Origin of the sequence: Mesorhizobium sp. M1066, assembly GCF_040318635.1 — a bacterium.
Lineage (GTDB): Bacteria > Pseudomonadota > Alphaproteobacteria > Rhizobiales > Rhizobiaceae > Mesorhizobium.
Window position 1 is genome coordinate 1 of the sequence record NZ_JAMYMR010000004.1, and the last position, 111808, is coordinate 111808.

A 111808-nucleotide genomic window follows, 5' to 3' on the forward strand; every position below is an offset into this window, starting at 1 on the left:
GTGGGCGGATCGGGGGGTGGGGCTAATCGAGGGGCGGGGCGGCGGGCCCCCCGCCCCCCCCCCCCCCGGGCCGCTGCCCCCGCCACCTCTCCCCCGATCGACGGGGGAGAGGAAAGGCGCGAGGACGCCGGCCTTGGCACCCTTCCTCTCCCTCCGGAGGGGGGAGAGGTGGCTCGGCGAAGCAGAGACGGAGTGGGGGAAGCCGTTCACGAAACGCGCAGACGTCGAAAAACGGCCACAACTCGGCGAGCTAGAAAACTCAGACAAGAAATCAAGCAATGACGAAGAAACCGGAAAAACCAGGGTCCGCCAGCATTCGTGTGCTGAAGACGCGGATCAAGAAGAAGAGCGGGCTGAAGGAATCGTCGCGCCGCTGGTTGCAGCGCCACATCAACGATCCCTATGTCCAGCGCTCCAAGGCTGACGGCTATCGCTCGCGCGCGGCCTACAAGCTGATCGAGATCGACGACAAGCATCATCTCCTGAAACCCGGCATGAAGGTGATCGATCTCGGCGCCGCCCCCGGCGGCTGGTGCCAGGTTGCCGCCGCGCGGACGAAATCGACGGCCGACAAGCCGCATGTCATCGGCATCGATTATCTCGAAATGGACGCCGTGCCCGGCGCGCCGGTGCTGCTGATGGATTTCCTCGATCCGCTGGCGCCGCAGAAGCTGGCCGAGGCGCTGGGTGGCGATCCGGACATCGTGCTGTCCGACATGGCGGCACCGACCACCGGCCACAAGCGGACCGACCATATCCGCACCATGCATCTGTGCGAGGTGGCGGCCGATTTTGCGCTGTCGGTGCTGAAGCCGGGCGGGCATTTCCTTGCCAAGACCTTCCAGGGCGGCGCCGAAAACGAGCTGCTCTCCATGCTCAAGAAGAACTTCCGCTCCGTCCATCACGTCAAGCCGCCGGCGTCGCGGGATGAATCGGTCGAGCTCTATCTGCTGGCCAAGGATTTTAAAGGGCGAGAGGCCGGCCCGCCGCCAGGCGGATCGGAACGTCCAGTGGACGTTCCGAAGGACTCGAGCGCCCGGAGCCATAGCGAAGGGCCGGAGGACGACGAAACGTAAAGCCAGCCGCATCAATTGCCGGGCGGGCTCACCGTTTCCAGCATCTTGGGTGTTGTCAGCCGGCCGTGACCGGAGATGGCGTTGCCGGCATCGGGCGCCAGCCGCACGAAGGACAGCGATGCCGCCGCCGAGACCGCTGCAACGATGAAGAAGGCAATGTGGAAGTCGTCCAGCGACAGCGGGCCGCCATGGATTGACGTCGATACTTCCAGGATTCCGCCGGCCAGCGCCACGCCGAGCGCGACCGACAACTGCTGGAACACCGCTGTAATCGGGGTCGCCTTGCTGGTGTCTTCAGCCGAAACCTCGGCATAGGCGAGCGCATTGACGCCAGTGAAGAACATCGAGCGGATGAAGCCGCCGACGAGCAGCATGGCCAGCATCAAGAGATAGGGTGTGTCGGGTGTGAACAGGCCGTTGATGGCGATCGAGGCGGCGGCGACCAGCGAACCGACAACCAGAACGCGGCGGAAGCCGGCGACGCGGAAGATCAGCGCGGTGACGAATTTCATGCCGATGGCGCCGATTGCAGAGACGAAGGTGATCATGCCGGACTGGAACGGCGTCAGCCCAAAGCCGATCTGGAACATCAGCGGCAGCAGGAACGGCACAGCACCAATGCCGATGCGGAACAGCCCGCCACCAAGCACCGAGGAGCGGAACACCTGGTTGCGGAACAATTCGAGCGCCAGCAGCGGGTTTTTGGCGTGGCGCGCATGCAGCAGATAGAGCGCGCCCGATACGAGGCCGACCGCTACGGTGAGGACACCGACGATTGGCGGCAGATAGGGCAAGCTGACCACCGACAGGCCGAACACCACGCCGGATGCCGCCAGCCCGCTCAGCACGAAGCCGATGAAATCAAGTGGTGGGGTCTGCGCGGATTCGGTCTCCGGCAGGAAACGCGTCGCCAGCCAGATGCCGATCAGCCCGATCGGCACATTGATCAGGAAAATCCAATGCCAGGTGAAGTACGTGGTGATGAAGCCTCCGACCGGCGGGCCCACCAGCGGTCCGACCAGCGCCGGAACGGTCAGCCAGGACATCGCCGCGACGAGTTCGCTTTTCGGTGTCGCGCGTACCAGCACCAGCCGCCCGACCGGCGTCATCATGGCGCCGCCGATGCCTTGCAGGAAGCGCGACACCACGAAAGCCGGCAGCGAACCGGAGAGGGCGCAGGCGATCGAGCCGACGATGAAGACGGCGATCGCGGCGCGAAAGATATTCTTGGCGCCGAAGCGGTCTGCCATCCAGCCGCTGATCGGAATGAAGATCGCCAGCGATACCAGATAGGCGGTCAGCGCCAGCTTGAGCGCGATCGGGCTGGTGTGGATGTCGACGGCGATCGCCGGCAGCGATGTCGCGATGACGGTCGAATCCATGTTTTCCATGAAAAGGGCGACCGCCAGTATAAGCGGAATGGTGCGGTTCAAGGAACGCGTCCAGACTTGAATGTTGCGTTGCCGGTTGCATGTCGGCCTTGAGGCGGGCGGTTACCATGCCTTCGCCGGCATGTCGCATTAATTTGCTGTCACTTTTGTGCGACCGGCAACCACAGGTCGCATCCCTTCGCCGAAAGTCACCTTTCCGGGAGCGTGAAATCATCGGCTTTTCATCGGCGCTTGGACGTGGTACCAGCCAGCGCCAATCCTGAAAGGGAAGAAACGAGTCGGCGCTGTCCATTCCGGTCCAGCGCTTTTTTGTATTCCCCCACCGCGTTTTATATCGAGGGACTGGCCATGGCAAAAATCATCGAAACGTCCACCGGCGCATTGGCGCTGACCTTTGACGACGTGCTGCTGCAGCCGGGTCATTCCGAGGTCATGCCTGGCGAGACCGATGTCCGCACCCGCATCGCCGGCGACATCGACCTCAACGTGCCGATCCTCTCGGCGGCGATGGACACCGTCACCGAGGCGCGGCTTGCCATTGCCATGGCCCAGGCCGGCGGCATTGGCGTCATCCACCGCAATTTCTCGCCGGCCGAACAGGCCGAGCAGGTGCGGCAGGTCAAGAAATTCGAGTCCGGCATGGTGGTCAATCCCGTCACCATTGGCCCCGACGCGACGCTCGCCGACGCGCTGGGCCTGATGCGCAGCTATTCGATCTCGGGCATTCCGGTGGTCGAGAACGGCGGCAGCGGCGGCCACAAGATCGGACGGCTGATCGGTATCCTGACCAATCGCGACGTGCGCTTCGCGTCCGATCCGGCGCAGAAAGTCCATGAACTGATGACCCGTGACAACCTGATCACGGTCAAGGAGAATGTCGACCAGGACGAGGCCAAGCGGCTTCTGCATCAGCACCGCATCGAAAAACTGGTGGTCGTCGACAGGCAGGGCAATTGCGTCGGATTGATCACCGTCAAGGACATCGAGAAGTCGCAGCTCAACCCGCACGCCAGCAAGGACTCGCAGGGCCGCTTACGTGCCGCCGCCGCCACCAGCGTTGGCGATGACGGTTTCGAGCGCGCCGAACGCCTCATCGACGCCGGCGTCGACCTGCTGGTGATCGACACCGCGCATGGCCACTCGCAGCGCGTGCTCGACGCTGTCACGCGGGCGAAAAAACTATCCAATTCGGTCCGCATCCTGGCTGGCAACGTCGCCACCGCCGCGGGCACGCAGGCGCTGATCGACGCCGGGGCGGACGCCGTCAAGGTCGGCATCGGTCCGGGTTCCATCTGCACCACCCGCATCGTTGCCGGCGTCGGCGTGCCGCAGCTTTCCGCCATCATGTCGGCTGTCGAGACGGCGCACAAATCCGGCGTCTCGGTGATCGCCGATGGCGGCATCAAATATTCCGGCGATCTTGCCAAGGCGCTGGCCGCCGGCGCAAGTGCCGCCATGATCGGCTCGCTGCTGGCCGGAACCGACGAAAGCCCTGGCGAGGTCTATCTGCACCAGGGCCGCTCCTTCAAGGCCTATCGCGGCATGGGCTCGGTTGGCGCCATGGCCCGCGGCTCCGCCGATCGCTACTTCCAGGCCGAGGTGCGCGACACGCTGAAACTGGTCCCTGAAGGCATCGAGGGGCAGGTTCCCTACAAAGGACCTGTGTCCGGAGTGTTGCACCAGCTTGCAGGCGGGCTGAAAGCCGCTATGGGTTATGTTGGTGGTCGTGATCTTGCCGATTTCCGCGAGCGCGCCACCTTTGTGCGCATATCCAATGCCGGACTTCGTGAAAGCCACGCCCATGACGTCACGATTACCCGCGAAAGCCCGAACTATCCCGGCGGAGCCTGACCAGTACGGGATCGGGCGGAACCTGACGGCAACGATCCTGCGGCTGTCACGCCATGCCGCGGCCTTGTGTTTCCTGTCGGCGGCGCTATTCATCGCCATGACGGTTCTGGAATTCTTCTATTTCCGCCAGTTGAGCGGCGGCTTGCCGTCACTCGACATGCGCATTTTAGGGTTTACGCCGGACGAAGGCATGGCCTGGCTGACGGCGCTCGGCCGGCGCGGCGGCGAGATCATTCTCGTCTGGCATTATCTGACCTTCGATCTGTTGTTCCCGGCGCTGTTGTCGGTCACGCTGGTCAGCCTCATCCTGGCCACCGGCCGGCAATTGAAGGCTTTCCGCGTGCTGCCGGCGCAGCTGCAGTCGATTTTCGCGTTGGTCCTGGTGCTTCCCTACACGCTTGCACATTACGTTCAGAACTTTGCGGTGGCGCGGCTTCTGTCCGATTTCCTGTCGGCCAACCCGGACTCGCTGTCTTTCGCCTCGGCGCTCACCGTCACCAAATTCGCGCTTTTCGCCATACCGGTGATCGTTATTGCGGCCTTCTGGCTTGCAGGCCAGAAACGCCAGGCCTGATGCCGCACGCGAAGCCCAACCGGGCAGGGGGCACTTGATGAACCAGACCACGATCTTCTGGCCCGTTCTAGCGCATGTGCTGCTGATCTACATCGTCTACTGCGTCCTGGGTCGCCGCAGATACGGCGCAGTCAGGTCAGGCGAGGCGAAACCCGGTCAGTTTAAGGTGCGTTCGACCGAGCCGGCCTCCAGCGTCACCGTTGCCGCCAATCTCACCAACCAGTTCGAACTGCCGGTGCTGTTCTATGTGCTGTGCCTGACGCTGCACCTGACCAACGGCGTCAACTATCTGACCCTGGCGCTGATGTGGATTTTCGTCGCGTCGCGCTATTTCCATGCCTGGGTTCACCTGACCAGCAACAATCTGCTGCTGCGCAGCCGGTCATTCTTCGTCAGTGCGGTGATTCTTCTGATGGGATGGATCTGGTTCGCGCTGCACCTGCTCGGCGCGGTCTGAGCAGAGCAGCTCTCCCTTCCCCATTTGCGGGAGAAGGAAAGAACGCTCGTCTACAGATCGAACACCGCTATCTTGCGTTTGTCGAACTTGATGCCGATCTCGCCGCGCACCAGCTTGAGCGCGGCCTCGCCGAACACCGCGCGGCGCCAGCCCTGCAGGGCCGGTACGTCGGCTTCCTCGCCCTCGGCGGCGATACGGTCGATGTCGTCGCTGGAGGCCAGCACTTTCGAGGCGACGCCTTCCTTTTCGGCGACGATCCGCAGCAGCACCTTCAACAGTTCCGCCGCGGCGCTCGAGCCCTCGGGCGGCTGGAAACTCTTTGGCAATTTCGGCATCTGCTCCTTGGGCAAGGCAAGTGCGGTGTTGACCGCGCCGAGCAGCGCCGTTGCCGTCGACGAGCGCTCCCAGCCCTTCGGTGTCGTGCGCAGCTTGCCGAGGGCTGCCGTGTCGCGCGGCGCCTGCTGCGCCACCTCGTAGATCGCGTCGTCCTTGAGCACGCGGCCGCGCGGGACGTCGCGTTCGCGCGCCTCCCGCTCACGCCACGCCGCAACGCCCTGCACGATCGCCAATTCCTGCGGTTTGCGCAGCCGCATCTTCAGCCGCTTCCAGGCGTCCTCGGGATGCGGATCATAGGTTTCGCGTGAGGTCAGCACCTCCATCTCCTCGTTGAGCCAATGGGCGCGGTTTTCCCGCTCCAATTCGGCGCTGAGGTGCTGATAGACCTCGATGAGATGCGTGACGTCGGCCAGCGCGTAGTCGAGCTGCTTGTCGGAAAGCGGCCGGTGGCGCCAGTCGGTGAAGCGCGACGACTTGTCGAGCCGCGCGCCGGTAATGCGCTGCACGAGCTGATCGTAGGAAACACTGTCACCGAAGCCGCAGACCATCGCCGCCACTTGCGTGTCGAACACCGGATGCGGAACCAGATCGCCGAGGTGGACGATGATTTCGATGTCCTGCCGCGCGGCGTGGAAGACTTTGACCACCGCTTCATTGGCCATCAGCCTGAAGAACGGCTTCAGGTCGATATCGGGCGACAGGGGATCGATGAGTGCCGTCACGCCGGGTGCGGCCATCTGGATCAGGCACAGGATCGGCCAAAAGGTCGTTTCCCGAATGAATTCGGTGTCGACGGTGACGAAATCCGACTTTTCGAAAGCGGCGAGAACGGTCTCGAGTTCTTTCTGGGTGGTGATGACGTTCATCAAATCGCTTTTGACAGGAGTAAGGTCTTCCTAGATTTCAGCCGCCGGGGCTTTCGTCAAGCTTTGGCACCGCCATCATCAGGTTCCCGGACCATCGGAATCGTCGTTTCTCCTGGCCAGCCGTGCGAAAATCGTCGAGGTGCGCAGGAGCGCGGTGAAGCGGCCGCGCCTGCCTGCCGGCACCCCAGACCGGGCCTGCATGCGGTAAAGGATGACGGCGATGAAGATCGCATAGACCACCGCGCTGAATACAAACAGGGCGCCCGGTCCGAAATACTGCATTGCCGTCGAGGCGGCGAACGGGCCCCCAATCGCGCCGAAGGAATAGAACAGCATCAGCGCCGCGTTGATCAGCACGAACTCGCCCGTGTCGGCGCGGTCGTTTGAATGCGCCGCCGACAGCGAATAGAGCGGCATGGCGAAACAGCCGAAGATGAAGATGAAGATGAAGTTGAGCGCCGGATTGCTGCCGGCGATGAACACCAGCGCCAGCGCCAAGAACATCGCGCAGCAGGTCGTCATCAGCAGCACCCGGCGCCGGTCCCAGCGGTCGGAGAGGTAACCCAGCGGATACTGGATGATGGCGCCGCCGAAAATGCCGACGCTGACGAAGGTGACGACATCGGCGACCGACATGCCGATCTGCTCGGCATAGACCGGCGACAGGGTGCGAAAGGCGCTGTTGGTGACGCCGACGGCGACGCAGCCGAAGCAGCCCAGCGGCGAAATCCGCCAGACGCGCGCCAGGTCGAGCTTGACCTCTTCGGGTGGTGCCGGGTTGGAGCGGTCGCCGAGCGACACCGGCACCAGCGACAAGGTGATCATCATCGACATGATGGCGAAGATGGCGAAACCGCCGGCGCCGAAGACCGGGATCAGGAACTGGGCTGATGTCACCGAACCGATGTCGACCATACGGTAGATCGCCAGCACGCGTGCCCGGTCGTGATTGCCGACGCCGGAATTCAGCCAGCTTTCGACGATGGTGAACAGCCCGGCGAAGCAGAAGCCGCCGGCAAGGCGCACCGCACACCACATCACCGGATCGATGACCAGCACCAGGACCAAGGTGCCGACCGAGGCGATTGCCGCCAGCGCCGAAAACGCCCTGATATGGCCGACCGCCTTCATGATGCGGGTGATGGCCAGGCAGCCGAGCAGGAAGCCGGCGAAGTAGAAGGTGCCCATCAGGCCGATGTCGGAAGCCGAAAACCCTTCCTGCGCGCCGCGCAGCGCGATCAGCGTGCTCTGCAGCCCATTGCCGCCGAGCAAAATGCCGGCGGCGAGAAGGAGCGGGATCATCGGGCGGATGGAGGACATGAAGAGGCGATCACGTGTCGGTGATCCCTTCTTGAACCATCACCCTGGCCAACGCCAGCAGCAATTCCCTGCGCCAACAGGGATGATCGCTGTATTCGCCTGGATTCGTTTCCGCGTTTTGCTTGGTCAGCGCTCAAGGCTGCCTTCGACGTGACTGCCGATCGTCGGGCCACAGGCTGAGCCGCTCGGCTGCTCCCGTTGCGATGCCTATTCCTGCGAGGACTGCCACCAGCCCGACAATCAGGTTCGCGCTTACCTGTTCGCCCAGGAAGACAACACCAAAGATCGATGCCGTCACCGGATTAACCGCAACGGAGACGGCAACCAGTGTCGGCGACGCGCGCTCGAGCGCGAATGCCCAGAGGAAGAAAATGAAGGCGCCGCAAATTATGGCCAGATATGCGCTCGCGATCCACTGAGGTGCGCTGAGAGTGGCAAGTCGCGCGAAGCCTCCGTTCGAAACCACCAGGACCGATAGGCAGACCGCGCCCACGCCCATGCCAAACGCCACGAACGGGATTGGCGCGGTGCGGGATAGAAATGGTCGCGACCAGACGTTGTAGAGCGCCATGCAGAAAGCGGCCGCGACCATGAGAAGATCTCCGCGCCAGGCATCTGGGGGAGCAGTCGTCAGGCTCGTGCCGAGCGCTACGGCCACCCCTGCCATTGCGATCAGGACACCGACGATCTTGCGGATGGTCGGCGGCTCGATCCTCAGAACTGCCGCGGCAAGCATTGTGAGCAGAGGCAGTGTCGAAAGCGCAAGCGCACCTCGCGCGGCCGTCGTGTAGACAAGGGCTCCATTGAAGAGCACCGGAAACAGCCCGAAGAACAGCAGACCCAATGCACCAGTGCCGAGCCAGTCGCTCTTCGGCGGCCACCTGTCTCGTCGCCAGAGAGCTACGGCGGCCAAAACCAGAAAGCCGCCGCCGAACCGGACCGCACCGATAGTGAGAGGATCGAGCGTGCCCGCGAGATATCGCGTTGCGCCAACGGCGGTGCCCCCAAAAGCGCTGGAGAGAATCGCGGCGAGCACTCCTGTGATTTCCATGGTTCCTGACCTTGCCAACTCTGAACCACGGATATCGGGCAGGCGGGCCATAAGGAATCGAATAAGCTCAATGAGTTTGATAACATTCCACTATGAGCATCCCGAATCTCGATCCGGACCTTCTGCGGGCCTTCGTCGTCGTTGCCGAGCGCCTCTCGTTCACGCGAGCCGCCGAGCAGCTCAATAGAACGCAGGCGGCCGTCAGCTTGCAGGTGAAACGTCTTGAGGAGCGCATCGGGACCATCTTGTTCCGGCGCTCGACAGCCCGCGTTGAACTCACCGCCGCCGGGGAGGGCTTTCTGATCGATGCCCGCCGCATACTTGCTCTCAATGAGCAGGCGATTGCGCGTGTTTCCGGTCAGCAGGTGGCCGGACAGGTTCGCATCGGGGTCATGGAAGATTATGGCGCCAAGATCCTGCCGCGCCTCCTTTCTGGCATCGCCGAGCGATTTCCGTTGGTGCAGGTCGAAATGGAGATCGGTCTCACCGCCCGGCTCCTGAAACGGCTTGGGTCGTCGTTCGACGCCGTCATCGCCATGCACCCGGAAGGCACAACCGAGGGGGATCTGATATGCCGCGAAAGGGCGATTTGGGCGGCGGCGGCGACGCGAGCCGTCGAGGAACTCGATCCGTTGCCGGTCGCTCTGTCGAGCCCCGATTGCCTGTTTCGTTCCTGGGCCATTGAGGCGCTCAACAAGGCAGGCCGGCCATGGCGATTGGCCTATGTCAGCCCGAGCCTCTCAGCCACGGAGGCAATTGTCGAACAGGGCCTGGCGGTCACCGTGGTCAAAGGCAGCATGCTTGCGCCTGGCCTGCGAGATGTCCATCCCGGCCGGCATGTGCCCCCGCTGCCGGGGGCGGAAATTCGCCTTCATCATGCCGCAACGTCGTCCGCCAGTGCTGCATTGGTCGTCGAGCACCTTGCCCAGCGTCTTCGGCTATCGGCACTGGGCTCATAGGTCGCCTGGGAAAGCGGAACCAAGATACCAACACGGGCCGCTTGCCTTGACAAATCCGGCCTCCCATGCGCTTTTCGCGCAAATTTTCAGGGCCGGGCCGTGATGCCTCGGCCGGCAACTAGAGCACCCCGGACTTTACCAATGACAATGCACCGTTACCGCAGCCATACCTGTGCCCAGTTGAGGAAGAGCGACGTCGGCTCGACGGTTCGCCTGTCGGGCTGGGTGCATCGCGTGCGCGATCATGGCGGCCTGCTCTTCATCGACCTGCGCGACAATTATGGCCTGACCCAGATCGTCGCCGATCCGGATTCGCCTGCCTTCAAGGTCGCCGAAACCGTGCGCGGCGAGTGGGTCATCCGCGTCGACGGCGAGGTCAAGGCTCGCTTGCCCGACACCACGAACGCGAACCTGCCGACCGGGGAGATCGAGATTTTCGCCCGCGAGATCGAAGTGCTGTCGGCGGCCAAGGAATTGCCGCTGCCGGTGTTCGGTGAGCCGGATTATCCCGAGGATATCAGGCTGAAATACCGCTTCCTCGACCTGCGCCGCGAGACGCTGCACAAGAACATCATTGCGCGGACAAAAATCATCGCCGAGATGCGCAAGCGCATGGGCGAGGTCGGCTTCACCGAATTCTCGACGCCGATCCTGACTGCCTCGTCGCCGGAAGGCGCGCGCGACTTCCTGGTGCCGTCGCGCATCCATCCCGGCACCTTCTACGCGCTGCCGCAGGCGCCGCAGCAATATAAGCAGCTGATCATGGTGTCGGGCTTCGACCGCTACTTCCAGATCGCGCCCTGCTTCCGCGACGAGGACCCGCGCGCCGATCGTCTGCCCGGCGAATTCTACCAACTTGACCTTGAAATGAGCTTCGTCGAGCAGGACGACGTGCTGTCGACCATGGAACCTGTCATGCGCGGGGTCTTCGAGACCTTCGCCAACGGCAAGCCGGTGACGCAGAATTTCCAGCGCATTCCCTATGATGTGGCCATGCGCAAATACGGTTCCGACAAGCCGGACCTGCGCAACCCGATCGAGATGCAGGCCGTTTCCGACCATTTTCGCGATTCCGGCTTCAAGGTGTTCGCCAACATCCTGGCCAACGATCCGAAGGCCGAGGTGTGGGGCATTCCGGCCAAGACCGGCGGCAGCCGCGCCTTCTGCGACCGCATGAATTCCTGGGCGCAGGGCGAGAGCCAGCCGGGCCTCGGCTATATCTTCTGGCGCAAGGAGGGCGACAAGCTCGAAGGCGCCGGCCCACTCGCCAAGAACATCGGCGAGGAGCGCACGGAGGCGATCCGCCTTCAACTCGGCCTTGCCGATGGCGACGCCGCCTTCTTCGTTGCAGGCGACCCGAAGAAGTTCGTCTCTTTTGCGGGGGCTGCGCGCACCCGTGCCGGCGAGGAGCTGAACCTGGTCGATCGCGAGCGTTTCGAACTGTGCTGGATCGTCGACTTTCCGTTCTTCGAATGGAACGAGGAAGAGAAGAAGATTGACTTCGCCCACAACCCGTTCTCGATGCCGCAAGGTGGCATCGATGCGCTGAATGGCGAGGACCTGCTAGGCATCAAGGCGTTCCAATACGACATGGTCTGCAACGGGTTCGAGATCGCCAGCGGCGGTATCCGCAACCATCTGCCCGAAACCATGGTCAAGGCGTTCGAGACGGTCGGGCTGGATCGCGCCACTGTCGAGGAGCGCTTCGGCGGCCTCTATCGTGCCTTCCAGTATGGCGCGCCGCCGCATGGCGGCATGGCCGCCGGTGTCGACCGCGTCGTCATGCTGCTGCTCGGCGCCAAGAACCTGCGTGAGATCACCATGTTCCCGATGAACCAGCAGGCCTACGATCTGTTGATGAACGCACCGTCGGAAGCGAGCCCGCAGCAGCTTCGCGACCTGGCGCTGCGCGTTGCCCTGCCCAAGAAGGACACCTGATCGCGCTTCGGGCAATGCTTTAAGGAACCGCCCGAACCGATTCTTTCGATTCGCTAATCCCAATGAAATGCCCGGCATCGCTGCCGGGCTTTTCGCATCTTGAGATCGCTTCGATCAGTCTTCGTTGGCCTTGACGGTGACGCCGAGCGTCTTCGGCAGGTCGAGCGGGTTGGACATGGCGCCCGCCATGATCAGTGCGAACGGCACGGATGCCGGCGGCTCGGCCGAGATTTCGAGGCTTTTCGGATCGTCGAGGAATTTGCTGACCGCGGCCGTAACCTGCGCCGTCAGTTCCGGATTGTTGAGCTGCGCCATGCCGAACGGCACGATCGCCTTGGCCTGGTTGGCGATGTCCTTGCCGGACATGCCTTGCTGCTTGCCGACATAGTCCAGAACCTTGTTGGTCAGCGAATCGTCGTCGAAGCGGATCGAGGCGCTGTTGAACGAAAGCTGCTGCAACAGGCCGAGCATGGCCATGCCTTGCGCCGAATTGTCGGCGCCTTCAGGCTGTGCCGCCATCTTCTTCTGCATTTCCTGCAGCGACTTGATAAAGTCCAGCGTGTAGCCGCCGAGATTGAAGGTCATGCCGAGCGTGCCGGCATTCTCGACCGAGATGTCGTATTTCGACAGTTCCATCTTGCCGTCCGTGGGCTGCCAGGTGCCGGCCATTTCGAGATTGCCCGCGATGTTCTGGTAGCCGAGCGCGTTGATGACTTCCTTGGACTTGGGATCGTCGACCAGCGTCAAATCGGCGTTGAATTTCTCCGTGGTGGCGGTGAATTCCATCGCCTTGCCGTCCGCCGGCGGCGTGATTTCGATGGCAAGCCCGTCCATCGAGAAGGCGGTCTTGTCGGCGACCTTGACGGTCATGTTCGAGAGTTCGGCTGACTTGTACATCATCAGCGAGCCCAGCGGGCCGGTGGCGCCGTCGGCCGGAACTGTCATGTCATGGATGACGAAGGGGCTGAGGTCGAGGGTGACGCCGTCCTTGCTGTGTGTGAAGGCAGTCGTCGATACGGTGGCGATATCATAGCCGCCATTTGCCTCGGTCACACCTTCGAGTTTGACGTCGCCGATGGGAAGCGCTTCCTTCTCCGCCGCCGGTTTAATGGCAACGCCCTGCAGCACCATGCTGGTGTTGTCGCCGGTCACGCCGGTCCAGGTGATGTCGACGCCTTGTGCGACAAGCGCGGCCTTCAGCCGGTCGGCCACTGCCGTATCCTGTGCGAGGGCCGCATTCAGCGGCAGCGTGAGCAAGAAGGTCGAAAGGGCTAATTTCCTAAGAGTTGAGCGTTTGATTGTCATCGCAAGGTCCCTGAGAGAGTGTCCTGAAATTGTTTTTTCAATTGTTTGCGCCATCACCATTCCGTGACGAACTGGACCGGAAAAAGGCGTGTCCCGGCACATTGGTCAAAAATCGCGGTGAAAGGCAAACCTGATCCCGCCGACTTTGCGCAAACCGGTGAATTTGTCATGAAGAGCCGATAGCCGGATATCGTCACGCTTGGCCATAGAACCCGCATGTAACAGCCTGATGTTGGCCGACATCCCCCGGGCTGCGGTTTCATGTTGCAGAAAGGCCGGTATCTCTGTCGGGCTCTTGCCGCGAATCACCCGCTCGGCTAGTCCGAGCCCATGGGAAAAAGGCTTTTGCCGCCTGAAAATGGCGCTGGCGATCATATCGAGCCGGTCGATCTGAAGAAGGCGCTGGAAGAGCGCTATCTGGCCTATGCGCTGTCGACCATCATGCACCGGGCACTGCCCGACGTGCGCGACGGACTGAAGCCGGTCCATCGCCGCATCATGCACGCCATGCGCCTGCTGCGGCTCAACCCCGACCAGGGCTTTGCCAAATGCGCCCGCATCGTCGGCGAGGTGATGGGCAAGTTCCACCCGCATGGCGACCAGTCGATCTATGACGCGCTGGTGCGGTTGGCGCAGGATTTTTCGATGCGCTATCCCCTGGTCGACGGGCAAGGCAATTTCGGCAACATCGACGGTGATAACGCCGCCGCCATGCGCTACACCGAAGCGCGCATGACCGATGTGGCGACCGAACTGTTGTCCGGCATCACCGAGGATGCCGTCGATTATCGGCCGACCTACAATGAAGAAGACGAGGAGCCGGTGGTTTTGCCCGGCGCCTTCCCGAACCTGCTGGCCAACGGCTCGTCCGGCATCGCGGTGGGCATGGCGACATCGATCCCGCCCCACAACGCCGCGGAGCTTTGCGATGCCGCACTTCACCTGATCGAAAACCGGGACGCGCCGGTGGCGAAGCTGATGGACTTTGTCCAGGGGCCGGATTTCCCGACCGGCGGCATCATCGTCGACAGCCGCGCCTCGATCCTCGAAGCCTACGAAACCGGCCGCGGTGGCTTTCGCGTGCGCTCGAAGTGGTTCCAGGAGGACCAGGGCAGGGGTACCTGGAGCATCGTCGTCACCGAAATTCCCTACGGCGTGCAGAAGGCGCGGCTGATCGAGAAGATCGCCGAGCTGCTGATGGCACGCAAGCTGCCGCTGCTCGAGGATATCAGGGACGAAAGCGCCGAGGACGTCCGCGTCGTGCTGGTGCCGAAGAGCCGCTCGGTCGACCCTGGCATCCTGATGGAATCGCTGTTCAAGCTGACCGAGCTCGAAAGCCGCTTCCCGCTCAACATGAATGTGCTGTCGCGCGGCAAGGTGCCGAACGTGCTGTCGCTAAAGGGCGTGCTGAAGGAATGGCTCGAGCATCGCCGCGAGGTCTTGATCCGCCGCTCGAAACATCGGCTCGGTGAAATCGAAAGACGGTTGGAGATACTTGCCGGCTACCTGATCGCCTACCTCAACATCGACGAGGTGATCAGGATCATCCGCGAGGAGGAGGAGCCAAAGCAGGTCATGATGGCCCGCTGGTCGCTCACCGACACCCAGGCCGAAGCCATTCTCAACATGCGCCTGCGCGCGCTGCGCAAGCTTGAAGAATTCGAGATCCGCAAGGAATTCGATGGCCTGAGCGCGGAGAAAAAACAGATCGAGGCACTGCTTGCTTCAAACGAGAAGCAGTGGGCGACGATCAAGTGGGAAGTCACCAACATCCGCGACAAGTTCGGCCCGGAGACCGAGCTCGGCAAGCGCCGCACGCAATTCGCCGACGCGCCCGAGCATGATCTGACCGACATCGCACATGCCATGATCGAGCGCGAACCGGTCACCGTGGTGGTTTCGGAAAAAGGCTGGCTGCGGGCGATGAAGGGGCATCTGGCCGATCTCTCGACGCTGACCTTCAAGGAGGGCGACAGCCTCAAGCTCGCCTTCCATGCCCAGACCACCGACAAGGTGCTGGTCTTCACCACCGGCGGCAAGTTCTACACGATTGGCGCCGACCGGCTGCCCGGCGGGCGCGGCCATGGCGAGCCGATCCGCATCATCGTCGACATGGACAATGACCAGGACATCGTCACCGCCTTCGTCCACGATCCGAAACGCAAGCTGCTGCTGGCCTCGCATGATGCCAATGGCTTCATCGTGCCGGAAGAGGAAGTCGTCGCCAACACCCGCAAGGGCAAGCAGGTGATGAACGTCAAGGCGCCGGACGAAGCCAAGCGCTGCATCCCGGTCACCGGCGACCATCTCGCCATCGTCGGCGAGAACCGAAAGATGCTGGTGTTCGCGCTCGCCGAGATTCCGGAGATGGGCCGCGGCAAGGGCGTGCGCCTGCAGAAATACAAGGATGGCGGCCTTCTCGATCTCAAGCCGTTCACGCTGGAGAGCGGCCTCTCCTGGCAGGATTCGGCCGACCGCACTTTCATCCGGTCGCGTGAGGAACTGACTGAGTGGATCGGCGCTCGCGCCTCGGCCGGACGCATGGTGCCGAAGGGATTCCCGAGGACGGGGAAGTTTGGGTGACGCTGCTAATCTCCCCCCTCCAGGGGGAGATGTCGCCAAAGGCGACAGAGGGGGGCGGTACGACTGGACGCGGCCTCCTACCTTTGAACAGAGAAGTTAGCGCTTCACGCGCGGCGACCCCCTCTGGCCTGCCGGCCATCTCCCCCTCAAGGGGGGAGATCACCAACCTAACCCCAAGACATTTGGACTATCGTCACGATTGCTGCACTATATCAGTGCATAGACAGGAGGGGTGTTTGGGAGAGCCAGGCGTTTGAAGGAAGCAAGAATCCAGAAACCGGAACGGCAGCAGCGCTTGTTCGGCCTGTCGACGCCGCTCAGGGCAGCCGTCATTCCGCCGCTGTCGGCGGCGCGCTGGCTGCTGGTGCTGATCGTCGCTGCCGGCGTCTATTTCTTCCATGGCTTCCTGTTTCCTGTGCTGGCGGCGCTCGTCATCGCTTTCGCCAGCTGGCCGCTCTACCGCCGCCTGCTTGTTGCAGTCAGCGGCAACCGCACCATCGCCGCGACCTTTGCCATCCTCTTCATCCTCGCCTTCCTGGTGATACCGATCGCGCTCGCCGGCACCTATGCGATCAACGAAGTCCGCGAATGGGTCGCCTGGGCAATCGAGACCAACCGGCACGGCGCGGTGACGCCGCACTGGATCGCCACCATGCCTGTCGTGGGCGAGTGGCTGAACGAGCAGTGGACCACCAATTTTGGCCATCCCGGCGGCATTGGTGAACTGATCCAGCTGGTCAGCGGCGCCAACATCGGCAGCATCTATCGCGGCGTCCTGGCCGCCGGCGGCAGTGCCTTCGGCCTGCTGTTGACGCTGCTGTTCATGATGATCGCGCTGTTCTTCGCCTATCGCGACGGCGAGCATTTTGCCGGCCAGGTCGACCGTCTCGGCGAGCGCATCCTGCCGACCAGATGGGAACGGATCTCGCGCGTTGTGCCGGCGACGATCTCGTCGACCGTGACCGGCATGACCGTCATCGCCATCGGCGAAGGCCTGGTGCTGGGCATTGCCTACTGGCTGGCCGGCGTGCCGTCGCCGGTAACACTCGGCGCCCTGACCGGCGTCATGGCGCTGATCCCCGGCGGTGCACCGCTGTCCTTCACGCTGGTCTCGATCTACCTCGCCGCCAGCGGGTCGCCGATGGCCGGGCTGGCGCTGTTCCTCTGGGGCGCGGTCGAACTGTTCATCGTCGACAAGACATTGCGCCCGAAGCTCGTCGGCGGGCCGATAAAACTGCCCTTCCTGCCGACCTTTTTCGGTCTGATCGGCGGCGTCAAGACCATGGGATTTCTCGGCCTGTTCATCGGTCCGGTGCTGATGGCGCTGCTGGTCGCGATCTGGCGCGAATGGCTGCGCGAGGTCGAATTGGCCGACGACATCATCCCGGGCTCGGCAGCCGAAATCGAAGCCGGTCCGCAAATCGAGGTCCTGCCGGAACCTGACGTGGCGAAGAAGGCCAGCGCCTGATCTCAACACACCTCAGACCGGATGTTGCACCGCAAGGTCGCCACGCCGCTTGCGTCCCTCGTGAAGTTGCCACAGCGAATGCGCGACCAGTGTGACGATCAGGATCCCGCCGCCGATCAGGCTGTTGCGCGTCGGTGTTTCGGCAAAGATCATCCACACCCAGACCGGCGCCAGCACGGTTTCGAGCAGGTAGAACATCGCCACTTCAGGGCCCGAAATGTATTTCGGCCCGGTGGCAAGGCAGAAGAACGCTATCGGCATGATGACGGCGCCGTTGAGGATGATCCACCATGGCGCCTCCACCTGAAAGCCGGTCTTGGAGACCATGAACGCCGCCAGCCCGAAAGGCAGGACGACGCCGATCAGTGAGGTAAAGCCCATATCCTTGCCGCTGGCGCGCGAGATGGTGATGGCGCAGGCGATCAGGAAGGCCGAACACAACGCCATCAGGTCGCCGAACAGATGTCCGGTGCCAACGGAATCGCCGACGATGATGACGACGCCGACGATCATCATGGCCAATGCCGCAAGGGTCAGCGGCCGCGGTCGCTCCTTCAGGAACATCCATGAAAGCAGCGCGGCAAACATGGTGGTGAAGGCCAGGATGAAAACCAGGTTGGCGGTCGAGGTGTTGTAGACGCCTGTGATGAAGGCAATCGCGCCAACCCCGTAGATCGCGGCAACGATCAGGCCCGACCAGCCCGGGATGAGCTGCGGCGCATTCTTGCTGAACGAGCGCCAGATGGTCCACATGATCAATGCCGCGGCCAGGGTGCATCCGGTGCGCAGCAGCAAGATTGTCCACGCCTCGCCGTGGGCGAGCCGGATCAGCGGGATGTCCACGGTCAGCGTCAGCCCGCCGAATGCGGTGAGCAGAAGTCCTTTGGTGTGAGTATCGTGAGACGACATGCAGCGACTTTCACAATGAATTCGGGAGAGGATGGGGACCGGCGCAATCGCACGCTCTCCGCCAACCAGCGGAAAGACCAGCATCGTCTCGATTGAAAATGTTTAAGCCCGGACTTGGGAAAGAGTGATCAGCGCGCGACCGCTTCGTTGGTGTAGCGCTCCCAGCCCTTCGGGCCGAGATGCTCCTGCGGCATGAAGCGCATCTTATAATTCATCTTGCGCGAGCCGTTGACCCAGTAGCCGAGATAGACATGGGGCAGGCCCATCGCCCTGGCGCGGGCGATATGGTCGAGGATCATGAACGTGCCGAGCGACCGTTCCTCGAAATCAGGATTGAAGTACGAATAGACCATGGACAGGCCGTCGGCCATCTTGTCGGTGAGCGCCACCGCGATCAGCTCGCCCTGTCCCTTGCCGGTGATGAACGTATCGGGTCCACGCCGCCGATACTCGATCACCTTGGTGTCGACATGGGTGTCCTCGACCATCATCGCATAGTCGAGCACCGTCATGTCGGACATGCCGCCACGGCGGTGGCGGGCGTCGAGATAGCTGCGGAACAGGGAATATTGTTCGGTCGAGGGCTCGGCATTGTGCATGTGGCCGACGAGGTCGGAATTGTGCTGCAACACGCGCTTCATGTTGCGGCTGGCGACGAATTCCTGGGCGAGGATGCGTACCGAAACGCAGGCGCGGCAGGTCTCGCAGGCCGGCCTGTAGGCGATGTTCTGCGAGCGCCGGAAGCCGCCTTGCGTCAAGAGGTCGTTCATCTCCGCCGCCTTGTCGCCGACCAGGTGCGTGAACACCTTGCGCTCGAACTGGCCGTCGAGATAGGGGCACGGCGATGGCGCGGTCAGGAAGAACTGCGGCGACTGGGTCGGATGCTGCGTCATCGAGCCTTGGAAACACTCCTTCGAATCGCTCTACCTTTGGCGCGGACGGCGAAAAATTCAACAGGATTATGTGGGCGTGGTCGACTCGACGCCTTCACATTTGTGCTCAATCGGTTGCGACTGCTCTTCAGAGGGCCGTTTCAGCGGTCGGTGCGGCTGACGACCGTGGCAAGCAAAAGATCGTGCAAGGTGCGCTTGCGGTCGGAAAACAGCGTCACCAGCAGGACGAGCGGCGACAGGATGACATTGCCGGCCCAGAAGAGAACCGAATGGACGACCGCGGTGAGGCCGTCGATCGGCCTGCCGTCGAGCCGGTCGAGGCGGATGCCCATCATCTTCATGCCCGTGGTGGCCTGGTCGGTGCTGCCCAGCGTGTTCCAGATGTAGAGGATGGCGACGGCCGGCACCAGGATGCCGAACAGCATCCAGCCAAGCCCGAGGGTCAAAAGCCCGAGGAAGAACACCAGAATGGCAAACGGAATTGTAAGCAGCGCGACGATGACATAGTCGATTACGAAAGCCAGAATGCGCTTCGTGCGCACGCCGTCATAGGCCCTGACATCGTCGAGCCTGCTGGTGATGATTTCGCCGTCGAGAACGCGCGCGTTCATGTCATTTCCTCGTAACAAGGTCCGACATAGGGTGCGGACCGCTCAGCCATGAAATGGTGAAGGCCTGTGGCGGAATCAAGATCGGGCTTCTTGCGGTGCGCCGGCCTTCAAGGCGCCAGGCGCAATCTGAACCGGTTGAATTTGCGGCGCGGATAGCATTAGCTTGCTGCGGCGCAGCAAAAGCGCACATGGCAGGGGACGGGCAATATGGACTACGACATGCTGGTCATCGGCAGCGGCCCTTCCGGTCGCCGTGCCGCGGTACAGTCGGCCAAGCTCGGCAAGTCGGTGCTGGTGGTCGACCGCGGCCGGCGTCTGGGCGGTGTCTCGGTGCATACCGGCACCATCCCATCGAAAACGCTGCGCGAAACGGTGCTCAATCTTTCCGGCTGGCGCGAGCGCGGCTTCTACGGGCGCGGTTACCGGGTCAAGCAGGATATCTCGGTCGGCGATCTGGTCGAGCGCCTGCACAAGACGCTCGACCATGAGGTCGAGGTGCTGCAGCACCAGTTCATGCGCAACACGGTCAAGAGCGCCCGGGCTGCGGTGAAATTCCTTGGCCCCAACAAGGTCAGCCTGACCACCGACACCGGCGATTACAGCGAGGTCGGTTTTGCCAATGCGCTGATCGCGGTCGGCACCAGGCCGCACCGGCCGCGCGACGTGCCTTTCGACAAGACCCGAATCTTCGACAGTGACGAGATGCTGGAGCTTGATCGCTTGCCGCGCACGCTGACCGTGATCGGCGCCGGCGTCATCGGGGTCGAATATGCCACGATCTTTTCCGCGCTTGACGTGCCGGTAACCTTGGTCGAGCCGCGCAACTCCATCCTCGATTTCGTCGACCGCGAGATCGTCGACGATTTCATTCACCAGATGCGCGATCGTGGCATGACCATCCGGCTGGGCAGCGCGGTGAAGGAAATCCGCTCCAAGCCTGATGCCGCCGAGGTGGAACTGGCCGATGGCCGCACCATCCGTTCCGAGGTCGTGCTCTACGCCGCCGGTCGCACCGGCAATGTCGGCAGCCTGGGCCTGGATGTGGTCGGTATCGACGCCGATTCCAGGGGCCGTATCAAGGTCGATCCGCATACGTTCCAGACCAGAGTGCCGAACATCTACGCCGCCGGCGACGTCATTGGCTTTCCGAGCCTGGCCTCGACGTCGATGGAGCAGGGCAGGGTGGCCGCCTGCCATGCCTTCGGCGTGCCTTTGCCGCCGCCACCGGAAACATTCCCCTATGGCATCTATGCGGTGCCGGAAATCTCGACGGTTGGCCAGTCCGAGGAACAGGTGCGTGAAAGCGGTGCGGCCTATGAGGTCGGCGTGGCGCGCTTTCGCGAAACCTCGCGCGGCCACATCATGGGCGTCAACACCGGTTTCCTGAAGCTGCTCTTTTCGATCGAAACGCGCCGTCTGCTCGGCGCGCACATCATCGGCGAGGGCGCCACCGAGCTCATCCACATCGGCCAGGCGGTGATCAATCTCGGCGGCACCGTCGACTTCTTCGTCAACAACACCTTCAACTATCCGACGCTCGCCGAAGCCTACAAGATCGCCGGACTGGATGCCTGGAATAGGATGGGACGAGGGTAGCCAACAGTCTATTCGGCGGCGGATGCCTCTACCCGCCGGGCCAGCCCGGCGGAGAGCAACGGCAAGCAAAGCAAATAAAGCGCGGCCCCAGCGATCCACACCAGCCCTGGAAAGACGCTGCGCGTGTGAAAGTAAGTCATGCTGATGATCAGCGGCCCGAACACCGAGGCAAGGCTGGTCATGCTGGCGAGAACGCCCTGCAAACGGCCCTGATGGTCCTCGCCGACACGTGCGGTGAGCAGCGATTGCAGCGACGGCACGCCGATGCCGCCGAGGCAGAACAGCGGCAGCAGCGCGAACGCCATCCAGCCTTGCGTGGCCAGTGCGATCGACACATAGGCTGTGCTGTCGGCGCCGAGGGCGACGACAAGCGCCCGTTTCTCGCCCCAGCGTTCGGCGATCGGTCCGGCGACGAAGCCTTGAGCGCCGGCATGGAAGAGCCCGAACAGCGCCAGCGAAATGCCTATGGTGAACAGGTTCCAGCCGAACTTGTCCTGCCCGTAGAGCACCCAGATGGTTCCGCCGACCTCGCCGACCAGGCCGAGGATGACAAAGGCGCCTATCAGCGGCAGCAGTGCCGGAAAGGTGAGCGCCCAACGCAAGGGCGCGAGTGGATTGAGCGAGATGGCTTCCCGCGTGCCTTCGGCGCGCGGTGGCTCCGGCAACAGGAAAAAGGCCAGCGTCAGGTTGAGACCGTTGAGCACGGCCGCGGCCAGGAACGGTGCCCGCAACCAGATATCGCCGAGTATGCCACCAAGGGCCGGACCGGCGATGAAACCGACGCCGAACGCGGCACTGAGTTGGCCGAAACTGCGGGCGCGGCGCCCCTCCGGCGTAATGTCGGCGATATAGGCCGACGCGACCGCCATACTGGCGCCGGTGATGCCGGCGATCACGCGCCCGACGAAAAGCAGCGGCAATGTCGGGGCGAACGCCATGAACAGATAGTCGGCCATGGCGCCAGCGAGCGACAAAAGCAGCACCGGCCGGCGGCCGTAGCGATCGGACAAGGCCCCGAGCAGCGGCGAGAACAGGAATTGCATGGCGGCATAGGCGGCCAGGAACGCACCGAAGATCCAGCCGATATCATCGACATGGCCGACCTGGCGCAGCAGGCCGGGCAGCACCGGCATGATGAGCCCGATGCCGACGGCATCGAGCGCCATCGCCATGAGCACCACGGGATAGGCTCTCTTCATGACCGTATTCTCAGAAATTATCGTTGATAAGGAACGTTTATCACTGATAAATTAAGCATGCAAGTTGGAGAGAAATGATGAAACTCGACAGGACGCTGATCGTCGACGAAGCGCTAAAACTGCTCAACGAGGTAGGCATCGATGCGCTATCGACCCGGCTGCTGGCCGAACGGCTGAAGGTGCAGCAACCCGCGCTCTACTGGCATTTCAAAAACAAGCGCGCCTTGCTCGACGCCATGAACGAGGAAATCCTGCGGCGCGGCCATGGACATCGAACACCGCGGCCGGGCGAGACCTGGCAGGATTACGTCGGCAACAACGCCCGCAGTTTCCGCAGCGCACTGGTCGCCTATCGGGACGGGGCACGTGTCCACGCCGGCACGGAAGCCGATCCGCAAGAACTCGGGCATGTCGAGCGGTTGCTGGAGTTTTTCGGCGGTCAGGGCTTGCCCGCCATCGTTGCAATGGAATTGCAGATGACGATCGGGCGCTACACTGTCGGCTGCGTGCTGGAAGAGCAGGCCGAATATCCACCCGGCCCTGGGCGCGGCGAGGCTCTGGATGCGGCGGCGCAGGATTACCCGCTTCTGCGCCAAACCCTGGTTCACTATCGCGCCGGCGGCCACGAAGCGCTGTTCGAAAGCGGGCTTGCTTTGCTGATTGCCGGGGCGCAGGCCCGGATGGCGGCCGAGCGCTGATCGAAACCGAGATTCGCTTGGAAGGCCTGTCAGCCTGCCGTCGCCACCGCTGCCGATCCCGACAGCCATTGCCTGACGATTGCGGCGTCGACGCTGCCGAATTCATGACCTGACGGGACAATCCTGGCGTCGATCTCGGCGCCATGCTGGCTGAGCAATGTCACCAGAGCAGGGGCGAAAGGCGCATAGGTGAGGTCGGTGGCGCCGGCGATCATCAGCACCCGCACCTTTGACAGATCCGTCGCCGGCACCTCATCGAGCACCGGCATCGGCCGCAGCAGTGCGGCGCGCTCTATAAGACCCGGATGCAGCAGCATCAGGCTCGAAACCAGATTGGCGCCATTCGAATAGCCGAGGAACGTCGCGCGTGAGAGATCGAGATGGTGGCGTGTGGCCGCGTCGGCGACGAAGCCCGCAAAGGCATCGGTTTCGGTGCGGATGCTGTGCTGTTCGAAGCGCGTCGGCGTGATGCGCCCGAACCAGCGGAAACCATCCTCCTGGACAATGCGGCCACGCACCGCGATCAGCTTGGCCCGCGGTGCGATCTCTCGTGCCAGCGGCACCAATGTCGTCTCGTCGACACCCGATCCATGCAGCAGGAAGAGACATTCGCCGGTTGAATCCGCCGGGCTGTAAAGCCGGTAGCTGAAGGCCAGATCACGCCGCAGCGCACCATCTTGTGAGGTCTCTCCGATCATCGCGCATCCTCTTGATTATATGAGGTTTCGCTCAATTTGCCGGCTTCAAAACGCAATATTTTCAAGCTCCGCGAAAGTTGATTGAACCGGGCGCATTACAGTCCGTTTCTCCGCCGATAACATTCCTTCGGGAGGAATCGAAGCGGTGCGCCGGGGGCCGCATTGCCCGGTATGAACAACCAGCTTTGAGGCCTTTTTGTCGATGACCACCCAGATTTCCCCGGACCGCGATGCGCGTGTCCCAGACCGCGAGTCGCGTGTCCCGGATCGCACTGAGCGCGACACGCGCATAGACGTGCTCCGTGCTCTCGCTTTGCTGACCATCTATGTCGACCATGTGCCAGGTACCGCCTTCGAGTATCTGACCTACAAGAATTTCGGCTTTTCCGATGCGGCGGAAGTCTTCGTACTGATCTCCGGCATCTCGGTCGCACTTGCCTATGGCAGGAAATTCCAACCTGGAAACCGGCTGCTGGCAACGTTGACGATGTGGCGCCGCGCCGGTGTCCTCTATGCCGCCCACATCGTCACCACCATGGTGGTGATGGCCATCTTCTGCGCGGCGGCAGTGTTCGTCAGGCGGCCGGAGCTTCTGATGATGATCAACATCGAGCCGTTGATCAAGAATACGCCGCAGGTGCTGATCGGCATCGTGACGCTCGGCCACCAACTCGGCTACAACAACATACTGCCCGTCTATGCGGTGCTGCTCTTGCTGACGCCGGTGTTCCTGCTCATTGTCAGCTATCGGCCGGTCTTGGCACTGGCGGCATCCGGCGCTCTGTGGCTGGTCGCGGGGATTTATCAGATTGCCCCACCCAACTATCCCGAGCCCGGCTTCTGGTTTCTCAACCCGCTGTCGTGGCAGTTCCTTTTCAACATCGGCCTGGCAGGCACGCTGCATGTGCGTCGCGGCGGCATCATCCCGGTCAATCGCTGGCTGGTTGGCGCTGCCTTGGCCTACACCGCAACCGCGCTGGTCTGGGTGCACAGCCCGCTTTGGGGGCATATCTCCTGGTTTGGCCTGCCTCCGGTGCTGACCGGCTTCGACAAGACGTTTCTGTCGCTGCCGAGGCTGCTGCATATATTGGCGGTGAGCTACCTGATCGTGGCATTCCCCGCCATCTCAAACCTGTTTCGCACCGGGCGCGATCATCCGCTTGCCATATTGGGCAAACGATCGTTGCCGGTTTTCATTGCCGGCACGGTGCTCGCGATGGCGGCGCAGGTGCTGAAGCTGATCAATCCGGGCGGATTTGCCTATGACAGCCTGTTGATATCGGCCGGCATCGTCATGCAGTTCGCGCTTGCCTACTATCTCGAATGGCTTTCGGGACTTGGCTGGTCCGCCAAAAGCAGGCCGGCTCACGCCGCACCGCCCGTCCATGCTGCATCCTTCGCGATGCCGACCATGGCGACAAGAATGGGCCGTTGAGCTTAGGCGGGCGAGGGGCCGGATGAAGCTCGCACCACGAGTTGGACCGGCAGCGATTGCCGGCTGAACGAGCCATCATTTTCAAGGATCGCCTTGACGGCAAGACGGCCCATCTCGGCGATCGGCTGGACGATCGTGGTCAGCGGCGGACTGGAAACCGCTCCTTCCGGAACACCGTCGAAGCCGACGATCGAAACGTCGCCCGGTACCGTAATGCCACGCTGCCGCAGCCAGTCCAATGCATGCAAGGCCATCCTGTCTGACATAGCCAGGATGGCAGTCGGGGTCTCGGCGCCGGCGAAAATATGATCGAGGCCGGCCCACACGCTTTCCTCGTCATTGACGGTTTCGTAGATCGGCACACGCTCGACGTCGATGTCGACGCGTGAGAGTTCCGCGAAATAGCCACGCAGGCGGTCGCGCGTCCCGGAATAGAGGGCCTTCTCCATCTGCTCCCTTGTGGTGGGGCCGAAGCCGGAGTCCGCGACGGGCAGGGCAAGCACGGCAAAGCGACGATGCTCAAGCTCGGTCAGATGTCGAGCCGCCAGGCCGGCCCCGGCGATGTTGTCGACACCGATGGCGGCGACCGCGTCGTCGTCGTCTGAATCGAGATCGAGCGCAACGAAGGGGAGCTTGCGGTCGCGCGCCAGTTCGACCAGCTTTGACCCGCCGTCGACGCAGAAGACGATGAAGCCATCGACAAGCGCACTCTGTATGTTCCAGGCAAGCTGTTCGTTGTTGGCTGCGGAGACCAGCGAAATCCCAGCACCGGTCGCATCGCAAGCCTGTGAGATGCTGGCCATCATCACCCGGGCGAAAGGGTCGTCGAAGAAATAGGACAGCGGCTCGGCGGTCGCGACACCGATGGCATTGACCTTGCCGGCGCGCAGCAGCCGGCCCTTGGGATCCGGTCCGCCATATCCCATGGCCTCGGCTGCCGCCTTGACCCGCTCGCGGACCTCCTCGCGCACGATCTCCGGACGGGCGAACACGTTGGACGCGGTGCCGTGCGACACGCCGGCCGCCTTGGCGATGTCCGCCAGCCGGACCGGTCTTGTCTTTGTAGAGATAAATGGCGCCATCTTCGTCTCCTGAATTCCTCCCATCTAACACTTTCGTTGGATCGGTTCAAATTTTGACTTGATCGCAGCCTCGCCAAGGCGTATATTTGAATCGATCCAAGTGAGTGATGATTCTTTGAATTGGATCGATTCAGGGTATTCAGGGGAGTTGTGCCATGCATCCCGTCAATTTTCTGTTCGAAGACATTTACCGCCACGACTGGAGCATCTCGTCGAACACCACGACGCAGAAGCGCCGCGGCAAAGCCAGCCCATGGGTTCGCGAGTGGCGGTTCCTTGTGGAGCGCAAGCGGAGCTGAGCGGGGTCGGTTTTCGCGCCTGTCGATTGGATCGATTCAAGACTCTAAAGGAAGCCATCATGCATCCCGTCAGCTATCTGTTCGAAGACATCTACCGCAACTATTGGGGCATCGCGCCGGCTTCTAAAAGGCCGCAAGAGCTCTGGTTGGCCAAGCTGCGGCGGCGCAATCGCGAATTGCTCATCCAGCCCGAGCGCCGGCAGGACTAACGGCCACGCTTTGACGTTTGGTGCCGGCGGGCGCGCCGAGGCGTCAGGGACGCACGCGCACCAGCGCCGAGGCAGCGATCGCCAGCCAGCCGGCAATGAGTAGCGTGCCGCCGATCGGCGCCGACAGCGGGAACAGCCGCGACCCGATGAAATCGCGGGCCAGCAGATCGCCACAGAACAGCAGGAGCCCAACCAGCAGGATCAGGCTGCCGATGCGCAGGATCCGATTCGCGCCAAGCAATCCGGCGGCGAGGAAGACCGGCGCATGCATGATCAGGAAGGATGCGGCGGTGCCGACGAAGGCGCCGCCCAGATGCGCCGCCGCGGCCGACAGCGCCACGCCGGCCGCACCACAGAGGCCTCCGGCCAGGACGAGGATACGGCTGTTGGTGCCGGAAAATTGCTCGGCCGTGCTCATGTCCGTGGCTCCGTGACGTTTGAGGACACGCCTCAGGGCTTGCCGGGGTTAGCCAGCATGTCCTGCTCGCGTCGCGACTGTGCCAGCCAGTTATACACCGCGCCTCCGGCCATCAAGATGGATGTGCCCAGAAACACCGAGCGCATGCCGAAATGACCACCGGCAAAGCCGCCCAGCAGGGGGCCGGCGACCTGCCCGACATACTGGGCGGAAATCGACAACCCGAGCACATTGCCGCCGACCCCATCGGGAACATTGTGGCGGATCACGCTGGTGATGCAGGGCAAGAGCCCGCCCAGCGCCAGGCCCATCAGGAAACGCAGGCCGATGAGTTGCCAGCTTTGTGTGACGAAGGCCTGCGGGATCAGCAGCAGCGCCGAGACGGCAAGCGCGCCGATGATGACGTTCCAGTGGCCGATGCGGTCGGCGAGCTTGCCGAGACGCGAGGCCGACAGGATGGCGCCAAGGGCCGCCGCCGACATGACGACGCCTGATATCAGCGTGACGCGGCTCTGGTCCTCGATGAGCTGCTGCACGTAGACGGTGATGATCGGCTCGATCGACATGGTTGCGAAGCTCAACAGCATGCCGGTCGCCAGCATGGCGACGACAGGCCGCTTGTCGGGGATTTGCGCCCAGCCGCCTTTCTGCTTCTGCTTCGACGCGGCGTCTGCCGGTTTCGGCCGGGGATTCTCTTTGATCAGAAACGTGGTCGCCAGGAACGCCAGGAAGATGACGCCGCCGGAGAGGAGAAAGGTGGCGCGGATGCCGATCAGCGGCGGCAGTGCGCCGCCAACCAGCGGACCGACCAGAGCCCCACCCGTGATACCGGCCGACAGCAGGCCCAACGCCCAGCCGGAACGCTCCTTCGGCGTCTGCATGGCGACGAGGATGGTCGATCCCGAGGAATAGCCGCCGGCAAAACCGATCAGCAGCCGCAGCAGCACCAGTTGCCAGACCGTCTGCACCATGCCGGTCAGCGACATGCATATGGCCATGCCGAAGCTGGCGCGAACCAGCATCACCTTGCGGCCGTAGCGGTCGCCGAGACGTCCCCAGAGCGGCGCCACCAGCGCCGCCGCGAAGAACGTCGCGCCATAGGCAATCCCCGACCATTGCACGATCGCCGCGTGGCCCTCGGCACCCAGCTGCTCGATATAGAGTGGCAGGAACGGCAAAAGCAGCGTCATGGCGACAAGCGTCGAGAACGAGCCGGCAAAGCACACGAACAGGTTGCGCCGCCAGTGGATGTTGTAGGTGCTGTCGGTCGCCGGGGGCGTGCTCTGCTGCATGTCATATGTCCTGTCCCAGCAACTCTTTATCGATGGTTGCTGCGGATACCAATTTGGGATACCAAGATGGTGCACGTCATGGACGCAAGCTTGGCCGCTGTCAATGCAACCTCAAATGTGATCGTCGTCAAACGGTCCGAAGCCATAACGACCGGAAACCGGGAGCAAAAATGTCGCAGATGCAGAGCGTCGAGAAACAGCTTCGGCAAATGATCCTGGGCCTCGAGATCGGTCCCGGCGAGAAGCTGACCGAGCGCTGGATCGAGAGCCGCTTCGGCGCGTCGCGAACCCCGGTCAGGGCAGCACTGCTGCGGCTTGAGACCGAGGGCCTGGTCGGCAGGGACGGACGTGGCTGGACGGTGTCGCCGATCAATCTGGCTGAACTCGAGCAGATCGCCGTCTACAGGGAGGCGGTCGAGGTTGCGGCGCTTCGCCTGACATGCAGCCTGGCGGACCGGAGCGCCGTCGATGTCATCGAGGCGATGCTCAAGTCCTGCGACAACGACACGCCGCGCGAGGAATGGCATCGCGTCGGCATGGATTTTCACACCGAACTGGCGCGTCTGTCGGGCAATGAATTCCTGTTTAGGGCGGTGCGCGATGCCATGACGCGCCTGTCGCGGGCGCGCTGGCTGGAGGTTCGCGACGAAGCGGCCCTTGCCCGCGCCTGGGCTGAACATCGCGCCATTCTGGCGGCCACGCGCCTTGGCGACGCCGATGAAGCCGCGCGCCTGCTGTCGGTCCACATCGTCGGCAGCCGCGACCGGCTGGTGACGTCGCTCGCCAACGATCGGCGCGGTCTTCGCGCCAGAGGCTTTGCCGTCGTTGCTGCTTAAGAGTGGATGAAGGGGCGCAAAGCGGCGTCTGGACGAATGCGCACTTTCGCCTCGCTTCGCAGACGCCGATGGCGTAAGGAGCGGCCATGGAAAACAACCGATTTGAAACACCTGTGACTGTGAAGTCAGTCGCGGCGGGAAGCACTCAGCTCTTGCGCACGGCGCGTGAGGCTTCCGACTACCTCCTCAACAGCTGGCCCGGCAAGCGCAGCCCCAAGCATCGCGCGGCCCTGCAGGCCTGCCATGACGCACTGGCCGGCGACAAGCCGGCGATGAACGCCAGGCGCGCCTTCATCGCGGCAGCACGCGAAGTGGACGTGTTCGTCAGCGACAAGGCGCCGGCCTGACACAAGGCGACATCCGGGGCGGCAATCCGAATTGAGGCGCGGCCCGCATCTGCGGGCCGTTTGCCGTCACTTTGCCGTTTCGGTTTCGGCTTCAGCTTCAGTCTCGTCTTCGGGCTTCGAACGTTCCCTCGCTGCAACCTTGGCTGCCAGCTTCTCGGCCTTCTTGGCCGCCTTCTGGCGGTCGCGTTCCTTGCGTTCCTGATCGTAATTTGGTGGTCGCGCCATATCGGCTCCTTTTCACTGCCTCGCGGCTCTGGTCCTGCCTAGGAGCATTAGCCGTCAAACACAACAGCTGAAGCGATAGTGCGTCGATGAGGGCCAGGCTTGCAAGATGCGCGTCGCAATCAAGCGGCCAGGCCCATCATTGCGGTGGCCAATACCTATCACCATCGATTTGCTGATCAGATGCCGCTTCGGTCAATCACCAGATCGGCGGCACCAAAACGGTCCTTTGCCGTCAGCTGCTGGTGCCAGTAGGGATAGAGCAAGGGCGGCCGGCTGACCGCGTCGAGGCGACTGCGTTCCTCGGCGGCGAGCACCAGGCTTGCCGCCGCGATGTTGTCCCGGAACTGCGTTTCGGTCCTGCCGCCGATCACCAGGGAACTGATGGACGGCCGGCCAAGCAGCCAGGCCAGTGCCACCTGCGCTGCCGACACGCCGCGCTGCGCGCCGATCTCGACAAGCACATCGACGATCCGCCACAGCCGGTCCTCGTCGCGGATCGGTGGTTCCGACCAGCCGGCGAGTTGACGGGCGGTGGGGCTGTCGCGGCGGTATTTGCCGGACAGCAATCCGCCGGCAAGCGGGCTCCAGACCAGAACACCCAGCCCCTGGTCGACCGAAATCGGCAGCAGTTCGTACTCCGCCTCGCGCGCTTCCAGCGTGTAATGGATCTGCTGCGTGACGAAGCGCGGCTGATGATGGCTGTCGCTGATGCCGAGCGCCTTCATCACCTGCCAGCCGGAATAGTTGGAGCAGCCGACATAGCGGATCTTGCCCTGGGCAACCAGCATGTCGAGCGCGGCGATGGTTTCCTCCAGCGGTGTCACGCCATCCCATTCGTGCAGGAAGTAGATGTCGATGACGTCGGTCCTGAGCCGTTTCAGGCTCTTCTCGCATTCGCGGATCAGGTGATGGCGCGACAGGCCTTCATCGTTCGGACCTTTGCCGATCCGCATCCGTGCCTTGGAGGCGATCAGCACGTCGCCCTTGCGCTTGCCGCCGAGCGCTTCGCCGATGATTTCTTCCGACATGCCGTTCGAATAGACATTGGCGGTGTCGATGACATTGATGCCTGCGTCGATGCAGAGGTCGATCATCCGGCGCGCCTCGTCGAGGTCGGTCTTGCCGACAGCCGAAAACGCGCCGGCGCCACCGAACGTCATGGTGCCCATGGTCAGCGTCGATACTTTCAGGCCGGAACGGCCGAGAGTGCGGTATTCCATGTCGGTCCTCGCGATTGCATTGAGAAGGGGTTGGGAAGGGCGCCCGAATGTGGCTGCTATTTGTAGGACAATTTGCGCGGTATGTCTCCATGCCAGGGCGGCGGATCGATCATGCCTCGCGGGTTTTTGCAGTGGTGGCGATCAGGTCAGGCTGCAATAAAACCGTCATTGCGGGCCTATATTGAAGTCGGCTCAGGCGTTGCCGTTCCGGGCTGTAAGCCGGGAGTTTGGGGCGCCGATCGAGAGAGCTTGCAAGTGGAGCAGCCGATAATGACCGAGCTAAAACAGAATTCTGCGGCCAGGGATTGGCTTGAAGCCGAACTCGCCGACACGCTCGACGAAGACTATGAACTCGAAATGTCGGAGCCGGCGCTGTCGATGGAGATCGCCAAGATCTACAAGAATTCGCATCCGCCTTCGATCGATCGCATGCAATATTTTCGCGACCTGATCAGCCTGCAGTCCGAATTGATCAAGCTGCAGTCCTGGGTCGCCTACCACAAGAAGAAGCTGGTGGTGATCTTCGAGGGACGCGACTCGGCCGGCAAGGGCGGTGTCATCAAGCGCATCACCCAGCGGCTCAACCCCCGCATCTGCCGTGTTGTGGCACTGCCGGCGCCGACCGAGCGCGAAAAGTCGCAATGGTATTTCCAGCGCTATGTCCCGCATCTGCCGGCCGGCGGCGAGATCGTGCTGTTCGACCGCTCATGGTACAACCGCTCGGGCGTCGAGCGGGTGATGGGTTTTGCCCAGCCCGATCAGGTCGAAGAATTCTTTCACGACGTGCCGGAGTTCGAGCGCATGCTGGTCCGCTCGGGCATTACCGTGGTCAAATACTGGTTCTCGATCACCGACGAGGAACAGCAGATGCGCTTCCTGATGCGCATCCATGATCCGATGAAGCAGTGGAAACTGTCGCCGATGGACCTGCAGTCGCGCGTGCGCTGGGAGCAATACACCAAGGCCAAGGAAGAGACCTTCGCCCGCACCAACATCCCGGAAGCGCCCTGGTTCATCGTCGAGGGCAACGACAAGAAGCGCGCGCGGCTGAACTGCATCGACCATCTGCTCAAGCAATTGCCCTACGAGGAGGTGCCGCACGAGGAGATCACGCTGCCGGAGCGCGTCTTCAACCCCGAATACGAACGCCAAGTGCTGCCGCGCGAGCTTTACGTGCCGGAGAAGTATTGATGGATCGCTCCCTTCTCCCCGTCTCTATACGGGGAGAAGGTGCCGGCAGGCGGATGAGGGGCGGCGCCGACTTCGGCCGTTGAGTCTGAAAAATTCGCAATGCTGGCAGAGCGCTATTCTGCTGTTATATTGCCCTCGATGGCGTTTTCGGCGCCATACTATTCGGCTGGCTGGCGCCGCCCCTCATTGCCCTGCCGGGCATTTCTCCCCGTATAGTGACGGGGAGAAAGAGCTGTAACTACGCCCGCTTGATGATGACGTGCGTGGCGAGCGGCGTCGCCACCTGCTCGTTGCAGACATAACCGAGCTTGAGCATGTCGAGGCCGGTAAAAAGGTTCTCGCCCGTGCCCAGCAGCACCGGCGCGATCGCCAGATGCATCTCGTCGATCAGCTTCTCCTGCAGATATTGCCGGATGGTGTCGACGCCGCCGCCGACCCGCACATCCTTGCCGTCAGCCGCCGCTTTTGCCTGTTCAAGCGCCGAATGGATGCCGTCGGTGATGAAGTAAAAGGTTGTGCCGCCCTCCATGACGATCGGTTCGCGCTTGTGGTGGGTCAGCACGAAAACCGGCACGTGGTACGGCGGGTTGTCGCCCCACCAGCCCTTCCAGCTGTCGTCAGGCCATTCGCCGCGGATCGGTCCGAACATGTTTCGGCCGAGGATCCAGGCGCCGACATTTGCGAAGCTGCGCGCCGCGAACGCCTCGTTGACGTCGGTGGTGCCGCCACCTTGTCCGAGAACCATCTCACGGAAGGTGCGGGTGTCGACAAACCACTTGTGCAAGGATTCCCCACCGACGCCGAGAGGATTTTGCAGATCCTGATCGGGACCGGCGCCATAGCCGTCGAGCGACAGGGTGAAAGCGTTGACGCGAAGTTTGGACATGCGAGCCTCCTCGATAACCAGTTGTATTTTGCAAGCAGTTGTTTGTATCAAACTGATTGTGAATTGCAAGCGGTATTTCAAGCTCGAACGAAGCCCAGGCTAGGGGTCAAGCGACCCCCGCTATGGATTCCCCGGCCGGAGCCGGAAATTGGTAGGGATGTAGAAGCGGATTCGCCGACATTGGTTGCCGCGACCGGTCATCGTCGGAAAGAGAAATTACCCCTTGAGCAGCTCCGCCACTTCGGGCGCGAAATAGGTCAAAATGCCGTCGCAGCCGGCGCGCTTGAAGGCGAGCAGCGATTCCAGCATTGCCTTCTCGCCGTCGATCCAGCCATTGGCGCCTGCCGCCTTGATCATCGAATATTCGCCCGACACCTGGTAGGCGAAGGTCGGCATCTGGAACTCGTCTTTCAGCCGCCGGATGATGTCGAGATAGGGCAGGCCGGGCTTGACCATCAGCATGTCGGCGCCCTCGGCAATGTCCTGTTCGGCCTCTCTCACCGCTTCGTCGGAATTGGCATGGTCGATGTAATAGGTCTTCTTGTCGCCCTTGAGCAGACCGGCGGTGCCCACCGCCTCGCGATAGGGACCGTAGAAGGCCGAGGCGAATTTGGTCGCATAGGACATGATCGCGACGTCCTGAAAACCATTGGCGTCAAGCGCGTCCCGGATGGCGCCGATGCGGCCGTCCATCATGTCGGACGGCGCGATGATGTCGGCACCGGCGGCCGCCTGGATGACAGCAGCGGCGGTCACCTGTTCCACTGTCTCGTCGTTGACGATGATGCCGTCGCGCAGGATGCCGTCATGGCCGTGGCTGGTGAACGGGTCGAGCGCTGCGTCGGTGATGATGCCGATCTGCGGCACCGCATCCTTGATCGCACGGGTGGCGCGGTTGATGACATTGTTGGGATCGAGGATGTGCGAGCCGGTCTGGTCGCGCAGCGAGATGTCCACATTGGGGAAGGTGGCGAGTGCCGGAATGCCGAGTTTTGCCGCGCGCTCGGCCTCCTTGACGGCGAGATCGATCGACAGGCGGAAGACGCCGGGCATGGCGGCGATCGGCTCGCGGACACCCTTGCCCTCGACGACGAAGATCGGCCAGATCAGGTCGTCGACCGTGAGCCGGTTCTCCTGCACTAGACGGCGCGACCAGTCGGCCTTGCGCATGCGGCGCAGACGGCGGCTGCCGGTGATCTCGTCGACGCCGCGCGCGCCGGCGGGCTTTGCGGGGGTGAATTTGTTCATCGCCAATACTCTCGTTCGGGCAGGCTTTTACCACGAGCTCCCGCCGCTGACCAATGCGGCACGATTGTGCCAGCGACGCGGTCGAGGTCTATTCGGGTTGCCCATTGCCTGACAGAATCTGTGCTGCGCCCCTGATGGCGACACGGAAAGCTTCGTCGAAGCCGACACCGCGCACCTGCCAGATGTAGGTCTTGCCGGCCATGGCCAGTCGCCAGTCGGCGATCCAGCCCAGTTCCTTGTCGCTCCAGATGAGACTGCCGGAAAGCGCCTGGTCGGCGCCGGCCTTCTTCGCGAGTGTGTCGAGCTTCGTCATCTCGGCATTGCGAAGCGCCCGATCGTCCAATCCGGCCTGCGCCAGCTGCGCCGCCGTGGGAAAAGCCACCTGCATGGCCAGCGGTACGGCGGCATTGCCGAACGATTCGCGCATCGGCATGCCACGCTCGTCATTGGCATCGAGCGCGGCATGCCTTGGGCCGCGCTCGGTCACCAAAAACACCGCCAGCCGTGGCCGCTCGGTCAGCCACGGCCTGCTGTCGAGCGAAGCCAGCACCGGGTCGATGTCAGCCGGCTTGTACTGGCAGTAAAGATTATGAGGCCGATCGTACGTGCCCTGATCGTCATGGTTGGGAATGCCTTCCATGCGGTCGCGGTAGCGAAAGCCAGCGACGAAGCTGCCGGCCTTATCACGCAATACCGTCATTTCAGGTTTCGCCGGCAGGCGCTGATCGCCGGAAACCCGCACCAGAACCGCGTCGAGACAGCGCTTGAAGCCGGACTGGCGGTTCTTCTCGTACTTGCCGTTGACGATGGTCTGCGAACTGTAGAGGTCTTCCAAAGTCGTTGCCATGACAGGGTGAACAGCCAAGCCGATGCTCAGCCCAGTTGCCACCCACGCAAGGTGCGAAAATCGAGTCATGAACAATCGTCCCATTTGAAGACCCGCCAGAGCTGCGCTGCAATGAACTCTATCCAGTTTTTCAGTATTGCAGCTCGATTTTTAGTACCGGCTCCTGGTTCGGGCCAGAGCTTGCACCGGTGTGCTCGCCATTGACGCAGCCATGCACCACGCTTTAGCACTTCAGTCCCGGCGGCCGGGAGAGGGATTCTTTCACGATGGATTTTGGCGGAGGCGACGAGATCCGCTTCGAACATCTGGGCCGGGCCGGCGTCGTCACCTTGACGCGGCCGCAGGCGCTCAATGCCTTGACACACCGCATGATCGGGGCGCTCGACGCTGCTCTTTCCGCCTGGGAGGCCGACCAGGGCATCGACGTCATCGTCGTCAAGGCAGAGGGCAGGGCCTTTTCGGCCGGCGGCGATATCCTGCATGTCTATGAGACAGGCCGGGCGGGAAAACCGCCGGTCGAGTTCTTCGCCGACGAATATCGCCTCAACGCCCGCATCAACAGTTATAGGAAACCTTACGTGGCCTTGATTGACGGCATCGTCATGGGCGGTGGTGTCGGCATCTCCTTCCACGGCTCGCACCGGGTGATGACCGAGAATGCCCAATTTGCCATGCCGGAAGTCGGCATCGGCTTCTTTCCGGATGTTGGCGCCAGCCACCTGCTGCCTGACCTCGGCGGCTCCTTCGGTATGTATCTGGCGCTGACCGGCAATCGCATCCGCTATGGCGATGCGCTGTGGTCGGGGCTGGCCACCCACACCATCAAGGCCGAGGACCAGGCTGGCTTCCTCGACCGGCTGACACTGACCGGCGATCCGGAATCGGTGCTGCGCGGCTTCTTCGTGCAGGCAAGGCGAGAAACCGACAGACCGACGCTGGAGGCGATTGTCCGCCATTTTTCGCAACCGTCCCTGAACCGCGTCATCGACAGCCTCGAGCGTGCGGCCGCCGCCGATGAGTTCGCGGCAAAGACACTGGCGACGATCCGCACCCGCTCGCCGACCAGCCTGCGCGTCGCCTGGCGGCAGATCAGCGCCGGACTGACGCTGTCCATGGAAGCCTGCATGAAAATGGAGTTCCGCATCCTCAATCGGATGCTCGCCGGCCATGATTTCTACGAAGGTATCCGCGCCGCCATCATCGACAAGGGCTCGAAGCCGCAATGGCGGCCGGCAAGCCTCGCTGCGGTCAGCGAAGCGGATGTCGACGCCTATTTCGCCCCGCTCGGCGAACGGGAACTCTTGATATGAGCGAGGTGACCTCGAGGCGCGTCGTGCTCCAGCCCTCCGGGGTGGAGGTGATCTTCGCCTGGTTCCAGCGCGTCATATCGGGCTACTGTCTGCTGTTCGGCATTCTCTACTGGATCAGGTTGATCGGCTTTTATCCGGGTACGCTGTGGCGGTTCGACCTGATGCCCGTGCACTGGCAGGTCGCGGCGGTGGTGCTTGCCGTGTTCTTCCCCTTTGCCGCTGCCGGCCTGTGGATGCTGGCGTCCTGGGGCCCGGTGATCTGGTTCATTTGCGCGGTGACCGAGACGGTCATGTATGCCGGCTTTCCCGAGCTATTCGGCCATCGCTTGCTGATTGTCGTCTCGCATGCGGCGGTGGCGGTGCTCTACATTGTCTTCCGCGTCGTCATCTACCTGCAGAAGCGCCCGGTCCGCCACTAAGCCCTTGAGCACATTGGCGGCCCCGCTGTCGCCTCGAATGAGCCCCGCAATCGTTGCCGAAATCTTTAGGTTAATTATCCTTGCTCGGGTGACCGTTCGTTAAGCCTCTTGCGAAACCTCTTACCGGTAAGCTCTTGTTAGCCCTAGCGTTTAAGTCGAATTTTATGAGTATTCGATAGTGTCGCGATCAAGGTGAAAAACAAAAAATCACCAGGGCGACAAACGAGAGGCAAAGACAATGATCAATTCGCGTCCGGCGGCGAAGACCGCCAACGTATCCGACGATCGCCGCGAGGCTATCCGTTCCCTGTACATGGAATCGCTGCAGCTTGTTGAGCGGCTGCACCGCCGCCTGCTTGATGTGATCAAGGACGAATTCGACCGCAACGGCCGTTCCGACATCAATGCCATCCAGGCGCTGCTGCTGTTCAACATCGGCAATTCCGAGCTGACCGCCGGTGAGCTGCGCTCGCGTGGCTACTATCTCGGCTCGAACGTCTCCTACAATCTGAAGAAGCTGGTCGATCTCGGCTTCATCAACCACCAGCGCTCGCGCATCGACCGCCGTTCGGTCCGTGTCTCGCTGACGCCGAAGGGCAACGAGGTGGCGGAGGTCGTTGCCGGCCTCTACGAGCGTCATGTCGGCTCGATCGAACAGGTCGGCGGCATCAACACCGACGAGTTCAAGCAGATGAACCGCGCTTTGCAGCGGCTCGACCGCTTCTGGAACGACACCATCGCCTACCGGATGTAAGGCGCCGCATCGGATCCGGCCCGCGTCATAGAAGCGCGGCCGAAATTTCGACCTTCAGTCAGGGCCGGTGCCGAAAGGCATCGGCCTTTTCTTTTCCTGATCCCAAAGCCCAAATATCCGGCCAGGTTTGCTTTCGCTGCAGCAGTGCCTAATGTCACGGGCTGGAGGGGCGCGTTATGGGTGAGGGAAAACGCTCGAAGATTTGCTCGGTTGCCGCAGTGCTTTTGTTGGTCTCGCAAACGGCTTTTGCCGAGGAGTGGTGGAAGGACTCTTTCGCTGGGGAAGGCAGCGAGCCCTGTGACAACAATGACTCGATAGTGACGTTTACCGACAAAGCAATGGAGATGTGGGAGGTCCGCTGCACGTTGGACAAGGTTCAGAAGATCAACCGCCTGGATGTCGTCATCCTGGATATGACGTGTACGGATGGCGAGAGCACAGACAAGAGGCGGGAGCTGCTGCTCAAACTAGAGGACAACAAAGTTCTGCGCTACCCCCAGCATGAGGTGTTGCAACGATGTTCGGAATTGAAGGCGAAGCCAGGTCCGGGCCCAAAGGTTGAAACCTCACACTGAGGGATCGTGAGGATAGGCAGCGCGTCTCGTGGAGCGGCCGAACCGCCGTCTGCTTGACGCGATCAAGGATGCCGATCGATACCGAAAAAGCACGGGCCTTTCATTTCGCTGCGGCGCCCGATGCAAATCGCGGGCCAAGGCCACGTTGCCGCCATATTCCAATGGAACCGAGAGTGGCAGTGATGCTGGTGTGAAGACCATGCGTTCACCCGCAATCCGTATCGCGCCTGGGCGCTGTCACACCAAGGTGATACGGAGCATGGTTGGCTAATTGTTAAGATTGCCAATTTTACAGTGCGGGCGAGATCGCCCGGTGATCAACGCAGCAAGTGATCGAACTGCTACAAATGTCTGGAACGTCCATGAGAACCAGCCGTCGTTTTTTCCTCTCCGGAGCCTCCGCGCTCGCAGCAGCGGTGGTCGCCGGCGGCGCCAATGCGCAAGATGTGATCGGTGATATCCTGAAATCCTCAGCGCGCGGCAATTGGGACGATCAGTTCGACGCCCGCGCCAGCGAGGGCGGCAAGGTGGCCTCGACGCTGCCGATCTTCAGCCCGCAGACCGTCGCCTTCACGGAACAGGCGGTCGGGCAATACCAGAACATTGTCGGGCAGGGTGGCTGGGTCGAGGTTCCCGCGACCAAGAAGCTGCAGCTTGGCGTTGATGATCCCGATGTGGTGCCGTTGCGCAAGCGGCTGATGGTTTCCGGCGACCTGTCGCAGAGCGCCGGCATTTCGACGGCTTTCGATTCTTATGTCGACTCGGCGGTCAAGCGCTTCCAGCTGCGCCACGGTCTGCCTGCCGATGGTGCGCTCGGCAAATACACCTATGCGGCGATGAACGTTTCGGCGCAGATCCGGCTCGGCCAGCTGCAGACCAATCTGCAACGGCTGCGCGAGAAGGCCGGCACGCTGGGCAGCCGCTACGTGCTGGTCGACATTCCGGCAGCGCAGGTCGAAGCCGTCGAGAACGACCGCGTCGTGCTTCGCCACACCGCGATCGTCGGCAAGATCGACCGGCAGACGCCGATCGTCAATTCCAAGATCAACGAGATCATCGTCAATCCATACTGGAACGCGCCCGTCTCGATCGTGCGCAAGGACATTATTCCGCTGATGCGGAAAAATCCCGATTATCTCAAGAACAGCCACATCCGCCTGTTCGCGCCCGATGGCAGCGAAGTCGATCCGATGAATGTGGACTGGTCGACCGACGACGCCGCCAAGTACCGTTTCCGCCAGGATCCCGGCTCGGAAAACGCCATGGCCTCGGTGAAGATCAATTTCCCGAGCCCTGACGGCGTCTACATGCACGACACGCCGCAGCAGAGCCTGTTCGGCAAGATGCTGCGTTTCGATTCCTCGGGCTGTGTGCGCGTTCAGAATGTGCGCGACCTCGTCACCTGGATCCTGCGCGACACGCCCGGCTGGGATCGCCAGCATTTCGAGGCGGCGATCAAGACCGGTGAAAACACACCGATCCAGGTCACCAATCCGGTGCCGGTCCACTTCCTCTATCTCTCGGCCTGGTCGACCGGTCCGGGCGTGGTGCAGTTCCGCGACGACGTCTACGCGCTTGATGGCAACAACGAACTGCAGATCACGTCTGCGCTGTAAGCATTTGATTCTTATCTAAAAGGCCGCCTCTCAGGGCGGCCTTTTTATTGATTGGGTGCCGCGGTGTTTTTCACGGGACGGGCGGCTGGACGGATCGGCCGGCTTTGCGCATGGTCGGCGGGAAAGCCTGGAACCGGACCATGGAAGTCGCCGTCTTCATTCTGGTCGTGCTCGTCTTCGTGGCGCTTTCCGGCGCTCTGGTTCGCCTGGTGCGGGTGCCGTTGCCGGTGCTGCAGATTGCGATCGGTGCCGCGCTCGCCTCGCCGGTGCGCGGCATCCATGTCGAGATCAATCCGGAACTGTTCCTGCTGGTGTTCATTCCGCCGCTGCTGTTCGGCGATGCCTATGGCGCACCGAAGCGTGAACTGATGGCGCTGCGCGGACCGATCCTGGATCTGGCCATAGGGCTGGTCTTCTTCACCATCGTCGGCTTCGGCTACGCTTTGCATTGGCTGGTGCCGAGCATCCCTCTGGTGGTCGCTTTCGCGCTCGCCGCGGTGCTGTCGCCGACCGACGCGGTGGCCGTGTCCTCGATCGTCGACAGAAATGTCGTCCCGGCGCGGCTGATGCACATTCTGGAAGGCGAGTCGCTGCTCAACGATGCGTCGGGGCTTGTCATGTTCCGCTTTGCAGTCGCGGCGGTGCTGACCGGCAGCTTTTCCCTTGCCGCGGCTTCGCTCAGTTTTCTCTATGCCGTGGCTGCCGGCATCCTGATCGGCGTGGCGGCGCTGTTCGTTGCCGCCAAGCTGCTGCAACTGCTCAACCGGATCGGCGGCGTGCCGGCCGAGGCGCAGGTGCTGGTGATGGTCCTGCTGCCCTTCATCGCCTATCTCGGCGCCGAGCATGTCGGAGCTTCCGGCATCCTGGCGGCTGTTACCGCCGGCCTGCTCACCGGCGGCTCCGGCGTGTTTCGCTTCCTCGGTGTCTCGGCGCGCATGCAGACGATGTCGCTGTGGACGACGCTTTCCTTCGTTTTCAACGGCGCTCTCTTCATCGTGCTCGGCCTGCAGCTTCCCGACATCATCCGCCATGTGCCGCCGGAACTCATGAGCCTGCACCCGATCATCCAGCCGATCGCGACCGTCATCGCGCTGACGCTGTGCCTGATCGCGTTGCGGTTCCTATGGATTTGGGTGGGCGATATTGCGGCCGGCATCGCCGCGCGTCTGGGCAAGCGCAAGGCGGAGCCGTTCGGGCTGCGCGTGCGGCTGGCCGGTTCGGTGGCCGGCGTGCGCGGCGCCATCACGCTGGCCGGCATCCTGTCACTTCCGCTCGCCATGCCGGACGGCTCGCCTTTTCCGGCGCGCGACCTGGTCATTTTTCTGGCCGCCGGCGTCATCATCTGCTCGCTGGTCATCGCCAGCCTCGCTCTGCCGACGATCGCCAGGGGGCTGGTCGAGCCCGGCGAGGATGCCGGCGCCGCCGAGGAGCGCCTGGCGCGCGTCGGCGCCGCCAAGGCGGCAATCGCGCGCATCGAGAGCATTGCCGGAGCCGCTGATGATGAGGGAGGCGAGGTGCCCGGCGCCAGGCTTGCCGCCGCCGACAGCATCGTCGCCGGCTACCGGCGCCGCATCGCCGCCTCGGACGAAGCCGATGAGGCCCGCGCTGAGGCGCGCGAAGCCGGAAGGCTGGAACTCGAGCTGAGATTTGCGGGCATCGAAGCCGAGCGCGAGGCCGTACGCGCCATGTTTCGCCGGGGCGAGATCAACGACCACACGTCGCAGGCGCTGTTTACCGAGATCACGCTCACCGAGGCCTTGCTGAGAGGCCGCAAGGCGAGGAAATAGCTTGTATTCTGGTTGCAGCCGATCATGGGCAAAGGCGGCGAACTCGAGGCATTCGTCAGGTCAGTCGATGAACCATTTAGTCCGATCGCAACCACATACGAACATGAGGCTGATGCCATTGCCTTCAAGCGTTGCGCGATGGTTCAGCCAATCGCTATCGACAGCATTGGCGACAGCCACATTCTCGCGCCTTGCCAAAGCAGCAAACTTTCGGTCGCTTATGTCAAAATTCGCATCAATAACGGCCTGAGGAAGATCAGCATATTCGCCGTCGTCCCGTTTGGACAATTCAATTCTTTCGATCCGCTGTGGCGCGCTATTTAACACCTCTTGATAGAACCTGTCACCGACACCTGGTTGGCCCCTTGCATTCAGATGGTTGCGGTACTCGGTTTGAATCTCGCCAGCTAAATCTACAAGTACCTTTCCAGATTTGAGCAATTTTTGAAGGAAAACTACCGCAGCGATACGACAATCAACCGAAGGCATTTGGTTGTCGTTTGGAGACGGTCGACCATTGGCAACGATAGGTACGTTGGTATCCACCACATGCCGGCTCATTAGGCAGCCTTCATTCGCTTAAGACGAGCTAGCTCGGCTTTCGCGGTTTCGTTGAAAGCGTCGCCCATAAATCTGTCCGGCCAATTGAGAATATTTCCAAAAAGATCGACCTCCAGTTCCGTCAGATGTGAATCTCCTTTCTGCGCATCGCAGAAATAGAGCTTCACATCATTGGCCGAGATGGACTCCTCCGCGATACGACGTTGAAGGCGCAACAACAGGTGCTCCGAATGGCTTTCAAGAATTACCTGTACCCGCCGATGTGTAGCGGCTTGAATAATGACATCCGCGAGGCCTGCCTGGGCTAGTGGATGCAGGTGAATTTCTGGTTGCTCCAAAATCACCGTGGAGCCTTCTGGAACATACTGAAGAAGTGTAACAACAGGAAGAACTTGTGATACGCCAAAGCCGACATCAGTCAGCAAAACCTCGCTTGCACCTGCGCGAGTTTTAACAAGGGCTTGCCAACGATTGGATCCTTCGCCGATCTCCTTGACTCGAAATTCCTCTATCAGCCCCATCTCTCGCAGCCAATGGGCAATCATTTCTTGAAACGGCTTATGGTGAGCTTTGACCTTAAGGTTTCGGGTCTCTGAGGCCTCGGTAGCGGCGAGTATGGCGTCGACAGCCTTTTCACCTCTTCTGCCAACATCGGTTGGACGAGAACGCGCCCAAAGATAGTCCCGTTGGGGAAATTCGCGGAGTGGTCCTAGATAGTAAATCTTATCAAACTCAGCCTCATAGGCAGCTTCCAGGTCCGCCAAAAATCCTGCGTTTTGGAAGTAGGTCCGGGCTTGGTCGGGAAAGGCATAGGATTTGATCGGTCCGGGTAGCTGCCACTTCCGGCCGCTAGTGCGAACGAATCGGAAGTCACCTTTTCCATCCAGCGGCGTGGCTCGAAGGTCAAATTCTGAGGTTTCAGCCTTACGCGGTGCTAAGCTAAATCGAAAATTTCCAAGCGTATATGCAAGACTACGCGCCCGTGGTGCCTGTTGATAAGCGTTAATTTCAGTCTCAAGCGTCAATTTTGCGCCGCTAGCCACAGCCGAAGAGCGTTTTTCGCTTGGATCCAAAAGAGTTAATTCTGTATCCAGATCGAACGTAACTCTGACATCTATCGAACGGGTCTCGTCGTGGCGATGAATGGAGTCTTTGAACGTTCCAAGTTTAACAAGGTCTCCATTAAGTTCTAAAGAAATATTACGATCGGTTGCATCCTTTGTCTGCTTGAGCAGAAGAAGAAACTGTATCAGGCTTGTTTCTCCCGATGAGTTTGTGCCGAACACTCCAGTAATGCGGCCGCAAGGTAGGTTTACCGTTTCCCAAGATTTAAAGTTGGTGAACTCGAGGGCGTTTAGCATGTGATCACCTGAAGTTGCGCGATCTGTGCTGCGCAAAAGCTTGGCAGCGATACGAAACCAATGGAAATGATTTTAGTACGACAAACATGAGTGTGGCTGGATTATACACGAAAACAACCCCAGCCAAGCGGTACCAGTTCGCGGCTTGCCGCGCAGGAACAGATCCTACGGTACAATCCTCTTAGAATGGCTTGGCTGGCGCAATTCGGCCAGCAAATTTCGCGCCGCAAACGTGGCGGGGCGAAAACAACTGTGTTAATGGCGCGGCGAACCTTCGCAGCCCCCGAACCCCGAGGATTTCAGGCCATGGCAACAGCAGCGGCAGTGTCGAACAAATTCGAATCCTTCTTCGAAACCACGCTGGCCGATGCCGATCCGGAGATTTTCGGCGCCATCCGCAACGAACTCGGCCGCCAGCGCCACGAGATCGAGCTGATCGCCTCGGAAAACATTGTGTCCCGCGCCGTGCTTGAAGCGCAGGGCTCGATCATGACCAACAAATATGCCGAGGGCTATCCCGGCAAGCGCTACTATGGGGGCTGCCAGTTCGTCGACGTGGCCGAGGAACTGGCAATCGAGCGCGCCAAGAAGCTGTTCGGCTGCAATTTCGCCAACGTCCAGCCGAATTCCGGCAGCCAGATGAATCAGGCGGTGTTCCTGGCGCTCTTGCAGCCGGGCGACACGTTCATGGGCCTCGACCTCAATTCCGGCGGCCATCTGACCCATGGTTCGCCGGTCAACATGAGCGGCAAATGGTTCAAGGTCGTCTCCTATGGCGTGCGCCAGGACGACCATCTGCTCGACATGGACGCCATTGAGAAGACAGCGCACGAGACCAAGCCGAAGCTGATCCTGGCCGGCGGCACCGCCTATTCGCGCGTCTGGGACTGGAAGCGGTTTCGCGAGATCGCCGACGCGGTCGGCGCCTATCTGATGGTCGACATGGCGCACATCGCCGGCCTGGTCGCCGGCGGCGTGCATCCGTCGCCGCTGCCGCATGCCCATGTCGTGACCACCACGACGCATAAATCGCTGCGCGGCCCGCGCGGCGGCATGATCCTGTGCAATGACGAGGACATCGCCAAGAAGATGAATTCGGCGGTGTTCCCCGGCTTGCAGGGCGGCCCGCTGATGCATGTCATCGCCGCCAAGGCGGTTGCCTTCGGTGAAGCGCTGAAGCCGAGCTTCAAGGTCTACGCCGAGAGCGTCGCCGCCAACGCCAAGGCGCTCGCCTCCAGTCTCAAGGAAACCGGTCTCGATATCGTCTCCGGCGGCACCGACAACCATCTGATGCTGGTCGACCTTCGGCCCAAGAATGCCACCGGCAAGCGCGCCGAGGCGGCACTCGGCCGCGCCAACATCACCTGCAACAAGAACGGCATTCCGTTCGACCCGGAAAAGCCTTTCGTCACCTCCGGCGTGCGTCTCGGCACCCCGGCCGGCACCACGCGCGGCTTCGGCCAGGCTGAGTTCCGCGAGATCGGCAAGCTGATCGCCGAAGTTCTGGATGGTCTCAAGGTGGCCAATTCCGACGAGGGCAACGCAGCTGTCGAAGCCACGGTCAAGGCCAAGGTCGTCGCGCTGACCGACCGCTTCCCGCTCTATCCCTATCTCGGCTGACGCGATAGGAAGTCCTACCGCCTGCTGCAACGACAAGCGTCATTTCAGCAGGCCGGGGCGACCGGCAGGAGCCTTGATGATGCGACCATTTCGTTTCGCCGACCTTGGTGCCGTTGGCGCTTTGGCCGCTTTGATCGCTGTGCCTTTCCCCGGCATCGCCTTGGCGCAAACCGGCTCTGCTCAATCCGCGCCCGCGCAACCCGCACCTCAGGCCGAGCCGGCGGCGGCGGCCCAGGCGGCACCCAAGCTCGAAACTTTCGGCAGATGGTCGACCCTGGTCGACGAGGTCGACACCGGTGAGGATCTGCGCAAGACCTGCGCTGCCTCGACCGCCTTTATCGGCGCGGGCGGCGTGCCCGGTACCTTGACGCTCGTCATCACGAACGGCGATGCACTGCCGCCGGATGCCTACCCGTCCGTAACGATCGCCGTCGACAACAAGGATCTGCCGGCCGGCAAGTCCGTCGCCGCCACCTTCGGCGACGACAAGGGCCGTGTCACCGCAAAACTCCATTCCGATGGCGCCGTCAACGGCCGGCTCAGCTGGACCGTGGACAATCAGGCCAAGACCAGCCTGGCGCTCCTGCGCGCCATGCGGCGGGCATCGGTGCTTGACGTCTCCTTCGGCGACGCGCCGGTTGGAAGCATATCCATGGACGGCTTCACTAAGGCCTATCGCAGTCTCGGCACATCATGCGGATTTCCGACCGCCGACGTCGCTCCCTGAGGACATCGGTACGCTGTGCGGCTGCCTGGCGAGGCTGGCAATCCTGCTTGCGCCTCGCTATCTCTGTGCGACGAGGGGCTCTGTTGGCGACACTTTGCCATCGCTGCAAAAACCTCTAAGCCTTTCGCTTCACCAGATTCGCCAACCAAAGGCTTCTCCATGCGCTGTCCCTATTGCCAGTCGGAAGATACGCAGGTGAAGGATTCGCGCCCCGCCGAGGATGGCGCTGCGATCCGCAGGCGGCGCGTCTGCCCCGATTGCGGCGGTCGCTTCACCACCTTCGAGCGCGTGCAGTTGCGCGACCTCGTCGTGGTCAAGAAATCGGGCCGCAAAGTACCCTTCGACCGCGACAAGCTGCTGCGTTCGGTGGAGATCGCCGTGCGCAAACGCAATGTCGATCCCGAGCGCATCGACCGCGCTGTGACCGGCATCGTGCGCCAGCTCGAAAGTTCCGGCGAGACCGAAGTGGCCTCCGGCGAGGTCGGCCGGCTGGTCATGGAAGCGCTGAAATCGCTCGACGATGTCGCCTATGTCCGCTTCGCCTCGGTCTACCGCAATTTTCGCGAGGCCAAGGATTTCCAGGAATTGCTGGGCGAACTCAAGGGCGACGAAATCAAGGGTGAAGAGGAAGCCAGCTGAGCATGACTGCAAGCGAACAGGCCGCCCTTGATCGCCGCTTCATGGCGGCGGCACTCAGACTGTCGCGAAAAAATGCAGGGCGCACCGCGACCAACCCCTCCGTCGGCACGCTGATCGTACGCGATGACGGCAAAGGCTCGATGATCGTCGGCACCGGCGTCACCGCTGTCGGCGGCCGCCCGCATGCCGAGACCGAGGCCTTGGCCGAGGCCGGCGACCTCGCGCGCGGCGCCACCGCTTACGTCACGCTGGAGCCTTGCGCCCATCACGGCCGCACGCCGCCTTGCGCCAATGCGCTGGTCAATGCCGGTGTCGCACGCGTCGTCGGTGCGGCCAGCGATCCCGATTCGCGCGTATCCGGCAAGGGCTACGCGATCCTGCGTGCCGCCGGTGTCGAGGTGGTCGAGAAGGTGTTGGCCGAGCAAGCCGCCGAGCAGATGGCCGGCTATTTGATCCGATCATTGAGAAAACGCCCAGAAGTGATTCTCAAGCTTGCGCTTTCCAGCGACGGCAAGATCGGCAGGGAAGGCGGTGGGCAGGTGTCGATCACCGGAGATATCGCGCGCCGCGAAGTGTATCTGATGCGGGCCGAGGCGGACGGCATACTAGTCGGCATCAGTACAGCCCTTGAGGACGATCCGGCCCTGACGGTGCGTTTGCCGGGGCTGGAGAACCGTTCGCCTGCCCGCATCGTGCTCGACCGCCAGATCCGGTTGCCGGAGGCCTCGAAGCTGGTTTCGGGCGTCGACCGGGTGCCGCTCTATGTCGCCGCCTGCCTGGAGGCCGATCCGCTGCGGCGGGCAGCGCTCGAACGCGCTGGCGTCCGCTTCATCGGCACCGAGACTCATGAGGGCGGCATCGCGCTGCCGGAACTGCTCGAGGACCTGGCCGCGCTCGGCATGGGCAGCGTGCTGGTCGAGGGCGGCGCCAAGGTGGCGAGCGCCTTCCTGGCCGATGGGCTGGTCGACCGCATTGTGCTGTTCCAGGGGCCGGAAGCGATCGGCGACGACGGCATTGCATCGCCGATCGACGCCGACCATATCCCGGCAGGATTTCGCAAGCTGCGCGACATGCGTTTCGGCGAAGACAGCTACGCCGAGTGGATAAGAGACCTCTAGGATCAACACCGATGTTTACCGGAATTGTCACCGATGTCGGCACTGTCGCTTCCGTCAAGCCGCTGAGGGAAGGGGTGGGGTTGCGTATCGACACCGCCTATGACCCTGAGAACATCGCCATCGGCGCCTCGATCTCCTGCGGCGGTGTTTGCCTGACAGTCACTGCCTTGCCCGACAGCGGCTCGAACGCGCGCTGGTTCGAGGTCGAGGCTTGGGAAGAGGCGCTCAGGCTGACGACGGCCTCGGGCTGGAAATCCGGCACCAAGGTCAATCTGGAACGTGCGCTGAAGATCGGCGACGAACTCGGCGGCCACATCGTTTCGGGCCATGTCGACGGCATGGCCGAGATCGTCGAGCGCAAGGATGAGGGCGACGCCGTGCGCTTCACGCTGGAGGCGCCGCGCGACTTGGCGAAGTTCATTGCGCCCAAGGGCTCGGTCGCGCTCGACGGCACCTCGCTCACCGTCAACAAGGTGGAAGGCATGCGCTTCGACGTACTTTTGATCCACCACTCGCTGACCGTGACGACCTGGGGCGAGCGCAAGGTCGGCGACCGCGTCAATCTCGAGATCGACACCATGGCCCGCTACGCGGCGCGGTTGGTGGAGGCGACGAAGGAGGGGCTTTGATGACCAAGAACAGAGTCAATTCCACGCAGGCAAAAAAGCCGATGCGTGAGACGCAGGCCGATCTGAACACCGAAGAGCACTCACGGTTTGATCTGTCTATCAACGACAGCAGAATCTTCGTTGAAGCCTTGATCAATCCGCGATCGGTGAACGATCGTCTGCGCGATACGGTGCGTCGCTACCGTCACGTTACAGGCATCTGAACACTGGAAACCCAACAAGTTCTGCGGACCTTCGACGCCACCGACAATCTTCCGCTTGCGGTCAAACCGGCTTCGGCCTAAGTCACCGGCAACTCCCCGGAGACTTTTATGGCTGGTACATCCCAACACGGCAAAGCCTTCATTCGTCCGAAGGCGAAGGCGCATCTGCTTATTGTCGAAGCGCGCTTTCACGACGACCTTGCCGACGCGCTGCTCGATGGCGCGACAAGCGCGCTCGATGAAGCGGGCGCGACTTATGATGTCGTCACCGTTCCAGGTTCGCTCGAGATCCCCGCGGTGATCACCTTTGCACTGGACGGCGCGACGGAAGGCGGCACACATTATGATGGCTTTGTCGCGCTCGGCACCGTCGTCCGCGGCGACACCTATCATTTCGACATTGTCGCCAATGAATCCAGCCGCGCGCTCATGGATTTGAGCGTGCAGGACTCGGTCTGCATAGGCAATGGCATCCTCACCACCGAGAATGACACCCAGGCCTGGACTCGCGCCAAGCGCTCGGAAGGCGACAAGGGCGGCTTTGCCGCGCGTGCGGCGCTGACCATGATTGCCCTCAAGGAACAACTGGGAGCGCGATCGTGAGCGAACCCGCTTCGCCCGGCCAGCCCTCGGTGCGCCACGCCAACAAACGCGGCGCTGCCCGTCTGGCCGCCGTGCAGGCGCTCTATCAGATGGATGTCGCCGGCAGTGGCGTCTTCGAGATCACCGCCGAATACGAGGCCTTTCGTCTCGGCAAGGAAGTCGACGGCGCGCTCTACCGCGAGGCCGATGCGCAATGGTTCCGCGCTATTCTGGCGGGTGTCGTCGAGAACCAGAAGACCATCGATCCGATCATCCGCCAGGCGCTGACCGAGGACTGGCCATTGTCGCGGCTCGATTCGACGCTGCGCGCCATTCTGCGTGCCGGCGTCTACGAGTTGATGAAGCGCGAGGATGTCCCCGTCGCGGTCATCGTCTCCGAATATGTCGACATCGCCAAGGCCTTCTACGAGGAGGACGAGCCGAAGCTGGTCAACGCCGTGCTCGACCGCGTGTCACGCCGGGTGCGTGGCGAAGGGCGCGGCAAGGACGCATCATGACGGCCATCGCCTTCGAGGATGGTCAGGAGGCGCGCCGCACCGCTTTGATCCTGGCCGCCTCGCAGGCGATCATCGGCTCGGCGGCCCCCATCGCCATCTCCGTGGGGGCGCTGGCCGGGCAATATCTGCTTGGTCCCGACAAATCATTGGCGACAGCGCCGATCACCGGCTTCAACATCGGCGTGGCGCTCGGCGCGCTGCCTGCGGCGGCTATCATCCGCGGCATGGGCCAGCGCGGCGGTTTCATGACCGGCACGATCGTCACGGCGCTCGGTGGCCTGATCGCCACGCTAGCGCTTTTTCAAGGCAGCTTCTGGCTGTTTGCCTTTGGCTTGCTCACGATCGGTGTCGGCGGCGCCTTCGTCCAGCAGTTCCGCTTCGCCGCCGCCGACAACGCACCGCCTGAATTCAAGGCGCGCGCCATCTCCTTCGTGCTGGCCGGCGGCATCGTCACCGCCATCCTCGGACCGCAGATCGTCATCTTCACCCGCGAATTGCTTGCGCCGGTCATGTTTGCCGCTTCGTTCGTCTCCATCCTGCCGCTGGCAGCGGTCGGCGCCATCATCCTGTCGTTCCTGCGGCTGCCGGCGAAAGCATCCGGCAAGGTGGAGATCGCCGACAGCGACGCCAGGCCGCTGGCTGAAATCGTCACGCAGCCGCGTTTCGTCGCCGCGCTTTTCTGCGCGGTTGGCAGCTATGCGCTGATGAGCTTCGTCATGACGGGCGCACCGCTGGCCATGGTCGGTTGCGGCCTGTCGGAGAACGACGCGACGCTCGGCATCTCCTGGCACGTCATGGCGATGTTCGCGCCAAGCTTCTTCACCGGCTCGCTGATCCTTCGCTTTGGCGCCGAAAGCATTGTGGCCACCGGCTTGATCCTGCTCATCGGCTGCGCCATTGTCGCTCTGTCGGGCCTGGCGCTGTGGCAGTTCTGGACGTCGCTGATCCTGCTCGGCCTTGGCTGGAACTTCGGCTTCATTGGCGCGACCGCGATGGTGGCCGCCACCTACCGGCCGTCGGAAAAGGGCAAGGTGCAAGGCTTCCACGACTTCGTCCTGTTCGGCTCCGTCGCCTGCGCCTCGCTGATGTCGGGCATGGTCTACAATGCCTGGGGCTGGGAGATGCTGAACTGGATAGTCTTTCCGGTCACCGTCCTGTGCTTCGTGGCGCTCGGCGCACTTAAGCTGACGAGCGCGCGCCCGGTTTGACGCCAGGCCTATGCGTCCGGCGGCAACACCTGAAGCACCCGCGCTATGAACATGTGGAACTCAGCCATGTAGTTGCGTAGGAAGTCCTCGGTGGATTCGACCGTCACTTCGCCGTCGGCCGTTATCAGTCCCGGCGTGAACTGGATATAAGCTTCCGGCGCATTCATCTGGGGTGAGTTGCAGAAGCTCAGAACGCTGCGCAGGCTTTGTTGAGCGACAGCGGTTGCGATAGCGCCCGGCGATGTTCCGATAACGGCGGACGGTTTGCGCGCGAATGAATTCTTTCCATAGGGGCGGCTGGCCCAATCGATCGCGTTCTTTAATCCGCCAGGGATCGAGCGATTGTACTCCGGGGTAACGAACAGGACGGCCTGAACGGAAGCGATCGCCTTTTTGAAATCCCGGGCGACCGGTGGGAAATCCGCATCATAATCGTAGCTGTAGAGAGGCAGATCCCTGAAGGCGATTTCCGTCATTTCCAGTTCCGGAGGAGCCAGTTGCACGAGCGCCTTCGCGAGCTTGCGGTTGATGGATTCCCGGGCGAGACTTCCGATGAGGTAACCGACTTTGTGTATGGCCATGACACGCTCTCCGTGTTTGCCACCCGCACCCTCATTGCATTATCCGCCAGATGGCGGCAGATCGCCAGCGCCGCCTCGAAAACGGCCTTGGAACAAAAATATTGCGCTGATCCCCCTTCTTATGAAACCGTGTGCCCCGACTGGCCGTTGAAGCCATGCTCATATGCGGTCATTGCGTTTCGGTTCATAGCAAGGGGTTTCACGATGTTTTCAGTCAAGTTTCTCGCCAGCGCCGCATTGGCGCTCGGCGTCACGGTGGCTTCCGCCAATGCCCAGGTGGTTGTCTCTTCCAAGATCGACACCGAGGGTGGTGTGCTCGGCAACATCATCCAGCTCGTCCTCAACGCCAACAACATCAAGACATCGGACCGGATCCAGCTCGGTGGCACGCCGGTGGTGCGCAAGGCGATCACCGCCGGCGAAATCGACATCTATCCCGAATACACCGGCAACGCCGCTTTCTTCTTCGAGAAGGCCGACGACCCCGTCTGGAAAGACGCCGCCAAGGCCTATGAAACGGCCAAGAAGCTCGACTACGACGCCAACAAGATCGTCTGGCTGTCGCCGTCGCCCGCCAACAACACCTGGGCGATCGCGCTGCGCAAGGAAGTCGCCGACACCAACAAGCTCGCCACGCTCACCGATTTCGGCAAATATGTCGCGGGCGGCGGTCAGGTCGTGCTGGCGGCTTCCGCCGAGTTCGTCAATTCGGCGGCTGCGCTGCCGGCCTTCCAGACCACCTATGGCTTCACGCTGAAACCGGACCAACTGATCACCCTCTCGGGCGGCGACACGGCGGCAACCATCGCCGCAGCCGCCAACCAGACCAACGGCGCCAATGCGGCCATGGTCTACGGCACCGATGGCGGCATCGCACCGTCCGGGCTCGTCGTGCTCGACGACGACAAGGGCGTGCAGCCGGTCTACCAGCCGGCGCCGATCATCCGCGAAGCGGTGCTGAAGGAACATCCCGAGATCGAGACGCTGCTGAAGCCGGTCTTCGCCAAGCTCGACCTCGTCACGCTGCAGGAACTGAACGGTCGCGTGCAGGTCGGCGGCGAGCCGGTCAAGGGCGTCGCCGAGGACTTTTTGAAGAAGAACGGGTTTTTGAAGTAGTCAGTGACACCGGTGCAAGGCACCCCCCTCTGGAAGCTGCTGATCTCCCCCCTTGCGGGGGAGATGTCCGGCAGGACAGAGGGGGGTGCTGTCCCGCCGACCTCTCAACCTGTCAAAGGTGCGTGCCTCGACAGGGTTGCTTCTGAACAAGCCGACACCCGAAAGTTGGCGATCCTTCACACCCCCCTCTGGTCTGCCGGCCATCTCCCCCGCAAGGGGGGAGATCGGATATCGCGTCGGTTTTCGCCAATCCCCAAAGAAAGCTGCGCGATGTGGCAAATCGCCCCTCATGAGGGGCAACCATGACTCCCCGCTTCGACAAGCTCGGCGTGGTCATCGCCGCGATATCAGCCTACGCGGCTTTTGCCGCGCCCTTTGCCACGTTCCGTGCCAACCGCATCGTCCCCGGCCAGGCGCGCTCGATTCTCGAGGCGCTGCCGGCAACGACCGGGACGCTGCTGCTCGCCATCATTGTCGCCGCAGCACTCATCGCGCTGTTCAAGACACCACTTGTGCTGCGCCTTGCCGCCAGCGTGATGGCGCTTGCCGCGCTCGCGCTGCTGATCGGTGTCGCCGGAACATTTCTCACGCCGGCGGGCAACACCTTCGCCAGAGTTTCGCCAGCCTCCGGTTTCTGGATTCTGATCTTTGCCTTCACGCTTTTGCTCGCCGACGTGCTGACAAGGCTGAACCTGTCGCCATTGGCGCGGGTTGGCGTGCTTGTCGTCGCGGCTTTGGCGATCGGGCTGCTGTTGATTTCGGGAAGCTGGGACAATCTGTCGATCCTGAAGGAATATTTCAACCGCGCCGACAGTTTCTGGGCGGAGGGCTCCAAGCATGTGACGCTGGCGCTCGGTTCGCTGGCCGCCGCGGTGATCGTCGGCCTGCCGCTCGGCATCCTGTGCCATCGCGTCGAAAATCTGCGGGCCGGGGTTCTCAACGTGCTCAACATCATCCAGACCATTCCCTCGATCGCGCTGTTCGGCCTTTTGATCGCGCCGCTCGGCTGGGTTGCCACGCATGTGCCGGGAGCTGCCGCGCTCGGCATTCGCGGCATCGGCACCGCTCCCGCCTTCGTCGCGTTGTTCCTTTACTCGCTGCTACCGGTGGTGGCCAACACGGTGGTTGGTCTCGCCGGCGTGCCGCGCGCGGCCAACGACGCGGCACGCGGCATGGGTATGACCGACAGGCAGCGCCTGTTCGGCGTCGAGTTTCCGCTGGCTTTTCCTGTCATCCTCACCGGCATCCGCATCGTTTTGGTGCAGAACATCGGCCTCGCCACCATTGCCGCGCTGATCGGCGGCGGCGGTTTCGGCGTGTTTGTCTTCCAGGGTGTGGGTCAGACGGCAATGGACCTTGTGCTGCTCGGCGCCGTGCCGACGGTCGCGCTCGCCTTTGCCGCCGCCATCATCCTCGATGCGGTGATCGAAATGACCGCCACCAAGCGCAGGGTTGAAACGGCATGATCGAGATCGAAGGCATCACCAAGCGCTATGACGCGACGACCGTGGTCGATGACGTGTCGATGGTCATCGAGCCGCGCACCATCGCCGTCATTGTCGGCACGTCCGGTTCCGGCAAGACGACGCTGCTGCGCATGATCAACCGGCTGGTCGAGCCGACTTCGGGCATCATCAAGCTTGACGGCGCCGACAATCGTTCGCTGCCCGGTTACGAGCTGCGCCGCAGCATCGGCTACGCCATCCAGGGGCACGGCCTGTTTCCGCATCGCACGGTGGCACAGAACATTGCCACCGTGCCGGTGCTGCTTGGCTGGGACAAGGACCGTATCAAGGCTCGGGTCGACGAGCTGATGACGCTCTATCAGCTCGATCCCGAAGCCTTCGGGCCTCGCTACCCGCACGAACTGTCCGGCGGCCAGCAGCAGCGCGTCGGTGTTGCCCGAGCACTCGCGGCCGAGCCCAACGTGCTGTTGATGGACGAACCGTTCGGCGCCCTCGACCCCATCATCCGCACCAAGGCGCAGGAAGATCTGCTGGCGATCCAGAAGCGCTTCGGCACCACCATCATCCTCGTCACCCACGACATGGAAGAGGCCGTGCATATGGGCGACAAGATCGCGGTCATGGATGCCGGCAAGCTGGTGCAATACGCCAAGCCGGCCGAGATCCTGGCAAAGCCGGCAAGCGCCTTCGTCGAGACCCTGGTTGGCGCCAGCGAAAGGCCGTTCCGGTTGCTGTCGCTAGGCCGGGTCCGCGATGCCGTGGAGAAGGGCTCTGCCGAAGGCGAGGCGATCCCCGGCGATGCCAGCCAGCGCGACGCGCTGGCCGAATTGTTGTGGTCGGGTCGGCCGGCGCTGCCGGTCACAGGCACCGACGGCAAGCCGCTTGGCCGCGTGACCGTCGACGGGCTGGTGAAGCGCGCGGCGAGGCCGGCATGAAGGCCTGGCTTCCATCGCTGCTCAGGCTAGCCCTGGTGGTGCTGCTCGTTGGCTTCGTCACCAATCCGGGCTGGTTCGAGCCGCTGCTGAAGCCGCTGACCGAAAACAATGCGCCGGTGATCTACAACCAGGGCAGCCTGCTGACGCTGACCTTGCTGCATTTACGCACGGTTCTGATCGCCACCGTGGCCGCAACCATCGTCGCCGTGGCGCTTGCCATCCTGGTCACCAGGCCGGCCGGCGCCGAATTCCTGCCGCTATCGCGCAGCCTGGTCAACATCGGCCAGACCTTTCCGCCGGTGGCGGTGCTGGCGCTTGCGGTGCCGGCCGTCGGCTTCGGCGAGAAGCCGACGCTGATCGCCCTGTTTCTCTACGGCCTGCTGCCGATCTTCGAAAATGCGCTGACCGGCCTGACGACGCTGCCGGCCAATGTCGTCGAGGCGGCGCGCGGCGCCGGCATGACCGGTTGGCAAAGGCTCACCAAGGTCGAGCTGCCGCTCAGCGCCCCGATCATTCTCGGCGGCATCAAGCTGTCGGTGGTGATCAGCCTTGCCACCGCGACCATCGGTTCGACCGTGGCAGCCAAAACGCTGGGCGAAGTGATCATCGCCGGGCTGTTGTCCAACAATCTCGCCTTCATCCTGCAGGGCGGCCTGATCGTGGCAGCCCTAGCCGTGCTGATCTATGACGGTCTGTCGGCGATCGAGCGCTACACGGCGCGCCGCAGGGGCCGGGAAGCCGAGTAGGGGCGTCTGCGTCAACGCCAATTTCAATCGATCTAATAGGAGGGTGCCAACGGCAGCCGCCGCTTGGCCCCAACCATTTAGGCGAAAGCCGGGCAAAAACCGAACAATATCTTGACGTTCGCAGCCCTGTTTCGCATACACCGCTGCGAAGAGGCGGATTCCGTGCTCGGAATCCGGTCTTTGTCTCAACGGCCCAGGGAGGGGTTCTTTTGGGCCATCAATCGAGGAAAATCCGGCAATGACAATTATTTCCGCCGTCATCGCCTGCGGCCTGCTTTCAATCCTTTACGCCATCTGGGCGACACGTTCGGTCCTTGCGGCCGATCAGGGCAATGCACGCATGCAGGAAATCTCCGCGGCTATCCGCGAGGGCGCACAAGCCTATCTGGCGCGTCAGTACACCACCATCGCCATCGTTGGCGTCGTCGTCCTCGTGCTCGCCTGGTGGCTGCTGTCCATCACCGCCGCGATCGGCTTCCTGATCGGAGCGGTGCTTTCAGGCGCCGCCGGCTTCATCGGCATGCATGTCTCCGTTCGCGCCAACGTTCGCACGGCGCAGGCCGCATCGAACAGCCTCGCTGCCGGCCTCGACATCGCGTTCAAATCGGGCGCCATCACCGGCATGCTGGTTGCTGGCCTGGCCTTGCTCGGCGTTTCGATCTACTACCTCATCCTGACCCACTTCATGGGCCTCCAGCCCAATGACCGCATCGTCATCGACTCGCTGGTCTCGCTCGGCTTCGGCGCATCGCTGATCTCGATCTTCGCCCGTCTCGGCGGTGGCATCTTCACCAAGGGCGCCGACGTCGGCGGCGATCTCGTCGGCAAGGTCGAAGCCGGTATTCCCGAAGACGATCCGCGCAACCCGGCCACCATCGCCGACAATGTCGGCGACAATGTCGGCGACTGCGCCGGCATGGCCGCCGACCTGTTCGAAACCTATGCGGTGACCGTTGTCGCCACCATGGTTCTGGCTGCCATCTTCTTTGGCGGTACCGCCGTTCTGGGTGCAGCCATGCTTTATCCGCTCGCTATCTGCGGCGCCTGCATCCTGACCTCGATCGTAGGCACCTTCTTCGTCAAGCTCGGTTCCAACGGCTCGATCATGGGCGCACTCTACAAGGGCCTGATCGTCACCGGCCTGCTGTCCATCGTCGGCCTCGGCGTCGCCACCCATGTCACCCTCGGCTGGGGTGAGATCGGCACCGTCGCCGGCATGGTCATCACCGGCAAGAACCTGTTCATATGCGGCCTGATCGGCCTCGTGGTGACCGGTCTCATCGTGGTCATTACCGAATACTACACCGGCACCAACAAGCGCCCGGTCAACTCTATCGCCCAGGCGTCGGTCACCGGTCACGGCACCAACGTCATCCAGGGCCTTGCGGTCTCGCTGGAATCGACGGCGCTGCCGGCGATCGTCATCGTCGGCGGCATCATCTCGACCTATCAGCTTGCCGGCCTCTTCGGCACGGCGATCGCGGTCACGACGATGCTCGGTCTTGCCGGCATCATCGTTGCGCTCGATGCCTTCGGCCCGGTCACCGACAATGCCGGCGGCATTGCCGAAATGGCCGGCCTGCCCAAGGAAGTGCGCCAGTCCACCGACGCGCTCGACGCGGTCGGCAACACCACCAAGGCGGTGACCAAGGGCTACGCCATCGGTTCGGCCGGTCTCGGCGCACTGGTGCTGTTTGCCGCCTACTCGAACGACCTGAAGTTCTTTGCCGCCAATGGCGACAAATATCCCTACTTCCAGGGCATTGGCGAGATCTCTTTCGATCTCTCCAACCCCTACGTCGTCGCTGGCCTGATCTTCGGCGGTCTGATCCCATATCTGTTCGGCGGCATCGCCATGACGGCCGTCGGCCGTGCGGCGGGCGCCATTGTCGAGGAGGTGCGCAAGCAGTTCCGCGAGGATCCGGGCATCATGGCCGGCACCTCGAAGCCGAACTACGCACGCGCGGTCGACCTTCTGACCAAGGCGGCAATCAGGGAAATGATCATCCCGTCGCTGCTGCCGGTGCTGGCGCCGCTCGTGGTCTATTTCGGCGTGCTGCTGATCTCGGGCTCGAAGGCGTCCGCTTTTGCCGCCCTTGGTGCCTCGCTGCTCGGCGTCATCGTCAATGGCTTGTTCGTCGCCATCTCGATGACCTCTGGCGGCGGTGCCTGGGACAACGCCAAGAAGTCCTTCGAAGACGGCTTTGTCGACAAGGACGGCGTCAAGCATCTCAAGGGTTCCGAAGCGCACAAGGCTTCGGTGACCGGCGACACGGTCGGCGATCCCTACAAGGACACCGCCGGTCCGGCCGTCAACCCGGCGATCAAGATCACCAACATCGTGGCGCTCTTGCTGCTGGCCGTGCTCGCGCACGGCTGATCAAAAGCATCCACTCGAAAACAGAACCCGCGGGAGCGATCCCGCGGGTTTTTTGTTGAAGCGATGACAACGTCGACCCTTCAGCGCTTCGCTTCGCCTGGGTCCTCCAGTGCGTGGTGTGCAAGCATCTCATCCAGGCTCGGCTCGCGTTTCCTTGGCCACGGCCACACCCGGTGAACGATCCCCATAACAAAAACCCGCAGGATCGCTCCCGCGGGTTTTTGGTCGCCTGAGATGAAGAGGCTTCCGGAATGGAAGCCGAAAGGAATTAGACGCCGCCGCCCGGAATGCTGGGTGCCAGCTTGCTGGCACCGTTGATGATCTGGCTGAGGAAGTTCTGGTCCTTGCCGCCGGTCGGTGTGGTGCGCGAGATGAAGTCGAACATCTTGCCGTCCTTCATCCCGTAATTGGCGATCTGGGTGACGCGGCCATCGGCGCCGAAATAGACCGCCAGCACATGCTGGTCAATCAGCCGTGGCTTGTCGAAGGCGACGTAGCGCTTGCGCGTCTGCGAAATGTAATAGAAGGCCTCGTTGTCGAAGGTCGCGGTCGTCGACGGTGTGCCGAGCGCCAGAAGCACCTGCTCGCGGCTCGAACCGACCGGCACCAGGTCGATTGCCTGCTGATCTATGACGTAACCTTGCGTCAGCGTCTCACTTGGGCTGAGGTCGCCGATCATCTTGGAGGTGTGGCAGGCGGACAGTGCCGAAACGATCATCAGCAGCGAGATCGCGCCGGCGGGCCTGGACGAGAAGGTCGACTTGAAATTCAGCGCGCGCAACAACAACTCCATTAGCTGGCCGCAACTTGCGCTGGGCCGCGAAACCGGTAAACCAGCTTGCTTGCCGATGCAACAAGCCCACTTCAACAAACGGTCCCCAGGAGACCATCCCCAATGTTCCAGCGCTTTTTTGGCCGCGAACGCTACGCCAACCGCGCTATCACCGAGGCGCTTTACGCACAAATCGTGGCGGCGGCGCGGCAGACCGTGTTTTATTCCCACTGGAATGTGCCGGACACGCCGCTTGGCCGTTTCGAGATGCTGTCGCTGCACATGTTCCTGTTCCAGCACAGGTTGCGCGGGGAGGGCGGTGCGGCGCAAGAGGTCGCCCAGGTGCTGATCGACGAGTTCTTCCTCGACGTCGACCATTCGTTGCGGGAATTGGGCATTGGCGACGTGGGCGTGCCCAAACGCATGAAAAAGCTGGCAAAGATGTTTTATGGCCGAACTGCTGCCTATGACGATGCCCTGGAAAGAAGCGACCGTGAAGGGCTGACCGCGGCTCTTGCCCGCAATGTCCGGCCCGACGCGGGCGCCTGGCTGGAAGCATCGCTGCTGGCCAACTATGTTACCGACGCGCGCAGTCATCTGGCCGCGCAGACATCCGAATCGATTGTCTCCGGCACGCTGACCTTTCCCGCCGCCAAGAAGGTTGAACAATGAAGCATGTTGACCCGCAAAGCCCGGTCTCCTTCCGTGCAAACGTTACGCGCCTGCCGCAGAAGGGCCTGCCGCTGGTTATCGAGGCCGATGCCGCGCAGCGTGCGGCACTGGCCGAGGAGCACGGGCTGATTTCGGTCGAATCCTATCGCGCCGAGCTTCTGGTCGCGTCGTGGAAGCGCAATGGCGTGAAGATAAGCGGTCGCGTCGAAGCCGACATCACCCAGGCCTGCATCGTCACGCTCGAGCCTGTCGAGGCGCATATCGACGAACCGGTCGAAGCGCTGCTGCTGCCCGAGGATTCCAAGCTTGGACGGCAGGGTTTCGATGGTGGCGGCGAGATCCTGCTCGACGCGGAAGGCCCTGACAGTCCAGAGACATTTTCCGGTGACACGATCGATGTCGGGGCAATCGCCGAACAGTATTTCGGGCTCGCCATCGACCCCTATCCGCGCAAGCAGGGCGCATCGCTCAACGCCGGCAGCGAGAACGAACCGGCGGAGAATGAATTTCAGCAAAAACTGCGATCCTTGCTGGGAAAATCCTGAAAAGCTCGCCCGCGACGGAAAAGTCGGTTGTGCGGCAGCCCAAAACCGTTATTTTCGCCGAACCTTCGCGGTCGCTAAAGCGACCTGCCGCCTAACCGTGAGATAAATACCGCGTGATCAGGATTTCCATCGATGCCATGGGCGGCGATCACGGACCAGCCGTGGTCATTCCAGCGCTCATGACGGTCGCGACCCGTCGTCCCGACATCCGCTTCGTCATCTTCGGGCGTGAGGAGGTCGTGCGCCCGGAGCTTGCCAAATTTCCCAAGCTCGCCGAGATCAGTGAATTCTTCCATTGCGAAGTTGCGGTCAGGATGGACGACAAGCCGAGCCAGGCGCTGCGCCACGGCCGCTGGAAGTCATCAATGTGGAAGGCCGTCGAAGCGGTCAAGGCCGGCACGGCCGACGCCTGCATTTCCGCCGGCAACACCGGCGCGCTGATGGCGATGTCGAAATTTTGCCTGCGCACCATGGCCACCATCGATCGCCCGGCAATCGCAGCCCTTTGGCCGACATTGCGCGGCGAAAGCGTGGTGCTGGACGTCGGCGCGACCATTGGGGCCGATGCGCAACAGCTCATTGATTTTGCCATTCTCGGCACCGGCATGGCGCGCTCGGTCTTCGGCATAGCCCGGCCCAGCGTCGGCCTGCTCAATGTCGGCGTCGAGGAGATCAAGGGCCAGGAAGAGGTCAAGGAGGCCGGGCGCATGCTGCGCGAAGCCAACATGGCCTCGATGAACTATCACGGTTTCGTCGAGGGTGACGATATCGGCAAGGGCGTGGTCGACGTCGTCGTCACCGAAGGCTTTGCCGGCAACATCGCGCTGAAGACGGCGGAAGGCACGGTGCGCCAGATCGGTGGCTATCTGCGCGCGGCGATGAGCCGGACTCTGATGGCCAGGATCGGCTATATCTTCGCCAAGGGCGCCTTCGATCGCCTGCGCGAAAAAATGGATGTCGGCCGCTCCAATGGCGGCGTTTTCCTGGGGCTGAGCGGCATCGTCGTCAAAAGCCATGGCGGTGCTGATTCTGACGGGTTCGCCGCCGCGATCGAACTCGGCTATGACATGGTCCGCAACAATCTCCTCGACCGCATCGAGGCCGATCTGGACCTGTTTCATGCGCGCAACCCGCGTGCCCTGTCAGCTAGGAAATCCGACGTCGTCACCGACGCAAAGGAATAGGAAAGAACTTTGATCAGATCAGTCGTGCGCGGAACGGGCGCCGCGCTGCCCCGCCGAATCATGAAGAATGCCGATTTCGAAGGCATGGTCGAGACCTCTGACGAGTGGATCGCCCAGCGTACCGGTATTCGCCAGCGACATATCGCTGGTGACGACGAGACCACGGCTTCGCTGGGGGAAGCAGCGGCACGTGCCGCACTTGCCAATGCGGGCCTCACGCCCGCCGACATCGATCTGATCGTGCTGGCGACCTCGACGCCCAACAACACATTCCCGGCCACCGCCGTCGAGATCCAGAACCGGCTCGGCATGCATCACGGCTTTGCCTTCGACCTGCAGGCGGTCTGTTCGGGCTTCGTCTATGCCGTGACCACCGCCGATCTCTACATCCGCGGCGGCCTGGCCAAGCGTGTCCTGGTGATCGGTTCGGAAACATTCTCGCGCATCCTCGACTGGAGCGACCGCTCGACCTGTGTGCTGTTCGGCGACGGCGCCGGCGCCATGATCCTGGAAGCAGGCGAGGGGGCGGGCACGATCGCCGACCATGGCGTTCTGGCGGCCAGCCTGCGCTCCGATGGCACGCACAAGGACAAGCTTTTCGTCGACGGCGGGCCGTCGACCACGGGTACGGTCGGCCATCTCCGGATGGAGGGTCGCGAAGTCTTCAAGCATGCGGTCGGCATGATCACCGACGTCATCGAGGCGACGTTCGCGCAAGCCGGTATCTCGGCCGATGATCTCGACTGGTTCGTGCCCCACCAGGCCAATAAACGAATTATTGACGCTTCCGCCAAGAAGCTCGGGATAGCTGAGCAAAAGGTGGTGGTTACGGTCGATTTGCACGGTAACACCTCGGCTGCTTCCGTGCCGTTGGCGCTGTCGGTGGCCGTCGCCGACGGCCGTATCAAGAAGGGCGATCTAGTCCTCCTGGAAGCGATGGGTGGCGGCTTCACCTGGGGCGCTGTCCTGGTTCGCTGGTAAGTGCCGAACGGTCCAGTTTCGGTCCTTGACCTTGACGGATCAATTACTTAGGCTCTGCCGCTGTTGTGCCGAATTTTATGTTTTGAGCTGATGGGACGGTCGCATGGGGGGAAAGACACTTACGCGCGCCGACCTTGCCGAGGCAGTTTACCGGAAGGTCGGTCTGTCGCGCACTGAATCGGCCGAGCTCGTCGAAGCGGTGCTGGATGAAATCTGCGAAGCCATCGTGCGCGGCGAAACGGTGAAGCTGTCGTCCTTCGCGACATTCCACGTCCGCTCCAAGAACGAACGCATCGGCCGCAATCCCAAGACCGGCGAGGAAGTGCCGATCCTGCCGCGTCGGGTGATGACCTTCAAGTCGTCGAATGTGCTGAAGAGCCGTATCTTGCGCTCCCATCAGAGCGGCAAGGCCAAAAGCGGCAAGTAGTCCTACTGCGCGGTTGAAAACTGCCGCCGCCATGACGCCGGGCTTGAATATTGCTTCATAAACCGCTGAAATAAGCCCCGATTCGGCAGGTAGGCCGGATCATCGTCCAGCGTGAGGATTCGCCCATGGACAAGAGCCCCGACGCCTTTCGTACCATCAGCGAGGTCGCCGAAGATCTCGATCTGCCGCAGCATGTGCTGCGCTTCTGGGAAACGCGTTTCAACCAGATCAAGCCGATGAAGCGCGGCGGCGGCCGTCGTTACTACCGGCCGCAGGATGTCGAGCTGATCAAGGGCATCCGCCACATGCTCTACGACCAGGGCTACACCATCAAGGGCGTGCAGAAGCTGTTGCGCGAGAACGGCAACCATTTCCTGGTTGCCATCGGCAATGGCGACATGGCCGCCGTCGAGGCGATCTCCCAGCGGAGGCAGGCTGACCAAGTGCCGCTGACGCCGGCGGCCCAGCCGCGTGGCATGGACGACGAACTGGTCGGCCAGCCGCGGGTGAAGCCCAGCCGCCGCTTTTTCGGCCTGGGCAAGAGCGACGAGGACGGTCCGGTGCAGCCGGATGCATCGAAACTCTCGCGCGACAACAGGGCCTTGCTGCAGGAGGCGCTGTTCGACCTCCTGGAATGCAAGCGCCTGCTTGACCAGGTGCGCTGACCGCGGCCCGACGCGACATCGATAGTTCGAAAACCGGAACCCGTCTTCCGGTGAGACGTTACGCTTCCTTCTGCAAGTGAAGGAAACATACCATGGCATCATTTTCGACCCTCTCGGACATCGATCTCGACAGGCAGGTCGCGGTTCTCAGCAAGGAACTGGCCAGCTTGAAGAGGGCTGTGGCGAAGCGAGGCGGCGCCTACTACGAGGACGGTCGCGATGCCGCGCTCGACACCTATTCCGATCTTGCCGGGCGCCTGCGCGACGCCATGCCGGCAATCCGCAAACAGGGCAGGGTGATCGAGAGGTCGGCCCGCGACCATCCGGCGGCTGCCGCGGCGGTCGGCCTTGTGGTGCTCGGGCTTGTCGCCAGTCTGCTGTTCAGCCGGCGCTGAATTCTAAAACCCAAATCCACAGATACGAGCAAGAAGAAGTGACGGCTCGCCCTAAGGTGATCCGTCATTTTCCTTGCGATCGGCCATGTCTGTTGTCGCTCCGGCATCTGGCGAGGAGCGTGTCGGCATAGAGGCGCCCAACACCTCTGTGTCGCCGGCGCAGGAATGCGGATTGGTCAAGCCGCCAGAGCCGCTCGATTCGCCGGTGAACGCCGGATTGGTGGTGGTGCCATAGCCAGCGCCGGGATAGACGACGATCTCACCGGCGTCGCGCATTGGATTTGCGTGAATTGTCGATCCGCGATCGAGCCCCGCGGGGCGGAGTAGCCGGCCTTGGACAGGAGCCAAGGCCGGTCTTCTCGGTGGCGGTCTGCGGAGCTTAGGCCTTGTTTCCGATCACATGGTGGTGGTGGCGGTGATGATGGTGATGGCGGACATGGTGGCGATGATGATGGTGGTGACGATGATGCTTTGCCATCGGGGCGGCATCCGCACTCGTCGCACCGATGACGGGCACCGTGAAAGCCAATGCAACTGCAAGCCCGAGGGCCGAGAGGAGGGACTTCTTCATGGATCGTTTCCTTTTGTTTCGCGGGCGTATGGATCGGGGCGATAGCCCGGCCGCCGCGAATGGAATTACGCGCCTGAATTTTTTCGTCAGTATTTCCCGATTGTAGAATTTTGTTTCTGGACTGTTTCTGCCCAACTCAGCCTCCCGCCACCATGCACGGCAAGATCGAGAGGCGGCCATTGGGCCGCCTGTTCGACTACATCGGCGGCACGACGCCGTTGGTTCCGACCACGACGCGGCTGGCGCTCAGCGCGCCGTCGCTGCCCCGCTCTGCGGTGACGAAGACCGTCGCACCCGGCTTGAGGTCGGTCGGCGTCGCCGGCGCGAAGGTCACGACGGGCGTGGTGTCGGGGATCGAAATCTGCTTGGTCTGGCCATTGTCATAGGTCAGGGTGACGGATCGCCCGCTTATATCGGTAACGTCGGCGACGGTGCCGTTGGTCATCCGGCTGTTTGGCTGCAGGTCCCAGGGACGGTCGCCCTCGCCAGTGCCTTTCAGCGCGGCCGGAAAGACCACCACCTCCAGGGCGCCGCTACCGCCATCGGCTTTCGAAACGGAGGCAATGCCGAGGAAATCGCCCTGCTTGATGTCCTTTGCCGAGGCGTTGGCGACGCCCGAGATCTTCCAGCCAGCCTTGAGCTTGATCGCGTCGGTATCGCCCTGGCGGGTTTTCACGGTGAGCAGCGTGGGCTCAAAACTGACCACCGTGCCGCGCACACGCAGCGCGTCTGCGGCTTGGGCGGCGTCGGCGCCGGTGAGGGAAAGGCTGGAAATCGTGCCGAGCACGACCATGAATGTCTTCAAGTTCATTGCAAAATCCTTCCGGGAACGAGCTGGCTGGAACCGGATGGTTTCACGCCAGCGACCCGGAGATAACGAATGGGCGCGGCGAAACTGCCGGCAAAAGGCCGATCGGACCTTCAAAACAACTTGATCGCGACGTGTACGCGAGAGGGCCGCGCTAGGCGCCTGGTTCACGATCCCGTGACGGCCCTTTTGGCTCTTGGCAAATCGCCGGCGAGAGGGCATCTTCCCGACCGTCTCAGGCAACACTCCTCATTTGATCAAACTCTTTCAGTCATGGAGTTGCCAATGCCCCATAATGCGAAAAGCGAACCCCTCTCCCAACCGGCAACCAACGGGAGCGGGCCAGATTACAACACCCTCAGAGCGATGCGGGAGACCCGCGGTTACAGCGTGGAAGAGCTCTCCCTGACATGCGGCCTGGCGGTGGACGAAATTGAGGATATCGAAAGCGGGAGAGTGACCGACCCGTCGAAGCTGCGTCGTATTGTGTCCGCGCTTCACCTTCCCCAGGAGGCTCTGATCACCCCGGCTGCGCCGACGCCGGCGGCGCAAGGTCGATCGCTGGCGTAGATCCGCACCACGCATTCCAGAGAACCCGCCAAGGCCCCTTGGCGGGTTTCTTTGTACCTGCCGCGGCGTCTGCTTCAGCCTGGGGCTTGCCGATTTGTATGCCGCACGTGCTTATACGCGCGGCGGCCTCGGCTGCTGACAGCAATGTGCCGTCCTTCAAGTTTTTGAACCATGGGTTTTCCGATATGAGCCTGGAATCCGTTCGTGCCTTCTTCGCCACCCACGCGCCTGACATCGACGTCATCGTCACGGAAGCGAGCTCGGCTACGGTGGCATTGGCGGCCGAGGCGCATGGCGTGCTGCCGGCACAGATCGCCAAGACGATCTGCCTGCGCGTCGGCGACCGCACCATGCTGGTGGTGACCAGCGGCATCGCCAGGCTGGACAACCGTAAGTTCAAGGACCAGTTCGGCGGCAAGCCGCGCATGCTCGACGCCGCGGAGGTTGTCGAAGCGACGAGCCATCCGGTCGGCGGCGTCTGCCCGTTCGGCCTGCCGGCGCCGCTGCCGGTCTATTGCGACGTATCGCTGCGCGAGTTTGACGAGGTGGTGCCCGCCGCCGGGTCCACCAATGCGGCGGTGCGGATTAGCCCGCAGCGCATGGTTGAGATTGTCGGCGCTGAGTGGGTGGATGTGTGCCAGGGGTAGGGCAGGCCCACCCGGAGTTCAGGCAGGATGATACAGGACACGTTCTGGGGTTTTGCCCAGATCTGAGATTTGGCCGGACTGACCGGGGTATCTGAAAAGGCGGACTTCGGGGGCAAGTCCTGCTTTAAATGGTCGGAGTGGCCGGATTCGAACCGACGACCCCTTGACCCCCAGTCAAGTGCGCTACCGGGCTGCGCTACACTCCGGACCGCGCAAAGCCCTATATTCTCAAGGGTTCCGGCGCAAGGGCAAAAAGGCATGCCAATAACATAACGGAACCGAACAGCAGCCAAACGCAGGTAGCGGCATATATCCCCACGGATAGGCCGCAGGTGTTCGCGAGTCGTTCTGTGGATAACTCGACCGCACAAATCCGCCCCGACAACATGTGCCGGACGGTAGCGTTGGGAGTTAGTCTGGAGCTGGCGTCTCCGCGTCGCGATGTGACAACCCGCTACGACGAAAGGGGAGCGCTGACGAACTCCCCTGACGCTAGATCTGATCCGCGAAAATGATGTCGATGGACTACTGACCCATTCCGAACTTGTAGGTTAGCCGGGCCATTACGGCATCGACCTTTGCCTCTGTACGATACGTCTCAGGGTTATCACCGAGACTTCCGTCATCGAACACGTTGTTGCCCGTGCTCGTCTTATGGCCGAGGTCAATGTGGGTGTAGTCCACGCCAAGTGAGAGGTTGTTCGTAAGGGCATAGTCGATGCCGGCGCCGACTGCATAACCGTTTTGCCACTCATTCTTCTCGTAGGTGACGAGGGCGTCGTTGTCTCGGGCTTGGAAATCCACCTTGCCGCCGGCATAACCGGCTTTCGCGTAGATCAGCACGCGATCGAAGGCGTAGCCGACGCGGCCAACGACCGTCGCATAATTCGAGATTTTGGCGGTCTCGGTGTCGCTGTCCGGAAAGTAGGGGCTGGTGATGGTCTTGCGGATGCCCGTTGCCGTCCAGGTGGCCTCGCCGCCCAGAACCCATTGGCCCCATTGCCATTGGGCGCCTGCATGAATACCGCCGGCCACGCCGCCCTTGTTGAAGTCAAAGCCCTCGGTGCCTGCGGGAACCGAATCCGTGAAAAAGCCGCCGAGGGGCTCAGTCACATCCGTCGCCGTGATGTCGCCATTGGCAAAGCCGACATGGCCGCCGACATAGAAACCGCTCCAGTCATAGGTCGACCCCGCGATCGGTGCCGCCACCATGTCGGCTGCGGAGGCCGTGCTTGCCGACAGGGCGGCAACCGCGAGAGCTGCTAAAAATCTATTCACGTATTTCTCCCAACCCAAGTAATTCCCTCGGGCACGACAATAGCCGGTACCTTAATAAAAGTATGTGACATTCTTGCCGCAACAGCATATTTTGCCATGGACTGACCGTCCGTCGAGAACTGGACTTACATTGGGTCAGACGCTTCAAAACGCAAATGAAGCGGAGTAAAGCGCATGTAGAGTTCCCAGAGCATGATCCCGAAAAGTGGGAACCGGTTTTCGGAAAAGTTCATGCTCCAACAAAGAGATAGATCAGGATGATGGTTCAACCAAACGTCATCCTGATCTAGTCAGGAGATCCATCAGAAACTTCGTATTCGCAATTCCGTTTCGGGAAGCAGGCTCTCGAAGCTGTCATCGCCGTGGTGTAGGGCGGGCGGGATCTCCACCGAAGGCCAGCGTGAAGCCCTTCACTCCCGCGACTTTTATGCCGGTGCCGGCGAGCCCTGCAAGGCGGGCCGCAATAGCCGCTGGTGCCTGTATTCCAGCGCGATGGCGCCCCAGATCAGGCCGAGCAGCAGGTAGACATGGCGCCAGTGGTCGATGTCGATGAAGGTGCCGAGCCCGATATTGCCGATGAAGGCGACATAGGCGCACAACAGATAGGGCTGCCACGGCCGGTCGCGCAGCAGGATGCGGAATCCGGCTGCCATCGTCCAGGCGACGAGTGTGAGGAACGACACGAAGCCGAGCCAGCCATAGTCCATCAGCATTTTCAGCCAGATGTCGTGGGTGTCCTCGCCAAAGATCGTGCCGAAGACCAGCGGGCCGATGCCGAACGGGTGCTCCATCGCCATCTGGAAGCCGATGCCGTAGCGGGCGAAACGGCCGAGGCGGGCGGTGTCGTAGCTCTGTTCGAGATGGGCACGGTTGGAGAACATCTCCGACACGCCGGGCAGCTGCAGGATGACGATCATGGCGACGACCAGCAGCGCCAGAGCGGCCATCGTCATCACCACCACGCGCAGCCGGAACTTGCCGCTGGCGCTCTGCAGGAACAGGCTGCCGGTGAGCAGGACGGCCGAGACGGCGAACATGCCCCAGGCGCCGCGCGAGAACGAGAAGAAGATGCCGGCGGTGATGATCAGCAGCGGTACCGCCAGCAGCGGCATGCGTGTCACCGGTCCGGTCAAAAGCAGATAGAGCAGATAGATGCCGGGCAGCACCAGGAACGGGCCGAACACGTTCGGGTCCTGGAAGGCGCCGGCGGCACGATCGTATTTGGTGAACATCTCCGCGCCCGGAAAGGCATGGAAGTAGCCTGCAATGCCAAGCAGCGAGGTGGCCACGGCCGAAACCACATAGGCAATGAAGATCAATCGGTAGAGGCCCGGCTGTACGGCGGTGATCGATGCGAAGAACACCGCGCTGAAGGCGAGAAACAGCGAGACGGCGAGATAGAGCGGCGTGTTGGCGAGGTCCGCCATCTGCGTCATGGAGATCATGCCGCCGATGTTCATCGTCACCAGCAGCACCAGCAGCGGCGTGGCCGCGCGGGAAATCCGCAAGCCGAAAAGCGCCCAGATGGCGATCAGCCCGGCCATGTAGAGCTCATAGGGCGCCGGCTCGCTGATGACGAAGCCGGACAGCAGAATGCCGAGGAAGACCGCGCCCGAGGAAATCAGCGCGACCAGCTTGGCGTTGACCGCCGCGCGCGGCAGATCATGGCTGATCGCGCTCAATAGGCGTTTTCCGTGTTGAGCAGCCGGAGCGGCGTGAGGAACAGGATCCGCAAATCGAACAGCAGCGACCAGTTCTCGATGTAGTAGAGGTCATACTCCGTCCGCATGCGGATCTTTTCGTTGGTGTCCATCTCGCCGCGCCAGCCATTGATCTGCGCCCAGCCGGTGACGCCGGGCTTGACCTTGTGGCGGGCGAAATAGCCGTCGACCACTTCGTTGTAGAGCAAATTATGCGACTGCGCGGCGATGGCGTGCGGACGCGGGCCGACCAGCGACAGCGAACCCAGGAGCGAGTTGAAGAACTGCGGCAGCTCGTCGATCGAGGTCTTGCGGATGAAGCGGCCGACACGGGTGACGCGCGGGTCGTTCTTGGTCACCGTCTGCTTGGCGGTCGGATCGGCCTTGTCCGTATACATCGAACGGAACTTGTAGACCTCGATGATCTCATTGTTGAAACCGTGCCGCTTCTGATGGAACAGCACCGGCCCCTTGCTGTCGAGCTTGATGGCGATGGCGGTCGCCAGCATCACCGGCGAGAACACGACGATGCCGATCAGGCTGAAGACAATGTCGAAGGCGCGCTTGGCGACCGAATCCCAGTCGTTGATCGGCTTGTCGAAGATGTCGAGCATCGGCACCGCGCCGATGTAGGAATAGGCGCGCGGGCGAAATTGCAGCGCGTTGGAATGCGCCGAAAGCCGGATGTCGACCGGCAGCACCCACAGCTTCTTCAGCAGCTGCAGAACGCGCGATTCGGCGGTCAGCGGCAGCGATACGATCAGCATGTCGATACGGGCGATGCGGGCGAATTCGATCAGTTCCGAAATGGTGCCGAGCTTGGGGTAGCCGGCGACGATGGGCGGCGAGCGCTTGTCGCCGCGATCGTCGAAGATGCCGCAGATGCGGATATCGTTGTAGGGCTGCTTTTCGACCGAGCGGATCAGGATTTCCGCCGCCTTGCCGCCGCCGACGATGACGGCGCGCCGCTCCATGCGGCCATCGCGCGCCCAGGTCCGGATCAGCTTCGACATCACCAGCCTGAGGCCGAAGATGAGAACGAAGCCGACGACGAACCAGCTGCCGAACAAAAGGCGCGAATAGTCCTGCGACATCTTCATGACGAATGCCGTCAGCGCCATCAGGGCGAAAGTGCCGGCCCAGACGAGCAGCACGCGGCCGAAATTGGCGATGGGCCGCATCAGGGCGACGATCTGGTAGCAGTCGGTGACGTCGAGCAGCACCACGGCAAGGAACGAGCCCGCTGCGATCGTCACCGGATATTGCCAGGCGAGATAGTTGAAGAACCCGACATAGTGGAAATAGACGGCGAGTCCGGACAGGAACAGCAAGCCGAATTCGACCATGCGCAGGACACCGCTGACCATGATCGGCGACATCGTATCGCGCCTGTACTGCGAGGCGACCTGGCGGGCGACATCGTTCATGCCGCTTGGCGTGTCGCCATCGGCCGGGCCGTCGAATTTACGCACCGCCTCTGCTGAAAAGCGGCGCGCGGGGTCGATCTCGTTCATGAGGGCTTTCCGCAAGCTTCCCCACGGTCATAGCAAAAGAGAGCTAAGAAACCCTTGAAACAACGTATGGCTTTGGAACGGCTTGGTCCTGCGCCTACCTGTCGAGCGCGGCGAAATAGGCCTTCTCGATGTCGGCGGCCATCACATCGGCGCCGAAGCGTGCCTTGAGGTTGGCGCCGTCGGGCATCAGGTCGCGATAGGCGGCGGGGTCGGCCAGCGCCTGGCTCATCCTGTCGGCGAGCTCGATCGGGTCAGGTCGGATCAGGGCAGAGGAACCTGTGTCGAATATCTCCGGAATGCCGCCGACCGCGGTTGCGATCATCGGCTTTCCCGCGGCAAGCGTTTCCAGGACGATATAGGGCATGGCTTCGGCGCGCGAGGGAACGATGATAAGCGCGGCAAGGGCAAAGGCCTCCCTGGCCGGCATCGGCGGCAGGAAGCGGACATGGCGCTCGAGCCCGAGGCGTTTCACCTGCCCGTGATAACGCGGAAGGTCGTCGCCGTCGCCGACCATCACGGCGGTCAGCGCGCGGCCGAACCGCGGGCCGGCGAGCGCCAATGCATCAATGAAGATGTCCGGTCCCTTCAGGTCGCGCATCATGCCGATGTAAAGCAGGTCGGCAGCGTCCGGCGCGGTGATCACCGGCTCGAATTCTGTGGCGCGCAGGCCGTTATAGACGAGGGTGTTGGGAATGGGCGGCTCGCCGACCTTGTGGCGATAGGTCCGCCGCTCATAGTCCGAGACAAACAGCAAATAGTCGGTGAAGCGAGCCATGAAGCGCTCGAGCGCGAAGAACAGCTTTCCGATGACCGTGTTCTCGTCATAGTGGAGGGAGCCGCCATGCGGCGAATAAAGGCGGGCTACGCGAGACCTTGATACCCGCAACAATGAGCCGAACAGACGGGCATAGGCGCCACCCTTGGCGCCGTGCCCGTGCAGTACGTCCGGCCGCAATTCCTTGATGATCCTGTACGTGCGCCAGGCCGAGGCAAGATCGCCGGGACCGACGTGGCGCTGCATCGGCGTGCGATGAATGCCGAGCGCCAGCATGTCCTTCATCTGATCGAACAAATGTTCCTCGAACGCGCCGCCTGTCGTCGAATCGCAGACGATGCCGACGGAATGCCCGGCGGCGACCTGCGCCTCGGCCAGGTCGCGCACATGCCGGAAAATTCCTCCGACGGGTGAGCGAAAGCAATGGACGATCCTGAGCCTGTCCGCCACGTGGTATCTGTCAGAACAGACGTTCGCGGACGTAGACCGTATCGCCCGGCAGCAGCGGGTCGGAGGTGACCACGCGGCCGGTCATCACCTTGCCGTTGATGTCGCGGGTGATGTCGACGCTTTCCTGGTTGGCGCGCGGCGTGAAGCCGCCGGCAATGGCGATCGCCTTCTGCACCGTCAGGCCGGGAACATAGGAATATTGGCCGGCGGCACCCACTTCGCCCATGACGAAGATCGGGCGGTAGCGGTCGATCTCGACCGAAACGTCGGGATCGCGCAGATAGCCTTGCCGCAATTTGTCGGCAATCTCCTTTTCCATTTGCTGCGCGGTGTGGCCGCGCGCTGGTATGGCGCCGACAAGCGGGAAGGAGAGATAGCCGGATTGATCGACGCTGTAGGTGTTGGTCAGCCCGTCCTGCTCGAACACGGTCACGCGGACGCGGTCGCCGGCGCCAAGACGGTAGGGCTGATCGAGCACCTCATGGAAGGCGGCCGGCGTCGGCCGGTAGCTGGAACAGCCAGCCAGCATCGATACGGCAAGCAGCGCGCGAAACATGGAAGCAGTGCTTTTCATGGCCGGACAGGTACCTTCGACTGGTCGCTGCAACGTCGCAGCAACTCTAGGGATCGAGGTCCGTTATCATCCTGTTAGGGTTAATGGCCGGTAAAGGGAGCGGCCGACACGTGGCGCATCGGCAAGAGTTTTTGTGATTTTTGGCGGTTTTGTTTGTCACCCGCCAGTAAACCCTAACGGAAACTTACCGCGATCTTAACGGCTGAGTTACCATAGTTGTTTACGGTGCGTGCTGACCCAGTATCGGAGTAGGGATGCATGTCCGTTCAGTCCGCGGCCGCAGATGTCGACGTTGATCTCAGGCAGCTCTTCGCCAGCCTGGCGAGGAATTGGCTGCGTATAGTCCTCGTCGTCCTGTTGGCTACCGGGCTGGGCTTCGCTTTTGCCTCGCTGGCAACCCGGCACTACAAGGCGGAGACGCAGGTGGAGATCGCGCCGCGCGAATCCATCTATACGCGGCCGGCCAGCAACAACAACGACACCGACAAGCCTATTCTCGACGAGCAGGGCGTCGCCACTCAGGTCCAGATCATTTCCTCCAACGAAATCCTCAAGCAGGTCTCGCAAAAGCTTGGTCTGGAAAAACTGCCCGAGTTCAATGAAGCGCTCGACATGTCGGCGTTGAGCCGCGCTCTGGTTCTGGTCGGCCTGAAAAGCGATCCGATGGAAATTCCGACGGAAGAGCGCGTGCTCAAGAAAATGCACGAGAAGCTCAACGTCTACGGCGTCGAGAAGACCCGCATCATTGCCATCGAGTTCTCATCGGAAGATCCCAAGCTCGCGGCCGCCATACCAGACGCCATCGCCGCCGCCTATATAGCGGGGCAAGGGGCGGCCAAGCTCGAATCGAACAGCGCCGCCGCCGACTTCCTGGCGCCGGAGATCGCCGACCTGCAGCGGCAGGTCAAGGATGCCGAGGCGAAGGTCGCCGCCTACCGCGCCCAGTCCGATCTTCTGATGGGTGGCAACAATTCGGTGTTGGCCACCCAGCAGCTTTCGGAACTGTCGAGCGAACTGTCGAAGGTGCGCGCCAACCGCGCCGCTGCGGAAGCGACCGCCGACGGTGTGCGCAGGGCGCTGCAGAATGGCGGTTCGCTGGATGCCGTGCCGGAGGTTCTGTCGTCGGACCTGATCCAGCGCTTGCGTGAGCGACAGGTCGAATTGCGCTCCAACATCGCCGATCTGTCGACGACACTGCTTGGCAATCATCCGCGCATTCGCGCGCTGAAATCGCAACTGTCCGATCTCGACGCACAGATCCGCAGCGAGGCCCAGAAGATTATGAAAGGCCTGTTGATGCAGGCCGAGACGGCAAAGGCCCGCGAGAACCAGCTTGTCGCGGACGTCAACACGTTGAAGGCCGCTTCGGCGCAGGCCGGCGAACAACAGGTCGATCTGGACGCACTGCAGCGCGATGCGACCGCCAAGCGACAGCAACTCGAGCTGTACCTGACCAACTACCGCGAAGCCGCTTCGCGCCAGGATCGCAACTATCTGCCGGTCGACGCGCGGATCGCCTCGAAGGCTTCGGTTCCCTCCGAGGCCTATTTCCCGAAGGTCGGGCCGATCGTCGGCGCGGCTTTCGCCGCATCGCTGCTGATCATGGCCATCGTGACGCTTCTGCGGGAGCTGTTTTCAGGCCGCGCGATGCGGCCGGCGAGCGGTTCCCGTTTCGAACGGATCGATGAGGTCGCGATGCCCCAGGTGGCGCAGGCGCCGGTCGCCAAGCCATTTGTCCGCCACGAGCCTGCCGTCTTCCAGGAACCCATCGTTCGCCAGGAGATGCCGGAACTACCGCCTGAAGCAGATGCGGAGTCCTATACCGCCGCAATGCCAACCGTGGCCGAGGCGCCTGATAGGGTTGTGATGCCCGATGCGGTGACCACCGAGCGGACGGCTGTCGAGCCCGAACCGGTGCGTTCGACGCTGGGCGAGATCGACATCGAGAAGGCTGCCGAAAAGCTGATCTCCAGCGGTGCGGCGCGCGCCATATTCGTCTCGCCGGAAGGCGACGAGGCGGCTGCATCCGCGATCCTGGTGGCGCGCGAGGTCGCCGACGCCGGCCTGCGCGTGCTGTTGCTGGACCTCACCGCATCGGGGGCCGCCTCGCGGCCGATGCTGGACAGCGGCCTTTTCCCGGGCATCACCAACCTGCTCGCTTCGGAAGCGCAGTTCAGCGACGTCATCCACGCCGATCTCTATTCGGACTGTCACGTCATTCCCGTCGGAACCGCCGATCCGGTTCGTGCCATGCGTGCTGCCGACCGGCTGCCGATCATCATGCAGTCGCTGACGACAGCCTACGACCTGGTCGTGGTCGAGTGCGGACCGGCCGACGCGCAAGGCATCGGCCGCCTGACCGGCGATGCCACCGAGGTCTTTCTCTCCATGCTGGAGGCCGACGATGAGGTGACGCAGGCTGCGGTCAAGCTGATCGAGAACGGCTACCCCGACCTGACGCTGGTGACGCCGCTCGGCCACGAACCGCCCGGCAATCCGGTCCCGGGACGGCGCACTGCCGCTGCCTGAGGGAGCCGCGGATCGCTTGGCGGAACCGTTCTGCGGTTCGCCCGATCTATCCCAGTTCAAGCGTCGTTACGCCGAACACCCTTTGCAGGTCCAGTTCCGGGGCAGGACCTTTGTACATGCGCGTGGTGGTGAAGGTCGGCGCAAAGCCGGCCGCATCGAGCGCAGTTATGAAGCCGGTGTTATCGGCTGGGACGTCGATGTGCAGCTCGCCGCCCTCACAGGCACGGGCCAGTCCCTCCAGGAGTTGCAAAGCGATTTCCATACCGTCGGCAAACAGCGGGCCGATCTTGAAGCCGGATCGACAGCGGCGCGCCACGCCAAAACCGGTCACGCCGCGCGAACCGATCGCCGCCAGCCCATGATGCGGCTCCTGCAGCCATCGCTTCAGAAAGGTGCCTCGGGGCGCCGGAAAGCAATGGGAGTCATAGGCGACGATGTCGGACAGGAGCTGCGTCGTAATCATCCGCAACCCATCGTCCCTGACCGCCGGGCCTGCCTTGCGCCCGGTGAAGCGGATGGTCTCGTAGGCCGGCGCGAAGCCCTTGCGCCGGTAATTGGCCTGCTGCTCGGCGACGCCGTCAAGGCCGACGGTCCGGCCCGCGAGCCTTTTCATGCCGGCGTCCCACACAGCCTTGCCGTAGCCCATGCCGCGCATGTCAGGCCGGGAGATGTAGAGGCCGATGAAACCGAATTCGCTTCCATAGGCCACGGCCGAAATTGCCGCGGCCATGTCGTCGCCGACAAAGGCGCCGATGAAGCCTTCGGGGTCCGCCGCCTGGAGCATCGCCGGGTCTTCAAGACCTGGGTTCCAGCCTTCCGCCGCCGCCCAGTCGACGAGAAGCGCCAGTTCCTGCAGGGACAGTGTGCGGATGATCGGCTTCATGGCGCTAGCTATCTTCCTCCGCGGGCGCTGCCTGGCCGGCGGCTTTGCGGCGCAGCACCTTGGTCAGCTTCCAGATCGTCGGGCTGTTCTTGACGAAGGCTTTCAGCCGCGCGCCTTGCCGAAGCGTCAGCGCCAGCATGCGGCCCTTCACGGTCAAGGGGACCAGCACTTCGAAATGCCGCGTTTCGATATCGCACCACAGCCGCTTGTAAGGCTCATCTCCGACCGAAAAGTCATAGACCTCGAAACCGGTCTCGCAGGCTTCCTGGATGTTGTCGAAGAACAGGAAGTCGCCGGGGCTGGCGTGCCCGAGATCGTCCTCGGCGATCGCTCCGAATTCGCAGATCAGGCGTTTGCCCGAGCGGCTTGAACCGGTGATGGCGCGCAGCTTGCCGGCAACCTCGAGTCCGTGCAGCACGAACGAAGGCTTGTCCTCGGCAAGCGCCTGCATGAACAGCGCTCGGAAGAAGCCGCGTACCTGCGCGTCGCCAAAAACATTGGCGATGCCCATCTTGCGGAAGCGGAGCTCCTTCATCTCGAAGAAGGCGTCGAGCAGCCTGTCCACCTCGTCGGGGGTGCGGGTCTCGATGCGCCGATAGCTGCCTACGGCCTCGAATTTCCGGATCTGCGACCGGTGCTTCTTGCGTTTGCGTTTGCCGCTGGCGCGGGAAAGCAGCGCATCGAAGCCGCCGGCGAGATCGACGGCCAGCGACAGATTGGGGCTGGAAAAATGGTCAAGCGATGCGAGCGGATTGGCGACGCCGTGGAGATCGGGCAGCAACCGCTCGAGCGCGACCAGATCGACGTCCGGGCGTGCCTTGGCGATGGCCGCCAGTACCGATCGGAGGGCCGGTATATCCGCCTTGGCCAGCCAGTTCGGGTCCGCGGCGACGAAGTTGCCGTTGGCGTGGCGCCCACCCATGAAGCGGGCGATCCGGAACAGCCCCTTGGAGGCAACCTCCAGCGCCAGCGAAAAAACCGGTTTGCCCTCGACACTCAGCGTCGCGACAAGCAGATCCGGTTCGACCTCAGCCGCCCAGTTCAGGATCCAGGCAGCACTCTGCGGTGGCGCAAACAAAGCCGAGCGGCAGAACTCGGCATAGGCCGCGAGTCCGTCCGCGGACACCACTGAAATCGACAGGCCGGCATGGTCCCGTGGCAAGGCCCGCGACGATGCCTCGGTCGCCGCAAGCCGATTGCCATCAAATGACGCAGTTGCGTCAACCATACCTCAATCCTTAGGGCGTATTGATCGCGATTTGGGGGTTCGCATAGGCGCATTCCGTGCTTGGATCAGCCTAGGCGCAAAAGGTGAATGAATGATCGACGGCGGGGAGGCAATCCGGAAACTGGCGCTGAACGTCGCCCGCTATACCGGCCTTGCACCGCTGGCCAAGCCGTTCATCGGCGGCATTGGCGCCATCCTGATGCTGCACCGTGTTACCGCGACGCCGGAACGGCCCGACAGCGTCAACCGGCATCTGAATATCGCGCCCGGCTTCCTTGACGCCATGATCGCCGACATGAAGGCGCATGGCTATGCCTTTGTTTCCATGGACGAAGCCGTTAAGCGCATCAAGGCGGGCGGCAAGAGCGGTCAGTTTGCCACGATCACCGCCGACGACGCCTATCGCGATAACATGACCGAGGCGTTGCCGGTGCTCGAGAAGCACGGCGCGCCGATCACCATCTATGTCGCACCCGGGCTGATCAACGGCACAGCCGACCTGTGGTGGGATGTAGTCGAGGACATCGTCAACGCGCGCGATACCTTGACGCTGACGCGGCCGAAGGGTCCGCTGACGATCGATTGCTCGACCCCCGCGAAGAAATTGCAGGCCAATGCACGCCTGCACGCCTATCTCACCTCGGAAGTCCGCGAGGAGGACCTGCAGGCCGTGTTGCGTGACCTGGCTCGCGCAAACGGCATCGACGCCGACGGCCCACGCTTGCGCACATTGATGAGCTGGGATGAAATCCGTCGCATCGCCGCGCATCCGCTGGTGACGATCGGCGCCCATACGATCAACCACAGCAACCTGAAGCGGCTCTCCGAAGCCGATGCCCGGCACGAGGTTGGCGCCGTGCGCGCCATGTTGCAGGCCGAACTGGGCGAAGAGCCCCGCCATTTCGCTTATCCCTATGGCTATGCCAGCGCCGTCGGCTGTCGCGAAGTGGGCTTTGCCCGCGACGCAGGCTATACCTCCGCCGTGACGACGCGCCACGGCGTGCTGCGCGCCGAACATGCAGGGTTCCTGCATGCCTTGCCGCGCATTTCCGTCAACGGCCGCTATCAGAGCCTCGCCCACATCCGCACCATGCTGTCGGGCGTGACGACGCCGCTCGCCAATGCCGGCAAGATGGTCGTCACCATCTGACGCTGGCGGTTTCGCCTAGCGCTTGGCCCTCGGCTCCAGCATCAGCCATTTGATGATGCCCATTGCCGGCAGCACCCAGAGCAGGCCGCTGAGCAGGAAGAAAAGGAAATGTACCCACGGACCCGACTCCGAGAGCCGGGCGACCGCGAAGATCGATGCGACCAGCGCATAGATGATGACCAGCGCCACCAGCAGAAACATTCCGATCAGCTTTTTCAGGCGCAGGGGCATGGCTGGTCTCCTGATCGAGCATGCCGGAATTCGCACAAGTGGCCTGGCAGGCTCAAGGGGTATTGGCATCGCATAGGCCTTGAGGCGAGACTGTGCAACCGGTGAGACGCGGCGCGACGGCGTGCCGCGCCGTATGGTCTTGCCAGCACGGGTGCGATGGTCCACCAATCCGCCAAATCAACATGCCGGGACAAGATCATGGCTGCCATATCAGCTGCCGCCCCATACGTCGCCCGCGACCGCGACCTGCATAACCGGGCGCTGCTGCGCGGCTGGCTCTATGTGGTGCTTCTGGTGCTGTTTGCGCTGGTGCTGGTCGGCGGTGCCACCAGGCTGACCGATTCCGGCCTGTCGATTACGCAGTGGAAACCGATCCACGGCGTGATCCCGCCGCTCAACGATGCCGAGTGGCAAGAGGAATTCCAGCTCTACCAGCAGATCCCGCAATATGCCGAGCTCAACAAGGGCATGAGCATCGAGGCCTTCAAGTCGATCTTCTGGTGGGAATGGGCGCACCGTATCCTGGCCCGCAGCGTCGGTCTGGTCTTTGCGTTGCCGCTGCTGTTTTTCTGGGCGACGCGCCGCATCGAGCGCGGCCTGGGCCCGAAACTCGTGGGCATTCTCCTGCTTGGCGGTCTGCAGGGCGCCATCGGCTGGTGGATGGTGGCTTCAGGATTGGTCGACCGCGTCTCCGTCAGCCAGTACCGGCTGGCGACCCACCTGACGCTTGCCGCGCTGATCTTCACCGCCACCATGGTGGTCGCGCGAGGGTTGGCGCCGCATTCCGAGCCTGCCGCCGATGGATCGACGCAGAGGCTGGCCGGCTTCATCGTGCTGCTGGCGCTGATCCAGATCTATCTCGGCGGCCTGGTCGCCGGGCTCGACGCCGGCCTCAGCTACAACACCTGGCCGTTGATGGACGGCAAGATCATCCCGGGCGATCTGCTGATCCTCGAGCCGGCATGGCGCAATTTTTTCGAGAGCCCGAAGACGGTGCAGTTCGTCCATCGGCTTGGCGCTTACACGGTATTCGTCGTGGCGTTGTGGCACGTGATCGCCACGCGCCGGCGGCTGCCTGAAACAACGCATGCGCGCCGCGCGACGCTGCTGTTCTTGGCTGTGCTGGTGCAGGCCTCGATCGGCATCGGCACGCTGCTGATGCATGTGCCGCTGCATATGGCGCTGACCCATCAGGGATTTGCGCTGATCGTGCTGGGCTTTGCAGCAGCGCATTGGCGCGGCACCAAGGGCGCCTATCCCTTGCCGCATGCAATCGCGCTCAGGGGCTGATCCCGAGCCGATCGACCGGTCACATCCAGAATTCGCCAGTTACATCCAGAATTCGTTTGAAGATGTCGTCTTGTCGCCGTCGAATTCCGCCTGCCGCAACGCCGCGGCGGATGGTGCGGACTGGTCTTGAGCGGCATTGGCTGCCTTATCGGCGGCCTTGAGAGCATCAAGCCTGGCCTGGGCCGTGGCGATATCCTGCTGCACCTGGGCAGCCTTGACCTGATCCGTGATCGCCTTGGCCTGGTCTTCCAGGTCCTGGATCTGCTTTTCGAGTGCGGCCTCCTGGGCTGCATTGCTCGACGAGCTGGACGAGGAATACTGGGTTGCCTGGGAGGAACCCGAAATCGCGCTGACCATGACAAATCCCGAAGTGAAGCCGAGACCTGTCAGTAGCCCATTGTGGTGAACAAGCGGTTAGCACCGCACCGCAGCCCCGCGATCACAAGCTTGCCCGCACCGCCCGGATCGCCCCGGCGATCGACAATTCGCGGTTCTCCTCGACCGCATTGTCGTCCTCATGATGCCAGGCAGCCGACAGGCAACCATAGGCGATGGCATGATCAAGGACGGCTGGTGGCGTCTGGCCCAGTGTTTTGGCGAAGATCTCGGCCATATACGCGATCCGCTCCGGATCGAGGCAAAGCTCGTCCCGGTCGAGCGGGTTGTAGAACATGTTCGCGGCGTCGAAGCCGGGGTCGCCGAGAACGCCCTTCGGATCGATGGCCAGCCAGCCGCGCGGCCCGTGCAGGATGTTTTCGTGATGCAGGTCGCCATGCAGGGGCCTGATATCGTGCGGATTGGCCAACAGTCGATCGGCGATGATGGCGGCCTCGACATAGAGGCTGTCATGGCCCGAATCGCGGTCGATTGTCGCCTTCTTGAACAGGCTTGAAAACCGTTCCCGGAGCGGCTGAAGCTCGGGCGGGAAGGGGTCTTTCCCCTGTGAAAATAGTTTCGCCATCACCTCGGCCGCGATTTCGGTGGCGGCGTTGTCGCCCTGTCCGTCGAGCACCTCTGAAAGCAGGGTTTCACCCGCATATTCGAGCAGCATGCTGTGGCCGTCGCGGCCGAGCAGGCGCACCGCGCCTTCGCCGCGCCGCCAGGCGAGATAGTGCTCGCCGCGCAACTCGTCGGCGACATCATCGAAAGGCTTGAGCGCCTTGACGATCGCCGGCGATCCATCTTCGCGCAAAACCTTCCAGATGCGGCTCGAAAAGGTCTCGGCAATGAGTTCGGGCGCGCTGACGTTCCAGCGCACCGGAAAGGCGGGCGTGTCCATCAGAGGCCGAGCATCAGGTCCATGTTCTGCACGGCGGCACCCGAGGCACCCTTGCCGAGATTGTCATAGACCGCCAGCAGCAGGGCCTGCGCCCGTTTGTCATTGGCGAAGACATAGACCTTCATCCGGTTGGTGCCGTTGTAGACCTCGGGATCGATCTCCGGCATGCGCTCCGAATGCGCATAGGGCGCCACCTCGACCACGCCGCCCTTGATGGCGGCGAAATGGTCGGCAATCGCCGCATGCAGCTCCGCACCGGTCGGCACATGGTCGAGGCCGCCAAGCTGCAACGGCACGACAGTGATCATGCCTTGCGCGAAATTGCCGACCGCCGGCTGCATGATCGGATCATGCGACAGCCTGGCATAGGCCCTCAATTCCGGCACGTGCTTGTGCTGAAGGGTGAGGCCGTAGGGCAGGAATTCCGAGGCGTCCTCGCCCTTGGCGACATAGTCCTCGATCATCGGCCGTCCGCCGCCCGAATAGCCCGAAATGCCGTTGACGGTGATCGGGAAATCGGCCGGCAGCAGGCCGGCGGCGACCAGCGGCCGCAGCGTGGCGATCGGTCCCTGCGGCCAGCAGCCGGGGTTGGCGACGCGTTTTGCCGAGGCGATCGCCTTTGCCTGGTCCTTGTCCATCTCGGCGAAACCATACGCCCAGCCTTCCGCCACGCGATGCGCGGTCGACGCATCGATGACTTTGGTGGTGTCGTTGGCGATCAGCGAGACGCTTTCCTTCGCCGCGTCGTCGGGCAGGCACAGGATCGCGACATCGGCGGCGTTGAGGAACTCGGCGCGTGCCGCCGTTTCCTTGCGGCGCTCGGTCGGGATGGAAATGATCTCCAGATCACTGCGCTCGGCAAGCAGCGCCCTGATCTGCAGGCCGGTGGTGCCGTGTTCGCCGTCGATGAAGATTTTCGGTTTCATGGGTTGATCAAATTCCCTGATATTTCAAGATTATATGCCCTGACCTTGAATCACTGCGGCACCATTGTGGTTGCCGTTGTTCAACTCTTCAAGCCGGGCCTTTCGCTCAGCCAGCAGGCCGAGATATTGCATGGCCACCATCGAGCCGGCGATCGCCGTTATATCGGCGTGATCATAGGCCGGCGCAACCTCTACGACATCGGCGCCGACAATGTCGACCTGGTTGAGCTGACGCAGCGTCGACAGGATCTTCGCCGACGACGGCCCGCCGGCAACTGGCGTGCCTGTGCCAGGCGCATAGGCCGGATCGAGGCAGTCGATGTCGAAGGTGAGATAGGTCTTCTTGCCGCCGGTGCGGTCGACGATGGCGTAGGCGATGTCGGACGCCCGCATCTCCTCGATTTCATGGCCATGGAGGATCTTGATGCCGAACGTGTCGGGCGCATGGGTGCGGATGCCGATCTGGATCGAACGGTCGGGATCGATGATGCCTTCCTTGACGGCGCGGCCAACGAAGGATCCGTGGTCGATGCGCTTGCCGTCGTCCGGCCAGGTATCCTGATGGGCGTCGAACTGCACCAAGGCGAGCGGACCATGGATGGCGGCATGCGCCTTGAGCAGCGGCCAGGTGACGAAATGGTCGCCGCCGAGCGTCAGCAGGAAGGCGCCGGATTTGAGGATCTTGGCCGCTTCGCGCTCGATCGTGCCGGGGGTCTTCTGGTGATTGCCCGAATCGAGCAGGCAATCGCCATAGTCGACGACCGCCAGATGCTCGAACAGATCGCGTGAAAACGGATATTGCGGGTCGTTGTCGAGGATCGCCGAGGCGCGGCGGATGGCCTGCGGCCCGAAGCGGGCGCCCGGCCGGTTGGTGACGGCGGCATCGAAGGGAATACCCCACACCACAGCATCCGCGCCCTTCACGTCCTTGGTGTATTTGCGCCGCATGAACGACAGCGCGCCGGAATAGGTCGGCTCGAACGCGGCGCCCGTTTTGGAACGGGCGGTGAAGGCGTTGTCGATGTTGTTGTTCGCCATTACGGATCCTCGTTTTTCATCGGGTTGCAACAACTACAGAACCGGCACGGAAGATGCCAGTCACAGCTTGGCGAGACGGAATGGCGCTGCCCGAGTGCCACGGCAAGACAGGATTGTATCATCATGACGCAGACCGCGTTTCTCAACCCCACCCGTGCCGCGGCGTCGACCCACACCGGCACGGTCGCCGGTGAACGCTTCCTGGTGCTCGATTCGTGGCGTGGCATCTGCGCGCTTCTGGTGGCGCTGTTTCACTTTCCGACCGCTTCGACGATTTCGCAAAGCGCCTTCATCGGTTCGTCCTACCTGTTCGTCGACTTCTTCTTCGTCCTTTCCGGCTTCGTCATCGCCAGCAGCTACGGCGATCGGCTGAACCAGCCGGAACAGGTCGCGCGCTTCGCCTTGGTCCGTTTCGGCCGCATCTACCCGCTGCACCTGCTCATGCTTGCCGCCTTTGCCGGCTTCGAGCTGCTGCGGCTGATGCTGCCGCAACTGCATGGAACCGGGGCTGCTCCCTTCACCGGCGGCTTCGATCTCAAGAGTTTGCTTGCCAATCTTCTCCTGCTCCAGGGTGTCGGTTTTGAAGATCAGCTGACCTGGAATGCGCCGAGCTGGAGCATTTCGGCCGAGTTCTTCGCCTATCTCTTGTTTGCCGGCGTGGTCTTCGTCGCCGGCGCGCGCGCCTGGATATGGTTCGTTGCCGCCGCCGTCACCGCACCGCTGTTCCTGCTCGGCTTCTCGACCCATCATATGGATGTGTCCTTCGATTTCGGCTTCATCCGCTGCCTGTATGGCTTCTCGCTCGGCGCCTTGCTGGCCTGGTTTCAGCATGATTCCATTGCAGGGGCGCGACAGGTCCTGGCCAGGAGTGGCCCGCGGATGGCCTGGACCCTTGCCGAGATCGTCATGGTGGCCGTCATCGTGCTTTTCGTCTCGCTGGCGGGCGACAATGATTTTGGCATCGCGGCCCCCCTGGTGTTCGCGCTGGCGCTGTTTCTGTTCGCCCATGAAGGCGGCTGGATCAGCGCCTTGCTGAGAGCCCCGTTCATGCTGACCCTCGGCGCGCTGTCCTACTCGATCTACATGGTCCACATTTTCGTCCAGGCGCGCATGATCAACGTCGCCGGGCTTGTCGAGCGCAAGCTCGGCCTCGGCCTGATCGGCGACTTCACGCTGCGCGGCCAGCCTGCCACCGGCTTCGGTGCCGGCTGGATGGGAGCGGTGGCGATCGCCGTCATGCTCGCCGCCACCATTGCCGCCTCCTGGATCACTTGGCGCCTCATTGAGATGCCGGCCATGGCGTGGTTCCGCCGGCTCTCGAAACGCATCTGAGGCACCTGCTGCGAGTATTCCGCTAGCCGGCTTCGTTCACCTCCCTGTCACGGGCGTCGCCTATCCGGGTGTCGATCCGGCAAGGAGCGATTCTCGATGCGGACCATCTGGCTGAGCCTTCTGCTTTACACGGCCCTGGCGGCGGCCTCTGGCCAAGCCTTGGCCGGCGAAACCCGCGCCAGACAGATCCTCGACCGCTTCGAGCACGCCAACCAGTGGCGCGACCACGTCATGGTGGCCGCGCATCGCGCCGGCAGCATGCAGGCCGGCAAGACGCTCTATGCGGAAAATTCGATCGCCGCCGTCGAAGGCTCGATCGCCATGGGCGCCGAAATCGTCGAGGTCGACATCAGGCGCTCGAAGGGCGGTGAGTTCGTCGTCATGCATGACAGCTGGCTCGACCGCACCACGACCTGCAAGGGCGAGGTGGTCAAATACACACTGGCCGAACTGAAGACCTGCAGGCTGGTGGTCGAAGGCACCGATGCGGTGACAGGTGAAACAGTCTCGACGTTGCGCGAGATGCTGATGGCGACCAGGGACAGGATCCTCATCAACCTCGACAACAAGCTCGACGTCGGCGACCTCTCGGGCATGATCGCGGTGGCTCGCGATCTCGGCATGGCCGAGCAGGTCATCGTCAAGGAGAATTTGTGGAACCAGAACCGGATCACCACGGTCAAGGCGGCAATGACCGCTATCGGCGGCGGCTTCCAGTTCATGCCGATCATCGCCGATGATGCGGTGCGTGATGCCGGCTTCGCCCGGACGGTCGACCATGCCTTTTCGCCGCGCGCGATCGAGCTCATCAACTGGCGGGCAGGCGCCGACACGCTGACCGAAGCCGGCGGGCCGCTGTTCAGCACGCGCATGCGCGCGGCCGCGGTGAGGGGCAACTGGCACATCTGGGCCGACACCTACGCCATCGCCAACAAACCGGGCGGCTTCCTGGCGGGCGGCCGCGGTGACGAACTGGCCGTACAGGCCAGCCTGCCGCGCGAAGCCTGGGGTTTCTGGGCCGATCGCGGCGCCACAATCATCCAGACCGACGAGCCGAAGGCGGCCATTGGCTGGCTGGCGGTGAACGGTTTTCGCGTGCCTTATGCGAACGAGGCGCGGCCCGTTGAGCCGGCGAATACGGCGAGTATCAATTAAGCGGCGGCTGCAGCAGCCAATCTCCCCCCTCGTGGGGGAGATGCCCACGAGGGGGGAGATTGGCTAGCCTCAGGCCGCCTTAGCCATCCCATCCAACTCCCCCAGCACATCGTCCGAAAGCTTGAGTTCGGCAGCAGCGAGGTTTTCCCGCAAATGTCCGACCGACGATGTGCCGGGAATCAGCAGGATGTTGGGCGCGCGGCGCAGCAGCCAGGCGAGCGCGACCTGCATCGGCGAGGCGCCGAGCCGCGCTGCGACGTCCGACAGGGTGGAGGATTGCAGAGGATTGAAGCCGCCGAGCGGGAAGAACGGCACATAGGCGATGCCGTCGCGGGCAAGGTCGTCGATCAGGGCGTCGTCGCCGCGATGGCAAGATTGTACTGGTTCTGCACGCAGACGATCTCGGCGATCCCGCGTCCTTGCGCGATCTGCGCCGGCGTCACGTTGCTCAGTCCTATGTGCCTGACCATGCCCTGTTGTTGAAGCTCGGCCAGGACGGCGAGCGGCGCTTCGATCGATCCCTCGGCGGGGCCATGGGTATCGAACATGATGCGCAGGTTGACGACGTCGAGCACATCGAGCCCAAGATTGCTTAGATTGTCGTGCACCGCCTGGGTCAGCGCCTCGGGAGAGAAAGCCGGCAGCCAGGAGCCATCGGGCCCGCGCCGCGCGCCGATCTTGGTGACGATGACGAGATCGTCAGGGTAGGGCGCCAGCGCTTCGCGGATCAAAAGGTTGGTGACGTGCGGACCGTAGAAGTCGCTGGTATCGATATGGTCGATCCCTTGCGCAACGGCCTCGCGCAGCACGGCCAATGCCGCGTCATGGTCCTTGGGCGGCCCGAACACGCCGGGTCCGGCGAGTTGCATGGCGCCGTAGCCGAGCCGCTTCACGGTATGGCTGCCAAGCTTGAAGGTGACGGGGGTGAAGGTGCCGGCCTGTTGAATATTGGACATGATTGATCTCCTTTGAGGAGGCAGAGATAGGCGCTGCCCAACCTTGTGATAATCCGGTACAATCCACACAGGCCGTGCGGAATGGCGAACAATGATGGACCTCAGCGATCTGAACGCCTTCGTGGCGGTGGCGCGCGCCGGCGGTTTTCGCGATGGCGCGCGTGCGAGCGGCGGCAGCGCCTCCGGCTTGAGTGAGGCGGTGCGTCGCCTGGAAGTGCAGCTCGGTGTCAGGCTGTTCAACCGCACGACGCGCAGCGTTGTCCCGACCGAGGCGGGCCTCAGCCTGCTGGAGCGGCTTGGCCCTGCGCTGTCGGAGGTGGAGGCGGCGCTGGACGTGGTGAACGGCTTTCGCGACAGGCCGGCGGGCTCGCTGCGTCTCAATGTGCCGGTCAGCGCCGCGCGGTTGATCTTGCCCGATATCGTGCCGGGTTTCCTCGCCGCCTATCCCGGCATCCGCCTGGAAGTGATCGCCGATGAGAACTTTGTCGATGTGCTGGCGGCCGGGTGTGACGCCGGCATCCGCTATGACGAGCGGCTGGAGCAGGACATGATCGCGGTGCCGATCGGACCGCGCGTGCAGCGCTTCGCCACCGCCGCCAGCCCTGCCTATCTTGCTCGCCATGGGCGACCGCAACACCCGAGCGACCTGCTTGGCCACTCTTGCGTGCGCGGGCGCTTTGCCAGCGGTGCGATGCTGCCCTGGGAGTTCGAGCGCGACGGTGAGGTGGTGCGGGTCGATCCGACAGGGCCGCTGATCGTGCGCATCGGCGGCGCGACCGATCTTGCCGTCGATACGGCCATCGCGGGCACCGGCATCATCGGCCTCTTCGAGGGCTGGCTTCGCCCTTACTTCGAAAGCGGCGCGCTTGAGCCCATTCTCGAACCGTGGTGGCCGAGTTTTCCCGGACCGTTCCTCTATTATCCCGGCCGGCGCCTGGTTCCGGCCCCGCTGCGGGCGTTCATCGACTATATCAAGGGCGGCAAGGCCTGACCTGTTTTGTGACGGCGCCATCAGCCCACCCGGCACTACGCGCCGACCTGCCCATCGAGGGGAGGTCGCGCCGCAGGCGCGGATGGGGTGACTGCCGAGCCGCAAACAAAAAGGCCGCCCGGAGGCGGCCTTTCGATGGTCTGAAGCTGCGGAGCGTTTAGCGCTTCGAGAACTGGAACGAACGACGGGCCTTCGCCTTGCCGTACTTCTTGCGCTCGACGACGCGGCTGTCGCGGGTCAGGAAGCCGCCCTTCTTGAGCACGGCGCGCAGCGTCGGCTCGTAGTAGGTCAGCGCCTTGGAGATACCGTGACGCACGGCGCCAGCCTGGCCGGAGAGACCGCCGCCGACGACGGTCGCGACGATGTCGTACTGCCCGGCGCGGTTGGAGGCGATGATCGGCTGGTTGAGGATCATCTGCAGGACCGGACGCGCGAAATAGGTCGCGAATTCCTTGTCGTTGACGATGATCTTGCCGGAACCCGGCTTCACCCAGACGCGCGCAATGGCGTTCTTGCGCTTGCCGGTGGCATAGGCGCGGCCCGACTTGTCGAGCTTCTGGACGTGGACGGGGGCCGCCGGCTGGGTATTGGTGTTGCCGGTGGCGGCGCCCAGTTCTGCGAGCGAGGAAAGCTCAGCCATCTTATGCGACCTTCTTGTTCTTGGCGTTCAGCTTGGCCACGTCGAGCACGACGGGCTGCTGGGCGACATGCGGATGCTCGGCACCTGCATAGACGCGCAGGTTCTTCATCTGGCGACGGCCGAGCGGGCCACGCGGGACCATGCGCTCAACGGCCTTCTCGACGACACGCTCGGGGAAACGACCCTCGAGCAGCTGGCGCGCGGTGCGCTCCTTGATGCCGCCTGGGTGGCCGGTGTGCCAGTAATAGACCTTGTCGGTGAACTTCTTGCCGGTGAACACCACCTTGTCGGCATTGATGACGATGACGTTGTCGCCGTCGTCGACATGCGGGGTGAAGGTCGGCTTGTGCTTGCCGCGAAGATGATTGGCGATGACAGTGGCCAGACGACCGACGACGAGACCTTCGGCGTCGATCAGGATCCACTTCTTCACCACATCCGCAGGCTTCTGCGAAAAGGTTGTCATGTTTTCTGCTCTCGGTTCTGACCTTCACGAGGGAAGGCGTTTCTTGTTGCTTGGATTGTCGGAAGGACGCTGCCCGCCGCCAATAACAAAACGGCGGCCTTTGCGGGCCGCTGCTTCGTGATGGGCTTATAGGCGAGGGTGTTTGTGGCGTCAAGGTGCACGAAACGGTCGATAGCAGGTAAAGTACTGCAAAAACAATAGTTTAGTTAAAAGGTATTATTTTACCACATCGCCATTTCGCTTTGGCGGGATCGAATAGGTGCCGGTGGCGTGCGCCACCGTGTGTCCGTCCGGGCCGGCGACGATGTCGATATCGAACACCATCAGGCTTTTTCCCAGCTTCAGGATGCGGCAATGGCCATCGATCGGTCCGGCCTCGGCCTTGCGCACGAAATTGATGTCGAGGTTGACGGTAACGGAAAGCGCATCCGGCCCGGCATGGCTGAGCACGCAGACGTAGCCGCCAATGTCGGCCAGCGTGAACAGCGAAGGGCCGGATACGGTGCCGCCCGGACGCAAGTGCCGCTCGCCGGCGTTGAGCCGCACGGTGCAGCCGCCGGGGAACACGTCGATCGCCTCGAAATATTTGAACTGCTCATTGAGCTGCGGATAGACGGTCTCCATCAGCGCATTGACTTGTTGCGCGGTCAGCACCGGCTTCAAATTGGTTTGGGCGGGCATGTCGGTCTCTCGTTTTTGGCCTACCTGTATGGGCGCGGCGCGGCATTTCTGACAATCTTCGTCCCCTGGTGCAAGCGATCGGTGTTGGACGAAATCTGATCCGGTATTAGATACTCTGGCAGCCCCAGCGGAATCGCGGAGACCTTATCCATGGCCGAAATCCTTGCCATCAAGCCTGCCGCCGTTGAGGGTCCGGTTGTTGCACGACTGGACAAGGGCGTGCTGCGCCTCACACTCGCCAATCCGCCCGCCAACGCGCTGTCGCTGGCGGTGATGGCGGCGCTGACGGCCGAACTCGAGCGCGCCAAGGCCGATAAGGCGGTTCGCGTGATCGTTTTGTCGGCAGCCGGCAAGGTGTTCTGCGCCGGCCATGATCTCAAGGAAATGACGGCGCGCCGCACTGACGCCGATCATGGCAAGGCCTTCTTCGCAGAGACGTTTGCCGCTTGTGCGACGCTGATGCAGGCCATCGTGCGCCATCCCGTGCCTGTCATCGTGGAAGTCGACGGCCTCGCCACCGCCGCCGGGCTGCAACTGGTCGCCAGCTGCGACTTGGCGATCGCTTCGCATGAGGCGACCTTCTGCACGCCGGGCGTCAACATCGGCCTGTTCTGCTCGACGCCGATGGTGGCGCTGTCGCGCAACGTCTCGCGCAAGCAGGCGATGGAGATGCTGTTGACCGGAGAGACGATCGATGCGGCGACCGCCAAGGAGTTCGGCCTGGTCAACCGCGTCGTGCCGCGCGAATATTTGAATCAGATCGTCACCAAATACGCGCAAACCATTGCTTCCAAATCATCTTTGGTGGTCAAGACCGGCAAGGAGGCGTTTTACGCGCAGGCCGAAATGGGGCTGGCGGACGCCTACGCCTATACCGGTCGGATCATGGTCGAAAACATGCTCGCGCGCGACGCCGAGGAAGGCATCGGCGCCTTCATCGGCAAGCGCAAGCCGGAATGGACGGACGAATAGGAGCAGCACCATGGAACCGCGTATCTCCATCATCACCATCGCCACGGACGATCTCGGCCGTGCGGTGCGCTTCTACGAGGCGATGGGCTTGAAGCGGCATGCCGGTATCACCGACGGTGTCGCCTTCTTCCAGATGGGCGGCGTCATTCTTGGCCTGTTCCCACGTGCCAGCGCAGAAGAGGATTCCGGCATTGCCTTCGCCGCGGCGCCATCGGCGGTCTACCTCGCCTACAACACCCGCTCCGACGCCGAAGTCGACGACGTGCTCGCCAGGGCGGAAAAAGCCGGCGGCCGCATCGTCAAGCCGGCCGGCCGGGCCTTTTGGGGCGGCTGGTACGGCTACTTCGCCGACGCCGACGGGCATGTCTGGGAAGTGGCGCACAATCCGGCCTTTCCGATCGCGGAAGACGGCACGATTTCGCTCCCCGGCTGATGGCCCATCGCAAGCAACTGACGCGGCTAAAGGCTCCCTATCTGAAGCGCTTCCTGCTTGACGCTGAGCGCGTGGCGGACTGGGAGAAATATCCCTGGAACCTGCCGCTGTTTCGCGGCCATGAGTTCGAGCTCGAATTCACCACGCCGATCACCATCATTGTCGGCGAGAACGGCACCGGCAAATCGACGCTGCTCGAGGCGATCGGCGCACTGGCCGGCTATGACGAAGCCGGAGGCGGCAAGGGCTACAGGCCGGTCGACCATGCCGGCGCCATCGACAAGAGTGGCGCAGCACTTGCAGACACTTTCCGCGGTCACTGGCTGCCGAAAGTCACTGCCGGCTGGTTCTTTCGTGCCGAATCCTTCTACTCCGTGGCCCGCTATCTCGATCAGGCAGCGCTGGAGTCTGGCGGGGCGCCGCCGGACTTCCTGTCCTGGTCGCATGGCGAGGGCTTTATCCGATTTTTCGAGGAGCGCTGCCGCAGGCAAGGCATCTACATCCTCGATGAACCCGAGAGCGCACTGTCCCCGACGCGCCAGATCGAACTGCTCAAGATGCTGCGGCGCATGGACCAGTCGGGCACCGCGCAAGTGATCATGGCGACGCATTCGCCGCTGCTGATGGCCTGTCCCGGCGCGCGGCTGTTCCGCATCAGCCGGTTCGGGCTGGAACCCGCCGACTTTCGCGACACGGACCACTTCCGCATGCTGCGCGATTTTAGCAATGACCCGGATGGCTTTCTCGACGAGGCGTTGTATGAGGACGAGGCATGATCCACGATAGCTACGACAACACCTACATCGCCGGCATCCTCAATTCGGTGAAGACCGTCGCCATGGTCGGCGCGTCCGCCAATGATGTGCGGCCAAGCTATTTCGTGCTGAAATATCTGCTGGCCAAGGGCTTTTCGGTGTTCCCGATCAATCCCGGCCAGGCCGGCAAGGAGATACTCGGTCGGATGACCTATGCCAGGCTCGCCGATATTCCGGAGCCGGTCGACATGGTCGACATTTTTCGCGCGCCGGCGGCAGTGCCCGGCATCGTCGACGAGGTGTTGCGGCTCGATCCCCTGCCGAAAGTCATCTGGATGCAGCTTGGCGTGCGCCATGACGAGGCCGCCGCACGCGCCGAGGCGGCGGGCATCAAGGTGGTGATGAACCGCTGCCCCAAGATCGAATATGGCAAGCTGTCCGGCGAGATCGGCTGGACCGGCGTCAATTCCGGCGTGCTGTCGTCGAAGAAGCCGCTGATGCGCTCTGGCTTCCAGAGTTTTGGCGTCCGCCAGAAATAGGCGAGGGGCGAAAGCGCAAAATTATTCCGGCAAACGCCGTATTTTCCTGCCGCTTGATAGAAGGTCCTGCACGGAAGGGTATTTTCTTCTTTGCATTCGAGGCCGGGCTTCGCCAAGAATGCCCGGCGAATTTCAGAAGGTTTTTCAGGGAGGTTTTCAGTGACCCGCACGCCAGGTTTCAACACGCTCGCCGTCCATGCCGGCGCCAAGCCCGACCCGGCGACCGGCGCTCGCGCCACGCCGATCTACCAGACGACCTCCTTCGTCTTCGACGATGCCGACCATGCCGCCTCACTGTTCGGACTGAAGGCTTTCGGCAACATCTATACCCGCATCATGAACCCCACCCAGGCGGTGCTGGAAGAGCGCATGGCGGCCCTCGAAGGCGGCACGGCGGCTCTTGCGGTCGCCTCCGGCCATGCCGCGCAGGTGATCGTGTTCCACAATCTGATGCAGCCTGGCGACAATTTTGTTGCCGCCAACAAGCTCTATGGCGGTTCGATCAACCAGTTCGGCCATGCCTTCAAGAATTACGGCTGGGAGGTGCGCTGGGCCGACACCAACGACATCTCGACCTTCGAAAGCCAGATCGACGACAGGACCAAGGCTCTCTTCATCGAGAGCCTGGCCAATCCGGGCGGCACCTTCGTCGATATCGAGAAGATCGGCGACATCGCACGCAAGCACGGCCTGCCGTTGATCGTCGACAACACGCTGGCCTCGCCCTACCTGATCCGGCCGATCGAGCATGGTGCCGACATCGTCGTCCATTCGCTGACCAAATTCATCGGCGGTCACGGCAATTCGATCGGCGGCGCCATCGTCGATGGCGGCACCTTCGATTGGTCGAAGTCGGGCAAATATCCGATGCTGTCGGAACCGCGCCCCGAATATGGCGGCCTCGTCCTGCACGAAACCTTCGGCAATTTCGCTTTCGCCATTGCCGCGCGTGTGCTCGGCCTGCGCGATCTCGGCCCGGCGATCTCGCCGTTCAATGCCTTCCTCATCCTGACCGGCCTGGAAACCTTGCCGCTGCGCATGCAGCGCCACTGCGACAATGCCGTCACCGTTGCTGCCTGGTTGTCCAACCATCCCAAGGTCGCGTCGGTGAACTACCCCGGCCTGCCGACCGACAAGAACAACGCGCTGCAGAAGAAGTACTCACCGCTTGGCGCCGGCGCCGTGTTCACCTTCGCTCTCAAGGGCGGCTATGACGCCGGCGTGAAATTCGTCGAGGCGCTCGAACTGTTCTCGCACCTCGCCAATGTCGGCGACACCAAGTCGCTGGTCATCCATCCGGCGTCGACCACGCACCGCCAGCTTTCCGACGAGCAGAAGGTCAAGGCCGGCGCAGGACCGGACACGGTGCGGCTTTCGATCGGCATCGAGGACGTCAACGACATCGTCGCCGACCTCGAACAGGCGCTTGCCAAGGTCTGACCGATCATGAGCGAGTCAAAATTTCTTGCCATCGGCGTCGACACTGTCGACGCCGAACAGGGCGCGCCGGCGCCGGACCGGCTGATCTCGGGCGATCCCGAATTCCGCACCTGGAATGTCGAGGAGCGCGACGGCGGCCTTTACGCCGGCATCTGGGAATCGACCCCGGGCAAATGGCGCATCGTCTATGACGAGTGGGAGTTCTGCCACATCCTGTCTGGCGTTTCGGTGATCGCGGAAGAAGGCGGGCAGGCACGCACCGTCAAGGCTGGCGACAGCTTCGTGCTCAGGCCCGGCTTCAAAGGCAGCTGGGAAGTGCTTGAAACGACTCGCAAGGAGTACGTGATCAAGCTTTGATCTCGCGTCGCCATGATGCTCGCGATCGGAAGGGACAGACCGCTGTCCTGCCGAGCTATTTCAGAGGCAGAAAGAGTTCAACGACCACTTCGCGTAGCGGTCCCTCCGGGAAGTGGGACAGATGTCGTTGGCAATAGATCGGAAAGTCGCGTGCTTCCTCGCCGCTGGCCGGAAGCCATTCACGATAAAGGTAAAGTGCTGCGGGTTCGAGATTGTTGGTATTGCCGGGATAGCGCAGCACCGCGCAGCGACCGCCGGGAATCACGCCAGCCTTCATCTGCGCGTCATTCGCCTCGATCGGCCGGTCGGTCCCGGCACAAATGTCCATGCTGTAGTCAGCCGGGACCGCGGGCTCCCTTTCGGAACGGAAGATGTTGAAGGTCGGGCTTGTCTCGGGCGACAAGCCCGCCGCCTTACGCCAGGCGATGAACCGCTGGATGGTGTCCTGGAGCGTCGCCCGGTCTCCGCGGTGCTCCATGATCGCCACCGGCGTCGGGGGCACATCGCGGATCGTCACGTCATCGTGTTCAAAGATTATCTGCATGAGCGTATTCCTTGCTTTTTCGAGGGGCCCGAAGGCCATGAGCCACGACCCCCAGTCGGGAGATTTCCGGAACGACGAGGGCGATTGCCCGAACCGCTGCCGAAAGGCGCGGGCGAAGGCATCCGGCGCGTCGTAACCGGCATCCATGGCTATGTCGGTGACGCTTTGGGCGTCACTTTCGGCAAGTCTGTACGAAGCACGCTTCATGCGGGCGAGCTGGACATAGCGATGCACGGACACCCCGAAGGTGGACGTGAACTGCCGGTGGAAATGGTATTTCGAGAACGCAGCGACACCGCTCAACGCCCCCAGCCCCAGATCGTCATCCAGATGCTGGTCTATATGGTCTAGCACCCGCTGCATTCGGGCTTGGTAGTTTTCAAGTGCGGCCTTCAACGTCTCTTTCTCCGTGACGACACCAGTTAGGCCTTTCCGGATATATCGCGCTCGACCGATCTTGCGATTTGGCATGGATCAACAGGGGCTGCTAGCAACGGCCTTCAGGCTCCCTGGCGAGGATTGAGCCAAAGCTGGTACTGCCTGGATATGACTATTTCGCTGGAAACTGGCTGAGGCAGGCTTCCGACGCCTTGTCATGGAAGGTCAGGACGTCGGCGTCCTGTGCCTCGATGTCGGCATCGGAGATCTCGTCGCGATAATACTCCGACAGGAGATCCAGCCCCTCCTGGCTGATGCCCTGTGTCGGCATCTCGCGGGCAAGGCAGCCGCACAAGGTGAGCGCACGGTCCGGTGATCCGATTTTGTGGTTGGTGAGGATGAAATCCTGCGCCGGACAGGCATCGAGAAAGCCGTCGAAATTCAGCTTCTGCTGCGGCTGGTCGCCATGATTGAAATAGGCCGGCGGCCATTGGCTCTTGCCGCTGGCGACATCGCAGCCGGTGCCGACATCCTTGGCGTTGTTCTGGACGGCCAGCAACGCCATCCACTTTTCACCGGTCGGATATTCGAAGTTTTCCGCCATCGAGGCAGTGTACATGTCGAGATCGGCCTGACTGAAGCTGGTTACCTGAAAGCGGTTGAACTGGCATTGGCATTCGGCGCTCACGCGTTCCGCTTCGCCCTCCGCCGGTTGCTCGTTGGATTTGCTTTTCCGGCAGGCCACCAGGAAGGTTGAGCCATCGAGCGATGTGGCGGGAAAGGTGGAGGCGTCGACATAGCGCTTGCCGTCCCAGCCGATCATCGTCTGGTCGGACTGCATATCGAGAAAACCGTTCCGTTTGAAGGCGCTGAGCCCGATCTTGTCCTGCGGCGCCAGCCTCGCCTCCGGAATGTCGCCGAGGACCTCGTGGTAGCTGTCGCCTTCAAGGACAAACAAGAAGTTACCGCAGTTGACGCCATCACAGCTGGGCGCATAGCGATAGGCGAAAATCTCCGGAAAACCATCGAGATTGAGGTCTACCTCGACGGCAAAGGATGTCGGCGGCAGGTCCTTCGACCCCGTCCGCGGCTCCAGCAGAACCGTCGCCATTTTCTGGGCGATGGCCATGCTGTTTTGCCATGGGATGTTTTCCGGCTGCTGCTGGGCGGCCGCGATCTCAGGGAATGCGCATGCCAGCGCCAGGGCGAACACTGTCGCCCGTATCGAAAACTGTCTCATATCGCAGCCCCAGGCCCAGCGATCGTCAAAAGCCGACGGCGAGCGTTTCCAGCCCATGGAAGTGGTAAGTGTCGCGGAAGCTTGGGCTTTCGGCAAGATGCAGCTTCGGATGCCGTTCGAACAAGGTTTTCAGCGACACCTGCAATTCGAGCCGGGCGAGCGGCGCGCCGATGCAGAAATGGATACCGGCGCCGAAGGAGACGTTCTTCTGGTCGGCACGGTCGGGCCGGAAAGCGAGGGGATCGGCGAAGGCGCGCGGGTCATGATTGGCCATGCCAAGCAGCAGCCCGATCGTCTGCCCCGGCTGCACGACGATGCCGGGCGAGACTTCGATCTCCTGATAGGCGTAGCGCGTGAACATGTGCAGCGGCGCGTCGAACCGCAGGCATTCCTCGACCGTTGCCGCGGTCGTCTCGGGCGAGCCGAAGAAGCGGCTGACATCGCCCCCTTGCGCAAGGATCGAGCGGACGGCATTGCCGGTCTGGTGCACGGTCGCTTCATGGCCGGCATTGAGCAGCAGGATCGCCGAGGACACCATCTCGTCCTCCGACAGCTTTTGGCCATCCTCCTGCGCCGAGATCAGCAGCGACAAAAGGTCGTCGCCGGGATTCCTGCGTCGTTCGGTGACGTAGCCACGGAGGAAATCCGCAAATTCGCGCGCGGCGCGGTTGGCCGTCTCTTCGATTTCGCGGGTGCGGCCATGCATATACATGGCAACCATCTGGTGCGACCAGTCGAGCAGTTGCGGCCCCATTTCGACCGGCACGCCGAGCATTTCGGCAATGATGGTGATCGGCAAGGGCGCCGCGAAAGCAGGCAACAGGTCGACCGTCTTGCCTGGTTCGAAACGGTCGATCAGGTCGTTGGCCAAGGCCTCGACACGCGGCCGCAGCCTTTCGACCTGGCGCGAGACGAAGGCGCGGTTGACCAGTGTTCTCAGACGCGTGTGCACCGGCGGCTCCAGTTCCAGCATCGAATTGGCTTCGAGCCCGTCGAAGGCCCTGAGATGGCTGCGGTCCTGTCCAATGCCGCGGCTGTCTGGAATGCCGGCCGGGTTCTGGCGGCCGAAGCGGCGGTCGCGCAGCAGGCGGTTGACGTCGTCGAAGCCGCCAAAGCACCAGAAACCGAACTCCTCCCAGAAGAAGGCATTCGATGCGCCGTGCAGAAGGGCATAGGCTTCATAAGGGTTTTGAAAAAAGTCCGGCTCGTGCGGGTCCAACCGCAGGCGGCGAGTGGCTGTATCAAAGGCCAGGGTGGGTGGCGTCAATTTGCTCATGCCAGACCAATAGCGCGGCTTGCCAGCCTGGTTCCAGACCCTATGTTGGCGCCGCAATCCAATGCGTTGAGCCAGCCGACCGGCTGCGGAAAGTCTGATTTGATGAATGTGATCGTTGTCGGCGCGGGCATTGCCGGTCTCTCCATGGCGTGGTCGCTGGTCAAGGCCGGCCACAGCGTGTCAATCGTGGAACAGGGGCCGATCCCCAACCCGCTGGCTGCGTCGGGCGACCACCATCGCATCATCCGCCGCGCCTACCGCGCCGGGACCGGCTATGGCCGGCTGATCACCGAAGCCTACCAGGCCTGGGACGAGATGTGGGCCGATCTCGGCGAAAGCCATCTTGATGCGAGCGGATTTGTCTGCGTTTCGCGCGAACCGGGCGACGAGGCCGAGGAATATCGCGAGGGCCTGGAAGAAGGCAATTTTCGTTTCGAATTGCTGGAGCCGGACGCAGCCGTGGAACGCTGGCCGTTTCTTGAAGTCGGCTCTTTCCGCTATGCCTATTTCTCGACCGAAGGCGGCGCCCTGCATTGCCGCAAGATAGCCTCCGGCGTGGCAAACTGGCTGCGCGCCAACGGCGCCAATGTCTACGAAAATAGCAAGGTCGTCGAAGTCGACGCGGAAGCCGGCCATATCGTGCTCGAAAGCGGCGAGACCATGCAGGCCGACCGTATCGTCGTCGCCGCCGGCGCCTGGGTGCTGAAACTGTTTCCGGAACTGGACGGCGAATTGAAGACCTATCGAACCGCACTCGCCTATGTAGAACCGCCGGCCGACCTGAAGGCCGCCTGGCAGGCTGCGCCGGTCGTGCTCGATGTCGGCGGTGCTGTCGATGGCTACGTGATCCCGCCTTCGGGCGGCGCCGGCATGAAATTCGGGTCCGGGCTGCACAGGGTGCCGACCAGCGACGCCGATTGGAACCGCCAGCCGGTGGCAGGCGAGGGCGAGGCGATTCGCAACCTGTTCTCGCCGCCAATCGCCCGGATCGAGGAATACAGGGTGACCGAGGTGGTCACCTGCGCCTACACCTTCACCGAAGATGAGAAGTTCTTCGCTCACGAGCAAGGAAAATGCCTGATCGTCTCGGCCTGCTCCGGCCATGGCTACAAGTTCGGCGCCGCCGTCGGTCGGCGCGTTGCGGCGGCGGTGGGCGACGGCGATATCGCCGGCCTGAAGACATGGCTGCGGGCGGAAGTGGCCTGAACGCCGCCAGGTTGAAGACTCACTCAGCGATTGATTTCGTGTGCGGCGGCAATGACTTCGGACACAATCGCCTGCACGTCATCTGGGGTCGTTCGGTGATTGACGAAACACGCGCGCAGCGCGAAATGGCCGTTGATCGTCGCATTCGACAGATACACCCGGCCGCGCGCGATCACGCGGCGCAGGATCGCTTCATTGTCCTTTGAGCGGTGGCGGAAACAGACTGCGCTTAGCGATACGGGCGCAAGCTGTTCCAACTCCGGCTGCGACGCGATTGCCTGCGCCAACATCTGGGCATGGTGGAGATCGCGGGCGATGGCTTCGCGATAGGCGCGGCGTCCGTGATACTGCAGCGACATCCAGAGCTTCAGCGCACGGAAGCGTCGAGAGAGTTCGATCGACTCCTCAAAGAACGCAAATGCTTCCGTAGGGTCATCGCTCAGTATCCTGACGTAGTCGTCGCTGTGCGAAAAAGTCTTTCGCGCAATGTCCGGGTGACGATAGAGCAGGCAGCCGCAATCGAGTGGCTGATAGAGCCATTTGTGCGCATCCAGTGACAGCGAGTCCGCCGAAGACAACCCTTGAAACTTTTCCGGCGCCGCAAGAGCCGCCAGCCCCCCGTAGGCACCGTCGACGTGCATCCACAGCGCCTCCCTCCGGGCGATGTCTGCAATCTCGGGAAGGGGATCGATCGCACCGGAGATGATGGTGCCGACCGTGGCCACGATGGCGATTGGCATGTTTCCGGCCTCGCGGTCGACGGCGATAGCCGCCTGGAGGGCATCCGTCCGCATCCTGAATTTGTCGTCGACAGGGATCAAACGGAGATTTTTTCTACCGGTCCCCAACAGCGCGACGGCCTTTGGAATGGACATGTGCACTTGCTCGGAAGCATAGATCACGCAGGGCCGCACGCCTGTTTCGTTGGCTGGCAGCTTCGCTTCCCGCGCCATCGCCAGGGCCATGAGGTTCGCCGTCGAGCCGCCGCCGCACAGGCTGCCTGTAAATCCGGGGCAACCGACAGCCTCCGCCAACCACCCGACCACGGCGCGTTCGATCGATGTCGCAGCCGGAGCCGACCGCCACGACGTCACATTCTGATTGAGCACCGCAGCCAGCAGCTCCCCCAGCGCGCCGACCGGTTCGCCGGAGCCGACGACATAACCGAAGAATCTGCCGGTTGAAGGCCGCACATGCTCCGCGATCGACTTGAAATCCTGCAAGACTTCCCGTCCGCGGCCGCTCTCCTGCCAAGGCCGCGAGAACAGTTCGGTCGTCTGTTTGCCGCTGGTCGTGGGATACGTCCGACGTTCCTCGAGGGAGGCCCAGTAACCTTTGGCAAGCGCCAAGGCTTCTTCGGCAAGGTCTGACAATTCCTGATTGGAAATTTCCAGGTCGCGCATGCCCTCAGCCCTACGGAGATCCGCTGCGACGCAGGTTACGCTATGCTCGCTAATCCTGGCAATGCCTGGGAATATGCACCCGCCGCCAGCCCGATGAACCTTCGCGAACCAGCACGCGGCGCGCGACGGTCTGGTAGGAGGCGGGAACATCGATGACGCGCCTTTGCTCGGGCTGCACCAGCACCTCCTGGGCGATCCTGTCGTACTGTGCGGGGATGACCACGCGCCGCATGCGTTCGGGCTGGATCACCACGGTTTTGGCAACACGTTCGTAGCGCGCCTTGTGCCATACCTTGCACAGCACCTTGCGGCCACGGATGACGCGCCATTCCCAGGAATAGCCGCCGCCATCGATCCGGACCGTGCGGTAGACGGTGCGGGTGACGGCCGGCACGATCTGGTAGGTCACTTGCGCCGGAACGGTCATCACGACGCGCTCGCGCGTGCCATAGATAGGGGCGATATAGTCGACCTGCTGGCCGGGCGGACTGATCATCACGTCTTCATAGACCGTGTCGTAGACGGCCGGACTGCGGACCGGTTCATAGCATTCGACGGCCCGGCCGCCGGCCGCCGTCTGCGAAATCGTGCCGAGCATGGTCAGCCCGGCGATGGTGAAGCATGCGGTTTTCCCGGGCATGACACTCCCCCTGTTGAACTCTACGCATAAGTTCAACGTTGAATTGTAGAGGAAGCCGTTTCGGAGAAAAGCGGTTTCGGCGCATTTCGTTAAGTGACGCGGTTAAGAAACTGCTACCTTGCGAGACCGGCCATGCGGCTCCAGACCCGCGGAAGCATCCGTCGGCCCGAATCCTCGGTCAGAAAGCTTGATTCGACTTACCCAGATGGCTAGGAGGGGTCGGCCTTGCACAAGGATGAGCCGGCATCCTATTTACGGAATAACGATCCAGAACCGATTCTGCCCGATCCGCCAGCATTCCCGGCGCCGGAATCCCACCGCGAGATAAGAGACAACTGATGAAGAACCCCGTCGAAACCTACATGAACCTCGTTCCGATGGTGGTCGAACAGACCAATCGCGGCGAGCGGGCCTACGACATTTTCTCGCGTCTCCTCAAGGAGCGCATCATTTTCATCACCGGTCCGGTCGAGGACGGCATGGCGACGCTGGTCTGCGCGCAGCTTTTGTTCCTCGAAGCCGAGAATCCGAAGAAGGAAATCAACCTCTACATCAATTCGCCGGGCGGCGTCGTCACCTCCGGCATGGCGATCTACGACACCATGCAGTTCATCAAGCCGGCCGTGTCGACGCTCTGCATCGGCCAGGCGGCTTCGATGGGTTCGCTGCTCCTGACCGCCGGCCACAAGGATATGCGCTTTGCCACGCCGAACGCCCGCATCATGGTTCACCAGCCTTCCGGCGGCTTCCAGGGCCAGGCGTCCGACATCGAGCGCCATGCCCTGGATATCATCAAGCTGAAGCGTCGCCTCAACGAGGTCTACGTCAAGCACACCGGCAAGAGCTACGAAGAGATCGAGAAGACGCTCGACCGCGACCATTTCATGACCGCTGACGAAGCCAGGGATTTCGGCCTCATCGACAAGGTCATTTCGTCGCGCGAGCCGCCTGAAGGCGCTGTGGCATAAGGGCTTATTGGCAGTTGGATGGCGGCATCACGCGCTTTTGGTGTGTCTTGCGGCATTTCGGCCACAATTGGCTGTTCCCTCGGGGGACAGGATTGCCTACGTTAAGGCTATGTTGAGTTTCGGCGGCTTAGCTTTATGCGGGGTTGTCGCGAATCATTGCCACGTTTTCTGATTTGTGTTTCGTACGGAATGCGTTGCGGGAGCCGGGAAACACTGGCGGCGGCGGATTCCCGCGATAGATAGAGTATGCGCCCTTTCAGCCAGACCATCGGCGGGCGGCCATGAAAGGACATGAAAATGAGCAAGGTCGGCAACAACAGCGGCGATTCCAAGAACACGCTTTACTGCTCGTTTTGCGGCAAAAGCCAGCACGAAGTGCGCAAGCTGATCGCCGGTCCGACGGTCTTCATCTGCGACGAGTGCGTCGAACTCTGCATGGACATCATCCGTGAGGAGAACAAGACCTCGATGGTGAAGTCGCGCGAAGGCGTGCCGACACCGCAGGAGATCCTCAAGGTTCTCGACGACTATGTCATCGGGCAGCCCTACGCCAAGCGCGTGCTGTCGGTGGCGGTCCACAACCATTACAAGCGCCTCGCGCATGCCGGCAAGAACAACGATGTCGAACTGGCGAAGTCCAACATCCTTTTGATCGGCCCGACCGGTTGCGGCAAGACGCTGCTCGCGCAGACGCTGGCCCGCATCATCGACGTGCCCTTCACCATGGCTGATGCGACGACGCTGACCGAAGCCGGCTATGTCGGCGAGGACGTCGAGAACATCATCCTGAAGCTGTTGCAATCGGCCGACTACAATGTCGAGCGCGCTCAGCGCGGCATCGTCTACATCGACGAGATCGACAAGATTTCGCGCAAGTCGGACAATCCCTCGATCACCCGCGACGTGTCGGGCGAGGGCGTGCAGCAGGCGCTTCTGAAGATCATGGAAGGCACCGTCGCCTCCGTGCCGCCGCAGGGCGGCAGGAAGCACCCGCAGCAGGAGTTCCTGCAGGTCGATACAGCCAACATCCTGTTCATCTGCGGCGGCGCCTTCGCCGGGCTGGACAAGATCATCTCGGATCGCGGCCGCAAAACCTCGATCGGCTTCGGCGCGGTCGTCGCTTCGCCGGAGGATCGCCGCACTGGCGATGTCTTCCGCCTGGTCGAGCCCGAGGATCTGTTGAAGTTCGGTCTTATCCCCGAATTTGTCGGCCGTCTGCCGGTTCTGGCGACGCTTGAAGACCTCGACGAACCGGCGCTGATCCAGATCCTGACCGAGCCGAAGAACGCGCTGGTCAAGCAGTATCAGCGGCTGTTCGAGATGGAGAATGTCGACCTGACCTTCCACGAGAACGCTCTTTCGGCGATCGCCAAGCGCGCCATCGAGCGCAAGACCGGCGCGCGCGGCCTGCGTTCGATCATGGAGGCGATCCTGCTCGACACGATGTTCGAGCTTCCCGCGCTCGAAGGCGTGCGCGAAGTGGTGATTTCGGAGGAGGTGGTGACCGGCAGTGCCCGGCCGCTCTACATCTACTCCGAGCAGAAGGAAAAGAAGGGCAATGTCAGCGCCTGACATGAGCCCGCAGCGAAATTCTGGAACGGCGCCGCAAGGCGCCGTTTTGCTGTCGCGCAGGGGTTTTGCGCGGCGTACGGCTTGGCGTCGCAAATGTGTCACTCGCGGACGGGTTGGAAGTGCGGATTTGGACGCGCCCCTTGATCTTTGGGGGTCGTGCATCCAACTAACTGGAGAAGGCCGAGGTGCCCGATTTCTGTGCTGTAAAACTCCCGTCACAAACGGTGGTAGGCGGAACGATCCCCGGTCGTTAATATAAGATTCGCGGTTGGCTGATTGGCGGCCGCGACATGAAAGGTTGGACAATGGCCAAAGTATCCAAGGCACCCAGCGACGGCGTCTTCGCAGTTCTCCCACTGCGCGACATCGTGGTGTTCCCGCACATGATCGTGCCGCTCTTCGTCGGGCGTGAGAAGTCGATCAAGGCGCTGGAAGAGGTGATGGGTCAGGAAAAGCAGATCCTGCTTGCCACCCAGATGAATGCCGCCGACGACGATCCCGAGCCCGATGCCATCTTCGACATCGGCACGCTCGCCAATGTGCTGCAATTGCTCAAGCTGCCCGACGGCACCGTCAAGGTTCTGGTCGAGGGCGCTTCGCGTGCGAAGATCGTCTCGTTCACCGACCGTCCCGACTTCCACGAGGCCCGCGCCGCGGCGCTGGTCGAGCCGGAAGAGGAAGAGGTCGAGGTTGAGGCGCTGGCGCGTTCGGTCGTCACCGACTTCGAGAACTACGTCAAGCTGAACAAGAAGATTTCGCCGGAAGTGGTGGGCGCTGCCAGCCAGATCGACGACTATTCCAAGCTCGCCGACACGGTTGCCTCGCATCTCGCCATCAAGATCCCTGAGAAGCAGGAAATGCTGGCCACGCTCTCGGTCAAGGAGCGGCTGGAAAAGGCTATGGGCTTCATGGAAGCCGAAATCTCCGTCCTGCAGGTGGAGAAGCGCATCCGCTCGCGCGTCAAGCGCCAGATGGAGAAGACGCAGCGCGAATACTACCTCAACGAGCAGATGAAGGCGATCCAGAAGGAGCTCGGCGAAGGCGAGGACGGCCGCGACGAGGCCGCCGAGATCGAGGCGCGCATCAAGAAGACCAAGCTCTCCAAGGAGGCCCGCGAAAAGGCGGAAGCCGAGTTGAAGAAGCTCCGGACGATGTCGCCGATGTCGGCTGAATCGACCGTCGTGCGCAACTATCTCGACTGGATCCTGTCGATTCCGTGGGGCAAGAACTCCAAGGTCAAGCAGGACCTGGCTTTCGCACAGAACGTGCTCGACACCGATCATTTCGGCCTCGACAAGGTCAAGGAGCGCATCGTCGAGTATCTCGCCGTGCAAAGCCGCCAGAAGAAGCTGAAGGGGCCGATCCTGTGCCTCGTCGGCCCTCCCGGCGTCGGCAAGACCTCGCTCGGCAAGTCGATCGCCAAGGCGACCGGTCGCGAATTCATCCGCATGGCGCTTGGCGGCGTGCGTGACGAGGCCGAGATTCGTGGCCACCGGCGCACCTATATCGGCTCGATGCCTGGCAAGGTCATCCAGTCGATGAAGAAGGCTAAGAAGTCCAATCCGCTCTTCCTGCTCGACGAGATCGACAAGATGGGCCAGGACTTCCGTGGCGATCCGTCATCGGCGTTGCTCGAGGTCCTCGATCCGGAACAGAACTCGACGTTCATGGACCATTACCTCGAGGTCGAATACGACCTGTCGAGCGTGATGTTCGTGACGACGGCGAACACGCTGAACATCCCGGCGCCCTTGATGGACCGAATGGAGATCATCCGTATCGCCGGCTACACCGAGGACGAGAAGATCGAGATCGCCAAGCGGCACCTGATGCCGAAGGTGATCCGCGATCACGCGCTGCAGCCGAAGGAGTTTTCCGTCGGTGAGGACGCGATCCGCGCCATCGTCCAGACCTACACCCGTGAAGCGGGCGTCAGGAGCCTGGAGCGCGAGCTGATGAAGCTCGGGCGCAAGGCGGTGACCGAGATCCTGAAGACGAAGAAGAAGACGGTGAGCATCACGGCGGAGAACCTTTCCGATTACCTTGGTGTGCAGCGCTACCGCTTCGGCCAGGTCGAGGCTGACGATCAGGTCGGTGTCGTCACAGGCCTTGCCTGGACGGAAGTCGGCGGCGAACTGCTGACGGTCGAAGGCGTCATGATGCCCGGCAAAGGCCGCATGACGGTGACCGGCAACCTGCGCGACGTGATGAAGGAATCGATTTCGGCGGCGGCCTCCTATGTCCGCTCGCGCGCCGTCGATTTCGGCATCGAGCCGCCGCTGTTCGACAAGCGCGACATCCACGTGCACTTGCCGGAAGGCGCCACGCCGAAGGACGGCCCGTCGGCAGGTGCTGCCATGGCGACAGCCATTGTGTCGGTACTGACGGGTATTCCGGTCCGGGCGGATGTGGCGATGACCGGCGAGATAACGCTTCGCGGCCGCATCTTGCCGATCGGCGGGCTCAAGGAGAAGCTGCTCGCCGCACTGCGCGGCGGCATCAAGAAGGTGCTGATCCCGGAAGACAATGCCAAGGACCTGGCGGAGATTCCGGACAATGTGAAGAACGGCATGGAGATCATTCCGGTCTCACGTGTCGGCGAGGTGTTGCGGCACGCGCTGGTGCGTATGCCGGAGCCGATCGAATGGGTCGAACCGGTCAATCCGCCGGCCGCGACAGACAGTGCCGACGACGCTGGAAAGTCCCTGGCGCATTAGAGCTCCGGGCGTCCATCTGGACGCACAAAGGACGCTCTAACGCTCAGACTTGTGCATGGCCCCTGCCGAAAACCGGCTACGGTTTTCAGGGCCATGCATTGGTTTTCGTCAAGGTTGCAGCGCACAAACGGAGAGCCGGGCCTCGAGCCCGGCTTTTTCATGTGAAAAACCCAGCATTTCCGGGCTTTTTCCGCTTTTTTCCTGCCTTTTCGACTTGGTTGCGGGAGCGCTTCTTTCTAAAGTCCGTTTCCTGCCGGATGAGTCGATAGTTCCGGTGTTCTCATGGAAGGGAATTTTTATGAACAAGAACGAACTGGTGTCCGCTGTCGCCGACGCCGCGAGCATTTCGAAGGGTGACGCGCAGTCGGCGGTCGATGCGGTATTTTCCACCATCACCGGCGAACTGAAGAAGGGCGGCGATGTCCGGCTTGTCGGCTTTGGCAATTTCACCGTGTCAAAGCGTGCCGCCTCGACCGGCCGCAATCCTCAGACCGGCGCCGAAGTGAAGATCCCGGCGCGTACCGTGCCGAAGTTCTCGGCCGGCAAAGGCCTCAAGGACGCAGTCAACTAAGCGTTTTTTCTTTTCAGAGACCAGAAAAGCCGGGCTTGCCCGGCTTTTCATTTTCGTGGCCTACGCACGTACACACGACCAGAAAAGCCGGGCTTGCCCGGCTTTTCATTTTCTACGCCCTGCGCGGGTACACGAGACCAGAAAAGCCGGGCTTGCCTGGCTTTTCATTTTTGTGCCAGACGCTGACGCGACGGCGGCCGGCTTATGCGGTCGGCGCCTCGGCGCGCATCAGACCTTCCTTCTTGAGATCGGCCCAAAGCGCCGCGGGCAGTTTCGCATCGAGCAGCGAGCGATTGCTCTCGACTTCGCTCGGCCGCTGGCCACCGGGGACCACTGAGACGACCGAAGGGTGCAGCAGCGGGAATTGCAGGGCGGCCTCGATCAGCCGCACGCCATGGCGCTTGCAGACGCTCTCGATACCGCCGACGCGGTCGAGGATGTCCTTAGGTGCTTCGGAGTAGTTGTAGTAGGCGCCGGGCTTCGGTCCGGTCGCCAGGATGCCGGAGTTGTAGGGGCCGCCGAGAACGATGCCGATGCCGCGTGCCTGGCAGAGCGGCAGGAAGGACGTCAGCGCTTCCTGTTCCAGGAGCGTATAGCGCCCGGCCAGCAGGAACAGGTCGAAGTCGCCGCGCTCGGCCAGCGTCTGCGCGACCTGCCACTCATTGATGCCGCCACCGAACGCCTTGATCACGCCCTGGTCGCGCAGCGACAGCAAGCCGTAATAGCCCGAGCGCATGAACTCCTCGATGCGCCGGTCGGAGGCTTCCTTGCTGCCATGCGTGAAGATGTCGACATCGTGCACGAAAAGGATGTCGATCCGGTCGACGCCGAGGCGCTCAAGCGAGGCTTCGAACGAGCGCATGACACCGTCATAGCTGTAGTCGTACACTTCGCGGCGCGACGGCGTGTCGAAGAATTTGCCGATGCCGGTGCGCTCTTCGGGCGGGCAGGCGCGCATGATGCGGCCGACCTTGCTCGACAGCACATAGTCGTCGCGCTTCTTGCCGCGCAGGAACGGGTTGAGCCGCGTTTCCGAGAGGCCGAGCCCATAGAGCGGCGCGGTGTCGTAGTAGCGGCAGCCGGTCGCCCAGGCGGCCTCCAGCGTGGCGTTGGCGTCCTCGTCCGAGACGGCACGGTAGAGGTTGCCGAGCGGCGCCGTGCCGAAGCCGAGCTCGGTGAAACTGATGCCGCCATTGCCGATGCGGTCGAAATGCCGTGTCTTCATATGCTGCCGTCTGCCTCGCTTGATTTGTCTGACATGACACTATCACGCCTGTGATCAGGCAAAAGCATCGCTGCGCGTTGGACACGCATTTTCGCGGTTGCTAGCATGAACGAAATCAAGCTGTTCGTAGCAGCAAGAGCGGCAAATCCCAGGGGTGATTTTTGATGGCAGGTTTGCGGTGAGCAACAAGAGCAAAAGCCTGTTCGAGACCGCGCTTGAGGAGCTCGGCGGCGTGCTGGCACGCATCGACGAAAGCCGGATCGACGCCGCCTGCAAAATGCTGGCCGGCGCGCGACAGATCGTCGTCTATGGCTGCGGCCGCGAGGCCTTGCAGGTCAAGGGTTTTGCCATGCGGCTCTACCATTTGGGCCTGCCGGTTTCCGTGGTCGGCGACATGAACACACCGCCGCTGGGGCAGGGCGATGTCTTCCTGGTCAGCTCCGGGCCGGGAGAGACCTCGACCGTGCTGACCCTGATGCAGATCGCGCGCCAAGCAGGTGCAGCCAATCTCCTGTTGACCGCCCAGGCCAAAGCCAGCGCGGCAAGGCTTGCCGACTTCACCCTGCTCATTCCCGCGCAGACCATGGCCAACGATCAGGGGGCGCAAAAAACATCGGTCCTGCCGATGGGCTCGGTGTTCGAAGGCGCGCTGTTCCTGCTGTTCGAGGTGATGGTGCTGAAGCTCAGGGAATTGAGTGGCGCGTCGCCCGAAGCGATGCGCGCCCGCCACACCAACATGGAATAGATCATGCGCTACGAACTGATGCTGCCACACCAGATCCGCAGGGCGATCGCCGAGAATTGGCCGGTCGCTCTGCCGCTTGGCGTGCTCGAATACCATGGCGAGCACATGGCCGTCGGCATGGACACGCTGGCCGTCGTCAAGACGCTGGAGCTGTTCGAGAAGGAGAGGGACGTCGTCATCCTGCCACCCTTCTACTACGGTGCTGCGAGCTACGCGGTGGCGCCGCCGGAAGGCAGCGGCTCGGTGCAGGTCGGCGGCAATGCGCTGGCGCCGTTCGGCGAGGAGCTGTTCTACAGCCTGCTGCGCATCGGCTTTCGCAACATCCACGCCATCATCCACCACCAGACCGAGAATTTCGCCGCCGGCATGCCGACCGATCTGGCGTTCAAGACCGCCGGCCGCCAGGCGATCTTCCGCTTCCTCGAAAAGGAGCGCGGCGAGGGCTGGTGGGGTTCGCAAGCGATGGCCGACTACTATTCCGGGCACGCCGCGGGTGAAAATTTCTTCAACTGGGTACAGGTTCATCCGCTGATGCCGGCTGACATGAACGGCAAGTACCCGTTCGACCATGCCGGCATCGGCGAGACATCGCTGATGCTGGCGCTATGCCCGGAGGCTGTCGATGCCGGTCACTTCGAGGACAACAAGAGCTGGTACACGGCGAGCGCCACGGATGCTTCGGCGGAGCTTGGGCAGAAGGGCGTGGCTATGATCCTCGATCACCTGCGCACGATCCTGAGGAGCTAGCTACGAGATTGTCGGGCGGCTTTGGTAGTTCGTCATCCTAGGGCGAAGCAGGAGCGAAGCGACGTCGCGGAGACCCTAGGATCCATGCCGTGACCGCAGCTTGCTCCGCCCTAGGATGACGAAGTGATGGAGCCTGGCGCCACTCGCCCTACTTCACCGCTCCCGCGGTCATGCCCATGATCAGATAGCGCTCCAATGCGATGCCGATGACGGCGAGCGGCGCGATGGCCGCCGTGGCGAGCGCCGCCATCGACCACCAGTTGATGCCTTGCGAGCCGGTCTGGCTTGCCACCATGACGGGGATCGTCTTGGCGTCGGTCGAGGTCAAAAGGGCGGCGAAGAAATACTCGTTCCAGCACAGCACCATCGCCAGGATGAAGGCGGCGACCATGCCCGGCAGCGCGATCGGCATGACGATGCGGAAGAAGGCGCCCCAGATCGACAGCCCGTCGACAAGCGCTGCTTCCTCGAGCTCGACCGGGATCGAGTTGAACTGGTCGCGCATGATCCAGATGACGATCGGCAGCACCATCAGCGTGTAGAGCAGGATCAGCCCGACGCGCGTGTCGAGCAGGCCGACCTCCCGGTAGAGCACCAGGAAAGGCAGCGCCAGCACCACCGGCGGCAGGATCAGCTGCGACAGGAAGAAGAACGAAATATCCTCGTTCCTGAACCAGGCGAAATGATAGCGATAGCGGGTGAGCCCGTAGGCGGCGAGGCTGCCGATGACGATGGCGAGGCTCGACGCGCCGACCGAGGTGATCACCGAATTCATGAAGCGCTTGAGGAACTCCTCGCGCACCGTCGAGGTCTGGAAGATCGAGTCCGGCGACAGACCGAGCGAGCGCCAGCCCTTCCAGTCCGGCTGGAAGTCGACGAAGGGGATGAGATGGCCCTGGGTGACGTCGACCGCGGTCTTGAACGAGGTCGTGATCGTCCAGTAGATCGGGAACAGGCAGATGAACGCCCAGAAGGCCAGCGCCCCATAGATGAAGACGCGGCTGGCGAGGAAGCTCGCCGGCGAGCGGATCTCTGAGGCGACATATTCGGTGGTCTGAACGCTCATCTCAGCTCAATTCACATTTCGGACAAAACGATTGGCGAATTTCAACAGCCACGTGACGAACACGACGATGATCACCAGATAGGCCATCGCCAGCATGGTTCCGTAGCCGACATTCGAACGGTCGCGATATTCGCGGTAGATGAAGCTCGACACGGAATCGGTGGCGCCGCCCGGGCCGCCCGACGTCACCGTAATGATGATGTCGGCAAGCTTCAGCTTGAAGATGATGCGCAGGATCACCGCCGTCACCGACACCGGCAGCATCAGCGGAAAAGTGACCTGCCAGAAGGTCTGCCACGCACTGGCGCCGTCGACGCGTGCGGCTTCGAGCACCTCGCGCGACATCGCCTGCAGCCCGGCCAGCAGCATGATCATCATGAACGGAATGAAGGTCCAGGCATCCAGTATCATGATCGATATGCGCGCGATGATCGGGTCGGAGAAGAAGGCCGGATTTTCCCAGCCGAGATGGCGGGCCAGCGTTGCGGCCGGTCCGAACCGGTATTCCATCAGCGACTTGCCGATCATCCACGACACCGCGACCGGCGACAGCATCAACGGCATCAGGAAGACGACGCGGAAGAATTTTCGCGCCCGGATCTGTGCGTTGAGGAGCAGCGCCAGGCCGAAGGCAATGACATATTCGACCGCCACCGCCAGCACATAGAGCACCATGTTGAACAGCGCGTTGCGGTAGTAGGGATCGGCCAGCATCTGCCAGAAATTGTCGAGCCCGTTGAATTTGCGGCCACTGAAGGAACTGAGGTTCCAGTCGGTGAGCGCGATGTAGAAACCGAACAGCGTCGGGAAGATCACCATGGCGATGGTGAACAGCAGCGCCGGCAGCAGGAACAGGGCACGTTGGCCGTCCTCGCCGCGCGTCAGCACCTGGCCGACGCCGATCGCCACGCCCCACAGAACATAGGCATAGACGACAGGGCGCCAGGTCTCGAAGCCGATCGTATCGGCGCTGCCCTTGTAGAGGATCTCCAGCACGATCGTCGCCAGCAGGCCAAGCGTCGCAACGGCCATCAGCGCCCAGCCGAACCGTTTGCGGCCTGGAGAGATCAGATCGGAAGGGCCGGCATCTGCCGGCCACTGGTTCGCGGTCGAAGTCTGGTCAGCCACAAATCTCGCCCGTTTGAAGGCTCTCGAGGAGCCGGAGCCGGTCTAAAGTGGTCCGGCGTTGCAGCCGGACCACGGTTCATAGGCCAGCCTACATGCCGAGCGAAGCTTTGTAGAGCTTGATCTGGTTGTCGCGGCCGATCTGGTCGGTCAGCTTCTCCCAGGCCGCCGCAATGGCGTCGGCGCCTTCCTGCGCCTTCATCTTGCCGGCGAAAGTGTTGGCCAGGATGTCCTCGGCGGCGCTGTAGTACTGGAAGATGCCGGGGATGCGTGGCTCGATCGCCGCGTTCGGATGGTTGTAGCTGTCGGATTCCGACTTGAGGTAGGAGGTGATGAACGCCTCGTCGTAGCCGGCCGCCACCCATTCGGGAATGTCGAAATGCGAGTTGCGGTAAGGCTGGAAGCCCGATGGATACATCGC

The 111808-nt window shown here is 62.4% G+C and carries 113 protein-coding genes, 1 tRNA gene and 1 pseudogene (1 of these 115 cut by a window edge); 64 read left to right on the forward strand and 51 right to left on the reverse strand.

All coding sequences use genetic code 11. The features are described from left to right. The first annotated feature begins 278 nt into the window (after positions 1-278). On the forward strand, positions 279-1076 hold the full coding sequence (locus NKH52_RS07750; protein ID WP_352442521.1) for an RlmE family RNA methyltransferase: 798 nt from the start codon (positions 279-281) through the stop codon (positions 1074-1076). Between the two features lie 11 nt (positions 1077-1087). Here NKH52_RS07750 and NKH52_RS07755 read toward each other — a convergent pair whose 3' ends face one another. After that, entirely contained in the window at positions 1088-2509 is a 1422-nt protein-coding gene (locus NKH52_RS07755) for an MFS transporter (RefSeq protein ID WP_352729307.1), read from the reverse strand. Between the two features lie 306 nt (positions 2510-2815). Here NKH52_RS07755 and guaB point away from each other — a divergent pair, with 306 nt between their 5' ends. Genes guaB through NKH52_RS07770 form a run of 3 tightly spaced genes read left to right on the forward strand, consistent with a single transcriptional unit; the run spans position 2816 to position 5349 of the window. Then, positions 2816-4318, forward strand: a complete 1503-nt coding sequence (gene guaB / locus NKH52_RS07760; protein ID WP_127258107.1) for an IMP dehydrogenase — start codon at positions 2816-2818, stop codon at positions 4316-4318. Next, positions 4269-4892: a hypothetical protein gene (locus NKH52_RS07765; protein WP_352729309.1), complete on the forward strand. Its 624-nt coding sequence runs from the start codon at positions 4269-4271 to the stop codon at positions 4890-4892. The genes guaB and NKH52_RS07765 overlap by 50 nt, the downstream gene beginning before the upstream one ends. 37 nt (positions 4893-4929) lie before the next feature. Then, positions 4930-5349: an MAPEG family protein gene (locus NKH52_RS07770; protein WP_352729311.1), complete on the forward strand. Its 420-nt coding sequence runs from the start codon at positions 4930-4932 to the stop codon at positions 5347-5349. A 50-nt stretch (positions 5350-5399) separates the two neighbouring features. Here NKH52_RS07770 and rnd read toward each other — a convergent pair whose 3' ends face one another. The 3 genes from rnd to NKH52_RS07785 form a co-directional block, all read right to left on the reverse strand. Then, positions 5400-6551 (reverse strand): ribonuclease D, encoded by a 1152-nt coding sequence (gene rnd / locus NKH52_RS07775; RefSeq protein WP_023810193.1) that lies wholly within the window; start codon positions 6549-6551, stop codon positions 5400-5402. Between the two features lie 78 nt (positions 6552-6629). Continuing rightward, a complete protein-coding gene (locus NKH52_RS07780; RefSeq protein ID WP_352729314.1) occupies positions 6630-7871 on the reverse strand; it encodes an MFS transporter in 1242 nt (413 codons plus the stop codon). Positions 7872-8004: 133 nt separating this feature from the next. Further along, positions 8005-8973: a DMT family transporter gene (locus NKH52_RS07785; RefSeq protein ID WP_352729315.1), complete on the reverse strand. Its 969-nt coding sequence runs from the start codon at positions 8971-8973 to the stop codon at positions 8005-8007. Positions 8974-9014: 41 nt separating this feature from the next. Between NKH52_RS07785 and NKH52_RS07790 the strand changes: the two genes are divergently transcribed. Both NKH52_RS07790 and aspS read left to right on the forward strand, forming a co-directional pair. Next, positions 9015-9881: a LysR family transcriptional regulator gene (locus NKH52_RS07790; protein WP_352729317.1), complete on the forward strand. Its 867-nt coding sequence runs from the start codon at positions 9015-9017 to the stop codon at positions 9879-9881. A gap of 147 nt (positions 9882-10028) precedes the next feature. Next, complete coding sequence (aspS, locus tag NKH52_RS07795; RefSeq protein WP_352729798.1) at positions 10029-11819, forward strand: aspartate--tRNA ligase; 1791 nt, start codon at positions 10029-10031, stop codon at positions 11817-11819. Positions 11820-11933: 114 nt separating this feature from the next. On the opposite strand, the gene NKH52_RS07800 is transcribed toward aspS, so the two are convergent. Continuing rightward, positions 11934-13124: an aq_1923 C-terminal domain gene (locus tag NKH52_RS07800; protein ID WP_352729319.1), complete on the reverse strand. Its 1191-nt coding sequence runs from the start codon at positions 13122-13124 to the stop codon at positions 11934-11936. Positions 13125-13229: 105 nt separating this feature from the next. Continuing rightward, on the reverse strand, positions 13230-13499 hold the full coding sequence (locus NKH52_RS07805; RefSeq protein ID WP_352729818.1) for a hypothetical protein: 270 nt from the start codon (positions 13497-13499) through the stop codon (positions 13230-13232). On the opposite strand from NKH52_RS07805, the gene parC reads away from it, so the two are divergent. Beyond that, on the forward strand, positions 13455-15707 hold the full coding sequence (parC, locus tag NKH52_RS07810; RefSeq protein WP_352729321.1) for a DNA topoisomerase IV subunit A: 2253 nt from the start codon (positions 13455-13457) through the stop codon (positions 15705-15707). The two genes, NKH52_RS07805 and parC, sit on opposite strands and share 45 nt — an antisense overlap. A gap of 253 nt (positions 15708-15960) precedes the next feature. Next, entirely contained in the window at positions 15961-17175 is a 1215-nt protein-coding gene (locus NKH52_RS07815) for an AI-2E family transporter (protein ID WP_352729323.1), read from the forward strand. Positions 17176-17187: 12 nt separating this feature from the next. On the opposite strand, the gene NKH52_RS07820 is transcribed toward NKH52_RS07815, so the two are convergent. From NKH52_RS07820 to NKH52_RS07830, 3 genes are all read right to left on the reverse strand, one after another. Beyond that, the gene (locus tag NKH52_RS07820; protein ID WP_352729324.1) at positions 17188-18084 is read right to left on the reverse strand and encodes a DMT family transporter; all 897 of its coding nucleotides are present in this window, start codon (positions 18082-18084) and stop codon (positions 17188-17190) included. A 128-nt stretch (positions 18085-18212) separates the two neighbouring features. Further along, positions 18213-18977, reverse strand: a complete 765-nt coding sequence (locus tag NKH52_RS07825; protein ID WP_023810205.1) for an arginyltransferase — start codon at positions 18975-18977, stop codon at positions 18213-18215. Positions 18978-19117: 140 nt separating this feature from the next. Beyond that, positions 19118-19588 carry an RDD family protein gene (locus NKH52_RS07830; RefSeq protein WP_352729326.1) on the reverse strand — a complete coding sequence of 157 codons (471 nt, stop codon included), beginning with the start codon at positions 19586-19588 and terminating at the stop codon, positions 19118-19120. A 207-nt stretch (positions 19589-19795) separates the two neighbouring features. Between NKH52_RS07830 and sthA the strand changes: the two genes are divergently transcribed. After that, entirely contained in the window at positions 19796-21184 is a 1389-nt protein-coding gene (gene sthA, locus NKH52_RS07835) for a Si-specific NAD(P)(+) transhydrogenase (RefSeq protein WP_352729328.1), read from the forward strand. A gap of 8 nt (positions 21185-21192) precedes the next feature. Here sthA and tet read toward each other — a convergent pair whose 3' ends face one another. Next, positions 21193-22404, reverse strand: coding sequence for a Tet(A)/Tet(B)/Tet(C) family tetracycline efflux MFS transporter (gene tet / locus NKH52_RS07840; protein ID WP_352729800.1), 1212 nt, complete (start codon positions 22402-22404; stop codon positions 21193-21195). A gap of 56 nt (positions 22405-22460) precedes the next feature. Here tet and NKH52_RS07845 point away from each other — a divergent pair, with 56 nt between their 5' ends. Next, a complete protein-coding gene (locus NKH52_RS07845) occupies positions 22461-23081 on the forward strand; it encodes a TetR/AcrR family transcriptional regulator C-terminal domain-containing protein (protein ID WP_352729330.1) in 621 nt (206 codons plus the stop codon). A gap of 29 nt (positions 23082-23110) precedes the next feature. On the opposite strand, the gene NKH52_RS07850 is transcribed toward NKH52_RS07845, so the two are convergent. After that, positions 23111-23779 carry an alpha/beta hydrolase gene (locus NKH52_RS07850; protein ID WP_352729332.1) on the reverse strand — a complete coding sequence of 223 codons (669 nt, stop codon included), beginning with the start codon at positions 23777-23779 and terminating at the stop codon, positions 23111-23113. 202 nt (positions 23780-23981) lie between these two features. Here NKH52_RS07850 and NKH52_RS07855 point away from each other — a divergent pair, with 202 nt between their 5' ends. Next, positions 23982-25214, forward strand: coding sequence for an OpgC family protein (locus NKH52_RS07855; protein ID WP_352729334.1), 1233 nt, complete (start codon positions 23982-23984; stop codon positions 25212-25214). 2 nt (positions 25215-25216) lie between these two features. Here the strand turns inward: NKH52_RS07855 and NKH52_RS07860 are convergent, their stop codons facing one another. Beyond that, positions 25217-26296 carry a LacI family DNA-binding transcriptional regulator gene (locus NKH52_RS07860; RefSeq protein ID WP_352729336.1) on the reverse strand — a complete coding sequence of 360 codons (1080 nt, stop codon included), beginning with the start codon at positions 26294-26296 and terminating at the stop codon, positions 25217-25219. A 155-nt stretch (positions 26297-26451) separates the two neighbouring features. On the opposite strand from NKH52_RS07860, the gene NKH52_RS07865 reads away from it, so the two are divergent. Together NKH52_RS07865 and NKH52_RS07870 are read left to right on the forward strand one after the other, a co-directional pair. After that, entirely contained in the window at positions 26452-26595 is a 144-nt protein-coding gene (locus NKH52_RS07865) for a hypothetical protein (RefSeq protein WP_352729338.1), read from the forward strand. 59 nt (positions 26596-26654) lie between these two features. After that, on the forward strand, positions 26655-26804 hold the full coding sequence (locus NKH52_RS07870; protein ID WP_352729340.1) for a hypothetical protein: 150 nt from the start codon (positions 26655-26657) through the stop codon (positions 26802-26804). Between the two features lie 43 nt (positions 26805-26847). On the opposite strand, the gene NKH52_RS07875 is transcribed toward NKH52_RS07870, so the two are convergent. Continuing rightward, a complete protein-coding gene (locus tag NKH52_RS07875; protein ID WP_352729341.1) occupies positions 26848-27222 on the reverse strand; it encodes a DUF423 domain-containing protein in 375 nt (124 codons plus the stop codon). Positions 27223-27254: 32 nt separating this feature from the next. Beyond that, positions 27255-28514, reverse strand: a complete 1260-nt coding sequence (locus NKH52_RS07880) for a multidrug efflux MFS transporter (RefSeq protein ID WP_352729343.1) — start codon at positions 28512-28514, stop codon at positions 27255-27257. Positions 28515-28684: 170 nt separating this feature from the next. Here NKH52_RS07880 and NKH52_RS07885 point away from each other — a divergent pair, with 170 nt between their 5' ends. Both NKH52_RS07885 and NKH52_RS07890 read left to right on the forward strand, forming a co-directional pair. Next, positions 28685-29350 (forward strand): GntR family transcriptional regulator, encoded by a 666-nt coding sequence (locus tag NKH52_RS07885; protein ID WP_352729345.1) that lies wholly within the window; start codon positions 28685-28687, stop codon positions 29348-29350. Positions 29351-29463: 113 nt separating this feature from the next. After that, complete coding sequence (locus tag NKH52_RS07890) at positions 29464-29697, forward strand: DUF982 domain-containing protein (RefSeq protein WP_244506945.1); 234 nt, start codon at positions 29464-29466, stop codon at positions 29695-29697. 66 nt (positions 29698-29763) lie between these two features. Here the strand turns inward: NKH52_RS07890 and NKH52_RS07895 are convergent, their stop codons facing one another. Together NKH52_RS07895 and NKH52_RS07900 are read right to left on the reverse strand one after the other, a co-directional pair. Continuing rightward, positions 29764-29922: a hypothetical protein gene (locus NKH52_RS07895; RefSeq protein WP_352729347.1), complete on the reverse strand. Its 159-nt coding sequence runs from the start codon at positions 29920-29922 to the stop codon at positions 29764-29766. A 176-nt stretch (positions 29923-30098) separates the two neighbouring features. Continuing rightward, positions 30099-31142: an aldo/keto reductase gene (locus NKH52_RS07900; protein WP_352729349.1), complete on the reverse strand. Its 1044-nt coding sequence runs from the start codon at positions 31140-31142 to the stop codon at positions 30099-30101. A gap of 270 nt (positions 31143-31412) precedes the next feature. On the opposite strand from NKH52_RS07900, the gene ppk2 reads away from it, so the two are divergent. Further along, positions 31413-32333, forward strand: coding sequence for a polyphosphate kinase 2 (ppk2, locus tag NKH52_RS07905; RefSeq protein WP_352721232.1), 921 nt, complete (start codon positions 31413-31415; stop codon positions 32331-32333). A 238-nt stretch (positions 32334-32571) separates the two neighbouring features. Here the strand turns inward: ppk2 and NKH52_RS07910 are convergent, their stop codons facing one another. The 3 genes from NKH52_RS07910 to NKH52_RS07920 form a co-directional block, all read right to left on the reverse strand. Next, positions 32572-33219 (reverse strand): dihydrofolate reductase family protein, encoded by a 648-nt coding sequence (locus NKH52_RS07910; RefSeq protein ID WP_352729351.1) that lies wholly within the window; start codon positions 33217-33219, stop codon positions 32572-32574. 216 nt (positions 33220-33435) lie between these two features. Next, a complete protein-coding gene (gene hemB, locus NKH52_RS07915; RefSeq protein ID WP_352611696.1) occupies positions 33436-34467 on the reverse strand; it encodes a porphobilinogen synthase in 1032 nt (343 codons plus the stop codon). Positions 34468-34555: 88 nt separating this feature from the next. After that, positions 34556-35314 (reverse strand): DUF8605 domain-containing protein, encoded by a 759-nt coding sequence (locus NKH52_RS07920; protein ID WP_352729353.1) that lies wholly within the window; start codon positions 35312-35314, stop codon positions 34556-34558. A 266-nt stretch (positions 35315-35580) separates the two neighbouring features. Here NKH52_RS07920 and NKH52_RS07925 point away from each other — a divergent pair, with 266 nt between their 5' ends. The 6 genes from NKH52_RS07925 (at position 35581) to NKH52_RS07950 (ending at position 41775) form a co-directional block, all read left to right on the forward strand. After that, the gene (locus NKH52_RS07925; protein WP_352729355.1) at positions 35581-36624 is read left to right on the forward strand and encodes an enoyl-CoA hydratase/isomerase family protein; all 1044 of its coding nucleotides are present in this window, start codon (positions 35581-35583) and stop codon (positions 36622-36624) included. Next, on the forward strand, positions 36621-37043 hold the full coding sequence (locus NKH52_RS07930; RefSeq protein WP_023810222.1) for a DUF6163 family protein: 423 nt from the start codon (positions 36621-36623) through the stop codon (positions 37041-37043). The genes NKH52_RS07925 and NKH52_RS07930 overlap by 4 nt, the downstream gene beginning before the upstream one ends. A 238-nt stretch (positions 37044-37281) precedes the next feature. Then, positions 37282-37797, forward strand: coding sequence for a transcriptional regulator LdtR (ldtR, locus tag NKH52_RS07935; protein WP_008875359.1), 516 nt, complete (start codon positions 37282-37284; stop codon positions 37795-37797). Positions 37798-37973: 176 nt separating this feature from the next. Beyond that, positions 37974-38372, forward strand: coding sequence for a hypothetical protein (locus tag NKH52_RS07940; protein WP_128305709.1), 399 nt, complete (start codon positions 37974-37976; stop codon positions 38370-38372). 362 nt (positions 38373-38734) lie between these two features. Further along, a complete protein-coding gene (locus tag NKH52_RS07945; protein ID WP_023810224.1) occupies positions 38735-39988 on the forward strand; it encodes a L,D-transpeptidase family protein in 1254 nt (417 codons plus the stop codon). Positions 39989-40128: 140 nt separating this feature from the next. Beyond that, a complete protein-coding gene (locus tag NKH52_RS07950; RefSeq protein WP_352729358.1) occupies positions 40129-41775 on the forward strand; it encodes a Na+/H+ antiporter in 1647 nt (548 codons plus the stop codon). 60 nt (positions 41776-41835) lie between these two features. Here NKH52_RS07950 and NKH52_RS07955 read toward each other — a convergent pair whose 3' ends face one another. Both NKH52_RS07955 and NKH52_RS07960 read right to left on the reverse strand, forming a co-directional pair. Then, positions 41836-42336: a hypothetical protein gene (locus NKH52_RS07955; protein ID WP_352729360.1), complete on the reverse strand. Its 501-nt coding sequence runs from the start codon at positions 42334-42336 to the stop codon at positions 41836-41838. Next, complete coding sequence (locus NKH52_RS07960) at positions 42336-43697, reverse strand: AAA family ATPase (RefSeq protein ID WP_352729362.1); 1362 nt, start codon at positions 43695-43697, stop codon at positions 42336-42338. The genes NKH52_RS07955 and NKH52_RS07960 overlap by 1 nt, the downstream gene beginning before the upstream one ends. 306 nt (positions 43698-44003) lie before the next feature. On the opposite strand from NKH52_RS07960, the gene glyA reads away from it, so the two are divergent. From glyA to NKH52_RS08005, 9 genes are all read left to right on the forward strand, one after another. After that, complete coding sequence (glyA, locus tag NKH52_RS07965; protein WP_352729364.1) at positions 44004-45317, forward strand: serine hydroxymethyltransferase; 1314 nt, start codon at positions 44004-44006, stop codon at positions 45315-45317. Between the two features lie 76 nt (positions 45318-45393). Beyond that, the gene (locus tag NKH52_RS07970) at positions 45394-46044 is read left to right on the forward strand and encodes a hypothetical protein (protein WP_352729366.1); all 651 of its coding nucleotides are present in this window, start codon (positions 45394-45396) and stop codon (positions 46042-46044) included. A gap of 159 nt (positions 46045-46203) precedes the next feature. Further along, positions 46204-46683 (forward strand): transcriptional regulator NrdR, encoded by a 480-nt coding sequence (gene nrdR, locus NKH52_RS07975; RefSeq protein ID WP_352729368.1) that lies wholly within the window; start codon positions 46204-46206, stop codon positions 46681-46683. 2 nt (positions 46684-46685) lie between these two features. Beyond that, a complete protein-coding gene (gene ribD / locus NKH52_RS07980; RefSeq protein ID WP_352729370.1) occupies positions 46686-47801 on the forward strand; it encodes a bifunctional diaminohydroxyphosphoribosylaminopyrimidine deaminase/5-amino-6-(5-phosphoribosylamino)uracil reductase RibD in 1116 nt (371 codons plus the stop codon). Positions 47802-47812: 11 nt separating this feature from the next. Next, positions 47813-48430 (forward strand): riboflavin synthase, encoded by a 618-nt coding sequence (locus tag NKH52_RS07985; protein WP_352729372.1) that lies wholly within the window; start codon positions 47813-47815, stop codon positions 48428-48430. Next, a complete protein-coding gene (locus NKH52_RS07990) occupies positions 48430-48633 on the forward strand; it encodes a type II toxin -antitoxin system TacA 1-like antitoxin (protein WP_352729374.1) in 204 nt (67 codons plus the stop codon). The genes NKH52_RS07985 and NKH52_RS07990 overlap by 1 nt, the downstream gene beginning before the upstream one ends. 108 nt (positions 48634-48741) lie before the next feature. After that, a complete protein-coding gene (ribH, locus tag NKH52_RS07995) occupies positions 48742-49236 on the forward strand; it encodes a 6,7-dimethyl-8-ribityllumazine synthase (protein ID WP_352729376.1) in 495 nt (164 codons plus the stop codon). Beyond that, the gene (gene nusB / locus NKH52_RS08000; RefSeq protein WP_023810231.1) at positions 49233-49733 is read left to right on the forward strand and encodes a transcription antitermination factor NusB; all 501 of its coding nucleotides are present in this window, start codon (positions 49233-49235) and stop codon (positions 49731-49733) included. Before ribH ends, nusB begins: the two co-directional genes overlap by 4 nt. Next, positions 49730-50941 carry an MFS transporter gene (locus NKH52_RS08005; RefSeq protein ID WP_352729378.1) on the forward strand — a complete coding sequence of 404 codons (1212 nt, stop codon included), beginning with the start codon at positions 49730-49732 and terminating at the stop codon, positions 50939-50941. The genes nusB and NKH52_RS08005 overlap by 4 nt, the downstream gene beginning before the upstream one ends. A gap of 8 nt (positions 50942-50949) precedes the next feature. Here the strand turns inward: NKH52_RS08005 and NKH52_RS08010 are convergent, their stop codons facing one another. Next, positions 50950-51522: an NADPH-dependent FMN reductase gene (locus NKH52_RS08010; RefSeq protein ID WP_127288822.1), complete on the reverse strand. Its 573-nt coding sequence runs from the start codon at positions 51520-51522 to the stop codon at positions 50950-50952. 204 nt (positions 51523-51726) lie between these two features. Here NKH52_RS08010 and osmF point away from each other — a divergent pair, with 204 nt between their 5' ends. The 5 genes from osmF (at position 51727) to NKH52_RS08035 (ending at position 58165) form a co-directional block, all read left to right on the forward strand. After that, on the forward strand, positions 51727-52638 hold the full coding sequence (gene osmF, locus NKH52_RS08015) for a glycine betaine ABC transporter substrate-binding protein OsmF (protein WP_127288820.1): 912 nt from the start codon (positions 51727-51729) through the stop codon (positions 52636-52638). A 302-nt stretch (positions 52639-52940) separates the two neighbouring features. After that, a complete protein-coding gene (locus NKH52_RS08020; protein WP_352729381.1) occupies positions 52941-54104 on the forward strand; it encodes an ABC transporter permease in 1164 nt (387 codons plus the stop codon). Further along, positions 54101-55039, forward strand: a complete 939-nt coding sequence (locus tag NKH52_RS08025) for an ABC transporter ATP-binding protein (protein WP_127288814.1) — start codon at positions 54101-54103, stop codon at positions 55037-55039. Before NKH52_RS08020 ends, NKH52_RS08025 begins: the two co-directional genes overlap by 4 nt. After that, positions 55036-55785 (forward strand): ABC transporter permease, encoded by a 750-nt coding sequence (locus NKH52_RS08030; protein ID WP_352729383.1) that lies wholly within the window; start codon positions 55036-55038, stop codon positions 55783-55785. Before NKH52_RS08025 ends, NKH52_RS08030 begins: the two co-directional genes overlap by 4 nt. A gap of 238 nt (positions 55786-56023) precedes the next feature. Beyond that, entirely contained in the window at positions 56024-58165 is a 2142-nt protein-coding gene (locus NKH52_RS08035; RefSeq protein ID WP_352729385.1) for a sodium-translocating pyrophosphatase, read from the forward strand. A 268-nt stretch (positions 58166-58433) separates the two neighbouring features. Here the strand turns inward: NKH52_RS08035 and NKH52_RS08040 are convergent, their stop codons facing one another. Beyond that, positions 58434-58946 (reverse strand): outer membrane protein assembly factor BamE, encoded by a 513-nt coding sequence (locus NKH52_RS08040; protein WP_023810238.1) that lies wholly within the window; start codon positions 58944-58946, stop codon positions 58434-58436. 114 nt (positions 58947-59060) lie between these two features. On the opposite strand from NKH52_RS08040, the gene NKH52_RS08045 reads away from it, so the two are divergent. The 7 genes from NKH52_RS08045 (at position 59061) to NKH52_RS08075 (ending at position 63806) form a co-directional block, all read left to right on the forward strand. Continuing rightward, entirely contained in the window at positions 59061-59609 is a 549-nt protein-coding gene (locus tag NKH52_RS08045) for a ubiquinol-cytochrome C chaperone family protein (RefSeq protein ID WP_352729802.1), read from the forward strand. After that, positions 59606-60154, forward strand: a complete 549-nt coding sequence (locus tag NKH52_RS08050) for a YceD family protein (protein ID WP_352729387.1) — start codon at positions 59606-59608, stop codon at positions 60152-60154. Before NKH52_RS08045 ends, NKH52_RS08050 begins: the two co-directional genes overlap by 4 nt. A 113-nt stretch (positions 60155-60267) precedes the next feature. After that, positions 60268-61338 carry a phosphate acyltransferase PlsX gene (plsX, locus tag NKH52_RS08055; RefSeq protein ID WP_352729389.1) on the forward strand — a complete coding sequence of 357 codons (1071 nt, stop codon included), beginning with the start codon at positions 60268-60270 and terminating at the stop codon, positions 61336-61338. Between the two features lie 9 nt (positions 61339-61347). Next, positions 61348-62319 (forward strand): beta-ketoacyl-ACP synthase III, encoded by a 972-nt coding sequence (locus NKH52_RS08060; RefSeq protein WP_023810242.1) that lies wholly within the window; start codon positions 61348-61350, stop codon positions 62317-62319. 103 nt (positions 62320-62422) lie between these two features. Continuing rightward, positions 62423-62746 carry an integration host factor subunit alpha gene (locus NKH52_RS08065; protein ID WP_013532231.1) on the forward strand — a complete coding sequence of 108 codons (324 nt, stop codon included), beginning with the start codon at positions 62423-62425 and terminating at the stop codon, positions 62744-62746. Positions 62747-62871: 125 nt separating this feature from the next. Then, positions 62872-63411, forward strand: a complete 540-nt coding sequence (locus NKH52_RS08070) for a MerR family transcriptional regulator (RefSeq protein WP_023810244.1) — start codon at positions 62872-62874, stop codon at positions 63409-63411. Positions 63412-63503: 92 nt separating this feature from the next. Continuing rightward, positions 63504-63806 carry a hypothetical protein gene (locus NKH52_RS08075; RefSeq protein WP_023810245.1) on the forward strand — a complete coding sequence of 101 codons (303 nt, stop codon included), beginning with the start codon at positions 63504-63506 and terminating at the stop codon, positions 63804-63806. Positions 63807-63857: 51 nt separating this feature from the next. Here NKH52_RS08075 and NKH52_RS08080 read toward each other — a convergent pair whose 3' ends face one another. Both NKH52_RS08080 and NKH52_RS08085 read right to left on the reverse strand, forming a co-directional pair. Continuing rightward, complete coding sequence (locus tag NKH52_RS08080; RefSeq protein ID WP_352677783.1) at positions 63858-64082, reverse strand: hypothetical protein; 225 nt, start codon at positions 64080-64082, stop codon at positions 63858-63860. Positions 64083-64573: 491 nt separating this feature from the next. Then, positions 64574-65188: a hypothetical protein gene (locus NKH52_RS08085; RefSeq protein ID WP_352729391.1), complete on the reverse strand. Its 615-nt coding sequence runs from the start codon at positions 65186-65188 to the stop codon at positions 64574-64576. 69 nt (positions 65189-65257) lie between these two features. Here NKH52_RS08085 and NKH52_RS35490 point away from each other — a divergent pair, with 69 nt between their 5' ends. After that, positions 65258-65755: a helix-turn-helix domain-containing protein gene (locus tag NKH52_RS35490; protein ID WP_502908015.1), complete on the forward strand. Its 498-nt coding sequence runs from the start codon at positions 65258-65260 to the stop codon at positions 65753-65755. Between the two features lie 185 nt (positions 65756-65940). Continuing rightward, positions 65941-66402 carry a YbaK/EbsC family protein gene (locus NKH52_RS08095; protein ID WP_352729393.1) on the forward strand — a complete coding sequence of 154 codons (462 nt, stop codon included), beginning with the start codon at positions 65941-65943 and terminating at the stop codon, positions 66400-66402. A 129-nt stretch (positions 66403-66531) separates the two neighbouring features. Here the strand turns inward: NKH52_RS08095 and NKH52_RS08100 are convergent. From NKH52_RS08100 to NKH52_RS08125, 6 genes are all read right to left on the reverse strand, one after another. Beyond that, positions 66532-66608, reverse strand: a tRNA-Pro gene (locus NKH52_RS08100). Positions 66609-66927: 319 nt separating this feature from the next. Beyond that, the gene (locus tag NKH52_RS08105) at positions 66928-67698 is read right to left on the reverse strand and encodes an outer membrane protein (protein WP_127288746.1); all 771 of its coding nucleotides are present in this window, start codon (positions 67696-67698) and stop codon (positions 66928-66930) included. A gap of 407 nt (positions 67699-68105) precedes the next feature. After that, positions 68106-69362 (reverse strand): O-antigen ligase family protein, encoded by a 1257-nt coding sequence (locus tag NKH52_RS08110; protein ID WP_352729396.1) that lies wholly within the window; start codon positions 69360-69362, stop codon positions 68106-68108. Beyond that, a complete protein-coding gene (locus NKH52_RS08115) occupies positions 69359-70894 on the reverse strand; it encodes an undecaprenyl-phosphate glucose phosphotransferase (protein WP_352729398.1) in 1536 nt (511 codons plus the stop codon). The genes NKH52_RS08110 and NKH52_RS08115 overlap by 4 nt, the downstream gene beginning before the upstream one ends. A 94-nt stretch (positions 70895-70988) precedes the next feature. After that, complete coding sequence (locus tag NKH52_RS08120; RefSeq protein WP_352729400.1) at positions 70989-72119, reverse strand: glycosyltransferase family 4 protein; 1131 nt, start codon at positions 72117-72119, stop codon at positions 70989-70991. A gap of 10 nt (positions 72120-72129) precedes the next feature. After that, positions 72130-72693 carry a polysaccharide biosynthesis/export family protein gene (locus tag NKH52_RS08125; protein WP_352729402.1) on the reverse strand — a complete coding sequence of 188 codons (564 nt, stop codon included), beginning with the start codon at positions 72691-72693 and terminating at the stop codon, positions 72130-72132. Positions 72694-72951: 258 nt separating this feature from the next. On the opposite strand from NKH52_RS08125, the gene NKH52_RS08130 reads away from it, so the two are divergent. Continuing rightward, positions 72952-75222 (forward strand): GumC family protein, encoded by a 2271-nt coding sequence (locus tag NKH52_RS08130; protein ID WP_352729404.1) that lies wholly within the window; start codon positions 72952-72954, stop codon positions 75220-75222. Between the two features lie 46 nt (positions 75223-75268). On the opposite strand, the gene NKH52_RS08135 is transcribed toward NKH52_RS08130, so the two are convergent. Both NKH52_RS08135 and NKH52_RS08140 read right to left on the reverse strand, forming a co-directional pair. Further along, positions 75269-76105 carry a GNAT family N-acetyltransferase gene (locus NKH52_RS08135; protein WP_352729405.1) on the reverse strand — a complete coding sequence of 279 codons (837 nt, stop codon included), beginning with the start codon at positions 76103-76105 and terminating at the stop codon, positions 75269-75271. Between the two features lie 4 nt (positions 76106-76109). Further along, a complete protein-coding gene (locus NKH52_RS08140) occupies positions 76110-77333 on the reverse strand; it encodes a GNAT family N-acetyltransferase (protein WP_352729407.1) in 1224 nt (407 codons plus the stop codon). Positions 77334-77424: 91 nt separating this feature from the next. On the opposite strand from NKH52_RS08140, the gene NKH52_RS08145 reads away from it, so the two are divergent. Then, positions 77425-78483 carry a polysaccharide deacetylase family protein gene (locus tag NKH52_RS08145; RefSeq protein WP_352729409.1) on the forward strand — a complete coding sequence of 353 codons (1059 nt, stop codon included), beginning with the start codon at positions 77425-77427 and terminating at the stop codon, positions 78481-78483. 15 nt (positions 78484-78498) lie between these two features. Here NKH52_RS08145 and NKH52_RS08150 read toward each other — a convergent pair whose 3' ends face one another. Next, entirely contained in the window at positions 78499-78714 is a 216-nt protein-coding gene (locus NKH52_RS08150; protein ID WP_013532215.1) for a DUF2842 domain-containing protein, read from the reverse strand. A gap of 198 nt (positions 78715-78912) precedes the next feature. Here NKH52_RS08150 and NKH52_RS08155 point away from each other — a divergent pair, with 198 nt between their 5' ends. After that, positions 78913-80004 (forward strand): COX15/CtaA family protein, encoded by a 1092-nt coding sequence (locus tag NKH52_RS08155; RefSeq protein WP_352729412.1) that lies wholly within the window; start codon positions 78913-78915, stop codon positions 80002-80004. A 39-nt stretch (positions 80005-80043) separates the two neighbouring features. On the opposite strand, the gene NKH52_RS08160 is transcribed toward NKH52_RS08155, so the two are convergent. From NKH52_RS08160 to speB, 4 genes are all read right to left on the reverse strand, one after another. Continuing rightward, positions 80044-80361: a hypothetical protein gene (locus NKH52_RS08160; RefSeq protein ID WP_352442559.1), complete on the reverse strand. Its 318-nt coding sequence runs from the start codon at positions 80359-80361 to the stop codon at positions 80044-80046. Positions 80362-80443: 82 nt separating this feature from the next. After that, complete coding sequence (locus tag NKH52_RS08165) at positions 80444-81286, reverse strand: aminoglycoside phosphotransferase family protein (protein WP_352442569.1); 843 nt, start codon at positions 81284-81286, stop codon at positions 80444-80446. After that, entirely contained in the window at positions 81283-82209 is a 927-nt protein-coding gene (gene argC / locus NKH52_RS08170; RefSeq protein WP_352729413.1) for an N-acetyl-gamma-glutamyl-phosphate reductase, read from the reverse strand. The genes NKH52_RS08165 and argC overlap by 4 nt, the downstream gene beginning before the upstream one ends. Positions 82210-82239: 30 nt before the next feature. After that, entirely contained in the window at positions 82240-83247 is a 1008-nt protein-coding gene (speB, locus tag NKH52_RS08175; RefSeq protein ID WP_127288726.1) for an agmatinase, read from the reverse strand. A gap of 123 nt (positions 83248-83370) precedes the next feature. Here speB and NKH52_RS08180 point away from each other — a divergent pair, with 123 nt between their 5' ends. Both NKH52_RS08180 and NKH52_RS08185 read left to right on the forward strand, forming a co-directional pair. Beyond that, the gene (locus NKH52_RS08180; RefSeq protein WP_352729416.1) at positions 83371-84579 is read left to right on the forward strand and encodes an acyltransferase family protein; all 1209 of its coding nucleotides are present in this window, start codon (positions 83371-83373) and stop codon (positions 84577-84579) included. A 96-nt stretch (positions 84580-84675) separates the two neighbouring features. Beyond that, positions 84676-85734: a glycerophosphodiester phosphodiesterase family protein gene (locus NKH52_RS08185; protein ID WP_352729418.1), complete on the forward strand. Its 1059-nt coding sequence runs from the start codon at positions 84676-84678 to the stop codon at positions 85732-85734. Positions 85735-85803: 69 nt separating this feature from the next. On the opposite strand, the pseudogene NKH52_RS08190 reads toward NKH52_RS08185, so the two are convergent. Next, a pseudogene (locus NKH52_RS08190) lies at positions 85804-86690 on the reverse strand (aldo/keto reductase family oxidoreductase). 91 nt (positions 86691-86781) lie between these two features. Here NKH52_RS08190 and NKH52_RS08195 point away from each other — a divergent pair. Beyond that, on the forward strand, positions 86782-87681 hold the full coding sequence (locus tag NKH52_RS08195; protein ID WP_023810271.1) for a LysR family transcriptional regulator: 900 nt from the start codon (positions 86782-86784) through the stop codon (positions 87679-87681). 157 nt (positions 87682-87838) lie between these two features. On the opposite strand, the gene rpsI is transcribed toward NKH52_RS08195, so the two are convergent. From rpsI to NKH52_RS08210, 3 genes are all read right to left on the reverse strand, one after another. After that, positions 87839-88321 carry a 30S ribosomal protein S9 gene (rpsI, locus tag NKH52_RS08200; protein WP_023810272.1) on the reverse strand — a complete coding sequence of 161 codons (483 nt, stop codon included), beginning with the start codon at positions 88319-88321 and terminating at the stop codon, positions 87839-87841. A gap of 1 nt (position 88322) precedes the next feature. After that, a complete protein-coding gene (gene rplM, locus NKH52_RS08205; RefSeq protein ID WP_013532205.1) occupies positions 88323-88787 on the reverse strand; it encodes a 50S ribosomal protein L13 in 465 nt (154 codons plus the stop codon). Positions 88788-89003: 216 nt separating this feature from the next. Beyond that, entirely contained in the window at positions 89004-89468 is a 465-nt protein-coding gene (locus NKH52_RS08210) for a PaaI family thioesterase (RefSeq protein WP_027162402.1), read from the reverse strand. A 150-nt stretch (positions 89469-89618) separates the two neighbouring features. Here NKH52_RS08210 and NKH52_RS08215 point away from each other — a divergent pair, with 150 nt between their 5' ends. The 6 genes from NKH52_RS08215 to NKH52_RS08240 all read left to right on the forward strand — a co-directional run bounded on the left by NKH52_RS08215 (position 89619) and on the right by NKH52_RS08240 (position 93964). Then, positions 89619-90440 (forward strand): enoyl-CoA hydratase, encoded by an 822-nt coding sequence (locus NKH52_RS08215; RefSeq protein ID WP_352729420.1) that lies wholly within the window; start codon positions 89619-89621, stop codon positions 90438-90440. Positions 90441-90450: 10 nt separating this feature from the next. Then, positions 90451-90873 (forward strand): VOC family protein, encoded by a 423-nt coding sequence (locus NKH52_RS08220; protein ID WP_352729422.1) that lies wholly within the window; start codon positions 90451-90453, stop codon positions 90871-90873. Then, the gene (locus tag NKH52_RS08225) at positions 90873-91649 is read left to right on the forward strand and encodes an AAA family ATPase (RefSeq protein WP_352729424.1); all 777 of its coding nucleotides are present in this window, start codon (positions 90873-90875) and stop codon (positions 91647-91649) included. The genes NKH52_RS08220 and NKH52_RS08225 overlap by 1 nt, the downstream gene beginning before the upstream one ends. Further along, positions 91646-92167 (forward strand): CoA-binding protein, encoded by a 522-nt coding sequence (locus NKH52_RS08230; protein ID WP_023810278.1) that lies wholly within the window; start codon positions 91646-91648, stop codon positions 92165-92167. The genes NKH52_RS08225 and NKH52_RS08230 overlap by 4 nt, the downstream gene beginning before the upstream one ends. A gap of 159 nt (positions 92168-92326) precedes the next feature. Continuing rightward, positions 92327-93607 carry an O-acetylhomoserine aminocarboxypropyltransferase gene (locus NKH52_RS08235; protein WP_352729426.1) on the forward strand — a complete coding sequence of 427 codons (1281 nt, stop codon included), beginning with the start codon at positions 92327-92329 and terminating at the stop codon, positions 93605-93607. Positions 93608-93613: 6 nt separating this feature from the next. Then, a complete protein-coding gene (locus NKH52_RS08240) occupies positions 93614-93964 on the forward strand; it encodes a cupin domain-containing protein (RefSeq protein WP_352729428.1) in 351 nt (116 codons plus the stop codon). A gap of 55 nt (positions 93965-94019) precedes the next feature. Here NKH52_RS08240 and NKH52_RS08245 read toward each other — a convergent pair whose 3' ends face one another. The 3 genes from NKH52_RS08245 to NKH52_RS08255 form a co-directional block, all read right to left on the reverse strand. Further along, positions 94020-94904, reverse strand: a complete 885-nt coding sequence (locus NKH52_RS08245; protein ID WP_352729429.1) for an AraC family transcriptional regulator — start codon at positions 94902-94904, stop codon at positions 94020-94022. Positions 94905-95058: 154 nt separating this feature from the next. After that, a complete protein-coding gene (locus NKH52_RS08250; RefSeq protein ID WP_352729431.1) occupies positions 95059-96126 on the reverse strand; it encodes a hypothetical protein in 1068 nt (355 codons plus the stop codon). Positions 96127-96151: 25 nt separating this feature from the next. Then, positions 96152-97402 (reverse strand): cytochrome P450, encoded by a 1251-nt coding sequence (locus tag NKH52_RS08255; protein ID WP_352729433.1) that lies wholly within the window; start codon positions 97400-97402, stop codon positions 96152-96154. A gap of 102 nt (positions 97403-97504) precedes the next feature. Between NKH52_RS08255 and NKH52_RS08260 the strand changes: the two genes are divergently transcribed. Then, complete coding sequence (locus NKH52_RS08260; RefSeq protein ID WP_352729435.1) at positions 97505-98608, forward strand: NAD(P)/FAD-dependent oxidoreductase; 1104 nt, start codon at positions 97505-97507, stop codon at positions 98606-98608. Positions 98609-98631: 23 nt separating this feature from the next. On the opposite strand, the gene NKH52_RS08265 is transcribed toward NKH52_RS08260, so the two are convergent. Further along, positions 98632-100011 (reverse strand): pyridoxal phosphate-dependent decarboxylase family protein, encoded by a 1380-nt coding sequence (locus NKH52_RS08265; protein WP_352729437.1) that lies wholly within the window; start codon positions 100009-100011, stop codon positions 98632-98634. A 49-nt stretch (positions 100012-100060) separates the two neighbouring features. Then, the gene (locus tag NKH52_RS08270; RefSeq protein WP_352729439.1) at positions 100061-100651 is read right to left on the reverse strand and encodes a hypothetical protein; all 591 of its coding nucleotides are present in this window, start codon (positions 100649-100651) and stop codon (positions 100061-100063) included. 338 nt (positions 100652-100989) lie between these two features. Between NKH52_RS08270 and NKH52_RS08275 the strand changes: the two genes are divergently transcribed. The 4 genes from NKH52_RS08275 (at position 100990) to hupB (ending at position 106479) form a co-directional block, all read left to right on the forward strand. Beyond that, on the forward strand, positions 100990-101619 hold the full coding sequence (locus NKH52_RS08275; RefSeq protein ID WP_023810285.1) for an ATP-dependent Clp protease proteolytic subunit: 630 nt from the start codon (positions 100990-100992) through the stop codon (positions 101617-101619). A gap of 297 nt (positions 101620-101916) precedes the next feature. Continuing rightward, a complete protein-coding gene (clpX, locus tag NKH52_RS08280; RefSeq protein ID WP_013532190.1) occupies positions 101917-103191 on the forward strand; it encodes an ATP-dependent Clp protease ATP-binding subunit ClpX in 1275 nt (424 codons plus the stop codon). Positions 103192-103496: 305 nt separating this feature from the next. Further along, complete coding sequence (gene lon, locus NKH52_RS08285; RefSeq protein WP_023810286.1) at positions 103497-105908, forward strand: endopeptidase La; 2412 nt, start codon at positions 103497-103499, stop codon at positions 105906-105908. 298 nt (positions 105909-106206) lie between these two features. Continuing rightward, complete coding sequence (gene hupB / locus NKH52_RS08290; protein ID WP_023810287.1) at positions 106207-106479, forward strand: DNA-binding protein HupB; 273 nt, start codon at positions 106207-106209, stop codon at positions 106477-106479. A 202-nt stretch (positions 106480-106681) separates the two neighbouring features. Here hupB and NKH52_RS08295 read toward each other — a convergent pair whose 3' ends face one another. Next, positions 106682-107704 carry an aldo/keto reductase gene (locus NKH52_RS08295; protein ID WP_352729441.1) on the reverse strand — a complete coding sequence of 341 codons (1023 nt, stop codon included), beginning with the start codon at positions 107702-107704 and terminating at the stop codon, positions 106682-106684. Between the two features lie 178 nt (positions 107705-107882). Between NKH52_RS08295 and NKH52_RS08300 the strand changes: the two genes are divergently transcribed. Beyond that, positions 107883-108449, forward strand: coding sequence for an SIS domain-containing protein (locus tag NKH52_RS08300; RefSeq protein WP_127288690.1), 567 nt, complete (start codon positions 107883-107885; stop codon positions 108447-108449). Between the two features lie 3 nt (positions 108450-108452). Further along, the gene (locus tag NKH52_RS08305) at positions 108453-109196 is read left to right on the forward strand and encodes a creatininase family protein (RefSeq protein WP_352729443.1); all 744 of its coding nucleotides are present in this window, start codon (positions 108453-108455) and stop codon (positions 109194-109196) included. A gap of 148 nt (positions 109197-109344) precedes the next feature. On the opposite strand, the gene NKH52_RS08310 is transcribed toward NKH52_RS08305, so the two are convergent. From NKH52_RS08310 to NKH52_RS08320, 3 genes are all read right to left on the reverse strand, one after another. Continuing rightward, positions 109345-110262, reverse strand: coding sequence for a carbohydrate ABC transporter permease (locus NKH52_RS08310; RefSeq protein ID WP_023810291.1), 918 nt, complete (start codon positions 110260-110262; stop codon positions 109345-109347). Positions 110263-110268: 6 nt separating this feature from the next. Then, positions 110269-111390 (reverse strand): carbohydrate ABC transporter permease, encoded by a 1122-nt coding sequence (locus NKH52_RS08315; protein ID WP_127288686.1) that lies wholly within the window; start codon positions 111388-111390, stop codon positions 110269-110271. A gap of 88 nt (positions 111391-111478) precedes the next feature. Further along, a protein-coding gene (locus NKH52_RS08320) for an ABC transporter substrate-binding protein (protein WP_127288684.1) crosses the window boundary here: on the reverse strand, positions 111479-111808 show its 3' portion. It continues 1335 nt past the right edge of the window; only the last 330 of its 1665 coding nucleotides appear in the window; its start codon lies off the right edge, out of view — the gene reads right to left on this strand; the stop codon is at positions 111479-111481.

Bases quoted from the DNA above. Each gene is read 5' to 3' on its own strand.
- NKH52_RS07750 (WP_352442521.1), top strand. From the start codon at position 279: ATGACGAAGAAACCGGAAAAACCAGGGTCCGCCAGCATTCGTGTGCTG.
- guaB (WP_127258107.1), top strand. From the start codon at position 2,816: ATGGCAAAAATCATCGAAACGTCCACCGGCGCATTGGCGCTGACCTTT.
- NKH52_RS07765 (WP_352729309.1), top strand. From the start codon at position 4,269: ATGACGTCACGATTACCCGCGAAAGCCCGAACTATCCCGGCGGAGCCT.
- NKH52_RS07770 (WP_352729311.1), top strand. From the start codon at position 4,930: ATGAACCAGACCACGATCTTCTGGCCCGTTCTAGCGCATGTGCTGCTG.
- rnd (WP_023810193.1), bottom strand. From the start codon at position 6,551: ATGAACGTCATCACCACCCAGAAAGAACTCGAGACCGTTCTCGCCGCT.
- NKH52_RS07780 (WP_352729314.1), bottom strand. From the start codon at position 7,871: ATGTCCTCCATCCGCCCGATGATCCCGCTCCTTCTCGCCGCCGGCATT.
- NKH52_RS07785 (WP_352729315.1), bottom strand. From the start codon at position 8,973: ATGGCCCGCCTGCCCGATATCCGTGGTTCAGAGTTGGCAAGGTCAGGA.
- NKH52_RS07790 (WP_352729317.1), top strand. From the start codon at position 9,015: ATGAGCATCCCGAATCTCGATCCGGACCTTCTGCGGGCCTTCGTCGTC.
- aspS (WP_352729798.1), top strand. From the start codon at position 10,029: ATGCACCGTTACCGCAGCCATACCTGTGCCCAGTTGAGGAAGAGCGAC.
- NKH52_RS07800 (WP_352729319.1), bottom strand. From the start codon at position 13,124: ATGACAATCAAACGCTCAACTCTTAGGAAATTAGCCCTTTCGACCTTC.
- parC (WP_352729321.1), top strand. From the start codon at position 13,455: ATGGGAAAAAGGCTTTTGCCGCCTGAAAATGGCGCTGGCGATCATATC.
- NKH52_RS07805 (WP_352729818.1), bottom strand. From the start codon at position 13,499: ATGATCGCCAGCGCCATTTTCAGGCGGCAAAAGCCTTTTTCCCATGGG.
- NKH52_RS07820 (WP_352729324.1), bottom strand. From the start codon at position 18,084: ATGTCGTCTCACGATACTCACACCAAAGGACTTCTGCTCACCGCATTC.
- NKH52_RS07825 (WP_023810205.1), bottom strand. From the start codon at position 18,977: ATGACGCAGCATCCGACCCAGTCGCCGCAGTTCTTCCTGACCGCGCCA.
- NKH52_RS07830 (WP_352729326.1), bottom strand. From the start codon at position 19,588: ATGAACGCGCGCGTTCTCGACGGCGAAATCATCACCAGCAGGCTCGAC.
- sthA (WP_352729328.1), top strand. From the start codon at position 19,796: ATGGACTACGACATGCTGGTCATCGGCAGCGGCCCTTCCGGTCGCCGT.
- NKH52_RS07845 (WP_352729330.1), top strand. From the start codon at position 22,461: ATGAAACTCGACAGGACGCTGATCGTCGACGAAGCGCTAAAACTGCTC.
- NKH52_RS07850 (WP_352729332.1), bottom strand. From the start codon at position 23,779: ATGATCGGAGAGACCTCACAAGATGGTGCGCTGCGGCGTGATCTGGCC.
- NKH52_RS07855 (WP_352729334.1), top strand. From the start codon at position 23,982: ATGACCACCCAGATTTCCCCGGACCGCGATGCGCGTGTCCCAGACCGC.
- NKH52_RS07860 (WP_352729336.1), bottom strand. From the start codon at position 26,296: ATGGCGCCATTTATCTCTACAAAGACAAGACCGGTCCGGCTGGCGGAC.
- NKH52_RS07865 (WP_352729338.1), top strand. From the start codon at position 26,452: ATGCATCCCGTCAATTTTCTGTTCGAAGACATTTACCGCCACGACTGG.
- NKH52_RS07870 (WP_352729340.1), top strand. From the start codon at position 26,655: ATGCATCCCGTCAGCTATCTGTTCGAAGACATCTACCGCAACTATTGG.
- NKH52_RS07875 (WP_352729341.1), bottom strand. From the start codon at position 27,222: ATGAGCACGGCCGAGCAATTTTCCGGCACCAACAGCCGTATCCTCGTC.
- NKH52_RS07880 (WP_352729343.1), bottom strand. From the start codon at position 28,514: ATGCAGCAGAGCACGCCCCCGGCGACCGACAGCACCTACAACATCCAC.
- NKH52_RS07885 (WP_352729345.1), top strand. From the start codon at position 28,685: ATGTCGCAGATGCAGAGCGTCGAGAAACAGCTTCGGCAAATGATCCTG.
- NKH52_RS07895 (WP_352729347.1), bottom strand. From the start codon at position 29,922: ATGGCGCGACCACCAAATTACGATCAGGAACGCAAGGAACGCGACCGC.
- NKH52_RS07900 (WP_352729349.1), bottom strand. From the start codon at position 31,142: ATGGAATACCGCACTCTCGGCCGTTCCGGCCTGAAAGTATCGACGCTG.
- ppk2 (WP_352721232.1), top strand. From the start codon at position 31,413: ATGACCGAGCTAAAACAGAATTCTGCGGCCAGGGATTGGCTTGAAGCC.
- NKH52_RS07910 (WP_352729351.1), bottom strand. From the start codon at position 33,219: ATGTCCAAACTTCGCGTCAACGCTTTCACCCTGTCGCTCGACGGCTAT.
- hemB (WP_352611696.1), bottom strand. From the start codon at position 34,467: ATGAACAAATTCACCCCCGCAAAGCCCGCCGGCGCGCGCGGCGTCGAC.
- NKH52_RS07920 (WP_352729353.1), bottom strand. From the start codon at position 35,314: ATGGCAACGACTTTGGAAGACCTCTACAGTTCGCAGACCATCGTCAAC.
- NKH52_RS07925 (WP_352729355.1), top strand. From the start codon at position 35,581: ATGGATTTTGGCGGAGGCGACGAGATCCGCTTCGAACATCTGGGCCGG.
- NKH52_RS07930 (WP_023810222.1), top strand. From the start codon at position 36,621: ATGAGCGAGGTGACCTCGAGGCGCGTCGTGCTCCAGCCCTCCGGGGTG.
- ldtR (WP_008875359.1), top strand. From the start codon at position 37,282: ATGATCAATTCGCGTCCGGCGGCGAAGACCGCCAACGTATCCGACGAT.
- NKH52_RS07940 (WP_128305709.1), top strand. From the start codon at position 37,974: ATGGGTGAGGGAAAACGCTCGAAGATTTGCTCGGTTGCCGCAGTGCTT.
- NKH52_RS07945 (WP_023810224.1), top strand. From the start codon at position 38,735: ATGAGAACCAGCCGTCGTTTTTTCCTCTCCGGAGCCTCCGCGCTCGCA.
- NKH52_RS07950 (WP_352729358.1), top strand. From the start codon at position 40,129: ATGGAAGTCGCCGTCTTCATTCTGGTCGTGCTCGTCTTCGTGGCGCTT.
- NKH52_RS07955 (WP_352729360.1), bottom strand. From the start codon at position 42,336: ATGAGCCGGCATGTGGTGGATACCAACGTACCTATCGTTGCCAATGGT.
- NKH52_RS07960 (WP_352729362.1), bottom strand. From the start codon at position 43,697: ATGCTAAACGCCCTCGAGTTCACCAACTTTAAATCTTGGGAAACGGTA.
- glyA (WP_352729364.1), top strand. From the start codon at position 44,004: ATGGCAACAGCAGCGGCAGTGTCGAACAAATTCGAATCCTTCTTCGAA.
- NKH52_RS07970 (WP_352729366.1), top strand. From the start codon at position 45,394: ATGATGCGACCATTTCGTTTCGCCGACCTTGGTGCCGTTGGCGCTTTG.
- nrdR (WP_352729368.1), top strand. From the start codon at position 46,204: ATGCGCTGTCCCTATTGCCAGTCGGAAGATACGCAGGTGAAGGATTCG.
- ribD (WP_352729370.1), top strand. From the start codon at position 46,686: ATGACTGCAAGCGAACAGGCCGCCCTTGATCGCCGCTTCATGGCGGCG.
- NKH52_RS07985 (WP_352729372.1), top strand. From the start codon at position 47,813: ATGTTTACCGGAATTGTCACCGATGTCGGCACTGTCGCTTCCGTCAAG.
- NKH52_RS07990 (WP_352729374.1), top strand. From the start codon at position 48,430: ATGACCAAGAACAGAGTCAATTCCACGCAGGCAAAAAAGCCGATGCGT.
- ribH (WP_352729376.1), top strand. From the start codon at position 48,742: ATGGCTGGTACATCCCAACACGGCAAAGCCTTCATTCGTCCGAAGGCG.
- NKH52_RS08005 (WP_352729378.1), top strand. From the start codon at position 49,730: ATGACGGCCATCGCCTTCGAGGATGGTCAGGAGGCGCGCCGCACCGCT.
- NKH52_RS08010 (WP_127288822.1), bottom strand. From the start codon at position 51,522: ATGGCCATACACAAAGTCGGTTACCTCATCGGAAGTCTCGCCCGGGAA.
- osmF (WP_127288820.1), top strand. From the start codon at position 51,727: ATGTTTTCAGTCAAGTTTCTCGCCAGCGCCGCATTGGCGCTCGGCGTC.
- NKH52_RS08020 (WP_352729381.1), top strand. From the start codon at position 52,941: ATGACTCCCCGCTTCGACAAGCTCGGCGTGGTCATCGCCGCGATATCA.
- NKH52_RS08025 (WP_127288814.1), top strand. From the start codon at position 54,101: ATGATCGAGATCGAAGGCATCACCAAGCGCTATGACGCGACGACCGTG.
- NKH52_RS08030 (WP_352729383.1), top strand. From the start codon at position 55,036: ATGAAGGCCTGGCTTCCATCGCTGCTCAGGCTAGCCCTGGTGGTGCTG.
- NKH52_RS08035 (WP_352729385.1), top strand. From the start codon at position 56,024: ATGACAATTATTTCCGCCGTCATCGCCTGCGGCCTGCTTTCAATCCTT.
- NKH52_RS08045 (WP_352729802.1), top strand. From the start codon at position 59,061: ATGTTCCAGCGCTTTTTTGGCCGCGAACGCTACGCCAACCGCGCTATC.
- NKH52_RS08050 (WP_352729387.1), top strand. From the start codon at position 59,606: ATGAAGCATGTTGACCCGCAAAGCCCGGTCTCCTTCCGTGCAAACGTT.
- NKH52_RS08065 (WP_013532231.1), top strand. From the start codon at position 62,423: ATGGGGGGAAAGACACTTACGCGCGCCGACCTTGCCGAGGCAGTTTAC.
- NKH52_RS08070 (WP_023810244.1), top strand. From the start codon at position 62,872: ATGGACAAGAGCCCCGACGCCTTTCGTACCATCAGCGAGGTCGCCGAA.
- NKH52_RS08075 (WP_023810245.1), top strand. From the start codon at position 63,504: ATGGCATCATTTTCGACCCTCTCGGACATCGATCTCGACAGGCAGGTC.
- NKH52_RS08080 (WP_352677783.1), bottom strand. From the start codon at position 64,082: ATGCGCGACGCCGGTGAGATCGTCGTCTATCCCGGCGCTGGCTATGGC.
- NKH52_RS08085 (WP_352729391.1), bottom strand. From the start codon at position 65,188: ATGAACTTGAAGACATTCATGGTCGTGCTCGGCACGATTTCCAGCCTT.
- NKH52_RS35490 (WP_502908015.1), top strand. From the start codon at position 65,258: ATGGGCGCGGCGAAACTGCCGGCAAAAGGCCGATCGGACCTTCAAAAC.
- NKH52_RS08095 (WP_352729393.1), top strand. From the start codon at position 65,941: ATGAGCCTGGAATCCGTTCGTGCCTTCTTCGCCACCCACGCGCCTGAC.
- NKH52_RS08115 (WP_352729398.1), bottom strand. From the start codon at position 70,894: ATGAACGAGATCGACCCCGCGCGCCGCTTTTCAGCAGAGGCGGTGCGT.
- NKH52_RS08125 (WP_352729402.1), bottom strand. From the start codon at position 72,693: ATGAAAAGCACTGCTTCCATGTTTCGCGCGCTGCTTGCCGTATCGATG.
- NKH52_RS08130 (WP_352729404.1), top strand. From the start codon at position 72,952: ATGTCCGTTCAGTCCGCGGCCGCAGATGTCGACGTTGATCTCAGGCAG.
- NKH52_RS08135 (WP_352729405.1), bottom strand. From the start codon at position 76,105: ATGAAGCCGATCATCCGCACACTGTCCCTGCAGGAACTGGCGCTTCTC.
- NKH52_RS08140 (WP_352729407.1), bottom strand. From the start codon at position 77,333: ATGGTTGACGCAACTGCGTCATTTGATGGCAATCGGCTTGCGGCGACC.
- NKH52_RS08145 (WP_352729409.1), top strand. From the start codon at position 77,425: ATGATCGACGGCGGGGAGGCAATCCGGAAACTGGCGCTGAACGTCGCC.
- NKH52_RS08150 (WP_013532215.1), bottom strand. From the start codon at position 78,714: ATGCCCCTGCGCCTGAAAAAGCTGATCGGAATGTTTCTGCTGGTGGCG.
- NKH52_RS08155 (WP_352729412.1), top strand. From the start codon at position 78,913: ATGGCTGCCATATCAGCTGCCGCCCCATACGTCGCCCGCGACCGCGAC.
- NKH52_RS08160 (WP_352442559.1), bottom strand. From the start codon at position 80,361: ATGGTCAGCGCGATTTCGGGTTCCTCCCAGGCAACCCAGTATTCCTCG.
- argC (WP_352729413.1), bottom strand. From the start codon at position 82,209: ATGAAACCGAAAATCTTCATCGACGGCGAACACGGCACCACCGGCCTG.
- speB (WP_127288726.1), bottom strand. From the start codon at position 83,247: ATGGCGAACAACAACATCGACAACGCCTTCACCGCCCGTTCCAAAACG.
- NKH52_RS08180 (WP_352729416.1), top strand. From the start codon at position 83,371: ATGACGCAGACCGCGTTTCTCAACCCCACCCGTGCCGCGGCGTCGACC.
- NKH52_RS08185 (WP_352729418.1), top strand. From the start codon at position 84,676: ATGCGGACCATCTGGCTGAGCCTTCTGCTTTACACGGCCCTGGCGGCG.
- NKH52_RS08195 (WP_023810271.1), top strand. From the start codon at position 86,782: ATGATGGACCTCAGCGATCTGAACGCCTTCGTGGCGGTGGCGCGCGCC.
- rpsI (WP_023810272.1), bottom strand. From the start codon at position 88,321: ATGGCTGAGCTTTCCTCGCTCGCAGAACTGGGCGCCGCCACCGGCAAC.
- rplM (WP_013532205.1), bottom strand. From the start codon at position 88,787: ATGACAACCTTTTCGCAGAAGCCTGCGGATGTGGTGAAGAAGTGGATC.
- NKH52_RS08210 (WP_027162402.1), bottom strand. From the start codon at position 89,468: ATGCCCGCCCAAACCAATTTGAAGCCGGTGCTGACCGCGCAACAAGTC.
- NKH52_RS08215 (WP_352729420.1), top strand. From the start codon at position 89,619: ATGGCCGAAATCCTTGCCATCAAGCCTGCCGCCGTTGAGGGTCCGGTT.
- NKH52_RS08220 (WP_352729422.1), top strand. From the start codon at position 90,451: ATGGAACCGCGTATCTCCATCATCACCATCGCCACGGACGATCTCGGC.
- NKH52_RS08225 (WP_352729424.1), top strand. From the start codon at position 90,873: ATGGCCCATCGCAAGCAACTGACGCGGCTAAAGGCTCCCTATCTGAAG.
- NKH52_RS08230 (WP_023810278.1), top strand. From the start codon at position 91,646: ATGATCCACGATAGCTACGACAACACCTACATCGCCGGCATCCTCAAT.
- NKH52_RS08240 (WP_352729428.1), top strand. From the start codon at position 93,614: ATGAGCGAGTCAAAATTTCTTGCCATCGGCGTCGACACTGTCGACGCC.
- NKH52_RS08250 (WP_352729431.1), bottom strand. From the start codon at position 96,126: ATGAGACAGTTTTCGATACGGGCGACAGTGTTCGCCCTGGCGCTGGCA.
- NKH52_RS08255 (WP_352729433.1), bottom strand. From the start codon at position 97,402: ATGAGCAAATTGACGCCACCCACCCTGGCCTTTGATACAGCCACTCGC.
- NKH52_RS08260 (WP_352729435.1), top strand. From the start codon at position 97,505: ATGAATGTGATCGTTGTCGGCGCGGGCATTGCCGGTCTCTCCATGGCG.
- NKH52_RS08265 (WP_352729437.1), bottom strand. From the start codon at position 100,011: ATGCGCGACCTGGAAATTTCCAATCAGGAATTGTCAGACCTTGCCGAA.
- NKH52_RS08270 (WP_352729439.1), bottom strand. From the start codon at position 100,651: ATGCCCGGGAAAACCGCATGCTTCACCATCGCCGGGCTGACCATGCTC.
- NKH52_RS08275 (WP_023810285.1), top strand. From the start codon at position 100,990: ATGAAGAACCCCGTCGAAACCTACATGAACCTCGTTCCGATGGTGGTC.
- clpX (WP_013532190.1), top strand. From the start codon at position 101,917: ATGAGCAAGGTCGGCAACAACAGCGGCGATTCCAAGAACACGCTTTAC.
- lon (WP_023810286.1), top strand. From the start codon at position 103,497: ATGGCCAAAGTATCCAAGGCACCCAGCGACGGCGTCTTCGCAGTTCTC.
- hupB (WP_023810287.1), top strand. From the start codon at position 106,207: ATGAACAAGAACGAACTGGTGTCCGCTGTCGCCGACGCCGCGAGCATT.
- NKH52_RS08295 (WP_352729441.1), bottom strand. From the start codon at position 107,704: ATGAAGACACGGCATTTCGACCGCATCGGCAATGGCGGCATCAGTTTC.
- NKH52_RS08305 (WP_352729443.1), top strand. From the start codon at position 108,453: ATGCGCTACGAACTGATGCTGCCACACCAGATCCGCAGGGCGATCGCC.
- NKH52_RS08310 (WP_023810291.1), bottom strand. From the start codon at position 110,262: ATGAGCGTTCAGACCACCGAATATGTCGCCTCAGAGATCCGCTCGCCG.